121 protein-coding genes and 3 tRNA genes (2 of these 124 only partly in view) are annotated in these 110,373 nt (G+C 63.6%); 43 read left to right on the top strand and 81 right to left on the bottom strand.

What is annotated here, in order from left to right; all coding sequences use genetic code 11:
* The 7 genes from aroA to M2336_RS09810 form a co-directional block, all read left to right on the top strand.
* Positions 1-1,301, top strand: partial view of a 3-phosphoshikimate 1-carboxyvinyltransferase gene (aroA, locus tag M2336_RS09840; protein WP_264574781.1) — the 3' portion only. The gene continues 40 nt to the left of window position 1, outside the view; the window shows 1,301 of its 1,341 coding nt (coding positions 41-1,341); the start codon falls outside the window, past its left edge; its stop codon occupies positions 1,299-1,301.
* The gene (locus tag M2336_RS09835; RefSeq protein ID WP_264569813.1) at positions 1,298-1,927 is read left to right on the top strand and encodes a (d)CMP kinase; all 630 of its coding nucleotides are present in this window, start codon (positions 1,298-1,300) and stop codon (positions 1,925-1,927) included. The genes aroA and M2336_RS09835 overlap by 4 nt, the downstream gene beginning before the upstream one ends.
* 176 nt (positions 1,928-2,103) lie before the next feature.
* On the top strand, positions 2,104-3,804 hold the full coding sequence (gene rpsA, locus M2336_RS09830; RefSeq protein WP_181559139.1) for a 30S ribosomal protein S1: 1,701 nt from the start codon (positions 2,104-2,106) through the stop codon (positions 3,802-3,804).
* Between the two features lie 213 nt (positions 3,805-4,017).
* On the top strand, positions 4,018-4,302 hold the full coding sequence (locus tag M2336_RS09825; RefSeq protein ID WP_181559138.1) for an integration host factor subunit beta: 285 nt from the start codon (positions 4,018-4,020) through the stop codon (positions 4,300-4,302).
* A 165-nt stretch (positions 4,303-4,467) separates the two neighbouring features.
* Positions 4,468-4,554: transfer RNA gene (locus M2336_RS09820), tRNA-Leu, on the top strand.
* A 116-nt stretch (positions 4,555-4,670) separates the two neighbouring features.
* The gene (locus M2336_RS09815; RefSeq protein ID WP_264574780.1) at positions 4,671-6,161 is read left to right on the top strand and encodes an ABC transporter substrate-binding protein; all 1,491 of its coding nucleotides are present in this window, start codon (positions 4,671-4,673) and stop codon (positions 6,159-6,161) included.
* A 77-nt stretch (positions 6,162-6,238) separates the two neighbouring features.
* Positions 6,239-6,646 carry a DUF4112 domain-containing protein gene (locus M2336_RS09810; RefSeq protein ID WP_264569811.1) on the top strand — a complete coding sequence of 136 codons (408 nt, stop codon included), beginning with the start codon at positions 6,239-6,241 and terminating at the stop codon, positions 6,644-6,646.
* Positions 6,647-6,678: 32 nt separating this feature from the next.
* Here M2336_RS09810 and nadC read toward each other — a convergent pair whose 3' ends face one another.
* From nadC to leuD, 9 genes are all read right to left on the bottom strand, one after another.
* Entirely contained in the window at positions 6,679-7,539 is an 861-nt protein-coding gene (gene nadC / locus M2336_RS09805; protein ID WP_264574779.1) for a carboxylating nicotinate-nucleotide diphosphorylase, read from the bottom strand.
* On the bottom strand, positions 7,523-8,836 hold the full coding sequence (locus tag M2336_RS09800; RefSeq protein WP_264574778.1) for a DUF2254 domain-containing protein: 1,314 nt from the start codon (positions 8,834-8,836) through the stop codon (positions 7,523-7,525). Before M2336_RS09800 ends, nadC begins: the two co-directional genes overlap by 17 nt.
* Positions 8,837-8,852: 16 nt before the next feature.
* A complete protein-coding gene (gene nadA, locus M2336_RS09795) occupies positions 8,853-9,848 on the bottom strand; it encodes a quinolinate synthase NadA (protein ID WP_264574777.1) in 996 nt (331 codons plus the stop codon).
* A 68-nt stretch (positions 9,849-9,916) separates the two neighbouring features.
* Positions 9,917-10,681: a hypothetical protein gene (locus M2336_RS09790; protein ID WP_264574776.1), complete on the bottom strand. Its 765-nt coding sequence runs from the start codon at positions 10,679-10,681 to the stop codon at positions 9,917-9,919.
* A 66-nt stretch (positions 10,682-10,747) separates the two neighbouring features.
* The gene (locus M2336_RS09785; RefSeq protein ID WP_413715967.1) at positions 10,748-11,632 is read right to left on the bottom strand and encodes an MBL fold metallo-hydrolase; all 885 of its coding nucleotides are present in this window, start codon (positions 11,630-11,632) and stop codon (positions 10,748-10,750) included.
* Between the two features lie 316 nt (positions 11,633-11,948).
* Positions 11,949-12,278 (bottom strand): Grx4 family monothiol glutaredoxin, encoded by a 330-nt coding sequence (gene grxD, locus M2336_RS09780; protein ID WP_264569806.1) that lies wholly within the window; start codon positions 12,276-12,278, stop codon positions 11,949-11,951.
* 46 nt (positions 12,279-12,324) lie between these two features.
* A complete protein-coding gene (locus M2336_RS09775; protein WP_181559130.1) occupies positions 12,325-12,558 on the bottom strand; it encodes a BolA/IbaG family iron-sulfur metabolism protein in 234 nt (77 codons plus the stop codon).
* 12 nt (positions 12,559-12,570) lie between these two features.
* The gene (locus M2336_RS09770) at positions 12,571-12,897 is read right to left on the bottom strand and encodes a DUF1476 domain-containing protein (RefSeq protein WP_264574774.1); all 327 of its coding nucleotides are present in this window, start codon (positions 12,895-12,897) and stop codon (positions 12,571-12,573) included.
* Positions 12,898-12,994: 97 nt separating this feature from the next.
* The gene (gene leuD / locus M2336_RS09765) at positions 12,995-13,588 is read right to left on the bottom strand and encodes a 3-isopropylmalate dehydratase small subunit (RefSeq protein WP_264574773.1); all 594 of its coding nucleotides are present in this window, start codon (positions 13,586-13,588) and stop codon (positions 12,995-12,997) included.
* A gap of 117 nt (positions 13,589-13,705) precedes the next feature.
* Here leuD and M2336_RS09760 point away from each other — a divergent pair, with 117 nt between their 5' ends.
* Positions 13,706-14,203 carry a GNAT family N-acetyltransferase gene (locus M2336_RS09760; protein WP_264574772.1) on the top strand — a complete coding sequence of 166 codons (498 nt, stop codon included), beginning with the start codon at positions 13,706-13,708 and terminating at the stop codon, positions 14,201-14,203.
* A gap of 172 nt (positions 14,204-14,375) precedes the next feature.
* On the opposite strand, the gene leuC is transcribed toward M2336_RS09760, so the two are convergent.
* From leuC to thiS, 5 genes are all read right to left on the bottom strand, one after another.
* Positions 14,376-15,818 carry a 3-isopropylmalate dehydratase large subunit gene (leuC, locus tag M2336_RS09755; protein ID WP_264574771.1) on the bottom strand — a complete coding sequence of 481 codons (1,443 nt, stop codon included), beginning with the start codon at positions 15,816-15,818 and terminating at the stop codon, positions 14,376-14,378.
* Between the two features lie 263 nt (positions 15,819-16,081).
* Positions 16,082-16,717, bottom strand: coding sequence for a CoA transferase subunit B (locus M2336_RS09750; RefSeq protein ID WP_264574770.1), 636 nt, complete (start codon positions 16,715-16,717; stop codon positions 16,082-16,084).
* Positions 16,717-17,424, bottom strand: coding sequence for a CoA transferase subunit A (locus M2336_RS09745; RefSeq protein ID WP_264569800.1), 708 nt, complete (start codon positions 17,422-17,424; stop codon positions 16,717-16,719). Before M2336_RS09745 ends, M2336_RS09750 begins: the two co-directional genes overlap by 1 nt.
* A gap of 207 nt (positions 17,425-17,631) precedes the next feature.
* Positions 17,632-17,814 carry a CsbD family protein gene (locus M2336_RS09740; protein ID WP_264569799.1) on the bottom strand — a complete coding sequence of 61 codons (183 nt, stop codon included), beginning with the start codon at positions 17,812-17,814 and terminating at the stop codon, positions 17,632-17,634.
* Positions 17,815-17,931: 117 nt separating this feature from the next.
* The gene (gene thiS, locus M2336_RS09735; protein ID WP_181559122.1) at positions 17,932-18,936 is read right to left on the bottom strand and encodes a sulfur carrier protein ThiS; all 1,005 of its coding nucleotides are present in this window, start codon (positions 18,934-18,936) and stop codon (positions 17,932-17,934) included.
* A 91-nt stretch (positions 18,937-19,027) separates the two neighbouring features.
* On the opposite strand from thiS, the gene aroQ reads away from it, so the two are divergent.
* The 5 genes from aroQ to arsC all read left to right on the top strand — a co-directional run bounded on the left by aroQ (position 19,028) and on the right by arsC (position 22,318).
* Positions 19,028-19,471, top strand: coding sequence for a type II 3-dehydroquinate dehydratase (gene aroQ, locus M2336_RS09730; protein WP_264569796.1), 444 nt, complete (start codon positions 19,028-19,030; stop codon positions 19,469-19,471).
* Positions 19,472-19,569: 98 nt separating this feature from the next.
* A complete protein-coding gene (accB, locus tag M2336_RS09725) occupies positions 19,570-20,058 on the top strand; it encodes an acetyl-CoA carboxylase biotin carboxyl carrier protein (protein WP_264574769.1) in 489 nt (162 codons plus the stop codon).
* Positions 20,059-20,071: 13 nt separating this feature from the next.
* Positions 20,072-21,424 carry an acetyl-CoA carboxylase biotin carboxylase subunit gene (gene accC / locus M2336_RS09720; protein WP_181559119.1) on the top strand — a complete coding sequence of 451 codons (1,353 nt, stop codon included), beginning with the start codon at positions 20,072-20,074 and terminating at the stop codon, positions 21,422-21,424.
* Positions 21,421-21,951 carry a GNAT family N-acetyltransferase gene (locus M2336_RS09715; RefSeq protein ID WP_264574768.1) on the top strand — a complete coding sequence of 177 codons (531 nt, stop codon included), beginning with the start codon at positions 21,421-21,423 and terminating at the stop codon, positions 21,949-21,951. The genes accC and M2336_RS09715 overlap by 4 nt, the downstream gene beginning before the upstream one ends.
* Positions 21,952-21,979: 28 nt before the next feature.
* Entirely contained in the window at positions 21,980-22,318 is a 339-nt protein-coding gene (gene arsC / locus M2336_RS09710) for an arsenate reductase (glutaredoxin) (RefSeq protein ID WP_264574767.1), read from the top strand.
* 9 nt (positions 22,319-22,327) lie between these two features.
* Here arsC and M2336_RS09705 read toward each other — a convergent pair whose 3' ends face one another.
* From M2336_RS09705 to M2336_RS09690, 4 genes are all read right to left on the bottom strand, one after another.
* Entirely contained in the window at positions 22,328-22,609 is a 282-nt protein-coding gene (locus M2336_RS09705) for a DUF427 domain-containing protein (RefSeq protein ID WP_264574766.1), read from the bottom strand.
* Positions 22,610-22,680: 71 nt separating this feature from the next.
* On the bottom strand, positions 22,681-22,956 hold the full coding sequence (locus tag M2336_RS09700) for a hypothetical protein (protein ID WP_264574765.1): 276 nt from the start codon (positions 22,954-22,956) through the stop codon (positions 22,681-22,683).
* A 77-nt stretch (positions 22,957-23,033) separates the two neighbouring features.
* Positions 23,034-25,271 (bottom strand): xanthine dehydrogenase family protein molybdopterin-binding subunit, encoded by a 2,238-nt coding sequence (locus M2336_RS09695; RefSeq protein ID WP_264574764.1) that lies wholly within the window; start codon positions 25,269-25,271, stop codon positions 23,034-23,036.
* Complete coding sequence (locus M2336_RS09690; protein ID WP_264574763.1) at positions 25,268-25,741, bottom strand: (2Fe-2S)-binding protein; 474 nt, start codon at positions 25,739-25,741, stop codon at positions 25,268-25,270. The genes M2336_RS09695 and M2336_RS09690 overlap by 4 nt, the downstream gene beginning before the upstream one ends.
* 145 nt (positions 25,742-25,886) lie before the next feature.
* On the opposite strand from M2336_RS09690, the gene M2336_RS09685 reads away from it, so the two are divergent.
* Together M2336_RS09685 and M2336_RS09680 are read left to right on the top strand one after the other, a co-directional pair.
* On the top strand, positions 25,887-26,804 hold the full coding sequence (locus tag M2336_RS09685) for an XdhC family protein (RefSeq protein WP_264574762.1): 918 nt from the start codon (positions 25,887-25,889) through the stop codon (positions 26,802-26,804).
* Positions 26,804-27,412: a nucleotidyltransferase family protein gene (locus M2336_RS09680; protein WP_264574761.1), complete on the top strand. Its 609-nt coding sequence runs from the start codon at positions 26,804-26,806 to the stop codon at positions 27,410-27,412. Before M2336_RS09685 ends, M2336_RS09680 begins: the two co-directional genes overlap by 1 nt.
* Before the next feature lie 218 nt (positions 27,413-27,630).
* Here M2336_RS09680 and M2336_RS09675 read toward each other — a convergent pair whose 3' ends face one another.
* The 10 genes from M2336_RS09675 to M2336_RS09630 all read right to left on the bottom strand — a co-directional run bounded on the left by M2336_RS09675 (position 27,631) and on the right by M2336_RS09630 (position 38,431).
* Complete coding sequence (locus M2336_RS09675) at positions 27,631-29,568, bottom strand: potassium transporter Kup (RefSeq protein ID WP_264569786.1); 1,938 nt, start codon at positions 29,566-29,568, stop codon at positions 27,631-27,633.
* Positions 29,569-29,670: 102 nt separating this feature from the next.
* A complete protein-coding gene (locus M2336_RS09670) occupies positions 29,671-30,375 on the bottom strand; it encodes a tetratricopeptide repeat protein (RefSeq protein WP_264574760.1) in 705 nt (234 codons plus the stop codon).
* Positions 30,372-30,794: a cytochrome c-type biogenesis protein CcmH gene (locus M2336_RS09665; RefSeq protein ID WP_264574759.1), complete on the bottom strand. Its 423-nt coding sequence runs from the start codon at positions 30,792-30,794 to the stop codon at positions 30,372-30,374. Before M2336_RS09665 ends, M2336_RS09670 begins: the two co-directional genes overlap by 4 nt.
* A complete protein-coding gene (locus tag M2336_RS09660) occupies positions 30,791-31,333 on the bottom strand; it encodes a DsbE family thiol:disulfide interchange protein (RefSeq protein ID WP_181559109.1) in 543 nt (180 codons plus the stop codon). The genes M2336_RS09665 and M2336_RS09660 overlap by 4 nt, the downstream gene beginning before the upstream one ends.
* Positions 31,330-33,291, bottom strand: a complete 1,962-nt coding sequence (locus M2336_RS09655; RefSeq protein ID WP_264574758.1) for a heme lyase CcmF/NrfE family subunit — start codon at positions 33,289-33,291, stop codon at positions 31,330-31,332. Before M2336_RS09655 ends, M2336_RS09660 begins: the two co-directional genes overlap by 4 nt.
* Positions 33,288-33,767: a cytochrome c maturation protein CcmE gene (ccmE, locus tag M2336_RS09650; RefSeq protein ID WP_264574757.1), complete on the bottom strand. Its 480-nt coding sequence runs from the start codon at positions 33,765-33,767 to the stop codon at positions 33,288-33,290. The genes M2336_RS09655 and ccmE overlap by 4 nt, the downstream gene beginning before the upstream one ends.
* Before the next feature lies 1 nt (position 33,768).
* Positions 33,769-33,900, bottom strand: a complete 132-nt coding sequence (ccmD, locus tag M2336_RS09645; RefSeq protein WP_181559106.1) for a heme exporter protein CcmD — start codon at positions 33,898-33,900, stop codon at positions 33,769-33,771.
* Between the two features lie 9 nt (positions 33,901-33,909).
* Positions 33,910-34,641: a heme ABC transporter permease CcmC gene (ccmC, locus tag M2336_RS09640; protein ID WP_264574756.1), complete on the bottom strand. Its 732-nt coding sequence runs from the start codon at positions 34,639-34,641 to the stop codon at positions 33,910-33,912.
* 82 nt (positions 34,642-34,723) lie between these two features.
* The gene (rodA, locus tag M2336_RS09635; protein WP_264574755.1) at positions 34,724-35,839 is read right to left on the bottom strand and encodes a rod shape-determining protein RodA; all 1,116 of its coding nucleotides are present in this window, start codon (positions 35,837-35,839) and stop codon (positions 34,724-34,726) included.
* A gap of 168 nt (positions 35,840-36,007) precedes the next feature.
* Complete coding sequence (locus M2336_RS09630; RefSeq protein ID WP_264574754.1) at positions 36,008-38,431, bottom strand: membrane-bound PQQ-dependent dehydrogenase, glucose/quinate/shikimate family; 2,424 nt, start codon at positions 38,429-38,431, stop codon at positions 36,008-36,010.
* Between the two features lie 235 nt (positions 38,432-38,666).
* Here M2336_RS09630 and purF point away from each other — a divergent pair, with 235 nt between their 5' ends.
* On the top strand, positions 38,667-40,130 hold the full coding sequence (purF, locus tag M2336_RS09625; protein WP_181559103.1) for an amidophosphoribosyltransferase: 1,464 nt from the start codon (positions 38,667-38,669) through the stop codon (positions 40,128-40,130).
* Between the two features lie 17 nt (positions 40,131-40,147).
* Positions 40,148-40,873: an SDR family NAD(P)-dependent oxidoreductase gene (locus M2336_RS09620; protein WP_264574753.1), complete on the top strand. Its 726-nt coding sequence runs from the start codon at positions 40,148-40,150 to the stop codon at positions 40,871-40,873.
* 259 nt (positions 40,874-41,132) lie between these two features.
* Here M2336_RS09620 and dnaJ read toward each other — a convergent pair whose 3' ends face one another.
* Complete coding sequence (gene dnaJ, locus M2336_RS09615) at positions 41,133-42,260, bottom strand: molecular chaperone DnaJ (protein WP_264574752.1); 1,128 nt, start codon at positions 42,258-42,260, stop codon at positions 41,133-41,135.
* A 71-nt stretch (positions 42,261-42,331) separates the two neighbouring features.
* A complete protein-coding gene (gene dnaK / locus M2336_RS09610; RefSeq protein ID WP_264574751.1) occupies positions 42,332-44,239 on the bottom strand; it encodes a molecular chaperone DnaK in 1,908 nt (635 codons plus the stop codon).
* Positions 44,240-44,531: 292 nt separating this feature from the next.
* Here dnaK and M2336_RS09605 point away from each other — a divergent pair, with 292 nt between their 5' ends.
* Both M2336_RS09605 and M2336_RS09600 read left to right on the top strand, forming a co-directional pair.
* The gene (locus M2336_RS09605; protein ID WP_264574750.1) at positions 44,532-45,005 is read left to right on the top strand and encodes a copper chaperone PCu(A)C; all 474 of its coding nucleotides are present in this window, start codon (positions 44,532-44,534) and stop codon (positions 45,003-45,005) included.
* A gap of 212 nt (positions 45,006-45,217) precedes the next feature.
* Positions 45,218-46,531: a glycosyltransferase gene (locus tag M2336_RS09600; protein WP_264574749.1), complete on the top strand. Its 1,314-nt coding sequence runs from the start codon at positions 45,218-45,220 to the stop codon at positions 46,529-46,531.
* 366 nt (positions 46,532-46,897) lie between these two features.
* Here M2336_RS09600 and M2336_RS09595 read toward each other — a convergent pair whose 3' ends face one another.
* From M2336_RS09595 to M2336_RS09565, 7 genes are all read right to left on the bottom strand, one after another.
* The gene (locus M2336_RS09595; protein WP_264592943.1) at positions 46,898-48,028 is read right to left on the bottom strand and encodes a tyrosine-type recombinase/integrase; all 1,131 of its coding nucleotides are present in this window, start codon (positions 48,026-48,028) and stop codon (positions 46,898-46,900) included.
* A gap of 193 nt (positions 48,029-48,221) precedes the next feature.
* Positions 48,222-48,491 carry a DUF2312 domain-containing protein gene (locus tag M2336_RS09590; protein WP_264592942.1) on the bottom strand — a complete coding sequence of 90 codons (270 nt, stop codon included), beginning with the start codon at positions 48,489-48,491 and terminating at the stop codon, positions 48,222-48,224.
* Positions 48,492-48,518: 27 nt separating this feature from the next.
* Positions 48,519-48,965 (bottom strand): hypothetical protein, encoded by a 447-nt coding sequence (locus tag M2336_RS09585; RefSeq protein WP_264592941.1) that lies wholly within the window; start codon positions 48,963-48,965, stop codon positions 48,519-48,521.
* Between the two features lie 109 nt (positions 48,966-49,074).
* A complete protein-coding gene (locus M2336_RS09580) occupies positions 49,075-49,449 on the bottom strand; it encodes an ogr/Delta-like zinc finger family protein (RefSeq protein ID WP_264592940.1) in 375 nt (124 codons plus the stop codon).
* Positions 49,427-49,912, bottom strand: a complete 486-nt coding sequence (locus M2336_RS09575; RefSeq protein ID WP_181559092.1) for a hypothetical protein — start codon at positions 49,910-49,912, stop codon at positions 49,427-49,429. Before M2336_RS09575 ends, M2336_RS09580 begins: the two co-directional genes overlap by 23 nt.
* Positions 49,909-50,211 carry a hypothetical protein gene (locus tag M2336_RS09570; protein WP_264592939.1) on the bottom strand — a complete coding sequence of 101 codons (303 nt, stop codon included), beginning with the start codon at positions 50,209-50,211 and terminating at the stop codon, positions 49,909-49,911. The genes M2336_RS09575 and M2336_RS09570 overlap by 4 nt, the downstream gene beginning before the upstream one ends.
* A complete protein-coding gene (locus M2336_RS09565) occupies positions 50,208-50,546 on the bottom strand; it encodes a transcriptional regulator (RefSeq protein ID WP_264592938.1) in 339 nt (112 codons plus the stop codon). The genes M2336_RS09570 and M2336_RS09565 overlap by 4 nt, the downstream gene beginning before the upstream one ends.
* A gap of 85 nt (positions 50,547-50,631) precedes the next feature.
* Between M2336_RS09565 and M2336_RS09560 the strand changes: the two genes are divergently transcribed.
* Positions 50,632-50,961 (top strand): helix-turn-helix domain-containing protein, encoded by a 330-nt coding sequence (locus M2336_RS09560; protein WP_264576231.1) that lies wholly within the window; start codon positions 50,632-50,634, stop codon positions 50,959-50,961.
* A 179-nt stretch (positions 50,962-51,140) separates the two neighbouring features.
* Here the strand turns inward: M2336_RS09560 and M2336_RS09555 are convergent, their stop codons facing one another.
* Positions 51,141-51,512, bottom strand: coding sequence for a hypothetical protein (locus M2336_RS09555; RefSeq protein ID WP_264592937.1), 372 nt, complete (start codon positions 51,510-51,512; stop codon positions 51,141-51,143).
* 465 nt (positions 51,513-51,977) lie between these two features.
* Here M2336_RS09555 and M2336_RS09550 point away from each other — a divergent pair, with 465 nt between their 5' ends.
* Entirely contained in the window at positions 51,978-52,391 is a 414-nt protein-coding gene (locus M2336_RS09550) for a hypothetical protein (RefSeq protein WP_264576233.1), read from the top strand.
* A 498-nt stretch (positions 52,392-52,889) separates the two neighbouring features.
* On the top strand, positions 52,890-53,057 hold the full coding sequence (locus tag M2336_RS09545; RefSeq protein WP_264592936.1) for a hypothetical protein: 168 nt from the start codon (positions 52,890-52,892) through the stop codon (positions 53,055-53,057).
* Between the two features lie 332 nt (positions 53,058-53,389).
* Here M2336_RS09545 and M2336_RS09540 read toward each other — a convergent pair whose 3' ends face one another.
* Positions 53,390-53,983 carry an SOS response-associated peptidase family protein gene (locus M2336_RS09540; RefSeq protein ID WP_264592935.1) on the bottom strand — a complete coding sequence of 198 codons (594 nt, stop codon included), beginning with the start codon at positions 53,981-53,983 and terminating at the stop codon, positions 53,390-53,392.
* 358 nt (positions 53,984-54,341) lie between these two features.
* Between M2336_RS09540 and M2336_RS09535 the strand changes: the two genes are divergently transcribed.
* Entirely contained in the window at positions 54,342-55,124 is a 783-nt protein-coding gene (locus M2336_RS09535) for a hypothetical protein (protein WP_264592934.1), read from the top strand.
* A 38-nt stretch (positions 55,125-55,162) separates the two neighbouring features.
* On the opposite strand, the gene M2336_RS09530 is transcribed toward M2336_RS09535, so the two are convergent.
* The 11 genes from M2336_RS09530 to M2336_RS09480 all read right to left on the bottom strand — a co-directional run bounded on the left by M2336_RS09530 (position 55,163) and on the right by M2336_RS09480 (position 63,324).
* Positions 55,163-56,179 (bottom strand): contractile injection system protein, VgrG/Pvc8 family, encoded by a 1,017-nt coding sequence (locus M2336_RS09530; protein WP_264592933.1) that lies wholly within the window; start codon positions 56,177-56,179, stop codon positions 55,163-55,165.
* Positions 56,176-56,550: a phage tail protein gene (locus M2336_RS09525; RefSeq protein ID WP_181559082.1), complete on the bottom strand. Its 375-nt coding sequence runs from the start codon at positions 56,548-56,550 to the stop codon at positions 56,176-56,178. Before M2336_RS09525 ends, M2336_RS09530 begins: the two co-directional genes overlap by 4 nt.
* Before the next feature lie 3 nt (positions 56,551-56,553).
* Positions 56,554-58,782, bottom strand: coding sequence for a phage tail tape measure protein (locus M2336_RS09520; protein ID WP_264592932.1), 2,229 nt, complete (start codon positions 58,780-58,782; stop codon positions 56,554-56,556).
* Between the two features lie 4 nt (positions 58,783-58,786).
* On the bottom strand, positions 58,787-58,918 hold the full coding sequence (locus M2336_RS09515) for a GpE family phage tail protein (RefSeq protein WP_181559080.1): 132 nt from the start codon (positions 58,916-58,918) through the stop codon (positions 58,787-58,789).
* Positions 58,918-59,253, bottom strand: coding sequence for a phage tail assembly protein (locus tag M2336_RS09510; RefSeq protein ID WP_264592931.1), 336 nt, complete (start codon positions 59,251-59,253; stop codon positions 58,918-58,920). The genes M2336_RS09515 and M2336_RS09510 overlap by 1 nt, the downstream gene beginning before the upstream one ends.
* An 80-nt stretch (positions 59,254-59,333) precedes the next feature.
* Positions 59,334-59,843: a phage major tail tube protein gene (locus M2336_RS09505; protein ID WP_264592930.1), complete on the bottom strand. Its 510-nt coding sequence runs from the start codon at positions 59,841-59,843 to the stop codon at positions 59,334-59,336.
* A gap of 34 nt (positions 59,844-59,877) precedes the next feature.
* Positions 59,878-60,987, bottom strand: coding sequence for a phage tail sheath subtilisin-like domain-containing protein (locus tag M2336_RS09500; RefSeq protein ID WP_264592929.1), 1,110 nt, complete (start codon positions 60,985-60,987; stop codon positions 59,878-59,880).
* A gap of 13 nt (positions 60,988-61,000) precedes the next feature.
* Positions 61,001-61,342 (bottom strand): GPW/gp25 family protein, encoded by a 342-nt coding sequence (locus tag M2336_RS09495; RefSeq protein WP_264592928.1) that lies wholly within the window; start codon positions 61,340-61,342, stop codon positions 61,001-61,003.
* On the bottom strand, positions 61,339-61,884 hold the full coding sequence (locus M2336_RS09490; protein ID WP_264592927.1) for a phage baseplate assembly protein V: 546 nt from the start codon (positions 61,882-61,884) through the stop codon (positions 61,339-61,341). The genes M2336_RS09495 and M2336_RS09490 overlap by 4 nt, the downstream gene beginning before the upstream one ends.
* A 268-nt stretch (positions 61,885-62,152) precedes the next feature.
* On the bottom strand, positions 62,153-62,488 hold the full coding sequence (locus M2336_RS09485; RefSeq protein ID WP_264592926.1) for a Rap1a/Tai family immunity protein: 336 nt from the start codon (positions 62,486-62,488) through the stop codon (positions 62,153-62,155).
* A 2-nt stretch (positions 62,489-62,490) separates the two neighbouring features.
* Positions 62,491-63,324 (bottom strand): hypothetical protein, encoded by an 834-nt coding sequence (locus M2336_RS09480; RefSeq protein ID WP_264592925.1) that lies wholly within the window; start codon positions 63,322-63,324, stop codon positions 62,491-62,493.
* Between the two features lie 166 nt (positions 63,325-63,490).
* On the opposite strand from M2336_RS09480, the gene M2336_RS09475 reads away from it, so the two are divergent.
* Together M2336_RS09475 and M2336_RS09470 are read left to right on the top strand one after the other, a co-directional pair.
* Positions 63,491-63,844: a hypothetical protein gene (locus M2336_RS09475; protein WP_264592924.1), complete on the top strand. Its 354-nt coding sequence runs from the start codon at positions 63,491-63,493 to the stop codon at positions 63,842-63,844.
* 3 nt (positions 63,845-63,847) lie between these two features.
* Positions 63,848-64,621, top strand: a complete 774-nt coding sequence (locus M2336_RS09470) for a hypothetical protein (RefSeq protein ID WP_264592923.1) — start codon at positions 63,848-63,850, stop codon at positions 64,619-64,621.
* A 154-nt stretch (positions 64,622-64,775) separates the two neighbouring features.
* Here the strand turns inward: M2336_RS09470 and M2336_RS09465 are convergent, their stop codons facing one another.
* Genes M2336_RS09465 through M2336_RS09450 form a run of 4 tightly spaced genes read right to left on the bottom strand, consistent with a single transcriptional unit; the run spans position 64,776 to position 68,310 of the window.
* Positions 64,776-64,982, bottom strand: a complete 207-nt coding sequence (locus tag M2336_RS09465; RefSeq protein WP_264592922.1) for a hypothetical protein — start codon at positions 64,980-64,982, stop codon at positions 64,776-64,778.
* A gap of 25 nt (positions 64,983-65,007) precedes the next feature.
* A complete protein-coding gene (locus M2336_RS09460; protein WP_264592921.1) occupies positions 65,008-66,870 on the bottom strand; it encodes a hypothetical protein in 1,863 nt (620 codons plus the stop codon).
* A 13-nt stretch (positions 66,871-66,883) separates the two neighbouring features.
* Complete coding sequence (locus tag M2336_RS09455) at positions 66,884-67,417, bottom strand: phage tail protein I (protein ID WP_181559071.1); 534 nt, start codon at positions 67,415-67,417, stop codon at positions 66,884-66,886.
* On the bottom strand, positions 67,414-68,310 hold the full coding sequence (locus tag M2336_RS09450; protein ID WP_264592920.1) for a baseplate J/gp47 family protein: 897 nt from the start codon (positions 68,308-68,310) through the stop codon (positions 67,414-67,416). Before M2336_RS09450 ends, M2336_RS09455 begins: the two co-directional genes overlap by 4 nt.
* Positions 68,311-68,448: 138 nt before the next feature.
* Between M2336_RS09450 and M2336_RS09445 the strand changes: the two genes are divergently transcribed.
* Entirely contained in the window at positions 68,449-68,763 is a 315-nt protein-coding gene (locus M2336_RS09445) for a hypothetical protein (protein ID WP_181559069.1), read from the top strand.
* The gene (locus tag M2336_RS09440) at positions 68,763-72,335 is read left to right on the top strand and encodes a hypothetical protein (RefSeq protein WP_264592919.1); all 3,573 of its coding nucleotides are present in this window, start codon (positions 68,763-68,765) and stop codon (positions 72,333-72,335) included. Before M2336_RS09445 ends, M2336_RS09440 begins: the two co-directional genes overlap by 1 nt.
* On the opposite strand, the gene M2336_RS09435 is transcribed toward M2336_RS09440, so the two are convergent.
* Positions 72,299-72,838, bottom strand: a complete 540-nt coding sequence (locus M2336_RS09435) for a PEPxxWA-CTERM sorting domain-containing protein (protein WP_264592918.1) — start codon at positions 72,836-72,838, stop codon at positions 72,299-72,301. The genes M2336_RS09440 and M2336_RS09435 overlap by 37 nt on opposite strands.
* Before the next feature lie 65 nt (positions 72,839-72,903).
* Here M2336_RS09435 and M2336_RS09430 point away from each other — a divergent pair, with 65 nt between their 5' ends.
* The 4 genes from M2336_RS09430 to M2336_RS09415 all read left to right on the top strand — a co-directional run bounded on the left by M2336_RS09430 (position 72,904) and on the right by M2336_RS09415 (position 75,301).
* Positions 72,904-73,167, top strand: coding sequence for a hypothetical protein (locus M2336_RS09430; RefSeq protein WP_264592917.1), 264 nt, complete (start codon positions 72,904-72,906; stop codon positions 73,165-73,167).
* The gene (locus M2336_RS09425; protein ID WP_264592916.1) at positions 73,164-73,769 is read left to right on the top strand and encodes a glycoside hydrolase family 108 protein; all 606 of its coding nucleotides are present in this window, start codon (positions 73,164-73,166) and stop codon (positions 73,767-73,769) included. Before M2336_RS09430 ends, M2336_RS09425 begins: the two co-directional genes overlap by 4 nt.
* The gene (locus M2336_RS09420; protein WP_264592915.1) at positions 73,766-74,146 is read left to right on the top strand and encodes a hypothetical protein; all 381 of its coding nucleotides are present in this window, start codon (positions 73,766-73,768) and stop codon (positions 74,144-74,146) included. The genes M2336_RS09425 and M2336_RS09420 overlap by 4 nt, the downstream gene beginning before the upstream one ends.
* A 369-nt stretch (positions 74,147-74,515) precedes the next feature.
* Entirely contained in the window at positions 74,516-75,301 is a 786-nt protein-coding gene (locus M2336_RS09415; RefSeq protein WP_264592914.1) for a sce7726 family protein, read from the top strand.
* On the opposite strand, the gene M2336_RS09410 is transcribed toward M2336_RS09415, so the two are convergent.
* From M2336_RS09410 to M2336_RS09365, 10 genes are all read right to left on the bottom strand, one after another.
* The gene (locus M2336_RS09410; RefSeq protein ID WP_264592913.1) at positions 75,298-76,413 is read right to left on the bottom strand and encodes a beta family protein; all 1,116 of its coding nucleotides are present in this window, start codon (positions 76,411-76,413) and stop codon (positions 75,298-75,300) included. The two genes, M2336_RS09415 and M2336_RS09410, sit on opposite strands and share 4 nt — an antisense overlap.
* Positions 76,414-76,441: 28 nt before the next feature.
* Positions 76,442-76,930, bottom strand: a complete 489-nt coding sequence (locus M2336_RS09405) for an ImmA/IrrE family metallo-endopeptidase (RefSeq protein ID WP_264592912.1) — start codon at positions 76,928-76,930, stop codon at positions 76,442-76,444.
* Positions 76,918-77,304, bottom strand: a complete 387-nt coding sequence (locus M2336_RS09400) for a hypothetical protein (RefSeq protein ID WP_264592911.1) — start codon at positions 77,302-77,304, stop codon at positions 76,918-76,920. Before M2336_RS09400 ends, M2336_RS09405 begins: the two co-directional genes overlap by 13 nt.
* 353 nt (positions 77,305-77,657) lie before the next feature.
* Entirely contained in the window at positions 77,658-78,341 is a 684-nt protein-coding gene (locus tag M2336_RS09395; protein WP_264592910.1) for a phage virion morphogenesis protein, read from the bottom strand.
* Positions 78,341-78,835 carry a phage tail protein gene (locus tag M2336_RS09390; RefSeq protein ID WP_264592909.1) on the bottom strand — a complete coding sequence of 165 codons (495 nt, stop codon included), beginning with the start codon at positions 78,833-78,835 and terminating at the stop codon, positions 78,341-78,343. The genes M2336_RS09395 and M2336_RS09390 overlap by 1 nt, the downstream gene beginning before the upstream one ends.
* Positions 78,836-78,838: 3 nt before the next feature.
* Positions 78,839-79,057: a tail protein X gene (locus M2336_RS09385; protein WP_264592908.1), complete on the bottom strand. Its 219-nt coding sequence runs from the start codon at positions 79,055-79,057 to the stop codon at positions 78,839-78,841.
* Complete coding sequence (locus tag M2336_RS09380) at positions 79,057-79,554, bottom strand: head completion/stabilization protein (protein WP_264592907.1); 498 nt, start codon at positions 79,552-79,554, stop codon at positions 79,057-79,059. Before M2336_RS09380 ends, M2336_RS09385 begins: the two co-directional genes overlap by 1 nt.
* Positions 79,555-79,658: 104 nt before the next feature.
* Positions 79,659-80,564, bottom strand: coding sequence for a phage terminase small subunit (gene gpM / locus M2336_RS09375; protein WP_264592906.1), 906 nt, complete (start codon positions 80,562-80,564; stop codon positions 79,659-79,661).
* 115 nt (positions 80,565-80,679) lie between these two features.
* Positions 80,680-81,696: a phage major capsid protein, P2 family gene (locus tag M2336_RS09370; protein WP_264592905.1), complete on the bottom strand. Its 1,017-nt coding sequence runs from the start codon at positions 81,694-81,696 to the stop codon at positions 80,680-80,682.
* 45 nt (positions 81,697-81,741) lie between these two features.
* A complete protein-coding gene (locus M2336_RS09365; protein ID WP_264576264.1) occupies positions 81,742-82,581 on the bottom strand; it encodes a GPO family capsid scaffolding protein in 840 nt (279 codons plus the stop codon).
* Positions 82,582-82,736: 155 nt separating this feature from the next.
* Between M2336_RS09365 and M2336_RS09360 the strand changes: the two genes are divergently transcribed.
* Both M2336_RS09360 and M2336_RS09355 read left to right on the top strand, forming a co-directional pair.
* Positions 82,737-84,545, top strand: coding sequence for a terminase large subunit domain-containing protein (locus tag M2336_RS09360; RefSeq protein WP_264592904.1), 1,809 nt, complete (start codon positions 82,737-82,739; stop codon positions 84,543-84,545).
* Positions 84,545-85,582 (top strand): phage portal protein, encoded by a 1,038-nt coding sequence (locus M2336_RS09355; protein WP_264592903.1) that lies wholly within the window; start codon positions 84,545-84,547, stop codon positions 85,580-85,582. The genes M2336_RS09360 and M2336_RS09355 overlap by 1 nt, the downstream gene beginning before the upstream one ends.
* A gap of 205 nt (positions 85,583-85,787) precedes the next feature.
* Here the strand turns inward: M2336_RS09355 and M2336_RS09350 are convergent, their stop codons facing one another.
* The 4 genes from M2336_RS09350 to M2336_RS09335 form a co-directional block, all read right to left on the bottom strand.
* Entirely contained in the window at positions 85,788-85,937 is a 150-nt protein-coding gene (locus M2336_RS09350; RefSeq protein WP_264592902.1) for a hypothetical protein, read from the bottom strand.
* Positions 85,938-86,530: 593 nt separating this feature from the next.
* Positions 86,531-87,235: a hypothetical protein gene (locus M2336_RS09345; RefSeq protein ID WP_264592901.1), complete on the bottom strand. Its 705-nt coding sequence runs from the start codon at positions 87,233-87,235 to the stop codon at positions 86,531-86,533.
* A 173-nt stretch (positions 87,236-87,408) separates the two neighbouring features.
* Positions 87,409-87,483, bottom strand: a tRNA-Val gene (locus M2336_RS09340).
* 114 nt (positions 87,484-87,597) lie between these two features.
* Complete coding sequence (locus tag M2336_RS09335; protein ID WP_264574748.1) at positions 87,598-88,137, bottom strand: TIGR00645 family protein; 540 nt, start codon at positions 88,135-88,137, stop codon at positions 87,598-87,600.
* 162 nt (positions 88,138-88,299) lie between these two features.
* Here M2336_RS09335 and hslV point away from each other — a divergent pair, with 162 nt between their 5' ends.
* The 6 genes from hslV (at position 88,300) to M2336_RS09305 (ending at position 95,090) form a co-directional block, all read left to right on the top strand.
* On the top strand, positions 88,300-88,842 hold the full coding sequence (gene hslV / locus M2336_RS09330) for an ATP-dependent protease subunit HslV (RefSeq protein WP_264572210.1): 543 nt from the start codon (positions 88,300-88,302) through the stop codon (positions 88,840-88,842).
* Positions 88,843-88,951: 109 nt separating this feature from the next.
* Positions 88,952-90,253 (top strand): ATP-dependent protease ATPase subunit HslU, encoded by a 1,302-nt coding sequence (gene hslU / locus M2336_RS09325; RefSeq protein WP_264574747.1) that lies wholly within the window; start codon positions 88,952-88,954, stop codon positions 90,251-90,253.
* Between the two features lie 28 nt (positions 90,254-90,281).
* Positions 90,282-91,058: an enoyl-CoA hydratase-related protein gene (locus M2336_RS09320; protein ID WP_264574746.1), complete on the top strand. Its 777-nt coding sequence runs from the start codon at positions 90,282-90,284 to the stop codon at positions 91,056-91,058.
* A gap of 175 nt (positions 91,059-91,233) precedes the next feature.
* On the top strand, positions 91,234-92,379 hold the full coding sequence (locus tag M2336_RS09315) for a GGDEF domain-containing protein (RefSeq protein WP_264592900.1): 1,146 nt from the start codon (positions 91,234-91,236) through the stop codon (positions 92,377-92,379).
* Between the two features lie 164 nt (positions 92,380-92,543).
* The gene (locus tag M2336_RS09310; RefSeq protein WP_264574743.1) at positions 92,544-94,646 is read left to right on the top strand and encodes a PQQ-dependent dehydrogenase, methanol/ethanol family; all 2,103 of its coding nucleotides are present in this window, start codon (positions 92,544-92,546) and stop codon (positions 94,644-94,646) included.
* A gap of 132 nt (positions 94,647-94,778) precedes the next feature.
* Positions 94,779-95,090 carry a hypothetical protein gene (locus tag M2336_RS09305; protein ID WP_264574742.1) on the top strand — a complete coding sequence of 104 codons (312 nt, stop codon included), beginning with the start codon at positions 94,779-94,781 and terminating at the stop codon, positions 95,088-95,090.
* 83 nt (positions 95,091-95,173) lie between these two features.
* Here the strand turns inward: M2336_RS09305 and M2336_RS09300 are convergent, their stop codons facing one another.
* The 9 genes from M2336_RS09300 to coxB form a co-directional block, all read right to left on the bottom strand.
* Positions 95,174-97,303 (bottom strand): PQQ-dependent dehydrogenase, methanol/ethanol family, encoded by a 2,130-nt coding sequence (locus tag M2336_RS09300; RefSeq protein WP_264592899.1) that lies wholly within the window; start codon positions 97,301-97,303, stop codon positions 95,174-95,176.
* Positions 97,304-97,317: 14 nt separating this feature from the next.
* A complete protein-coding gene (locus M2336_RS09295) occupies positions 97,318-98,112 on the bottom strand; it encodes a nuclear transport factor 2 family protein (RefSeq protein ID WP_264592898.1) in 795 nt (264 codons plus the stop codon).
* Positions 98,109-98,906: a nuclear transport factor 2 family protein gene (locus M2336_RS09290; protein WP_264574739.1), complete on the bottom strand. Its 798-nt coding sequence runs from the start codon at positions 98,904-98,906 to the stop codon at positions 98,109-98,111. The genes M2336_RS09295 and M2336_RS09290 overlap by 4 nt, the downstream gene beginning before the upstream one ends.
* Positions 98,903-99,613 (bottom strand): nuclear transport factor 2 family protein, encoded by a 711-nt coding sequence (locus tag M2336_RS09285; protein WP_264574738.1) that lies wholly within the window; start codon positions 99,611-99,613, stop codon positions 98,903-98,905. Before M2336_RS09285 ends, M2336_RS09290 begins: the two co-directional genes overlap by 4 nt.
* A complete protein-coding gene (locus M2336_RS09280) occupies positions 99,610-101,412 on the bottom strand; it encodes an SMP-30/gluconolactonase/LRE family protein (RefSeq protein WP_264592897.1) in 1,803 nt (600 codons plus the stop codon). Before M2336_RS09280 ends, M2336_RS09285 begins: the two co-directional genes overlap by 4 nt.
* Positions 101,409-102,446, bottom strand: a complete 1,038-nt coding sequence (locus M2336_RS09275) for a hypothetical protein (RefSeq protein WP_264574736.1) — start codon at positions 102,444-102,446, stop codon at positions 101,409-101,411. The genes M2336_RS09280 and M2336_RS09275 overlap by 4 nt, the downstream gene beginning before the upstream one ends.
* A gap of 225 nt (positions 102,447-102,671) precedes the next feature.
* Positions 102,672-102,989, bottom strand: a complete 318-nt coding sequence (locus M2336_RS09270; RefSeq protein ID WP_264574735.1) for a hypothetical protein — start codon at positions 102,987-102,989, stop codon at positions 102,672-102,674.
* Positions 102,986-105,439: a cytochrome c oxidase subunit I gene (gene ctaD, locus M2336_RS09265; RefSeq protein ID WP_264574734.1), complete on the bottom strand. Its 2,454-nt coding sequence runs from the start codon at positions 105,437-105,439 to the stop codon at positions 102,986-102,988. The genes M2336_RS09270 and ctaD overlap by 4 nt, the downstream gene beginning before the upstream one ends.
* Complete coding sequence (coxB, locus tag M2336_RS09260) at positions 105,436-106,092, bottom strand: cytochrome c oxidase subunit II (RefSeq protein ID WP_264574733.1); 657 nt, start codon at positions 106,090-106,092, stop codon at positions 105,436-105,438. The genes ctaD and coxB overlap by 4 nt, the downstream gene beginning before the upstream one ends.
* A gap of 36 nt (positions 106,093-106,128) precedes the next feature.
* Here coxB and M2336_RS09255 point away from each other — a divergent pair, with 36 nt between their 5' ends.
* Positions 106,129-106,641, top strand: coding sequence for a DUF2231 domain-containing protein (locus M2336_RS09255; RefSeq protein WP_220128507.1), 513 nt, complete (start codon positions 106,129-106,131; stop codon positions 106,639-106,641).
* Here the strand turns inward: M2336_RS09255 and M2336_RS09250 are convergent.
* Both M2336_RS09250 and M2336_RS09245 read right to left on the bottom strand, forming a co-directional pair.
* A complete protein-coding gene (locus M2336_RS09250) occupies positions 106,611-107,108 on the bottom strand; it encodes a CopD family protein (protein ID WP_264592896.1) in 498 nt (165 codons plus the stop codon). The genes M2336_RS09255 and M2336_RS09250 overlap by 31 nt on opposite strands.
* The gene (locus M2336_RS09245; protein ID WP_264592895.1) at positions 107,105-107,752 is read right to left on the bottom strand and encodes a cytochrome c oxidase assembly protein; all 648 of its coding nucleotides are present in this window, start codon (positions 107,750-107,752) and stop codon (positions 107,105-107,107) included. Before M2336_RS09245 ends, M2336_RS09250 begins: the two co-directional genes overlap by 4 nt.
* A gap of 265 nt (positions 107,753-108,017) precedes the next feature.
* Here M2336_RS09245 and M2336_RS09240 point away from each other — a divergent pair, with 265 nt between their 5' ends.
* The 3 genes from M2336_RS09240 (at position 108,018) to M2336_RS09230 (ending at position 109,620) form a co-directional block, all read left to right on the top strand.
* Positions 108,018-108,356 carry a hypothetical protein gene (locus M2336_RS09240; RefSeq protein ID WP_264574731.1) on the top strand — a complete coding sequence of 113 codons (339 nt, stop codon included), beginning with the start codon at positions 108,018-108,020 and terminating at the stop codon, positions 108,354-108,356.
* 191 nt (positions 108,357-108,547) lie between these two features.
* A tRNA-Gly gene (locus M2336_RS09235) sits at positions 108,548-108,621 on the top strand.
* Positions 108,622-108,801: 180 nt separating this feature from the next.
* Positions 108,802-109,620 (top strand): hypothetical protein, encoded by an 819-nt coding sequence (locus tag M2336_RS09230; protein WP_264574730.1) that lies wholly within the window; start codon positions 108,802-108,804, stop codon positions 109,618-109,620.
* Between the two features lie 45 nt (positions 109,621-109,665).
* Here the strand turns inward: M2336_RS09230 and M2336_RS09225 are convergent, their stop codons facing one another.
* Positions 109,666-110,373, bottom strand: the 3' portion of a protein-coding gene (locus M2336_RS09225; protein ID WP_264574729.1) for a competence/damage-inducible protein A. 48 nt of this gene lie beyond the right edge of the window; only the last 708 of its 756 coding nucleotides appear in the window; its start codon lies off the right edge, out of view — the gene reads right to left on this strand; it ends in the stop codon at positions 109,666-109,668.

The raw sequence follows: 110,373 nt of genomic DNA, 5'->3' as shown, positions 1-110,373 counted from the left end.
CTCCGCTGCGCGGCACGGTGACCGTGCCCGGCGACAAGAGCATTTCCCACCGATCCCTGATGCTGGCCGCGCTGGCGGTGGGCGAAAGCCGCGTCTCCGGCCTGCTGGAGGGCGAGGACGTGCTGGCGACGGCGGCGGCGATGCGCGCGCTCGGCGCGCAGATCACGCGCGGCGAGGATGGCGTGTGGCGCATTCATGGCGTCGGCGTCGGCAGCCTAACGCAGCCCGCGACCGCACTCGACATGGGCAATAGCGGCACCTCGACCCGTCTGCTGATGGGCCTGCTGGCAAGCCATGACCTCACCGCCACCTTCATCGGCGATGCCTCGCTCAGCAAGCGCCCGATGAGCCGCGTGACCACGCCGCTCGGGCTGATGGGCGCCGAATTCACGACTGCGCCGGGCGGTCGCCTGCCTCTCACCATGCGGGGGATCACGCCGGCCGTGCCGATCGAGTACCGGCTTCCGGTCGCCTCGGCGCAGGTCAAATCGGCGGTGCTGCTCGCCGGACTCAACACGCCGGGGATCACCCGCGTCATCGAGCCGGTGCCAACACGCGACCATAGCGAGCGGATGCTGCGCGGTTTTGGGGTGGATCTGACCGTAGAGACCCAGGCCGATGGTACGCGGATCATCTCGCTCACCGGTGAGGCCGAACTCAAGCCACAGACGCTGGTGGTGCCGGGCGACCCCTCCTCTGCCGCCTTCCCCGTGGTCGCGGCGCTGATCACGCCGGGGTCGGACATCACCGTCACCAATGTCGGCATGAACCCCACCCGCACCGGCCTGTTCGCCATGCTGCAGGCGATGGGCGCGGACCTAACACTGACCAACCAGCGCGAAGTCGGTGGCGAGCCGGTCGCGGATATCCTCGCGCGCCACAGCACGCTCACAGGCATCGACGTGCCACCCGAGGTCGCGCCGAGCATGATCGACGAATTCCCGATCTTCTTCGTCGCGGCAGCCTGCGCACAGGGCACCACCCGCACCACCGGGCTGGACGAGTTACGCGTAAAGGAATCGGACCGACTCGCCCTGATGGCGCAGGGCCTCGCCCGTCTCGGCGTGTCAGTGGAGGAGACACCCGACGGCCTCATCATCCACGGACGCGGTGGCGAGCCGCTGGACGGGGGCAATGAACCGCCGACGATCGGCGCCGATCTCGATCACCGCATTGCGATGAGCTTCGCGGTCGCCGGTCATCACACGCGCGGCGGCCTCATCATCGACGATATGAGCCCGGTCGCAACGAGCTTCCCCGGCTTCACCGACATGCTGGCCACGCTCAAGGGCGCGGCATGATCATTGCCGTCGATGGTCCCGCCGCGTCCGGCAAAGGCACGATCGCGCGGGCGCTGGCCCGGCATTATGGCCTGCCCCATCTCGACACGGGCCTGCTGTATCGCGCCGTCGGCGTGACGGTCGCGCGGCAGGGCGGCGATGCCGACAATCCGGCCGATGCCGCAGCGGCCTGCGCTTTTCCGGATAGCCTGCTCGCCGATCCGGCGCTGCGGTCGGAGGAAGCCGGCCCCCTTGCCAGCCGCGTCTCGCGTCACCCGCAGGTGCGCGCGGCGCTGCTGGAGCGGCAGCGTGCCTTCGCCGCACAGCCGGGCGGCGCGGTACTCGACGGGCGCGATATCGGCACGGTGATCGCGCCGGATGCCGACGCCAAATTGTTCGTCACCGCCAGCCTTGCGGTGCGCGCGCAGCGCCGCCATGCGGAGCTCACCGCCCATGGCCATCCCGTCGCGCTGGAGGCTCTCTCCGCCGACCTCGCCGAGCGTGACGCGCGGGACATGCAGCGCGCCGATGCGCCCCTGAAGCAGGCCCAAGATGCGGACTTGCTGGATACCAGCAATTTGAGTATAGACGCCGCCGTTCAGCATGCGATCGCGCTGGTGGACGCTCGCCTGAAGAGTCGCCATTAGACGGCTTGGATGAGGCGCTTCGCGTTGCGAGGCGCCCTTTTGCTTTTCCCAAAGCACGAGTGATCGCCTTCGCGCCGCCTGGTGAATGCCCGGCCGGCATGAGGTCGTTCGGGCAGTTTGGCCAAAGACCACCGGAGACAACCGGTTGGCCAGCAACGACTTGAAGGAACTCTTACATGGCCTCTCAGGCAAACCCGACGCGCGATGATTTTGCCGCGCTTCTCAATGAATCTCTTGGTGGTGCAGACGGCGGCTTCGAAGGCCGCGTGGTCAAGGGCACCGTCACCGGCATCGAAAACGACCTCGCCGTCATCGACGTGGGCCTCAAGAGCGAAGGCCGCGTGCCGCTGCGCGAGTTCGCCATGCCCGGCCAGAAGGCCGATCTGAAGGTTGGCGACGAAGTCGAAGTCTATGTCGACCGTGTCGAGAACAGCAATGGCGAGGCCATGCTCTCGCGCGACCGCGCCCGCCGCGAAGCCGCGTGGGACAAGCTGGAATCCGAATTCGCCGAGAGCGCCCGCGTTGAGGGTGTCATCTTCGGCCGCGTCAAGGGCGGCTTCACCGTCGATCTCGACGGCGCCGTGGCCTTCCTGCCTGGCAGCCAGGTCGACATCCGCCCCGTGCGCGACGTTACCCCGCTCATGGACATTCCGCAGCCCTTCCAGATCCTCAAGATGGATCGTCGTCGTGGCAACATCGTCGTGTCGCGTCGGGCGATCCTGGAAGAGACCCGCGCCGAGCAGCGCAGCGGCCTCATCCAGACGCTGAGCGAAGGCCAGATCATCGAGGGCGTGGTCAAGAACATCACCGATTACGGTGCGTTCGTTGATCTGGGCGGCATCGACGGCCTGCTGCACGTCACGGACCTGAGCTACAAGCGGATCAACCACCCGAGCGAGATGATCAACATCGGCGACACGGTGAAGGTGCAGATCATCCGCATCAACCGCGACACGCAGCGCATCAGCCTCGGCATGAAGCAGCTCGAGAGCGATCCGTGGGAAGGCGCATCGGCCAAGTACCCGATCGGCGCCAAGCTCTCCGGCCGCGTCACGAACATCACCGAATATGGTGCGTTCGTCGAGCTGGAGCCCGGCATCGAGGGTCTGGTCCACGTTTCGGAAATGTCCTGGACCAAGAAGAACGTCCACCCCGGCAAGATCGTTTCGACGAGCCAGGAAGTGGAAGTTCTGGTGCTCGAGGTTGATGCCGAGAAGCGTCGCATCAGCCTTGGCCTCAAGCAGGCCCAGTCCAACCCCTGGGAGAGCTTTGCCGAGCGTCACCCGGTCGGCAGCCAGGTCGAGGGCGAAGTCAAGAACGCCACCGAGTTCGGCCTGTTCATCGGCCTGGACGGCGACGTCGACGGCATGGTCCACATGTCCGACATCGCGTGGGGCATCTCCGGCGAGGACGCGCTCAATCTGCACCGCAAGGGCGAGACCGTTCAGGCCATCGTGCTTGACGTGGACGTCGAGAAGGAGCGCATCAGCCTCGGCATGAAGCAGCTCGAAAAGGGCGCGCCGGCAGCTGGCGCGGTGCGTGGCACCGGCCTCAACAAGAACGAGACCGTGACCGTGACCGTTCTGGAAGTCCGCGACGGCGGCCTGGAGGTTCAGGCTGGCGACGACGGCGTCACCGGCTTCATCAAGCGCAGCGACCTTGGCCGCGACCGCGACGAGCAGCGCCCCGAGCGCTTCCAGGTCGGCCAGAAGTTCGACGCGCTGGTGATCGGTTTCGACCGTTCCAAGAAGCCGAACTTCTCGGTCAAGGCGCTCCAGATCGCCGAAGAGAAGCAGGCTGTCGCGCAGTACGGTTCGTCCGACAGCGGCGCGTCGCTGGGCGACATTCTGGGCGAGGCGCTCAAGGCGAAGAATTGATCGCCGGGGCTTTTCCCACCCTCTAATAATTGCGGCAGTGGGCCGGTCGAGCAATCGGCCGGCCCACTCCGTTTGCGGCGTTCTGCGGGGATTTTTCTTGATTGCACGCTGATGTTGGCGCATCGCGCGAGTCACGGAAAACGCAACGAAGGGGGACTCGGGGCACTTCCGGATTATGGGGGACGGCTTCGGCCTTTTCGGAAAGTAGCAGAGATGATTCGTTCTCAGCTCGTTCAAAAGCTTGCGCTTCTTCATCCTGACCTCAGCGGGCAGGAAGTCGATCGCATCGTGGATATCGTTTTCGACTCGATCACTGCGCGCCTGGCCGAAGGGGGCCGGGTAGAACTGCGCGGATTCGGTGCTTTCACCACCCGCGCCCGAGACGGCCGCACGGGGCGCAATCCCCGCACCGGCGATTCGGTGGTGGTGCCGCCCAAGCGCGTGCCGCACTTCAAGCCCGGTAAGGAAATGCGCATTCGCCTGAATGCCGGCGACTGAGCACCCTCACCTGAGCCTTTGACAATCCGGCAGCCCGGCCATGCGGCAGCGCATCGGCCGGGTTGCGGGCGTTCTGCGCACGGCATGTCCTTCACCCGGCGCTTGATAAGGGCTGGAACCGTCCTGCCGTGCATGGCATGGGCGTTCGCGCATCCCCATGTGCTTGCGGACGTGGCGAAATCGGTAGACGCAGCAGACTTAAAATCTGCTTCTCATCTGAGAGTGCGGGTTCAAGTCCCGCCGTCCGCACCATAGCGAATGCGATGGCGCCCCATTCAAGCTCAGCCATGGTTGGACGAATCGCGTCGGCAGGCTACGGCCTCCCTGTAACGTCGATGGATTCTTGTCCGAACAGGGAGTGAAAGGCGATGGGCACCCGCCCCGCGCGAACCTGGGTCCGCCCCCTCCTGGCATTGGCCGTGCTCGCCATGGCGGGATGCAACAGCCCGCGCGATAACCGCACCGTTCGGGTGGACGTGATCGGCCAGAGCGAGGCGCTCGCCCAGCCGCTGCGCCACGGCAATGCACCGGCAGCCCGGCTGATCCTCGCCTCGACCGCACAAGGGCTGCTCAGCTTCGACGCGCGCGGCGACATTGTCGGCGCGCTGGCGGAAAGCTGGATCGTCGAGGATGGCGGCCAGAGCTACATCTTCCGGCTGAAGCGGCTGCACTGGGCGGACGGCAAGCCGGTCCATGCCGATGAGGTCGCCCGACTGCTGCGTGAGCGGATGCGCGCCAATCCGCTGTTGCTGGCGGGCCTTACCCCCGATGTGCGCGCGATGACCGACCGGGTCATCGAAATAAGGCTCGACATGAGCCTCCCCGCCTTCCTGCAATTGCTCGCCCAGCCGGACCTTGCGGTAATGACCCGCTCGGGCGACGGCACCGGCCCCTATCGCCGCGAGCCGGCGGCCAAGGGTGGACCGGTCGTGCTGGCGCCCGCGACTGCCGCCAGCGAGGAGCCCACCGAGGGCGAGCCCGAGAGCGAAGCCGCGCCCCCGGTCGAGCGACGGGAAGTGCGCGCCGAGCGCGCGTCGCTGGCTCTCGTTCGCTTCCGCGCTCGCCATACCGATCTCGTGCTGGGCGGGCGCTTCCAGCACCTCCCCTTGATCGCCGCGGCCGGCCTCAACATGGCTGACGCGCAGGTCGACCCGGTCGAGGGCCTGTTCGGCCTCGCCTTTACGAGCACCTCGTCCTTCTTGGCAGACGCACCGGTGCGCGACGCGCTCGCGCGCCTTGTCGACCGGGACAAGCTCGCCGAGGTTCTGGGCCTGCCGGGCTGGCGGACCGCCACCTACCCGCTCCCGGCCTCTTACGAACTGAACCGCCTGCCGAGCGCACCGGCATGGTCCGGCCGCTCGCGCGAGGAGCGCGTCGAATCCGCCCGGCGGATCATCGACCGCTGGCGGGCGGACAAGGGCGATCCGCCGGTTCTACGGATCGCCTTGCCGGACGGATCAGGCGCCTCCGTGCTGTTCCTGCGCCTGGTTCAGGACTTTGGACAGGCCGGATTGCAACTCGATCGCGTGGCCATCGATCAGCCCGCCGATCTGCGGCTGATCGACGAGGTCGCGCCCTTCGACAGCGCGTTCTGGTATCTCGCGCGCCTCGATTGTTCGGCCGGGCTCCTGTGCGATCCGCGCGTGGCCAGCCGCCTCGCCGAGGCCCGCAAGAACCAGAATGACGAGGAGCGCGCTCAATTGCTGGCAGAAGCCGAGGAAGCGACGGTGGCGTTCAGCGGGTTCATTCCGCTCGGTCGCCCCATCCGCTGGTCGCTCGTCGGGCAGCGGCTCACCAACTTCAAACCCTCCTCGCGCGGGGTTCATCCATTGAATGCGCTGATCACCGTCCCCAACTAATCCTTCGCGCTGCCAGCAAGGCAGCCTGCAAAGGAACGTGAATGGCCCGGGCGAGACCGCATAACGCCGCTGAAGAGATGGCGAGACAGTTTGAGAGCCTCGCCGGTTCGCGGCTTGGCCGCGATCCTCATGCGGTGCGGCGGCGCATCGAGATGATGGAGCAGGTGCTCGAAAATGCGATGGTCGTCCCCGGAACGCGCATCCGCGTCGGGCTAGACGCCATGCTCGGCATCATTCCCATCGTCGGCGATCTTCTCGCAGCGGCCATGGGCGCATGGATTGTATGGGAGGCCCGTAATCTCGGGATGCCGCGCTGGCAGTTGCTACGGATGAGCGGCAATGTCGCCTTCGACACCGCAATCGGCGCGGTTCCGCTGGTCGGCGATGCCTTCGACGTCATGTTCCGCTCGAACACGCGCAACCTGCGGATCATCCGCAAGCATCTCGACAAGCACCATCCCCAGACAGCGATTATCGAAGGCTAAACAAGCAGGCGTTGTTCGTCGGCGCCGTGAGCCTAAATGTTGCTGAAATCGAGGCCGATATCCGCCGCTGGCGCCGATTGGGTCAACCTCCCGACGCTGACATAATCGACGCCGGTGCTGGCGATGGCGCGGATGGTCTCCAGGGTAACCCCGCCAGAGGCCTCCGTGGGCACGCGCTTTCCAACCAGCGTGACAGCCCCGCGCAGAACGCCCGGCGACATGTTATCCAGCAGCAGATGGGTCGCCCCGGCCGCGATGGCCGGCTCGATCTGGTCGATCCGGTCGACCTCCACGATTACCTCGGCAATCCCGGCGGCAACCGCGCGACGGACGGCCTCTTCCACCGAACCGGCGACGGCCACATGATTGTCCTTGATCATCGCCGCGTCCCACAGGCCCATGCGATGATTTTTCGCGCCGCCCGTGCGCGTGGCATATTTCTCCAGCACGCGCAGGCCGGGGATCGTCTTGCGGGTATCGAGCAGCGTCGCTCCGGTGCCGGCAATGCGGTCCACATAAGCCCGCGTCATCGTGGCGATGCCGGTCAAGTGCTGCACCGTGTTGAGCGCCGACCGCTCCGCCGTGAGCATCCCGCGTGCGCGGCCCTTCAGGCGCATCAGGTCGGTGCCGGCGGGCACCTGATCACCATCCGCGACGAGCAGCGTGATCTCGACATCGGGATCGAGCGCACGGAAGAAGGCTTCGGCCAACGGCAGGCCCGCAACCGTCACCGCGTCACGACTGTCCATCACGCCGCTGAACACCGCATCGGCGGGAATGACGCTCTGCGACGTCACATCCCGCCCGCCCCCATTGACCGGACCATCAAGGTCCTCGGCGAGGGTGGCGGCGACGAAGGCGTCGAGGTCGAAGCGGTCAAGTGTGAAGGGCATGATGCGCTCGCTTTTTCATCGCCGCCTCGAAAGCGCAAGAGCGTTCCTCAAGCTCGGCGAGGGAGGGACCGGCCAGCGCGATCCGCGCCTGCGCCATCAACCGCTCACCTTCCAGCCGCAGCGCCTCCCGCCGGGGCTGCGAGGCGAGGCCGGCGGAAATACCCAGCAGACAATCGAGAAACTGCGCCGCGGCAATAGGGCTGGTCGCGGCGGCCGAGCGCAGGGAGCCGAAACCGCGCCGCAGGAAATGATCGAAATCGTCATTGAGCGGAATGACACGCTGCCAGTCTTCTTCTCCCTCTCCCGGCCTGCTGCGCAGATCGCGCCGGGCAAGTTCGCTCATCGAAGCGCCGAGCCAGTGCATCGCCGTCACCGCCGTGAAGGGATCGTTGATGCCCGGCGACAAGGCGCGCAAGCCGATCTCGACCAGCTCGTCGATCAGAAATTCGATGTCCTGCGCCGGAGACCGAAATCCAGCGAGGGAGAAACAGTCCCGCAACTGCTCGGCCATCTCATCATCCACATGACAGCCGTGGACGGACATCAGGCCAATCTCGGGATGCACAAAATCGCCGGGACGCAGGCGCATGACCACGCGGCATTTGTGCTCGCGGGCAACGTCAGCCAGGCCTGAGAAATCGACGATCTGGATATAGCCGCTGCCCGTCGCCGGCACGATCTGCCCGTCGGACAACGCCATCATCTCCACCTCGTCGCCCTCTTTCGGAAAGCGCTGGCGCACTTCCTTGGTGAGGCGCCGTCCGATCTCCTCAAGCACGGAATTGATGCGGATGCTGGCCGGCACATGATTGAGGAAGAAAACCAGCACGCCGATGGAAATCAGCATCAGGCCGGTCGCGATGACCAGCGAGAGTTGCGGCACGAACCCCACGTCGACACTGGATTCCGCCGCCTCCCGGACAACCCGCAGCACCATGACGGCATAGACGAACGTGCCGATGAACGTCGCCAGCGAGAGCTGGTTGCCGCGATCTTCCATGAAATTGATGAGCAGGCGCGGGCCGTAATTACCCGAGGCATAGACCACGGCGGCTATGGTGATCGAGAAAACGGTCGACGCCACGCCGATCATCGATCCGGCAATCACGTTGAGGACATTGCGCGCCCCCTCCGGCCGCGCAGCATCCACGAACTTGACGAGATGGGCGGCCTGCCCCGAGCGATCGATGGCGATGGTGACGATCGCCAGCGCGAGGGCGAGCATCGTGAACAGCGCCGGATAGAACCAATAGCTCGCGTTAACGTTCAGCCAGAGCGAGCGCAGGCGGACGATCACCGGGGCGGCTCCCCGCTCACCGTGCTCCCACGTCGCCCTGCCCGACCGTATCGCTGGCAAGATCCAGCATGCGATCGAGGCTCTTCTTCGCGGCCACCCGCAGGCTCTCGTCCATCTCGATGCGCGGCTGGAGATCGCGGAGCGCGATGTAGAGCTTTTCCAGCGTGTTGAGCGCCATATAGGGGCAGACGTTGCAGTTGCAGTTGCCGTCCGCACCCGGCGCGCCGACGAAGCTCTTTTCGGGGATCGCCTTTTCCATCTGGTGGATGATGTGCGGCTCGGTCGCGACGATCAGCGTGTCGCCCGGCATGTCCTTGGCATATTGCAGGATGCCGCTGGTCGAGCCGACATAATCGGCATGATCGATGATAGCCGGCGGGCATTCGGGGTGGGCCGCAACCGGCGCGCCGGGGTGCATAGCCTTGAGCTTGAGCAACTCGGTCTCGCTGAAGCTCTCATGCACGATGCACACGCCCGGCCAGAGCAGCATCTCACGCCCCAGCTTGCGCGAGAGATAGCCACCCAGATGCTTGTCCGGCCCGAAGATGATCTTCTGGTCCTTGGGGAGCTTGCTCAGGATTTTCTCGGCAGATGAGCTCGTGACGATGATGTCGCTGAGCGCCTTCACCTCCGCCGAGCAATTGATGTAGCTGAGCGCGATATGATCGGGATGGGCCTCGCGGAAGGCCTTGAACTGCGCGGGCGGGCAGCTGTCTTCCAGGCTGCAGCCGGCGTCCATGTCCGGCAGGATCACGATCTTCTCGGGGCTGAGGATCTTCGCCGTCTCGGCCATGAAGCGCACACCGCAAAATGCGATCACGTCCGCATCCGTCTCCGCCGCCTTGCGGGACAGCTCCAGGCTGTCGCCCACAAAGTCGGCCAGGTCCTGGATCTGCGGCTTCTGGTAATAGTGCGCGAGGATGACCGCGTTGCGCTCCTTGCGCAGGCGATTGATCTCCTCCAGCAGGTCCAGCCCCGCAAGACTTCCGCCGATCCCGCCGCGTGCATCCATCACCGAATCTCCTTTGTCATGCGGCGGAGATGGCCACGAAGCGCCCGTCGATCAACCTCTAACCGCGCTCAGGGGAAGAAGGCCCGCATATCGCGCATCGCGCCGGGTGTCCCGGCGACCATATCGCGCGTGATGGCAAGGCCCATCGGGCTGTAGGCGATGGCATCGGCCATGAGCTGGCTGCCGATCAGGATACCCGCTCCCCACAGCCATGCAGCGTGGACCCGCCCTTTGCGCCGCCAGTCCCAGACCATGCCAACCAGGATGAACACCATGGGCGCCACGACAGCCGCGACCCACCAGCCCCAGGGGATGAGGAACGGCATCGGCAGCAGTCGCCCGAAGCCGGGGCCGGTCAGCCCGGCCATGGCGCCGCACATCAGCCGCCGGTGCCAGTCGGGACGCGCGCGCATGACGAGCGCCGCACCCACGGTGAGCGCGAAAGCCAGCAGGCCGATGCTGTTGCCGAAGAGAAATTCGTTGGTATCGAAGAATGGAGGACCACCGATTGCGCGCACCGAATGACGCGTCACCGCCAGACCCAGCACGACCATGACCGGCACCCAGAGCAGCGCGAGCACACCAAGTCGCCTATGCAGGCGCACCGAGCCGCCCGCCGCCAGAAAGGATTGGGTGATGAAAAGAACCAGCCAGCCGAAGAAAACCAGCGCATGGACATGAAGCAGGAGCGGCGCGGCGAAGGTCGAGCGGCCGGCGGCGACATTGAATGAGAAGCCCGCCACAATGACAAAGGCCATCGCCAGCGCCAATTTGAGGAAGAAGCTGCGCTCGCGCTCGATCTCGGATCTGATGCCTGAAGCAAGTGTTGCCATGACGGTCCCCCCACCGTTGCCTGGACGGCAGGGAAGCTGATCCTGTTCGCGCGTCCCGTCAAGCGCCTAGATCAACACCCTCGCCCAGACCCCGTCCGCTCTATCCTCTACCAGCCCCCGCCGTTGCAGATCGATGAGATGGGCCAGCACGGATCGGCCCGCGGCGCCATGCAGGCGCGGATTGAGGCCGACATACATGCTTGCGACGAAATCCGGGATGGTGACAGCGCCCTGCCGCTCCAGAATGCGCAGGATCTGCCCTTCCCGCATCCGCCGATGCCCCAGCATGCCGCGTGCGAAGCGCTGGGGCTGCGTCACCGGTTCGCCATGGGCGGGATAATAGACGCTGTCCGAGCGGGCGACCAAACGCTCCAGCGAGGCGAGATAATCGCTCATGTCGCCATCGGGCGGCGAGACGACGCTCGTAGACCAGCTCATCACATGATCCCCGGTGAACAGCGCCGCTTCCTCTTCCAGTGCGTAGCACAGATGATTGGAGGTGTGGCCGGGCGTCGCCAGCGCCGTCAAAGTCCAGCCCGTGCCCACGATTTGCTCGCCCTCCGCCAGCACCCTGTCGGGACTGTAGTCGGGGTCGAACGCCGCATCGGCGCGCGGCCCGTCATCTTCCAGCGTCAGCGGCGCGCAGCCGATGATCGGCGCGCCAATGCGCTGTGCCAGCGGCCGCGCCGCCGGACTGTGATCGCGATGGGTGTGGGTGCAGGCGATAGCAATGACGGGGCGACCGGCAATCGCAGCTTCCAGTGCATCCAAATGGGCGGGATCATCCGGGCCGGGATCGATTACGGCAAGGTCGCTGTTGCCCACCAGATAGGTCTGCGTCCCCTCAAAAGTGAAGGGCGAGGGATTGGGTGCCAGCACCCGCTGCACCAGCGGCGACAGGCGCATGACCCGGCCGGTGTCGGCGGCGAGACTGGGGGCAGCAGGCATCATCTCTTCCATGTGTCACGGCCGCCGCCGATTGCAAGGCGCAAGCGGAAATGCGGGCGAAACTGTCGGAGCGCTTTACAGGTCGCAACCTCTTGCCCCGCCCTTAACCAGCGTCGCAGCCCGCTTCCCTCACCCGGAGAAACTGGCACGGCGCTTGCTCTTCTTGTCGACACACCCGCTTTGGGGGACGGGCACCCGGTCTTCTTGCCTGTCCCCCAATCCTTTTGTCTCCCAATCCCTCCGAACTCCGGCGCCCGAACGCAAAACGGGCGCCGGGCTTTTTGCCCCGCGCCCGCTTGAAGAACCAAATGGAATCCGATCAGGCGGCGATGACGCCCTGCTCTGTGAGAAGCTGCTTGAGCTCGCCCGCCTCGTACATTTCCATCATGATGTCCGACCCGCCAAGGAACTCGCCCTTTACGTAAAGCTGGGGGATGGTCGGCCAGTCGGAAAAGCTCTTGATGCCCTGGCGGATCTCCTGATCCTGCAGCACATCCACGCTCTCGAAGGGTGCGCCGAGCCGTTCCAGAATGGCAATGGCGCGACTGGAGAACCCGCATTGCGGGAACAAGGGCGTGCCTTTCATGAAGAGCACGACATCGTTCTTGCCGACGATATCGGCGATGCGGGCGTGGACGGGGTCGGTCATGTCTGGTCTCCGGGCAGCAGTGCGGCGCGATGCCGGCGCTGCGCTATCAGTTGGGAACGGCCGTGGTCAGTTGCAAGGCGTGAAGCTCTCCGCCCATGCGACCGCCCAGCGCGGCATAGACGGCACGCTGCTGGGCAATGCGATTCATCCCCCGAAAACTCTCGGAGGTGACCCGCGCCGCATAATGGTCGCCGTCGCCGGCCAGATCGGTGATCTCCACCGTCGCATCCGGGAAAGCCGCGAGGATCATCGCCTCGATATCGCCAGCCGCCATGGGCATGTCAAAAGCCCCTCAATTCTCTTCCTGCATGAACTGGCGACGCGCCTCGGCGGCCTTGTCGCTCAGCGCCGTGCGCACGCGCTGCTCGTCCATATCCACACCGGCTGATACCAGATCGCCCATCACCTTGCGGATCACGTCCTCATCGCCGGCTTCCTCGAAGTCCGCCTGCACGACCGCCTTGGCATAGGCATCGGTCTCTTCCTTGGTCAGCCCCATCAGGCCGGCCGCCCACTCGCCCAGCAGGCGATTGCGCCGGGCCGCGACCCGGAACGCGAGTTCCTGATCCATGGCGAACTTGGTCTCGAACGCCTTCTCGCGATCGTCGAATGAACTCATGAAAGACGCACCTTCATCTGGAGGTAACTGAATAGAGGTTCTACTTAGGAAGCAGGCGCTCCCTTGGCAACGCGCGGGACACCCCGCCGCGTCGAATTCAAGCGGCCGCCGGCACCAGCCAGGGCCGCGTCTGCGCATCGCGCGCTTCGAACGTACCGATGGTATCGCCCTGCGCCATCGTCAGGCCGATCTCGTCGAGGCCGCCCAGCAGGCAGCTCTTGCGGAACGGGTCGATTTCGAAGGTGAAGCGGTCCTGAAATGGCGTCGTCACCGACTGGTTCTCAAGGTCGATGCTGATCGGATCGGTCTTGGCGACCTCCAGCAGCCGGTCGACCGCGTCCTGCGGCAACACGACGGTCAGGATGCCGTTCTTGAAGGCGTTGCCCGAGAAAATATCAGAGAAGCTGGGCGCGATGACGGCCCGCACGCCCATGTCGATCAGCGCCCAGGCGGCATGTTCGCGGCTCGACCCACAGCCGAAATTGTCGCCCGCCACGATGATAGGCGCGCCGGCATAGCGCGGGTCGTCGAACACATTGCCGGGCTCCTTGCGCAGCGCCTCGAACGCGCCTTTGCCGAGGCCCGTGCGGCTGATGGTCTTGAGCCATTCGGCCGGAATGATGATGTCGGTATCGACATTCTTCAGGCCGAAGGGATAGGCGCGACCTTCAACGGTGGTGACGGGTTCCATGCTGGTCCTGCTGATGACGGGCTGTTTGACCGGTCAAGTGGCGGATGTGCGCGCTTGCGTCAAGATGCCGACCCGATATGCAGGCGGCCGACAGCGATGTGCGGAGGAGGTGAGGCAATGGCAACAAGCGGCACATGGCGCCCGATGCGCGCCCGTGACATGGCGGCAGTCAAGGCGATCTCCGATGCGGTCCATGGCCGCTATACAGAGGATGAAGCGATCTACGCCGAGCGCCTCAGCCTGCATCCGGCGGGCTGTTTCGTCTTCGAGGACGCCGGGCGCGTGCTCGGCTATCTTATCGCCCACCCTTGGGAAGCGGACAGCGTGCCCGCCTTCAACGCGCCGCTGGGGGCCATTCCCGAGAACCCTAGCAGCTATTATCTGCACGATCTTGCCCTGCTGCCCGACGCGCGCGGCAGTGGCGCCGGGCGCACTGCGCTGGCGCTAGTCGTTGCGCAGGCGCGTCGCGAGGGTGTTGATGAAATCTGGCTGACGGCCGTCAACGGCGCAGACAGCTATTGGGCCGCGCAAGGCTTCGAGGTGATCGAAGCGCCGGATCCTGCCGGGTATGACGAAGCCTGTTACCGCATGAAGATGCGCGTACCCAAGGCATGACAGCGCGCACTGAGAAGTCCACGCCCGTCTAACGCCGCACTCACGCTCAGCGTGCGGCTGGCTTTTCCGCCTTTGCGGGCACAGCGGCGGACTGGCCGAGGCCCATGGCCATGGCGGCGCTGCCGAGAGCACCGGCGACCAAAATCCAGAAAATGACTTTCATTGCGTCCCCTTACGCTGGTTCGGGCACCATTAGTTCGCGAACGTCCGCAAGTCGACCCCTGATCGCGGCGGCGGCGGCCATCACCGGCGAGACGAGATGGGTGCGCGCACCCGGCCCCTGCCGGCCCATGAAGTTGCGATTGCTGGTGGAGGCGCAACGCTCTCCGCTCGGCACGCGATCCGGGTTCATGCCCAGACACATGGAGCAGCCCGGCTCGCGCCACTCGAACCCGGCCTCGATGAAGATGCGATCCAGCCCCTCGGCCTCGGCCTGATGCTTGACCAGCCCGGAGCCGGGCACGATCAGCGCCTGCTTGATGCCGTCGGCAACCTTGCGGCCCTTGAGCACCGACGCGGCCGCGCGCAGATCCTCGATGCGGCTGTTGGTGCAGCTGCCGATGAAGATATGCTCGACCGGCACGTCTTCCATGCGCTGACCAGCGGTGAGGCCCATATAGGCGAGCGACTTGGCCGCAGCTTCCCGCTTGGAGGGGTCCTCAAAGCTCTCCGGATCGGGCACGACGCCGGTGATCGGTACCACGTCCTCGGGGCTGGTGCCCCAGGTGACGGTCGGCGCGATCTCGCTCGCCTCCAGCCGCACATGCTTGTCGAACACCGCGCCTTCGTCCGTGACCAGCGTGCGCCAATAGGCGACGGCGCGATCCCAATCGGCACCCTGCGGCGCCATCGGGCGGCCCTTGATGTATTCGAACGTCTTCTCGTCCGGCGCAAAGAGCCCCGAGCGCGCGCCACCCTCGATCGCCATGTTGGCGACGGTCAGCCGGCTCTCGACGCTCATGGCGCGGAAGGTCGAGCCGCGGAATTCCATGACATGGCCGGTGCCGCCGGCGGTGCCGATGCGGCCGATGACGGCGAGGATCACGTCCTTGGCGGTGACGCCATAGCCCAGTTCGCCCTCGACCTCGATGGCGAGCGTCTTGCTCGGCTTGAGCAGCAGCGTCTGCGTGGCCAGCACATGCTCGACCTCGCTGGTGCCGATGCCGAAGGCCAGAGCGCCCAGCGCGCCGTGCGCGGCCGTGTGGCTATCCCCGCAGACCAGAGTCATGCCGGGCAGCGTGAAGCCCTGCTCGGGGCCGACGACATGGACGATGCCCTGATTGATGTCCGTCGCGCCGAAATAGCGGATGCCGAACTCGGGCGCATTGCGCTCCAGCGCGGCGAGCTGCTGCGCGCTCTCCTTGTTGACGATGGGGATGCGGTTGCCCTGCGCATCCACCCGCGCCGTGGTCGGCACGTTATGATCCGGCACGGCCAGCGTGAGATCGGGACGGCGCACTTTGCGGCCAGCCAGACGAAGGCCCTCGAACGCTTGCGGGCTGGTCACTTCATGGACGAGGTGGCGGTCGATATAGACAAGGCACGTGCCATCGTCGCGCTTCTCGACGACGTGCGCGTCCCAGATCTTCTCATAAAGGGTGCGGGCCTGGGTCATAATGGGGCTGCCCTACATCTGTCGCGGTCGGGGGGGAAGCCCCTATATCGGGCGCTCGAAGTCCGTTTCAATGCCGCGCGCGGCGCTCCTCCTCTCGTCGCCCCGGACTTGATCCGGGGTCCCGCTGCCTTGGTGCACGATCGCTGAATAAGAAGCGAGATCCCGGATCAAGTCCGGCATGACGAGTATTGGTGGGGCAGCGGAGTGCTCCGGAACTGCCCCTCCTCCGACGAGGGGTGAGCGCCCCGCCTTAACCCGCAGCCTTACGAGACGTAATGCGCCGTCGTCTTGGCCGCGACTTCCTCAGCGGTAACACCCGGCGCCAGTTCCACGAGGCGGAAGGGCTGATCGTGCGAAGCGCGCTGGAAGACACAGAGATCGGTGACGATCATGTCCACCACGTCCCGGCCGGTGAGCGGCAGGGTGCATTCCGGGATGAACTTGGGGCTGCCGTCCTTGGCGGTGTGCTCCATAACGACGATGATCTTCTTGACGCCGGCGACGAGGTCCATCGCGCCGCCCATGCCCTTGATCATCTTGCCGGGGATCATCCAGTTGGCGATGTCGCCTTTCTTGGACACTTCCATCGCACCCAGCACGGTGAGATCGATGTGGCCGCCGCGGATCATCGCGAAGCTGTCGGCGCTGGAGAAATAGACGCTGCTCGGCAGTTCGCTGATCGTCTGCTTGCCGGCATTGATGAGATCGGGATCGACCTCGTCATCATAAGGGAACGGGCCGATGCCGAGCATGCCGTTCTCGCTCTGCAGCGTGACCTCCACGCCCGGCGGGATGTGATTGGCGACCAGCGTCGGGATGCCGATGCCGAGATTCACATAGAAGCCGTCCTGCAGCTCCTTCGCGGCGCGCGCGGCCATTTCATCGCGTGACCAGCCCATTATGCGGCCTCCCTTTCGCGGACAGTGCGGAATTCGATCTTCTTGTCATAGGGCGCGCCGACGATCATGCGCTTCACATAGATGCCGGGCAGATGGATGCTGTCCGGATCGAGGCTGCCGACGGGCACCACTTCCTCGACTTCCGCGACGCAGATCTTGCCGGCGGTGGCCATCGGCTGGTTAAAATTCCGCGCGGTCTTGCGGAAAATCAGATTGCCCGCTTCATCGGCCTTCCAGCCCTTGATGATGCACAGATCGGCATAGATGCCGCGCTCGAGCACATATTCCTGTCCATCGAAAATCTTGGTTTCCTTGCCCTCGGCAACCTGCGTGCCCACACCGGTCTTGGTGTAGAAGCCCGGAATGCCCGCACCGCCGGCCCGGCAGCGCTCGGCCAGCGTGCCCTGCGGACAGAACTCCACCTCCAGCTCGCCTGCCAGATATTGCCGCTCGAACTCCTTGTTCTCGCCGACATAGGACGAAATCATCTTCTTCACCTGGCGGGTGCGCAGCAGCTTGCCCAGCCCTTCGCCGTCGATGCCGGCATTGTTGGAGGCGAAGGTGAGATCCTTCACGCCAGAATCGCGGATCGCATCGATCAGCCGTTCGGGGATTCCGCACAGGCCGAACCCGCCGGCGCAAATGAGCATTCCGTCGTGGAGCAGGCCATCGAGAGCGGCTGCGGCATCGGGATAGAGTTTCTTCACGCGTGTCTCCTTGGCACGGATGGAGCGAAAGCTGATCCGCCCATAAGAGCGCGGGACCGGACGGTCAAATGCCCGGATTGCACGAGGCGGTAGGGAAACCGAACCGCACCGGGTGATCGGTGCCTGCTCGGACATAAACAATGAAGGCCGCACTCGCATCTGCGAGTACGACCTTCATCAAAAACGCTTGAGCGTTACGGCTTGGGGTCAGACCCGGTCGCCGAGGGCTCCCTTCACGGAGCCCTTGAGGCCTTGGCCCTTGCCCTTGAGCTCCTGACCGAGACCTTCCGCCTGCTGATCGGGATCGTTGCGCTGCTTGCCGATCTCCTGCTTGGCCTTGCCGACCGCCTCGTTCGCGGCGCCCTTGGCCTTGTCGATCAATTCACCCATGATAGGTCTCCAATCGCTGAATTCTGCTACGGCCGGACGATCCGACCGTCTGAAAATCAAACGAGTTGGGAGGCGGCTGGTTCCGACAAATACGACCAGCGGTTGGCCGCGCTTGGCTCAGATCAAGCCAGCGAGCGGACTTGAGGGGTCGGCATACATGCGTCGCCCCATGCGCCCGGCGAGGTAGGCCATGCGCCCAGCTTCGACCGATGCCTTCATGGCAGCGGCCATCAGCACCGGGTTCTTGGCTTCTGCAATGGCGGTGTTCATCAGTACGCCGGTGCAGCCCAGTTCCATCGCCACCGCTGCATCGGAGGCCGTGCCGACGCCGGCATCGACCAGCACCGGGAGCTTGGTGCCTTCCACGATCAGGCGGATGGTCACCCGGTTCTGGAGGCCCAGGCCCGAGCCGATGGGCGCGCCGAGCGGCATGATCGCCACCGCGCCCGCACTCTCCAGCTGCTGCGCGGCGATTGGGTCGTCGGTGCAGTAGACCATCGGCTTGAAGCCCTCCTTGGCGAGGATTTCCGTCGCACGGATGGTCTCGACCATGTTCGGGTAAAGCGTGCGGGCTTCGCCCAGCACTTCCAGCTTCACCAGATCCCAGCCGCCCGCCTCGCGCGCCAGTCGCAGCGTGCGGATCGCGTCTTCAGCGGTAAAGCAGCCAGCGGTGTTCGGCAGATAGGTGATCTTCTTGGGGTCGATGAAGTCGGTCAGCATCGGTGCCTTGGGGTCGGACACATTCACCCGCCGCACCGCCACGGTGACGATCTCCGCGCCCGATGCCTCGACGGCAGCGGCGTTCTCGGCGAAATCGCGATATTTGCCAGTCCCGACGATCAGCCGCGAGCGGAAGGTGCGCCCGGCCACGCTCCAGCTATCATCGGCCAGTACCGGCGATCCATCGCCGCCGCCGACGAAGTGCACGATCTCCAGCTCATCGCCATCCTCGACGATCACATCGGCCAGCTTCGCACGCGGCACGACCTCCAGATTACGCTCGACCGCCACCTTCTCGGGCGCCAGCCCAAGCTCATTGGCCAGATGCGCTATGCTGTGCCCGGCGCGCACGCGGCGATGCTCGCCATTGACCCGGATGCCGATCGTTCCGTCCGCGCTCATGCCGTGTGTTCACCTTTCGCTTTGAGAGCCGTTCGCCACGCCATATAGGGTGGAGCCCAAGGCTCGCAACCAACAAGGACCGGATGGCCCCATGACTGCCGCGCGAAAAATCTATGTCCTCAATGGCCCCAATCTCAACCTGCTCGGCACGCGTGAGCCGGAGATATATGGCTATGATACGCTCGACGACATTGCCGACCGCATGGAAGACGAGGCCCGGCGCGCCAGCGTGGAGCTGGATTTCCGCCAGTCCAATCATGAGGGCCATCTGATCGATTGGCTACATCAGGCCAATGCGGAAGCAGCGATGGCCGTCATCCTGAACGCGGGCGGCCTCACGCACACTTCCGTGGCGCTGCACGATGCGATCAAATCCATCACCGTGCCGGTGATCGAGGTTCACCTCTCCAACCCCGCCGCGCGGGAGAGCTTCCGCCATCATAGCTATGTCGGCATGGCCGCGCGCGGATCGATCGCGGGCTTCGGCGCGCTCTCCTATATGCTGGCGCTGGAAGCGGCGCTTGAGATGGATTGAACCAGACAGGGCGTGCAAACGGTTGCCTTATCGGGCGAAGGGCAATAGGCCCCAGCCCCACTCCAGAACAGAATAAAGCTTTCTCAAAGGGAAGACCAATGGCCGACAAGACCAACGAAGGCTCGATGCAGGTGGACGTTAAGCTGGTGCGCGAACTGGCGAAAATGCTGGACGCGACGAACCTCACCGAGATCGAGGTGGAAGACGGCGACCGCAAGATCCGCGTCGCCCGCACCCCCGCCGCCCAGAGCGCGACCTATGCGCCGATGGCCGCTGCGCCCGCACCGGCAGCCCCGGTGGCTGCTGCTGCGCCCGTGGAAAGCGCCGCACCGGCCCCCGCGGCCGGTCCCGCCGCCGGCACGATCAAATCGCCGATGGTCGGCACTTGCTACCTCACGCCCGAGCCCGACGCCCCCGCCTTCGTCAAGGTGGGCGACGCAGTGAAGGCGGGCCAGACCCTGCTGATCGTCGAGGCCATGAAGGTCATGAACCCGATCACCGCACCCTCTGCCGGCACGGTCCAGGCTGTGCTGGTCGAGAACGGCCAGCCGGTCGAATATGACCAGCCGCTGATCGTGGTCGCGTGAGGACACGCCAGCCATGAGCATCGAGAAGCTGCTGATCGCCAATCGCGGCGAGATCGCCCTGCGCATCCACCGGGCCTGCCACGAGATGGGCATCAAGACGGTGGCCGTGCATTCGACCGCCGACGCCGACGCCATGCATGTGCGCCTGGCGGACGAAGCCATCTGCATCGGCCCGCCGGCTGCGAAGGACAGCTATCTCAACATTCCCGCGATCATTTCCGCCGCCGAAATCTCGGGCGCGGACGCGATCCATCCGGGCTATGGCTTCCTCTCCGAAAATGAGCGCTTCGCGGAAATCGTGGAAGCGCATGACATCATCTTCGTCGGCCCCAAGCCCGAGCACATCCGCGTGATGGGCGACAAGGTGGAAGCCAAGCGCACCGCCGGCGCGCTCGGTCTGCCGCTTGTGCCGGGCACCGACGGGGCGATCGAGGACATCGCAGACGCCAAGCAGCGCGCGAGAGAGATCGGCTATCCGGTCCTCGTGAAAGCCGCCTCCGGCGGCGGCGGGCGCGGCATGAAGGTGGTGCCGACCGAAGACGAGTTCGAGAGCCTGATGTCCCAGGCCAAGAGCGAAGCCAAGGCGGCGTTCGGCGACGACACCGTCTACATGGAAAAATATCTCGGCAATCCCCGCCATATCGAGTTCCAGATTTTTGGCGACGGCAAGGGCAATGCCATCCATCTGGGCGAGCGCGACTGTTCGCTGCAGCGCCGGCACCAGAAGGTGCTGGAAGAAGCGCCCTCCCCGGTCATCTCGTCGGCCGAACGCAACCGCATGGGCACGCTCGTGGCCAAGGCGATGGCCGACATGGGCTATCGCGGCGCGGGGACCATCGAATTCCTGTACGAGAACGGCGAATTCTACTTCATCGAGATGAACACCCGTATTCAGGTGGAACATCCGGTGACGGAGATGATCACCGGCTTCGATCTGGTGCGCGAGCAGATTCGCATTGCCGAGGGCAAGCCGCTCTCGGTGACGCAGGACGAGCTGGAATTCCACGGCCACGCCATCGAGTGCCGCATCAATGCGGAAGACCCGGTGACGTTCATGCCCTCGCCCGGCAAGGTGCAGATGCTCCACGTCCCCGGCGGCATGCACGTGCGCGTCGAAAGCGCGCTCTATCAGGGCTATAGCGTGCCGCCTTATTATGACAGCATGATCGGTAAGCTGATCGTCTACGGCCGCACCCGCGAGGGCTGCCTGATGCGCCTCAAGCGTGCGCTCGAGGAATATGTCATCGAGGGCATGAAGACCACCATCCCCCTGCACCAGAAGCTCATCGCCGACCCGGACGTGCAGAATGGCGATTACAGCATCAAATGGCTGGAAGAATGGCTGGAGCGGCAGAAGGTCGATTGAGCGGGCAACCGCCACTGCGCATCCGTCCGGTCGCCCTTGCGGATGCGGAGGCCATCACGGCGATCTACGCCCATCATGTGCAGCATGGCACAGCGACCTTCGATACGCAGGCGCCCACGGCCGAGCAATGGCGCGAGAAGATCGCGTATCTGGCTGAGAAGGGCTGGCCGTTCATCGTCGCGGAAGATGAGGACGGCGCGGTGATCGGCTATGCCTATGCCGCGCAATTCCGCGACCGCCCCGCCTACGCTCATGCCTGCGAGGACAGCGTCTATCTCCATCCCGCGAAGACCGGCCAAGGCATCGGCAGAGCGCTGCTGGCGTCGCTGATCCCGGCCGCCGGTGCGGCAGGGTTTACCCAGATGCTCGGCGTGATCGCCGGCGGCGAGGACGCCTCGGTCGCGCTCCACGCCGGCCAAGGCTTCCGCCACGCAGGACGCATGGAGAAGGTCGGCTATAAATTTGGCCGCTGGCTGGACACCATCTACATGCAGCGGGCATTGCCCGGCGACGACCAGCCGGCCTGACGGACGGGCAAACGAAAAGGATCAGGCGATGAAGGCGACCATCTACCACAACCCCCGCTGCTCGAAATCCCGCGAGGCGCTGGCGATCCTGCAGGAGACGCCGGGCGTCGAGGTGGAGATCGTCGAATATCTCAAGACTTCGCCGAGCCGAGACACGCTCGCGGCCCTCTATCAGCGCGCCGGCCTGACCCCGCGCGACGGCCTGCGCAAGGCCGAGGACGGCGCCAAGGCGCTCAAGGACGCCGACGACGCCGCTATCCTCGACGCCATGGCTGCCGACCCCATCCTGATCGAACGCCCGCTGGTGGCGACCGAAAAAGGCGTGCGGCTGGGCCGTCCGCCGGAGACGGTGCGGGAGATTCTGTAAGGCGACCGCTCAGCCGACCTCAACGCCTTTCCAGAAGGCGATGCGGTCGCGGATTGCTTCCGCCTCCGGCTTGGGATCGGGATAGTACCAGGCGGCATCCGGGTTGTCGGCGCCGGCCACGTGCAAGCTATGATAATGCGCTGTACCCTTCCACGAGCAGACCGTCGTCGTGTCGCTCGGGCGGAGAACGGCGGGATCGACGGCATCGGCGGGGAAATAGTGGTTGCCTTCCACGACGACCGTGTCGTCGCTGCGGGCAATGACGGCGCCGTTCCAGCGGGCTTCGACCATGCGGTGTCTCCTTAAGTGTGATCGGGAGGCGCAACCAGGCAGTTAAGCTCGAGACTTGTTAGAACAGGCAATCAGTTAGCAGGGGCGCAACGATACTCCCGGGCATAATTGACACTTTTCAATCCAGAGACCGCCTTTTTGCATTCGCCACTGTCATCAACGTAGCCAAAGATTAAGCCGGTGCGTTCCCATTCACCGTCCATGTTCTTCACCTCGATCCAGTAGTCCGTATCCGTTCCTACGCGATTATTCTGCACCTGCCGTATCAGGCCGTCCTTTCCGGAAACTCTATCGCCGCTTCCACAAGCAGCGATTGAGAAATACAAGAAAAGCAGTGCAAATTTCATACAGGGAATGTCCGTAGTTGGACCCCTTTTCATGAACGAGCTAGGGGGAAGAAACCTCCTCCCCTCCGCCCTTATCCTCAGACCGCCAGATCCGCCGGCACCACGGGAAGCGAGCGGATGCGCTTGCCGGTGGCGGCGAAGATGGCGTTGATGATCGCGGGGATCACCGGCGGCAGAGCCGGTTCGCCGAGGCCGGTCGTATCATTGTCCGAGATCACCCATTCGACCACCACGTCCGCCGGTGCATCCACGATGCGCGGCAGCGGGTAATCGTGGAAATTGGTGCGGCTGGCCGCGCCATCCTTGATCTCGATCTTCTGGCCGGACAGCGCCTGGCCCAGCCCGTCGATCACCGCGCCCTGCGCCTGATGGAGCGCGTTGATGGGATTGATGATCTGCCGGCCGACATCGCCGGCAACCCAGACCTTGTCGACGCTGACCTTCCCGGTCTTGGCGACGGTCACATCCACCACTTCGGCGAAATAGCCGCGATGGCTGTAATAGAAGCCAAAGCCCCGGCCCTTGCGCACGCCGTCCCCAGCATCCCCGCCGGTGCGGCCCTTCCAGCCCGCCATTTGGCAGACCTTGTCGATCACGGCGCGGGCACGGCCCGTGTTGAACTCGGGTACGCTGCCATCCATGCCGGGGCGGTTGCCATGCTTCATCAGCCGCGCCTCGCCCAGCGTGCGGCGCATCAGCTCGGGCAGGTCGATTCCGCCGGCCAGCGCCACCTCATCGAGGAAGCTCTGGAACGCAAAGGCCAGTGCATTGGAACTCGGCGCGCGCAGATAGCCCGTCGGCACGTTGCTCTCGACATAGGAGACCGAGAGATCGACATCCGCCAGCAAAGGCGCCGGAAATTCCGTCGCGGTCATGGCGGCACCGGTGTCCGGCTTGCCATCCTTGCCATAGGTGATGAAATGATCGGTAAAGGCCACGAGCTTGCCCGAGCCATCGATGCCGGCCTTGAAATCATGCCAGCCGCCGGGCCGGAAGAAATCGTGACGCAGATCGTCGGTGCGCGTCCAGATCATCTTGATCGGCCGGCCGGGCAGCGCCTTGGCGATCTGGGCGACCTGCGCCATGTAATCGTTCATCAGCCGCCGGCCGAAGCCGCCGCCGATGCGCGTCATGTGAATGGTGATCGCCTCCGGCGCGATGCCGAGCGCCTCGGACACCACCTTGCGCCCGTCCGCCGGGAGCTGGGTCGGCGCCCAGAACTCGATCTTGCCGTCCTTGAACAGCGCGGTGCAGTTCTGCGGCTCGAGCGTAGCGTGGGCGATGTAGGGATATTCATAGCGCGCGGTGACGGTCTTTGCCGCGCTGGCCATGGCCTTGGCGGCATCGCCGGCCTTGTGGATCGAATCCTCCGGCGCAGCCGCCATCTTGGCCTCGGCCGAAGCCTTGAAAGCCGCGCTGGAGAAGCGCTTCTGCGCCTCCATGTTCCACACAGGCTTCAGGGCCGAGCGCGCCTGATTGGCGACCCACCAGCTTTCCGCCACGATCGCCACCGCATCATGCGGCCCCTTGGGATTGTAGCCGCTGTTGAGCGGCACCACGGCGATGATGCCGGGAAGCGCCTTCACTGCCGCCTCATCGAAGCTGGTCAGCGTGCCGCCATAAGCCGGGCACGCCTCGATCGCGGCATGGAGCAGGCCGGGTTTCTTCACGTCGATGCCGAACAACGGCTTGCCCGCCACGATGGCCGGCGTATCGACGCCGATCTTGGACTTGCCGATGATCTTGAAGCTCGCCGGGTCCTTGAGCGGCACGGTCTTGAGGTCCGGCGCCGCGATCTTCGCCGCTTCCGCCGCCAACTCGGCATAGGTCACGCTGTGCTTGGCCGTGGGCGAGCCGGACGTCTGCGAGACGCGGCCGCCGCCTGTGGTGAGCGTCGCCTCCGGCACGCCCCAGCGCGCTGCCGCCGCCTTGATGAACATCTGACGCGCCGCCGCGCCGATCTGGCGCATGGGCATGTAGTTCATCGGCGTGGTGAAGCTGCCGCCAGCGACCTGCATACCGTAGGTCTTCTCGTCGGCGATGGTCGTCTCGGCCGTAACCTGCGTCCAGTCGACATCCAGTTCCTCGGCGATGAGCATCGGCAGCATCGTCTTGACGCCCTGGCCGATCTCCGGGTTCTTGGAGCCGATGACGAAGCGGTTGTCCGGCAGTACGCGGATATAGGCGTTGATGATAACCGCCTTCTCGCCCGGCGCCTGCGCGAAGGCGAAGCGCGCATCGAAGGCCAGCACCGCGCCGCCGACCAGCGTCGCCTTGAGCAGCCCGCGGCGGTTCATGTTGAGGGGCGCGTTCATGCAGCGGCTCCCTCTTCGATGCCGGCGGCCTGCTTGATGGCCTTGCGAATGCGCAAATAGGTCGCGCAACGGCAGATATTGCCGCTCATCGCCGCATCGATCTGCTGATCGGTGGGCTTGGGCGTCTTGGCGAGCAAGGCCGTCGCGGAGACGATCTGCCCGGCCTGGCAATAGCCGCATTGCGGCACGTCCAGCTGCATCCAGGCCTCGCTCACCGCCTTGCCGACCGGCGTCGTCGCGACATGCTCGATAGTGGTGATCTGCTTGCCCGCCGCCGTGCCGACCGGCGTGGTGCAGGAGCGCACGGCCTGCCCGTCGATCATCACCGTGCAAGCGCCGCACAGCGCCATGCCGCAGCCGAACTTGGTGCCGACCATATCCAGATCTTCACGAAGCACCCAGAGCAGCGGCTTCTTGGGGTCGGATTCGACCTGCCTTTTTTGCCCGTTGACCATCAGTTCGGTGGCCATGCCGCTTCTCCCTCCGCAATGTCTCGATGAACAGCGACATTGCCGTTGCTCTCGCCCGGTTGTCAATGTCCGTAGGCTTGCAATAATGAGGCAGGCGAGAGATGGCAGCGGCTCCCCTGCCCCCACCCCGATACAGGACGAGCGCTTGAACGATATCGATGCCATCATCGCCGCCGCGCGCGACTGGGCCGGCCAGCCCATGGCGCTCGCCACCGTCGTGGAAGCCTCCGGCTCCGCGCCAAGGCCGCGCGGCGGGCATATGCTCATTGCGGCAGATGGACGCTTTGCCGGATCGATCTCGGGCGGCTGCGTGGAATATGACGTGTTCGCCATGGCCGAGCGCGCGCTTACGAAGGGCGAGACCGGCCTGCGCTATTTCGGCAGCACCGACCCCAGCGTGTGGGAGCCCGGCCTGCCCTGCGGCGGGCAGATCGGCGTGCTGGTCCAGCCGGTGAGCGAGGCGGGCTTTGCGCCGGCGCTGTTCGAGGCGATCGCGCAGGCGCGCGCGGCGGGCAAGGCGGTTGCGATCTCCACTGACCTTGCGACTGGCAAGGCCCGGCTGGGGACGCAGGCGGGGCAGTTCGTCAATCTCTATGAGCCGGCGCGCAAGCTGCTGATCGTCGGCGCGGTGCAGATCGGCCAGGCGCTGGCGGCCATCGCGCAGACGCTCGGCATGGCGGTGACGGTCAACGACCCGCGCGAGCGCTTCCTGAGCGCCGAGCGCTTCCCCGGCGTGACGCTGACCGACGCCTGGCCGGACGAGGCCGTCGCCAGCTTCGCGCCGAATGCCGCCTGCGCGGTGGTGACGCTGAGCCACGACATCAAGATCGATGACCCTGCGCTGATCGCGGCGCTGGTGCAGTCGACGGGCTATATCGGCGCGCTCGGATCGCGTGCCAATCATGGGCGGCGGCTGGAGCGGCTGGCGGCGGCTGGGGTGAGCGCGGATGACCTGCGCCGGGTGGACGGGCCGGCCGGCCTGCCGATTGGCGGCCTTGGTCCGCAGGAGATTGCCCTCTCCATCGCCGCCGGCATGGTCGCGGCCTTTCGCGGGGCCCGCTGATGGCGCTGCCCGGCCTCGCCGTGGCGCTGCTGGCGGCGGGGCGCTCGATCCGCTTCGGCACGGCGGACAAGCTGGTGGCGGACCTCGGCGGACGCGCATTGATCGGCTGGGCGGCTGAGACCGGGCTGACGGTAGAGGCGACCCATCATCTGCTGGTGGCGCCGGCGGGCGTGGACTGGGGAAGCCACGCACCGGGATATCGGCTGATCTTCAATTCCCGGCCAGAAGCGGGGATGGCGCACTCTTTGGGTCTGGCGGCGACGGCGGCGCAGGAAGCCGGAGCCTCGGCGTTGATGGTGCTGCTCGCGGATATGCCGTTTGTCACGGCCGAGCATCTGGATGCGGTGCTTGGGCAGTTTGCGACGGATGGAGCGTCCGCCGTCTTCTCCTGTTCGCCCGACGGGGTTGCACAACCGCCGGCGCTTTTTCCGGCGCGCGCTTTCGGTGATCTCCAAGCCCTCAAAGGAGATCGGGGTGCGCGGGGCCTCGCCACAGGGGCTGCGCTGGTGAACGCCGACGCACGGCTGCTGCTGGATATCGACACGCCGGACGATCTCGCGCAGGCGCGGGCGATGGTTGCGAACACGGAGAGCAAAGCTCCGGACTGAGCGTACTCTCAAAATCCCGGCAGCATCACCCTTCCCGTGCTCCTGCGAAGGCAGGAGCCCAGGGCGTTCGAGCGCAACGGCGACGTACAGAAAGAGTTCGCGCACATGCCGAGCGTATCGGGTTCAAGTCGGCTGATTGATTGAAGCGCTTTAGCGCCCTGGGCTCCTGCCTTCGCAGGAGCACGAGAGAAATCTCGAGTTGCGGAGCGATGCCCCCCCTAAATCTCCAGCTGGCTACCCAGTTCGATCACACGGTTGGTCGGCAGGCGGAAAAACTCCATCGGGCTTTCCGCGTTGCGCAGCATCCAGGCGAAGAGCTTTTCGCGCCAGATCGGCATGCCGGGCCGGGCGGCCGGCAGCAGGGTCTGGCGCGTGAGGAAGAAGCTCGTCTCGATCATGCGGAAAGGCTGGCCGCAGCCTTCCACCATCGCCAGTGCAGCGGGCACGTCGGCCTCTTCCATGAAACCATAATGAATCAGCACCCGATAGAAGCCGCGCCCGAGATCCTCGACCTGATAGCGATAGGAGGCATCGACGGTCGGCACATCGAGCACCTTGACCGTCAGCAGCACCACCCGCTCGTGCAGCACCTTGTTATGCTTGAGATTATGCAGCAGCGCATGCGGCACGCCGTCCGAGGTGGAGGTCATGAACACCGCCGTGCCCTGCACCCGCACGGCGCTGTTGGCGGCTGAGGCGACGAAGACCGGGATCGGCATGGCCGCTTCGCTCAAGCGATCGACCATCAACCCGCGTCCCTTGGCCCAGGTGGTGAGCATGGTGAAGATCACCAGACCGACCAGCAGCGGGAACCAGCCGCCGTCCGGCACCTTGGTCAGGTTGGCCCCGAAATAGGCGATGTCGACGATGAAGAAGATCGCCAGCGCGCCATAGGCCAGCAGACGGTTCCACTTCCACAGCGAGAGCAGCAGCACCGCGAGCAGGCAGGTGTCGATGAACATCGCGCCCGTCACCGCGATACCATAGGCCGCGGCGAGATTGCTGGAGGAGCGGAACGACAGCACGAGCAGGATCACCATCACCATCAGGCCCCAGTTGATGACCGGGATGTAGATCTGCCCCTGCGCGCTGGCGCTGGTGTGCTTGATCTTGAGGCGCGGAATGAAGCCGAGCTGGATCGCCTGCTGGGTGAGCGAAAAGGCGCCGGTAATGACGGCCTGGCTGGCAATGATCGTCGCGACAATAGCGAGGATGACGAGCGGCAGGCGGAAGTTTTCCGGCGCGAGCAGGAAGAAGGGATTGCGGATCGCGTGATCCACCTGATCCGCCGGCAGAGAGAGGATGAACGCCCCCTGCCCCAGATAATTGAGCATGAGGCCGGGCAACACGAAGAACAGCCAGGAAACCCGGATCGGGTTGCGCCCGAAATGCCCCATATCCGCGTACAGCGCTTCCGCGCCGGTGACGGCGAGCACGACGGAGCCGAGCGCAAGGAAGGCCAGCAACTTGTCGGTCAGGAAGAACTGGAAGGCATACCAGGGATTGAGCGCCAGCAGGATCGCCGGATCGGTCGCGATATGCATGATGCCGAGGCCCGCAAGCGTCGCAAAATAGACCAGCATGATCGGCCCGAAAAGCTGGCCGACCCGCGCCGTTCCGCGCGACTGGATAGCGAACAGGCCGATAAGGATCGCCACGGAGATCGGCAAAACCAGTGGCGCGAAATGCGCGTTGACGGTGATGAGACCTTCCGACGCGGACAGCACGGACATGGCCGGGGTGATCATCGAATCGCCGTAGAAGAGCGCGGTGGCGAAGACCCCGAGGATGACGATCGGCCCGGTCCAGCGCTTGCGCCCGCTGCGGCGGTTCACCAGCGCGAGCAGCGCCAGGCTGCCGCCCTGCCCCTTGTTGTCGGCCCGCATGATGATCGAGACATATTTGATCGTCACGACGATCATCATCGACCAGAAGATCAGGCTGAGCACGCCGTAGATGTGCAGCGCATCGGGCGCGAGCGGGTGGTGCCCCGCGAACGTCTCGCGGAAGGCGTAGATCGGGCTGGTGCCGATGTCGCCGAAGACAATACCCATCGCCGCCAGCGCCATCTTGCGCAGGCTATCCGGGCCATGCCCATGACCAGCGGCCGCAGGATTCCCCGCCGCAAAGTCTCGTGGCTGATCGGTAGGGCTCACTTGCCCGCCTGACTCGCAATCATCAATCGCGCTTCCCTTGCCCAGGCCCTGCCCTGAACGCGCGGCGCCCTAGCACTTCGTCGAGAGGCACGCAACGCACCATCAGGGGCCGGCATTTCCGCTTTTGGGCGCCCCAGCCTGCGGGGCATCGCCCTGAGATGGGCCACCCTGCGCCATGGCATCGCGCCGCTCGATGAGCGCATTGAGCAACGCCACGTTGCGGATCAGCTCTTCACGCAGCTCGAAATCCTCCGGCAGGCGCGCTGCCAGCTTCAGCCAGACATCACGCGCGCGGTCGAACTGACCCGATTCCGCTAGGGCAAGCCCATAGAAATAATTGGGAGAAACGCCGTCCGGCTGGAAATGCAGGGCCTGCGCGAAGGCATAATCCGCCGCCGGGGTCAGCGTGCCATTGCCATGCGCGACCAGCGCATTGCCCAGCCCCACCCAGATGTTCGCGTCATCGGGATATTCTTTCAGGCCCGAGAGCAGCACATTGGCGGCGCCGGCCGTGTTGCCCTTGCGGGCGAGCGCGTCGGACACGACAAGCCATTTCGTCGCACCAGTCAGCCGCTCGCCGATTTCCGAGCGCTTCTTGGCCAACGCCTCATCGAACTTCACGCGCGAGTCGTTCGCCGCGACCGGCTTGTCGGCCAGACCCGGACTGCCCTGCCAGGCATAGCCGGCGAGGCCGAGCAGCAGCGCAGTGGCAACCGGCGCGGCATGGCGGAGCGGCAGGCGCGCACCCAGCATGATGCCGATGCCGACCATGAGCGCGATGCCCGCTGCGATCAACAGGCCGGTCATGCCTTCGCTCCCTTGCGGCGGCGCATCCGCCCATATGCCAGCGCCCCGCCCGCGCCCAGCAGCATCAGCGGTGCCGCCCAGAGCGGCCAGAGAATGGGGTCCGCGGTCGGCTTGTAGCTGATCCAATCCCCATAGCGCTCGATGAGCCAGGCGCGAATGGCCTCAGGGTCTTCGCCCGCCGCGATGCGCTCGCGAATGATCGAGCGCAGGTCCGCCGCCATACTCGCGTCGCTGTCCGCAATGGACTGGCTCTGGCAGGTCAGACAGCGAATCGTGTGCATCAGCTCGGTTGCCTTCGCCTCCAGCGCCGGATCGTCGAGCTGGCGATTGGCATAGGGTGCGGGCGGCAGTGCCGTCTGCGCGAACACAGGTGCTGGCAGGATGGCGAGCAACGCCGGCAGGATCAGCGCGACCCTCATGATTGCGCCTCGCGCAGCTTTTCGAGGATCATGTCCACATCCTGCGGGCCGATCACGCCGATATGCTGGTAGCGAATGATGCCCTTGCCATCGACCACGAACGTCTCCGGCACCCCGGAGGAGCCCATATAGAATTGCAGGGCACTGCGTTCATCCAGCCCGATGCGCTGATAAGGGTTGCCGTGGCGCGTGAGGAAGTCGTCCACATCGGCGCGGGCATCGCGGATCGCGACCCCATCGATGGGGACGCCTCGCTGGGCGAGTTGCAGGAGCACCGGCGCCTCGGCGATGCAGGGCACGCACCAGCTGGCGAAGATGTTGAGCAGCCGCGGCTGCCCGTCCGCCATCGCCTTGGTCGAGAGCGTCGGGCGGCTGGAGGCGCCCGCGGGCAGGTCCATCGGCGGGACCGGCTTGCCGATCATCCGCGATTGCACCACCGTCTGCTGCTCACGATTGAGGCCCAGCGAGGCCACGCCGAGGAAGATCACATAGGCAATCAGCGGAATCCACAGGATGAGCGAGCGCTTGCCGAACTTCATGCCAGCGCCTCCTGCGGATACTCCGCAGCCGCGCCAGATGCGCGCGCGATCCGCGCCTGCTTGCGCTCGCGACGGACGCGGCCGACCAGCGCCAGCGCGCCACCCAGCGCGATCAGGCCCGCGCCGCCCCAGATCAGCGTGACGAACGGCTTCCACCAGATGCGCAACTGCCAGCGGCCATTTTCGAGCGCTTCACCGAGCACCAGATAGAGCTGGCCGTTCCAGCGGGTAAGCTGGATGGACTCGTTGGTTGGCGTCGGCGGATCGGTGAAATAGCGGGCCTGAGGCCGCGCGGTGCCGATCACCTTGTCGCCGCGCCGCACGACGAGCTGCGCTTCCATGGCAGTCCAGTTCGGCCCGGCATAAGGCCGCACGCCATCCATGGTCACGGTGTAGCCGGCGATCTCGAAAGAGTCCCCCGGTGCCGCCGCCGCCAGCCGCTCGGATGAGAAGGCTGATTCGCTCGCCATGCCGGCCAGGCTGACTGCGCAGCCCAGATGCGCGATCACCATGCCATAAGTGAACATCGGCGTACGCCGCAAATTGCGCTTCCAGAGCGGCGCGACGCTCGCCACAGCAACGGCGGCGGCCATGACGAGGCCCAGCAGCGGCAACCAGCCGATCGGGCGGTCCGCAAACAGCAGCACCGCGATCAGCGTAATCAGCGCAGCGCCAATGGCGGGAGCCGACCGCCGCAGCGCCGCGCCCGACTCGTCCCGCCGCCAGCGCAGGAGCGGCCCGACCACCAGCGCGGCCATCAGCACCAGCGTGATCGGCCCGATCACCGCGTTGAAATAGGGCGGACCGACAGAGACGCTCTGGCCCAGCATTTCCGTCAGCAGCGGATAGAGCGTGCCAATGAGCACCAGCCCCAGGATCACGCACAGCAGCAGATTGTTGACGACGAGCAGCGCCTCGCGGCTGAGCGGATCAAACCGCGCGCCCTCGTTCACCGTGTGGACCCGCATAGCGAACAGCGCGAGCGCGCCGCCGATATAGAGACCGAGCAGAATGAGGATGAAGCTGCCGCGCGTGGGATCGACCGCGAAGGCGTGGACGCTGGTGAGGATACCCGAGCGCACGAGGAAGGTGCCGATCATCGACATTGCGAAAGCGACCACTGCCAGCATCACCGTCCACGCGCGCAACGCATCGCGGGCAGCCAGGACCGAAGCGCTATGGAGCAGCGCCGTCGCCGCCAGCCACGGCATGAGCGAGGCATTCTCGACCGGATCCCAGAACCACCAGCCACCCCAGCCCAGCTCATAATAAGCCCAGTATGAGCCGGCAGCGATGCCGATGGTCAGCAGGACCCAGGCACCCAGCACCCACGGCCGGATCGCACGGGCGAAGCGGGCATCCACCTGCCGGGTGAGCAGCGCGCCCACCGCGAAGGAGAAGGCTACGGACAGGCCGACATAGCCAAAATAAAGCGTCGGCGGATGGAAGGCGAGACCGGGGTCCTGCAGCAGTGGATTGAGCCCCTGCCCCTCGACCGCCGGGGGATTGAGGCGCTGGAAGGGATTGGAAGCAAACAGCAGGAAGGCATAGAAACCAAGGCTGATCGCCGCCTGCGCGCCGAGCGTCGCGAAATGGGTCGCGCGGTCGAGACTGCGCTCGAACAGCGCCACCGCGCCGCCGGCAAGGCTCATCACCGCCACCCAGAGCAGCATCGAGCCCTCGTGATTGCCCCAGGCTCCGGCGAATTTGTAGATGAACGGCTTGAGCGAATGGCTGTTCGCCGCGACCAGATAGACGGACATGTCGGAGATCAGGAACAGGGCGATGAGCAGCGCCATGGCTAGACCCGCCAGCACGCCCTGCGCGACCGCCAGCGGCCGGATGAATCGCGCCGTATCGGCATTGCCGCGTGCAACGGCCAACCAGGCGAGCAGCAATTGCAGGCCGGCGAGCGTGGCCGCGAGCCACAGGGCGGCAAGGCCGGCTTCAGCGATCATTGGCCGCGTGCATCCACCTGATGGGTCTGCGGATCATATTTGATGCCCTCCATCTCGCGCGGCATGTAGCGCTCGTCATGCTTGGCGAGGATGTTGGTCGCGCGGAACACGCCGTCTTCCCCAAAGGCGCCTTCCGCCACCGCGCCGCTGTTCTCGGCAAAGAGGTCGGGCGTGATGCCAGTGAAGGAAGCCGGCACGGTGGCCTTGCCGTCAGTCAGGCGGAAATCGACCGTCGTGCCGTTGGCGTGGCGCTTGATGCTTCCTGCTTGGACCATGCCGCCCAGACGAATCGCGCGGCCCGGCTCGACCTTGGCGGCCAGCGCTTCGGCGGGCGTGTAGAAATAGGCGGCCTGCGAGCGCAGCGCGGACATGGCCAGCAGCACGCCGCCGATCATGGCCGCCAGCGCCAGCACCACGAGGATGAGGCGCTGATGCTTACGCTTGGGGCCAGCTCTGTTCGACGTCACCGCAACCATTTCAATCCCGCTCCAGCAAATCCCGCGCCCGCCGCTCCGCCTGCCGCGCGCGCGCCCAAGCCCACAGGCTGGTCGCAACCGTCGCAACGAAGGTGAGGCCATAAGCGGCAATCACGAAAGGCCAGGGATTCATCGGTTATCCTCAGCCCCGCGACATCCGGCGCAACCGCGCCTCGATCCGATTTTCCGCCAGCATCGCCCGCATCCGCAGCAGCACGATCGCCGTGAACCAAAGAGTAAAGCCGAGCACGGTCAAGCCAAGCGGCCAGAGCATGGACGGCGCGATGCTACTGCTCATGCCGACGACGCTGATGCTCTTGGCCTGGTGGAGACTGTTCCACCACACCACCGAATAATGGATGATCGGCAGATTGAGCGCGCCGATGAGCGCATAGATCGCCGTCACGCGGCTGACACCGCCAGCATCGCCCCGCTCCACGCTGGCGCGCGCCAGCGCGATATAGCCGATGTAGAGGAACAGCAGCAGCAGCATGGAGGTCAGGCGCCCGTCCCACTCCCACCACGTCCCCCAGGTGGGCCGCCCCCAGATCGAGCCGGTGGCGAGGCACAGGGCGGTGAAGACCGCGCCCGGCACCGCGATGGCCCGACCTGCTACGCTCGCCAGCGGGTGACGCCAGACGAGCTGCATGATCGCCGCGATGGTGAGGCCACTCCAGCCGCCCATGCCCAGCCATGCCGCCGGCACATGAATGTAGAGGATGCGGAAGCTGTGCCCCTGCAGATAATCCGCGGGCGCCACGAACAGCCCGGCCCAGCACCCGGCGAGAATCAGGAGGATGCCGCCCCAGAAGCACCAGGGCGTCGCAGGCACGGCAATCGCCAGGAAACGTCGCGGGTTCGCAAGGACGTGCATCCCGCCCCTTTAGAGGCAGCGGGGCAGGCGCGCCAGTGGCTTTGGCCAGAGAATGTGACGCCGAATGTGACCCCGGCCGCGCTCAGCGCAGATAGGGGTTGGCGCGCTTGCGGGTCTTGCGGTCGATGCCCATCAACAGCCCCAGTGAGATCATGATCGAGAGCATCGCGGAGCCGCCATAGGAGACGAGCGGCAAAGGCAGGCCGACGACTGGCGCAAAGCCGACGACCATCATCATGTTGATGGAGATGTAGAGGAACAGACTGCAGGTCAGCCCCGCCGCCAGCAGCTGGTCGAAGCGGCTGGCCGCATCCCGCGCGACATTCATGCCCCAGCGCAGCAGCAGCCAGAACAAGGCGATGATGACCGTCGCGCCGAGCAGCCCCCACTCCTCGGTGATGGCCGGAAAGATGAAATCCGTATGCGACTCAGGGAGATAATGGAGATGGCTCTGACTGCCTTGCAGGTAGCCCTTGCCGAAGAAGCCGCCCGAGCCAATGGCGATGACCGACTGGGTGATATGATAGCCCGCGCCCAACGGATCGGCCTCCGGGTTCATGAAGATCGTCACGCGCCTCTGCTGGTGCGGCAGCAGGAAGCTGTAGATCACCGGGATCAGCACGATCGCGGCCGCCCCCGCCGCCGCATACAGCCGCAGCGGTAATCCCGCGAGAAAGGTCACAACCGCCACGGACAGCACCAGCATCATGCCGGTGCCGAGATCCGGCTGGAGCAGGATCAGCGCGAAGGGCACCACCGTGAGCGCGACCGGCGGCCAGAGCGCCGTGAAGGAGCGCGTCGCGGCGGGTGGCAACATCTCGTAGAATCGCGCGACCATGCCGATCACGGCCAGCCGCACGAACTCGGAGGGTTGCAACTGCATGAAGCCGAGATTGAGCCAGCTCCGCGCCCCGCCCCCCACGATGCCCATCATCAGCACAATGATGAGCAGCGCGAGACTCGCCAGATAGGCCGGGAAGAGCAGCGGCTTGAACTGCTCGGAGGGGATGTAAGAGATCACCAGCGCCAGGATCAGAAACAGCGCAAAGCGCAGCAGATGCGCACCGGCCCACGGCACCATCGAACCACCAGCCATGGAATAGAGTGCGAGCGCGCCGACCACCGCCAGCGCCGTCACGATGCCGATGGCACGCCAGGACTGGTTGGCGATCGCAGGCGGGACATGCACGAGCATCATTGGACGGATCTTGAACCGGAGTTTGGGAAGGCGACGTTGCCCTACCCGCCTAATGCCTTTCCGCCTCCAGTGAAAGCACGCGCTTCACCCCTTCGCCTCAGGCAAGCGCTCGGCAGATCGAGCGAGCTTGCCACGCCCGACCTGCCAAAGCCATGTTTCCTCCCATTCTCATCCCGGCAGGGCGTAGGCGATCACTTCATCGCCAATCGGCGTCTCCATGAAATGGTGCCCGCCCGCCATGATGACGAGATACTGCTTGCCGTTCACCTCATACACGCTCGGCGTCGCCTGACCGCCCGCCGGCAGCCTATCCTGCCAGAGCGTCTTGCCCGTCTCGATGTCGATGGCGCGGATCAGATTGTCCGTCGCTGCGGCGATGAAGGCGACACCGCCAGCCGTGACCACCGCGCCACCATTGTTCGGCGTGCCGATGTTGATGGGAAGCATTGACGGAATTCCCCAGGGGCCATTGCGCCGCGCGGTGCCGAAGGGGCGATCCCAGATGGTCTGGCCCGTCCGCATGTCGATCGCACGGATACCGCCATAAGGCGGGCGCTTGCACAGCAGGCCAGTCAGCGAAAGCCGCCACCCTGCGTTTACCGAAATGGCATAAGGCGAGCCGGCCTGCGGGTCTTGCGAGCCATGCCCGCCCCCCTCGCTCATGCTGCCGCCCCGCGCCTTCTCGTCGCCACGCGGCGCCGGGAAGCCGCGACGATCCGCCTCGGCGCGCGGCACCAGGCGATTATAGTTGGGCATATTATTGTAGTTGGCGAGGATCACGCCGCGTACCGGATCGATGGCGAGGCCGCCCCAGTCCGTGCCGCCATTATAGCCCGGATATTCGACGAAGTGCTTGTCCGCCGTGGGAGGCGTGTACCGCCCGCGATATTCCGCCTGCCGATATTGGATGCGGCAGACCATCTGGTCGATGGGGGACATGCCCCACATGTCGCTTTCCTTGAGGTCGGGGAAGGCGAGCGTGTGGTAGGTGGAATAAGGCTGGGTGGGGCTGCGCCGCTGCGGCTCCACGCCGGTGCGCGGCACGGCCCGCTCCTGCACCGGGAAGATCGGCTGGCCGGTGCGACGATCCAGCACGTAGATTTCGCCCTGCTTGCTCGGCAGGATCAGCGCCGGCACGGTGCCAGCGCCATTGGGGAAATCGACCAGCGTGGCCTGTGCGCCGAGATCATAGTCCCACACGTCCCGATGCACGGTCTGGAAGCGCCAGCGGGGCTTGCCGGTCGTCACGTCCAGCGCAACCAGCGAGGAAGAAAAATTGTCCTCCTGCGGGCTGCGGCTCCCGCTCCAGTAATCCACCGCGGAATTGCCCATCGGCAGATACACGAGGCCCAGCGACTCATCGCCGCTGGCGATGGTCCACATATTGGGCGTGCCGCGCGCATATTCCTGCCCGGCCGGCGGATCGCCCGCCCAATCCGGGTTGAGCATGTCCCAAGCCCAGCGCTTCTCGCCGGTGACGGCATCATATCCCTGGACGACGCCGGACGGCGCATCGCGCTTTTGCCCATCCAGCACTTGGTGCCCGGTCACGATCACGCCTTGCACGATCGTGGGCGGCGATGTGATCGAGACCATGCCCGGCACCACCTTGCCCATGCCGCGCTTGATATCGACCGCGCCGTTCTCGCCGAAGTCGGCGCATGGCCGCCCGGTCTGTGCATCCACGGCGATCAGGCGGCCATCCAGCGTACCCTCGATGATCCGCGTCGCGCAGGCCTGCCCTTCCGTGGCTTGCGGCACGGCATAATAAGCGACGCCCCGGCACGCGGCCGTGTAGGGAATCCACGCATGATCGACCTTGGGATCGTAGCGCCAGCGCTGCTGACCGGTCGCCGGATCGAGCGCGATGAGAATATTAGTGGCCGAGCACAGATAGAGCGTATTGCCGACCTTCAGCGGCGTCGTTTCGGCGCCATATTTGTTGTCGGCCATGTCCTCGGGCAGATCGCCGGTGTGGAACACCCAGGCGCGCTGCAATTTTCCGACGTTGGCGGGCGTGATCTGGCCCAGCGGAGAATAACGCTGCGCCGCGTAGCTGCCGCCATACGCCGGCCAGTCCGTCCCGGGCCGCAATAGCGAGGGATCGGCCACCGTCGAGGCAAGCCGCGCCGGCATCGTGCCGACGTCAGGAAGGTTGAGGCGGGAGATCACCACGCCACCCACGGCCAGCACAAGCACGGCTGCCACGCTCGCCATAATCGGCAAGCGCCATTGCCAGCGCTCGGGCTGGAGCACCGGCAAGGTCAACAGCACAAGGATCAGGAGCACCGTCGGGCCGACGGTGAAGGGAATCAGCGCCCACCCATCGAGCCCGGCCTCAGCCAGCCCCCAGATGATCGAAAGTCCATAGGCCGCTAGATAGACCCAGACGCCCAGCACCCGCTGTCGGATGAGAAGAAAGCCCGCCAGACCGAGGAGCACCCCGGCAATGAGGTAATAGAGGCTGCCACCCAGCACCGCGAGCCACGCGCCGCCGATAGCCAGCACAAGGCCGACCAGCGCGATAATCGCGCCGACAATGGTTGCGAAGAGGGAGCGAGCACGCGCGCGGGACGTCCAATCAACCGGCATGGCGATCTCCTTTTGCAAGGGAAACAGCCCCCGGGCGGCATGGTTCCGAACTTTATGCCCCTCGCCGATTTTGGCAGCTTCACGCGCTTATGGAGGCCTCACCCGTGCCCGACTCGGGGCATTCACCACCTTTCTTGCGACAATGGGGCGACAAAGCAGTTTGACGCTCCTATATGGCCGGCAACGAGGATCGCGACGCGGCGGGAATCGCACCCCGTCGGCTATGAGTAGAGCCATGCTGACCACGCACCCATTTGATGACGACAAGCTGCGCGAAGAGTGCGGCGTTTTTGGCGTATATGGCGCCGACACAGCCTCCGCCATGGTGGCGCTGGGCCTTCACGCCCTGCAGCATCGCGGGCAGGAAGCCGCCGGCATCACCAGCTGGGACGGTGAGGAGTTCCACACCCACCGGGCCATGGGCCATGTCGCGGGCAACTTCGACAAGGACGATGTGATCCGCCAGCTCGCCGGCCATGTCGCCTGCGGCCATGTGCGCTATTCGACGACCGGCGAGACAGCGCTGCGCAACGTCCAGCCGCTCTATGCCGAGCTGTCCTCGGGCGGCTTCGCCATCGCTCACAATGGCAACATCTCCAACGCGATGAACCTGCGCAAGCGGCTGGTGCGCGATGGCGCGATCTTCCAGTCGACCAGCGATACCGAGGTGATCATCCACCTCGTCGCCAAATCGCGTTACCGGACCCTGCTGGATCGCTTCATCGATGCGCTCAAGCAGGTCGAAGGCGCCTATTCGCTCATCTGCCTGACGCGTGAGGGCCTGATCGCCTGCCGCGATCCGCTCGGCATCCGTCCGCTCGTCATGGGCCGGCTGGGCGATGCGATCATCTTCGCCTCCGAGACGGTGGCGTTCGATGTGGTCGGCGCGGAATATATCCGGCAGGTCGAGCCCGGCGAGCTGATCGTGGTGACGCAGGGCGGCGAAATCCGCTCGCACCGCCCCTTTGGCGAGACGGCGCAGGCCCGCCCCTGCATCTTCGAGCATGTCTATTTCTCGCGGCCGGACTCCATCGTGGACGGCAGCAGCGTCTATTCGGTCCGCAAGGGCATTGGCGCGCAGCTGGCCATCGAGAGCCCTGTCGATGCCGATCTCGTGATTCCCGTGCCGGATAGCGGCGTGCCTGCCGCCATCGGCTATGCGCAGCAATCGGGCATTCCGTTCGAGCTGGGCATCATCCGCTCGCATTATGTTGGCCGCACCTTCATCCAGCCGGGCGACAAGGTTCGCCATCTGGGCGTGAAGCTCAAGCACAACGCCAATCGGGCGCTGATCGCCGGCAAGCGCATCGTGCTGATCGACGATTCGATCGTGCGCGGCACCACCAGCCTCAAGATCGTGCAGATGATGCGCGAGGCCGGCGCCAAGGATGTGCACATGCGCATCGCCAGCCCGCCGACCCGGCATAGCTGCTTCTACGGCGTCGATACGCCCGAGCGCGCCAAGCTGCTCGCGCATCGCATGGACGTCTCGCAGATGTGCTCGTTCATTCATGCCGACAGCCTCGCCTTCGTGTCGATCGAAGGCCTTTACCGGGCGATCGGCGAGGCGCGCCGCAATGATGAGCTGCCGCAATATTGCGATGCCTGCTTCACCGGCGATTATCCCACCACCCTCACCGACTTCGACGATCAGGCCGAAGTGAACCAGCTCGAACTGCTGCGCGAACGCGTGGTCTGAGCCGGAGCGGAGACAGCATGACTGACACGACCGACAACCGGCCCCTGGCCGGGCGCCTTGCCCTCGTCACCGGCGCCAGCCGGGGCATCGGCGCGGCCACCGCCATCGAACTCGCGCGCGATGGCGCGCATGTGGTTCTGGTCGCGCGGTCCGTGCCGGATCTTGAAGCGGTGGAAGAACAGATCCACGCCGGCGGCGGCAGCGCCACCATCGCCCCGCTCGACCTGACCGACGGGGAGAGCATCGGGCGCCTGGCCACAGCAATCAGCGGGCGCTGGGAAGCGCTCGACGTGCTGGTGCTCAATGCTGCCACGCTGGGCACGCTTGCCGCCGTGACCGCCATCGACACCAAGGAATTCGCCCGGCAGCTCACGCTCAACATCGCCTCGACCCAGGCGTTGATCGCGGCCTTCGATCCCATGCTTCGCAAGAGCAGCGACGCACGCGTCGTAGCCCTCTCCACCGGCGTCGCCACGGCGCCCCGCGCTTATTGGGGCGCCTATGGCGCATCCAAGGCGGCGCAGGACGTGCTGGTGAGCGCCTATGGGCAGGAAGTCACCAAGATTTCCAAGGTCCGCACCCACATCGTCAACCCCGGCCCCACCCGCACCACCATGCGCGCCCGCGCCTATCCCGGCGAAGACCCGGCAACGCTCAAGACACCGGACGTGGTCGGCCGTGCGATCGCCGATCTGGTGGTCAGCGAGGCGGCCGACGGCACGCGGGTCGATCTGCCGCGGTAAGAGTGGCGGCCGGCGTTTAGGGCCGGGCTTACTCGATCAACGATTTGGGGCAGTGCTTTTGCGGCCTGGGCTCCTGCCTGCGCAGGAGCACGAGGTGGCGTGGAGCATCACCGCGTGGCCGTTTGATTGGGCGTACAAGTGAGCCGTTAAGCCCAAGCTGTGCTCCTGCGCAGGCAGGAGCCTAGGGCAGCAGAGCTCCACGACGGCGGATTGACCAGCGCTTTGATAAGCGCTCCGACAATCCCGCCACCCGCTCAGATCACTCCGTCAAATCGCTCCACACATTCTTGATCTTGCTGAAAAACCCGCTCGACTGCGGACATTCCTCGCCCGTCTCGGTGGCGCGAAACTCTTCCAGCAGTTCCTTCTGCCGGGCGGAGAGCTTGGTGGGCGTTTCCACCTCGATCTGGATGACGAGATCGCCCCGCCCGCGCGCATTCAGCACCGGCATCCCGGCGCCGCGCTGGCGCAACTGCTTGCCGGACTGGATGCCGGCGGGAATGCGGATTTCATGATCCTCGCCGTCCAGGCCGGGCACCTCGATGGTGCCGCCCAAGGCCGCGAGCGTGAAGCTGATCGGCACGCGGCAGAACAGGTTGGTGCCGTCCCGCTCGAAAATCTGGTGCCGCTTCACATGCAGGAAGATGTAGAGATCGCCCGCCGGGGCGCCGCGCGGTCCGGCCTCGCCTTGCCCGGTGAGGCGAATGCGCGTGCCTTCGTCCACGCCAGCCGGCACCTTCACGTCCAGCGAACGACGCTTGTCCACCCGCCCTTCGCCGCGACAGGCACGGCAGGGTGATTTGATCCGCTGGCCGGCGCCATGGCAGCTCGGGCAGGTCCGCTCGATGACGAAGAAGCCCTGCTGCGCCCGCACCTTGCCGTGGCCACCGCAGGTCGGGCAGCTTTCCACGCTGGTACCAGGCTCAGCGCCGCTACCGTCGCAGGCGTCGCATTGCGTGGAGACATCGATCTCGATGGTCGTGTCGCGGCCATGGAAGGCATCTTCCAGCGAGATTTCCATGTCGTAGCGCAGGTCCGCGCCGCGCCGCGTCTGTTGACGGCCACCGCCGCCAAACCCATCGCCGAAGATCGTCTCGAAAATATCGGAGAAATCGGAGAAACCGGCCTGACCGCCCCGTCCGCCGCCCATGCCGCCCTGCTCGAAAGCGGCGTGGCCGAAGCGATCATAAGCCGCTCGCTTCTGCTCGTCCTTCAGGCAGTCATAAGCTTCGTTGATCGCCTTGAACTTGGCTTCGCTCTCCTTGCAGCCCGGATTGCGATCCGGATGACACTGCATGGCCAGCTTGCGATAGGCGGACTTGATCGTCGCGCCATCCGCCGTCCGCTCGACTTCGAGCAGCTCGTAATAATCGATTTTGCTACTCATGCCCCGCAGCAGTCCCAAGCAATCGCCCAGCCGGCCAGTTCACGGGCCGGCCGGGCGTCATTTCCGTTCAATCAGGCTTTGTTGTCTTCGTCGACTTCCGAGAACTCGGCGTCGACGACGTCATCATCAGCCTTCTGGGCCGTACCTTCGGCGCCCGGAGACGCGGCCGCAGCCTGCTCCTTCTCGTAGATCGCCTGACCGAGTTTCATGGAAACCTGTGCCAGTTCCTGGGTCTTGGTCTTCATCGCCTCGACATCGCCGCCCTCGACCGCGCTCTTGGCCGCGGTGACAGCCGCCTCGATCTCGCCCTTGAGCGCCTCGTCCACCTTGTCGCCATGCTCGGCGAGCTGGCGCTCCGTGGTGTGGATCAGGCTCTCGGCGTTGTTCTTCGCCTCGGCGCCCTCACGACGCTTCTTGTCTTCCTCGGCAAAGCGCTCGGCATCCTTGACCATCTGGTCGATGTCGGAATCGCTCAGACCGCCAGACGCCTGGATCTTGATCTGCTGCTCCTTGCCGGTGCCCTTGTCCTTGGCCGAGACGTTCACGATGCCGTTGGCGTCGATGTCGAACGTGACCTCGATCTGCGGCACGCCGCGCGGTGCCGGCGGAATGCCGACCAGATCGAACTGGCCGAGCAGCTTGTTGTCCGCCGCCATTTCACGCTCGCCCTGGAAGACGCGGATGGTCACTGCCTGCTGATTGTCATCAGCCGTCGAGTAGACCTGGCTCTTCTTGGCCGGGATCGTGGTGTTACGGTCGATCATGCGGGTGAACACGCCACCCAGCGTCTCGATGCCCAGCGACAGCGGCGTCACGTCGAGCAGCAGCACGTCCTTGACGTCGCCCTGCAGCACGCCGGCCTGAATGGCAGCGCCCATGGCGACCACTTCGTCCGGGTTCACGCCGGTGTGCGGCTCCTTGCCGAAGAACTCCTTCACCACTTCGCGCACGCGGGGCATGCGGGTCATGCCGCCGACGAGCACGACGTCGCTGATCTCGCTGGAGGAAACGCCGGCGTCCGCGATCGCCTTCTTGCAGGGCTCGAGCGTGCGCTTGATGAGCGCCTCGACCAGCCGCTCAAGGTCGGCACGGGTGATGGTCTTGACCAGGTGCTTGGGACCAGTCGCATCGGCGGTGATGAACGGCAGGTTCACTTCCGTCGTCTGCGCGCTGGAGAGCTCGATCTTGGCCTTCTCGGCGGCTTCCTTCAGGCGCTGCAGCGCCAGCTTGTCGCCGCGCAGGTCGATGCCTTCGTCCTTCTTGAAGCCATCAGCGAGATATTCGACGATCTTGGAGTCGAAATCTTCACCGCCAAGGAAGGTATCGCCGTTGGTCGACTTCACCTCGAACACGCCGTCGCCGATCTCGAGGATCGAGATGTCGAAGGTACCGCCGCCAAGGTCGTAGACCGCGATGGTCTTGCCTTCGCTCTTCTCAAGCCCGTAAGCGAGCGCGGCCGCGGTCGGCTCGTTGATGATGCGCAGCACTTCAAGGCCCGCAATCTGGCCGGCGTCCTTGGTCGCCTGGCGCTGCGCGTCGTTGAAATAGGCCGGCACGGTGATGACGGCCTGCGTCACGGTCTCACCGAGATAGCTCTCGGCGGTTTCCTTCATCTTCTGCAGGATGAAGGCGGAAATCTGCGAGGGGCTGTAGTCCTGCCCGCCAGCATTCACCCAGGCGTCGCCATTGGGACCCTTGGAAATGTTGTAGGGGACCAGCTCCATGTCCTTCTTGGTCAGCGGATCGTCGAACCGGCGACCGATCAGGCGCTTGACGGCATACACGGTGTTGTCCGGATTGGTCACGGCCTGACGCTTGGCCGGCTGGCCAATGAGCCGCTCGCCATCCTTGGCGAATGCCACGATGGAGGGCGTGGTGCGCGCGCCTTCCGCATTCTCGATCACTTTCGGCTTGCCGCCGTCCATCACGGCGACGCAGCTGTTCGTGGTGCCGAGATCAATACCGATAACCTTAGCCATATTTGCCCTCTTGTACCCCATGTGTAGTTGAGCGCCCGGAATTGGGCCGCTGCCGGGGCGGCTCCGCACTCAGGCCGAAACCACCCCGTTGACCGCGCCGATATAGGAGGGTGTTTTCGCGCAACAAGTCCCGAGATGATTTAGCTGACCCAAGCGCGCATCGCAGGCCCGACCGGGGCAGGTCAGGACACGCACGCCGATGCGCGCCCAAGCAAGGCGGCCTGTTTTGCTTGGCGGCGTAGATCGCCGGGTCTAAAGCCCGGCGAGATAACAAACCTCCCGGAGACCGCACATGCACAAGCCCTCCTCGCTCCTCGTCGCAGCCGCGATGCTGGCGACGCTCGGCGCGTGCAGCGACCCGCCGCCGCTGGATGTCGATGGCGGCTTCCTGCGCCTTAACCCCAATCCCAATGCCCCCTCTGCGGCCTATTTCACGATCCACGGCGGCGCCGATGATGTCGTGCTGCGCGACGTGCTGACCGACGAAGCCGTGCGTGTGGAAATTCACGAGAGCAGCACCAAGGACGGCGTCGCCTCCATGCGCCCAGTGAAGACCGTGGACGTGCCCGCCGGCGCGACAGTGAAGTTCGAACCGGGCGGCAAGCACCTCATGCTGTGGTCGATCAACCCGCAGGCGCTTGAGGACAAGAAGATGACGTTTACCTTCATCTTCTCCAACGGCCAGCGCATTCTCGCCGACGCCATCGTGCAACAGCCGGGCGCGGCTGGTGAGATGGCCGGCATGGAAGACCATAGCGGCCACTAAGCTGGGCTCGGCCTGTCCAGGCATATGATGGGGAAATGGGCATGACGGCCCTGCGATAGTGGGCGCAGGCACGGACTGAACGTGCGCCCCGTCTGATAGCGAAACGATCTCCGATATTAGAACGGATTTAATACTTGCCGGGTTAGAGACTTGCTGCCGCGCGCGCCCGCTTTATGGGGCGGCTGGGCGGAGAAATGTGGTGGGGTCGGTTGATGGAAGACGTGGCAAGCAAACCGTTGGGCGGCTTGCTCCTTATCCTGCCCCTTCTCGTTCATCAGTATGAAGGCGATGTCTTCATTGAGCAGCAGGCGGCGAATGGCCTGCACCAGTGGATTCGCCATTTCGGCCAGATGACATTGTGCGTGAAGGTCGTGAACGCTCCCCCTCCTGCGGACAGCGTTTCGATCGCAGGGCTTGGCTTGGGACCAAATCTTGCCGTTGAGCTGATGCCGCGAGCGTGGACGCCGCTTTCCTTTGCCAAGGCCTATCCAGAGATGCGTGCCAAATTGTCACGCCTGATCGACAGCCACGCGTTCCTCCATTGTGCCCTTGGCGGGGCGTGGGGCGACTGGGCCGCCGTTGCGGCGCTGATGGCCGCTCGCAGGGGGCGGAAGGTCGCCGTGTGGACGGACAGGGTCGAGTCGGAAGTCATGCGCATCGACGCCCTCAGAGCATCGGGCGTCCGGCGCTTTGTCAGGCTTATGAATGCGGGCCTCGCGCAACGCCTGGAGCGTCGCGCGATTGGGTCGGCAGCGCTTGGCCTGTTCCATGGCAATGATTGCTACCAGACTTATCGTGGGTTCAATGCCAATTCGTTTCTTGTGCACGACATCCATTTGAAGCCGCACGACAAAATCTCGGACGAGAGCCTGATCCGCAAAATACGCGACGTCGAGCACGGCCCTCTGCGTCTGATCTACATTGGGCGGTTTCACCCCGATAAAGGTGTCATGGACTGGATAGAAACGCTCCGTCTCGTCAAAGAGGCGGGGGTAGCGTTTCGTGCCCAGTGGTATGGCGATGGCCCGCAGCGGGAGGAGGCGCGCGCAAAAGTGCTGGCGCAAGGGCTTGAGGAACAAATCGAATTCCCCGGCCTCCTCGTCGATCGATCGGAGTTGCTGGATAAGTTGCGCGCGGCGCATCTGATGCCGTTTTGTCACCTGACGCCTGAATCTCCGCGGAACCTGATCGAGGCGCTGGCGTCTGGAACACCCATAGTCGGTTATGAGTCAGCATATCCTCAGGATTTGATTTCCGGCCACGGTGGCGGCGTCCTCACCCCCATGGATCCTCAGGCTTTAGCGCATGAATTGGTCCGGCTGGGGCGTGATCGGGCTGCCCTTGCGGAGTTGATCGGCCGGGCGGCTCAGGATGGTGCGCACATGAACGACGAAGCCGTGTTCGCTCATCGGGCATCGCTGATGAAGCTATATTGTCGAGCCGAACCTCGGAGCGTCGAAGCTGCCATCAGCGGGACGGGCCTTGAGGGCGCGCGCCGTGACAGCGATTTCAAACCCTGCGCTTAGTCTGGCCGGATAGAGGCGACGGCCTGCCCCCCGAGCATGTGACAAGTGCCATCGAAAATCACTCCCAAGCTATCCTTGGCCAGGGGCAAAGTGCTGATCGTCGTCGATGTAGGCGCGAAGATCGGCGCCGCATGTATTTGGCTCAGAGCCCGCAAACCGGCGTGAAATGCTGTACTGATCAGCCCACGGAAAAGACCTTTGTTTTGGGTCTGTCCCGGAAAAGCGGTCTTTCATTCACTCGGAATGCGGCATTAAACGCCCTTGAAATCAGGGCATTTAATGGTGGGCGCGGCAAGGATTGAACTTGCGACCCCACCCGTGTGAAGGTGACGAGGCTGTTTTTGTAAGTCTCTGCTTTGTTTGGCATTATTTTGCCCCCTTGTTCGTTTTTGTACGCGCTTTGTACGAAAAGTCCCTTTGGGCCAGGGACAGACCGGTGGCGGCTTCGGCTTGCGCGAGGCCGCGATAGAAGGCGCCGTGGATCTTGCTCACGGTCTCTTCTGCGTGGGTGTAGGTGCGTTTCATCAGCGCTGTGTCTGACCAGCCCCCGTAGGCGCCCGCTGCCTTCTCATCGATCTGCTGGCGGACGTTCATCTCCTGCCCGAAGCCGTGACGGCCCGCTGCGTGAAACGGAATGACGGGGATGCCGGCAGCTTCGCAGGCTTTCACCCAGCCCTTGCGCGGACTGGATCGGTCTGCAAAACCGAAGAGCCGCAGGTTCTCTGGCTTGCGAGCGGCACCACGGGGATAGCGGCGCGGCAACGAGGCCAATTCCGCCACCAGCTCGGCGGGCACTTCAAGCCAGCGATCATCATGGCCCTTGGCGCCGGGAATACAGATCTGGTTCTCATCGAAGCGGCAATGCTTGTCAGGATGCATGGCAATGGCCTGACTGATGCGCGCGCCGGTCACGAACATGGTGAGGGCTAACGCGGCATGACGCTCGCCGGCATGCTCACGGAATTTGAGCAGCCATTCCCAGCTCCCCGGTTCCTTCTTGACGCGGCTGAGCTTGCCGCGCCTGCGGTCCTGCCGGATGCGGTCCTGCTTGCTGTAGCCCTTGACGTGAAACAGGTCGCCGCTGTCGGCATCCCGGAAATTGTTGATGACCGCGCGCACCGGCGTGATGACCTGCCGCGTCCAAGTGTCCGTCGAGGCATTGGGGTACAGCCTGGGCGCCAGATCTCGCACGTCTTTGGGCGAGATGTCGGATACCAGGCGGGCGCCCCATAGTTCCGTAATGGGTATGAGGTAGCGCGCTGTATTCGCATTGGCCGGATACATCATCACGGCTTCGGCGAAGGTCAGCAGCCGGCTCGCCCCGACGAGGTGCTCGGCTATCCGCCGCTCTTCTTCGTCCCGGCACCATGCCCACGCGCCCGCTTCTTCAGAAGCTCCAGTGCTGCATCGGTAATATTCGGTGATGGGCTTGCCGAGATATTCGACACGACCCTTGGCCCACCAGGTCGGGCCTCGGCGATACGGCTCGATCGGCAACGTGCTTCTCCGAGAATGAGATCAATATGTGCGGGGGTGATGAACACGGCGCGGCCGATGCGGTGGCAGGCGCCAAGCCGGTTGGCCCGATCCCGCAAGGCGCGCTCCGAGACCTCGAACCCCCGCGCAGCCAGCTCCTCGATCCACGCGGCAGGCGAACGGGCGCGGTCCAGAATGACGGATCCCGTCTCCATCATCGACGCCCATCAAAGCCGGCGAACATGTCATCCATGCCGAGCGCTGCCAGATAGGTCTGGAGGACCGCCTCCATCTCCTGTCGGTCCTGCGCCGGCAGTTTCCGCAACCGGATGACCTGGCGCATGATCTTCACGTCATAACCGGTTGCCTTGGCCTCTCCGAAGACGTCCCTGATGTCGTCCGCGATGCCTTTCTTCTCTTCCTCAAGGCGCTCCACCCGCTCGATGAGTAGCCGCAATTGTTCGGCAGCAATGTTCTCAGCCATGTTGGAGGCCTCCCTGTTCGGGGCAGTTCACGCCGCCATCCCCAGCGTGCCGGGCCGCTCTGCGAGCGCCGCGTAGACTTCCAGTTGGCGCGCGAGGCGCACGGCGTCGGCCGGGGTGAAGGTGCCGCCGATCAGAACCGCGATCCGATAGGTGCCGTCCGCCTGGCGCTGCAGGTGAATATTCGACTTGATGGTCGGCGCCGAGGCCGCAACGTCGCATCCCATGGCCAGCGCGATCTCCCGCGCCTCGATGGAGGGCGCCAGCAGATCTTCATCCTCACCGGCGGCGGGGATAACGGCGATGGTGCGCGGGGCACAATCGGGGCAGAGGATGCCGCCGACATCGCCAAAGGTCCACCCATCCGGCAGCACTTCATTGGGGCGGTTCTCCTGCCGGGCGCAGGCGAGGCAGAATGAGATGAATGGGCCGCGCGTTTGCACGGCCGCTGGCTGGGGCGTCGTCTTGGCAGGCATCGGGGCATTCCTTTCAGACAAAGAGGACCGTTCTGAATTTGAAATTCAGTTTTTAAGCACCTGATATTTCGCGGATTTTAGAGCATCCAGGATGCTGATCGTGGTCGACTTAGCCCGAGGGCGTCCTGCCGATCAGATCATTGGCCGGCGCGCTGCTCACGACATCGATGCCGTCGAACAGCGACGCCTGGCCGAAGGCGTGGCCCGGCGGCTTGACCTCGCGGTAGTGTGGCGGCCGGAATTCCGGAGACACGCCCGAAGGCGAGATGATCTCTTCCACCTGCAGCGCGGCGCGCCAGCGCATTGAGCATTTGAAGTTGGAGCAGAGATAATAAAGCTGGCGCAGCGTCGGCGTAACCTCCTCGGATGTGCGCACCATGGCCCGCTCATTGCAGACCGGGCAGCGCACGATGGGGAGCCGGCGCTTCTCGCCCCGGCTGACCGCCGCCTGAGAGCCGGGATCAATTTGGATGGCCTGATTCACGCCCTGTCCCCCCATTGCCGGAGACGCGCAGCCGATTGGCCACGCCGGTGAGGGCTTCGATCCCCTCCTCAATCTCACGGAGTGCATTTTCGACGGAACCCGCATCCCGTCCCCTCTCGATGGCCGCCAGCGCGGCACCCACCGCTTCGCCGGTTTCCTTGGCGGCTTTGCCGGCCGCCGCGATCAGCTCGCCGGTGGACGAGCCGCCGGTTTCGTCGCCCATCTCAAGCTGCAACTCATAGCATTCGAGGAAGGGCCGCCCGTAACCACCCGCGCGCAGATAGGCGAGATCGAGGCGACGGGCCTTTTGCAGGCTGATCTCGCGCTCGGCGTCCGGGTCCGAGAGCTTGCGCACCCAATTCTCGGAACAGCCGAGAAGCTGCGCGCAGCCATCATAGCCGATCAGCTCCGCGACCCGACACAGCGCGCGCTCGAAGGTAAGCGGCCGGCGCTCCTTGGTCACTGGCCGTCCTCCGTCGAAAGGAGGATCGTGCCCGGCAGCGTGGGATGACCGCCGGGCACGGCTTGAGAGAGGCCACAGCCAGGGCAGTTTGCACCCCTGCCCCGCTGGCTTTCCTCAAGGTCTCGTTCCAGATTTGCGATGCGGAGGTTCTTGGCGGCGATCGTAAGATCGCAGTAAGCAAGATTGGCCCGCAGATCCGCGAGCATGTCTTTGACCGCAGGGATCAGGCTGTGCAGCCCCGCGACGATGCACAGGATTGTGAGGCCCAGGCTCAGGGCAATGATGGCGGTCACGCTCATGCCGCCTCCGGCCTGCGGTCAAAAGCCGGCATTCGATTGGACTGGTGCACGAGGTCGAGCCCGGTAAGAATCGGCTCGCAGTCGTCGGATGGTTCTGCATCCGTGGGGGACGTCGAATGATCGCGAGGGTAAATATCGGGACGGAGATCATGACGGGAAATGCCCGTCGCCGCTTCGACACGAAGCACATACTCGGCCGGGAGGCGCTTCGACGACCGGGTCCACTTCCACACGCTGGGCTGTTTCAGTTCGCAGAGCCGAGCCATTGCGGACTGGCCGCCCAACATTTCGATCGCAGTCATCAGCGCATCGAAGGGGGTCGTTGTCGTGATCATTCCGCTGGATATAGATCAATCTATAGAGCGGTCAATAGACAAATCTAACTGTGCGCTTATAGCCAGTTCTATATGGTGCCGGTCCATGGATCTAGGCCGGCGACTTAGCGATCGGATAAATGATGTCGGTCTATCTCAGGCCGAGTTAGCGCGGCGCATTGGCATCAAGCAACCCAGCATCAACTATCTGATTTCGCGTGGCCCGCAGGGCTCAAAGCATCTTCTCAAGATCGCTCGCGAGTTGCAGACCACGCCCGAATATTTGCTTGGCGAAACGGACGATCCGCAAGGTAGCGCTCCGGACAATGTGCTGGCAGATGCCGAGACTCGGGAAATGGCGGAACGCTTTAAGCGCCTCGGCGGGCGGGACCGGCGCGCACTGTTGCAGATCGCACGCTCTCTTGACGGCGGCTAGACGGTCACCGCAACCAAAGACGATCCGAGCCACAGCTAACGGGCACTGGTGAAGCCTCATAAAATTCGAATGTGCTCGAAATCGTCACGGCAGTAATTCAGTCTTTGGCTATAAAAGCTGACTGTCCGGACACGACGACTTCTCGGACGTTCACGGTTGTGACTGGAATGCCGCGGAAGTTAGCTGGTTTGCCGCTGCCTTCTCCAAGGCAGTACGACCAAACTCCACCAGAATAGAGCGGAGCATATTCCTCCGACGAAAAACGCTCCTATGGGGAATAAGTAGTCTTTGTCCTGTTGAACTTTGGCCGGAGCCGCCCCATCCGCAATCAAAATCCACAGGAGAATAATTACCAGCGCTCCAGCAGTACTCAGCGAAATATGTGCGAAAATGCCGCCGCTGTGCTTGTGTGAGAGCCAGTAGGCTTTGGGAAGTTCGACAAGAATTCCGAGCATAAATGCGGCTATTGTCGCAACGACGCTGCCGAGGAACCACAAAATAGTGACGACTTCAAGCAGGAACCCATAGCCTCCCTTGAGGTTGAATGGCAAGCTTGTCGCCAAAACGACGATAAGCGCAGAGGATACGCCTGCAAGAAGTGAAGCAAGAAACCCCCGCCACAGTATCGATCGTTTTTTCAAGCATTGCCTACAAGCATCATCGAACTCAGGGGGATTGATAACGGAGATACGTTAAGGGCTAATTTATTCGGTTGAAATCGACATGGCTTGAATGCTCGAATCCGAAAAGCGGCCCATCTTTAATCCACGACATTCCTGCCATTGGTGTGCCGCTGCAGAGCAGCTGGAAGCTGCCCGGCAGATATACCGGCCACCTTTCACCTAAAAGTTGCCTTTCCGGACACGACTACAAAGTGGAAGTTAGGTGCAGCAAGCTAACGGTCTACGCGCACCCTTCATTCTAAAAAAGCCCATTGGACGCTAAATGAGTATTTAACTTATGGCTGCCTAAATGCCTGAATGGGCCATGGTTGCACATCACTCCGGCGTAGCTTTATGGCATTTGTTATCGCTCCGCCGGCGGGACTCGCAGCGTACCTCGTCATTTATTTACTCGTTGCGTCTATGAAATCAGTGCTCGCCCAATCGGCGTCAGCATTGGCTGGTGCGATGTTCTACTCAATGGTCGCCATCGTCATGGGACCAGTGTTAGCATTTATAGGATTTGCTATTGTAGGTTTCCCAAGTTGGCTTCTTTTGCGGTCCTTGAAGGCGGAGTCAGGATATGCCTATGCGCTAATCGGCTTGGTGGGAGGATGGCATATCCCAGCGGCGAAAATAAATGGTTTCACGCTTTTGGGCGAACCTGTTGCCCTGCACAATGCTTTAGCAGGGTGTTTGGTCATGCTATTCTTTTGGCGCATTGCTCGCGCCAAATCCGAGGCTTGCGAGGACAGCAATGCGAATTGAAGTGGGCGGGCACGACTTGGATTTCTTCGACTGCATAAAAGTCGGCCAAGGCGGTCCAGAAGCGTGCACCTTGAGCATTGATGGGTGGCTCGTAGAGGGCTGCAAATTCGATCCATCTCCGCTGGCATTCGAGGACAAAATACTCATCCAAATGCAGAAAATCACGTTCTTCAAAATCGGGATAAGCTCTGGCTCAACTTGATCCAAGAAATTCTACGGTTAAAACGATCTCCAAAATCCGCGGTTATATGAAGCTGAGGGGTATCGAAGGAAGAACTGTCGAATTCGCTACCACGGCTTGGAGCCAAGCTCGTGCGAGCTACTCTATTCCATGATGTCCGCTTCCCACGACGAACTCGTCTTTCGCGGATATTTCGTTCGCGCTCGAAAGGGGTCTTAGCAGAGCTAGAATGCCAGTTCTCGGTGCGATGATCCGTTTCAAATCCCATTGACCGAATCAAACAATGTTCCTCATATGTTCTCAATCAGGAGACGCATATGGAACGCATCAACGATATTCGCGACGCGGTCGCGAAGGCGCTGGAAGAGCGCGGATTGGACAACCGCCAGTTTCTCGGAGAGATCAGGGCCGGCCTGCGCGACGACGGCCCGTTCATGACCGGAGCGCTGGCCTGCGCGGAGCTGCTGCTGGCCCCGGCCGAGTGATGTGGCGCGCTACGTTGGCGACCTCAAGGTCGCGACGTGCATCTTCGAGGCTGCTGCCTGGCACCTTACCGTGAAAGTGATCTGCCCATGCGGACGGACAGGTTTGTTCGCTCCGCATGGGCTGTGGTGGATCTTCGAGCGGAAAGGCTGGTCGGACGATTTCCGGGATGCGCGCATTCGCTTCTATTGCGCGTCCTGCGCACGCCGGGGCCGCGCGTCGGCGCGCCCGATCAGGATCGAGACATCGCAGGAAAAGCCGAGGGTTCATCTGCCTGCTCCAGATGAACGCACATGGAACCGGGCGGTCAACAGGTTCAGAGGCTGAGCTTGGCTTAGGCGACGGACATCATCTGGCTTGGATATGGCTGCGCCAGCGCGCAGGCGCCGGCATAATCGGTGCTAAGCCACGTCTTATAATCCTCGGCATGAAGGATCACCGGCATAGCCTTGGGGTGAAGCGGGGCGACCAGCGGGTTCGGTTCGCATGTCAGGAAGGCGAACACCGCGCCGATCGGGCTAGGCCGCCAGATCCCGGCGAAGCAGGAGACCGGTTCTGCGGGGATGCGGAACCACCATTCCTCGCGGCCTGCGCCGATCTTCGGCTCGGCAAATTCATCGAAGGGGACGAGGCAACGCTGCTCCGGCTTGGCGAGCATCGACTTCCAAAACGGACTGGTGAGATTGCGGACGTTCGTAACATGCTTCGTGACCGTCGTGCCTGGACGCTTGCCCTTCATGACATGGGGCACGCCCCAGATCATCTGATCGAGCATGATGGCGCCATCCTGCCAACGCGCGACGGTGGCCGGCTTGCGCGGCCAGATATCGGACGGTGTCGCCTGCAGCCCGGACTCCGGCAGAGGCGCGCCGATAAATTCTCGCCATGTGGAAAGCTTGGAGGGATCAGCTCGGAAGTGATTGCACATGGCGATTTACGCTGTCAGGAAACGTCTAGTTTTCTATTACCACAGTCACTTAAGAGCTGCTGCCTCAAAAGTTCTGACTTCATCATCAAAGCCTCCGTCCCTTTGTTCTCACCGAGGCAGGGACTGGCAGGTAACGGTCTGGAAAGAGAAGCCTTCCGCAATGCGTCATCATGTTTATGTATCGGCAATAACATGCATTCTACTCTCGGCTTGCGGTGGTGAAGGTGGTCAACAGCAAACTCCGCCAGTCACCGTTCCTCCCACCGCGCCAAACCCTTCGCCCACGCCGTCCCCAACGCCGTCTCCAACGCCTTCAATTACATATCCGACATTCACAGACATGACTCAAAGTTGGGCCATGGGAACACCGTATGTCGAATCCGTCCAAATTCGTGGCATGTCGCCGGACTACATCATACCTGTCGAGGCGACAGCTCGTTTGAACGTGGCGGCTGACGCTATCGGGATCACGTATACAGGCTCGCCAACACAGTCTGTTCGAGTCCATAATCGATTCACGTCTTGGTCATCGGACCTTACTTCGGCAGATATCATCTTTAGTGACGTAAACGGTGTGGTTTTTAACGCTGGGAGGGAAAATAGAACAGGCCACGGGTTTGCGTTTGGTAAAATTAGTGATTTTCAGACCATTTATACTTGGGCAACATATCACGAAGCATCCTATTACGATCAGGGAGGCCCATCCGGATCATCTAGACAGTTCATTGTATTTAATTTTCTTCTTACTGGTTACAAAACACTTATCAATGACATCCCCGCTAGTGGCAAGAAAGTTTATGACTGCGATTTAGACACTACGACTGTGGCCTATGACGGCTCAGGCGGCGTGTCCGCTAGGGGAAATGTGACAGTTGATTTTAGCCATCGTACAATCACAAGCAGCATTGTTGCGAGGCAGAGCGGATGGATTGCGGGAAATCTCCCCATATCTGCCACGTTAAACCTAGCTGGAAATCTCAGCTCATCAGATGGCAGTATGTCCGGCGACGTGACATCGCCGGATGGCTTCACAGGTCAGTTTTACGGAAGTCTTTTTGGCCCGCAGGGTACCGAGATGCAGATCATCTTCACAATTTCGCGATCGGGTAGAGGCGCTGCCGGGCGAATTATTTGCAAGTGAATATGGTGCCTGCTCGCTCGTACACAGGGAAACACGCATTACTGCTGCGCCTCTAACTCCAAATCAGAGGTCAATCCGCCCGAACCATCCATTCGGTGCGTGGCGCCCTCGATCAGCCACTTCCGCGCGTCGATCTCGGTTTTGAAGCCGTCCAGCGTCACCGGGATCTCGGGGAACAAATCAGGCCGGCCATAAGCCAGCTTCAGGCGCGCGGTGGCGACGCGGCGGGTAATGCGGGCGCTTTCCGCCTCGGCGGCCTGTCTTGCGTCCGCCTCGCTCGCGTAGAGCTTGCGCAGACGCTTGGCCTTCCCCTTCCCGCTGTGGCCGTGCTGCACCTTGTGGCGCGCGGCGCCGGCCTTGTCGTGCCAGTTCGCCTCGACGCCGTCATACTGGCCGCGCGTGACGCGCTGATAATCGATGCTCACCGTCTCATTACGCGCAATCTCGACGGTCGGGAGCGCCTTGCCGCTCGATGTCTTGCCGCTCCCAATCGGGGCGAAGATCAAGGCGCCTGCCTTGACCGTCGCCACGGCGTCGAACCGTTTGCCCAACGCCTGCAGGAGCGCCGCGTCGCTCTTGGCGCCATGGCCGAGCGCGGGAATCGTCTTACTGCCCAGCGCGTCCTCAACCTTTGCGGTCAGGCCATTGGCAGCAGCTATGGCGCCGACGACCTCACTCACCGTCTTCCCCACAAAGCTGCGCTCGCGGCGGACGCGAAAGGCATCGGTGAAGTCGGCCGAGCGGGCGCGGATGGTGATGATGTCCGGCGGCCCGGAAAAGGTCGCTTCATCGACCTTGAACTCGCCCTTGTCGATGAGGCCCTGCGGCAGACCGCTCCCCCGTTCCCACCCCAGGCTCACGCGCAGCCTGGCGCCCTCCTTTGGGATTTCCAGCTTCCCGCCGGCGTCGCTGATGACGATATCGAGTTGATCGGCCGCATCGCCGCGTTTCTCGGCGATGGTGAGCGTGATTAGCAGCGGATCGATAATGCTGGTCAAATCCTTGCCGTCCAGCGTCACCTTCCAGCCCGCCTTTGGGTGCACATAGCCGCTCAATCGACGCGCTCCAGTTCAAGCGTGAAGTTCGCCCGGCGAGGGAAGCCATCGACCAAGAAGGTGTCCGACGACTGTTCGAGGCTGCGAATCGTGAACTGCCCGAGCACCTCCTGTCGGCCGCTGAGCAGCGTGTAGCTCTCGCCGGTGTCGGCCATCTCGCGGATCCGTTCGAGGCTGGAATAATCACCCGCCACGCCGGGGAAGAGGCGCCCGGTCAGGCGCATGGTTTCATCGCCCGGCCCGAGGAACTGAGAAGCCGCGCGGGCGCCGAAGCGCTCGGACTTGGCGTGCCGCCAATTCCATGTCTGGGCGAGCTGCTCATAGGGCAGCGTCCCGATCTCGAACAGAAAGGTGTCGAGCGACATCATCATGGTTCAGTCCTCATCCTGAAAGGCGCTGCGCTTGGCAGCTTCCCGCTCGGCCTGGATGCCGGCGAGGATCCTGCGCACTTCAAGCGCGATGTCCTGGGCGGACTGGCCGGGGGCCGCCTGGATGGTGATATGTATGTCCCCAAAGCCGCCGGCTGCTGGAGCGGCGGCGCCCGCCCCTACCCCGCCGCGCCGGGGCGCAAACGGTTCGAGCGCCGGCAGCGCGACGCGGTGCGTCATCTCCTGCGCTGCCATGGCGGCAGCGCCCTGCCCTTGCGAAATGCCGAGGGCGAGGCCGGCGGCGATGTTCGAGCCTAGCCCCATGAAGACGCGGCTCGGACTGTGGATCCCGAGCAGCTTCTTGGCGCCCGTCACGAGCCGCCCGAGGAAGCCGGTCACCTCGGCATAGGCGCGCGGGAACATAGCCTTGAACCCGGCGATGAGGCCGGCGACGATCATGCCGCCAATCGGATTGAAGATCCCGAGCAGCATCGCCGGCGAGAAATTGGCCTTGATCCATGTCCAGCCTGCCGAGACGGCGCCCTTGACCGCCGCGACCCCGGCCCAGAAGGCCGCCTTGATCTGATCCCAATAGCGATAGATGAGATAGGCCGCGCCGCCGACCGCTGCGACGATACCCACGATGATCAGCACGACCGGATTGGCGAGCATCATGGCGCCGGCCGAGACGATGCCGCGCCCGAGCAGCAGGAAGCCCGTGCGCAGCAGGCCCAACATAGTGACGATCGCCGGGCCGTTGCGGGCAAAGAACCCGTACACGCCGGCTGCTGGGCCGACGAACGCGCCGAACAGCCACATGAGCGCGCCGACGCCGATGCGCAGGGCACCGATTCCCACGACGATGCTCACAAGCGAGGCGGCCATGCCGGGATTGGCCTCGGCCCAGGCAGCGATCCGGTCGGTCAGCCGGGCCGCCGCCTCGGTGATGCGCACGATCGACGGCAGCAGCACCGGGCCGAGGGTGAGCGCCATGGTCTGCAGGTTGCCGATGATCGCGGGGATCTGTGCATTCATGTCCCCCATGCGGCGGTTGAAGCTCGCGTCGATCGCGCCCGAGCTGGCCATCGCCTCAGCGCGGATGCGGCGGTATTCCTCCATGTTCTGGATGAGCGGCCGCAGGGCCTGCTGCGCTTGCATGTCGCCGAATAGGAAGCTGATCCGGTCGAGCTTGCCGCCAAGCGTCGTGTTCGTGATTTCCGCAATGGCTTCGAGCGGCGTCTTGCCGTCCGCATAGGCCTTTTTCAGCGCGGCCGGCAGATCGACGCCCATCTTCTGGAACTTGTCGATGGTCTCCTTGGTGTTGATCTTGGCCATCAGGTTCTGGAGATTGGTCGCGGCCGACGCGGCGTCGCCGGTGCCCTTGCGGGCGATCTGCGCGGCTGCAGCCAGATCCGCCACGGCCCCGACGCCCTGCTGCCCAAAGGCCTGCGCCTGCGCGGTCAGCATCGGGAAATACTGCGCCATGTCCTTGATCTCGAAAGCGCCGGCATTGCCTGCGGCCGTCATCGCTTCGAGCGCCTTGGCATTCTCGTTGATCGGAACCTTGAGGTTCGAGAAATTGGCGAAGGACGCCGCCGCCAGATCATCGACCGACGCCTTGTACGCTGTCGCGACCCGACCGATCGGGCCGATCATCTGCACGGCCTGCTGCGGTGTCATGCCGAAGCCCGCGAGCGTGTCCACGCCGGCGCGCATATTCTCCGGTAACTGCCGCGCCGCGCGCGCTGCAGCCAGGATGTTCCGTTGAAGCTCCGCCGTCTCTTTCTGCGAAAGCTCTGCCTTGAGGGCGATATCGGTCATGCCCGACTGGAAATCGCCGATCCCTTTGACCGCGAGAACGGCCGGGGCGAGCATCATGGCGCCGCCGATCATATGCTGCTGCCCGGATGAGCGCAGGGCCGCGCCCCGCGCCTGCATGCGCTCGACCTGATTGCTGATGCGCAGGAGGCGCACCTGCTCCTGCATCTCGCGGTTGGTGCGCGCGATCTGCGCCTGCAGATCGGCCTCCTGCGCGAACAGCCCGGTCACATTGCCGCTCGTGCCCGCGATCTGAGCGCGCACATTGGTCAGCTCGCGCTCAAGATCGCGGGCATGGCGCTTCATGCCGGCGAGCTTCTCGCCGCCGGTCTGCGCCAGGCCGACGATACCCTTGAGCGAACCAGAGAGGCGGTCCACCGTGGCGAAGCTGACGACCAGGCGCAGAAGGTTGCTCATGGGATTACCCCTTTCCCGGCGCGTTCATCTGGTTCCACGTCCGCACGGCGGCGTTGCGCCAATAGACCAGCTCTTCGAGGCTGAGCGGGTCCATCTGCTCAGGCGTCCAATGGAAGATGGCGGCAATGTCGGCCATCAGATCCCCAACGATTCCTCGATCCGTTGGCGCTGCGCCGGTGTCAGAAAAAAACCGAAGATCACATTCCCGAATGCGGCCAGATCCTCGACCTCCAGATTGGCCACTTCCGGCTCGGTGAGCGGGGGCATCGTGATCCGCGGAATGACGGTGATGAGGGACTGCACGTCGCTCTGGCCGAGGGCCTGTAGCGAGATCCCGCGCAGTTCGCCCGCCTTGGGCTTGCGCAGATCCACGCGCCGGATCTCGGTATCGCCGCGCTTGATGGGATTTTCGAGAATGACGTGCGGCACGGTGGGCGTAACGCCGTCGCCGGCAGTGGCTTGATCGGACATTGCGGATGCTCCCTGATGCGGATGGTCATTGTCTTCGCCCCGCCGTGCCATCCGCATTACTCACGGCGGGGCGAAGCTGGTCAGATCCCGAGGATGGCGCGCAGCTCGGCGTGGCGGTCGATGCCGCCGACGCGGCAGATCAGGTTCGGAATGTCGATCTCGACGAGCACGGTGCCATCGACGGTCAGCTTGTAATAGCTGGCGGCCGTCTTCACCGTCTCTTCGGTCTGGGTGCCAGGCTTGGCGTTGCCCGGCTCGATCGACTGATGCCGGCCGCGCACGACGATCTCGACGGCCTTCATCTGGGCCGTGCCATCATCCTGATAGGCGCCGACCCAGCGGATCAGCTCGGCATCGTGCGTGGCGGCAGCAAAGCCCGTGTAGATCGAGGAGATATGGCCGCCGGCCCTCCACTCGAACTCGATAGGCTCCTGCCCCAGGTCGATCTGGATTTCGCCATCCATGCCCCCGCCCCGATAGCCCTCGAACTTGCGGGCAAGGCTGGGCAAGGTGACTTCGGAGATCTGCCCCACATAGCTGGTGCCGTTGTGGAACTGGTTCATGTTCTTTAGGGTGGCGGGAAGGCCCATGGCTCAATCCTTTCTGGTCGGAAAATCGGGCGCGTCAGCCGAGCTGGTCGGCGATGCTGGCGTAGAATTTATCGGTGATGCGCTGGTTCAGAAGGATCGCCTCGGCCGGCGCGCAGGCCGTGTATTCATAGTCGATGGTGATGCTGCCAGCGGCGAGTGAGGCGGCCGGATTGGCATCGGCATCGAACCAGCAGCGCGCGCCCACGATCCTCCCCTGCGATACGAGCGTGCGGAACCGCCCGTTCACGGTCTCGACGATATCCTTGACCAGGCTGGCCGTGATCGGCTTGTCGATGGCCCAGAGCAGACCATTGGCGATTTCGTCCATGAGCACCTGCGCCGTGCGCACGACGCTCTCGAAGGCAAAGAGCGGTTCGCTCGCCATGGTGCGGTTGCCCCAGAATCGAAAGCCGTTGGCGCGGATCAAGGTTGTGACGTTCTTGTCATTGAGCAGGCCGGCCGAGGAGGCCCCGCCGAGCAGATCGAAATCGACCGGCGTTGCGATTCCGGTCACGCCGTTGATGGGCATGTTGGACAGCGTCTTGTGCCAGCCTGTCTCGCTGTCGATCTTGGCGCGCAGGCCAAGGGCGCGGGCGACAGCGCTGCCGGTCCAGTCCGTGAACTCGGGCCAGATGAGCATCAGCTCGCGCTGCCCAAAATCCCCGGCGAAATCGGTCACCTCGGTCAAATCGTCGCCGCTGGCCGCCGCATAGGCGAAGCCGCGCAGCTTCTGCGCCACGGTCACCAGATCGTTGATGACCTCTGCGGTATCGAGGCCGGGTGCCCCCAAGATGCGAGGGCGGATGCCAAGCGTGCTCTCGGCCTGCAGCAGCTTCGCGACCCCGGCTTTGGTGTTGGTCTCGGTCGCTTCGGCATCGACGCCCGTTTCAACCCGCACCACCACCACGATCGGGCTGCATTGATCGGCAATGGCATCGAGCGCCTTGGCGAGCGTGCCGGCCGCGCCAGCCTTGGCGATCGCCGCCGTCACATTCGTTACGGGCACGGGCGTGTTGACCGGGAACGTCGTCACGTCCGCGTCGCTTGCCGTGGCCACCAGGCCGATGATTGCCGTCGAAGCGGCGGCGACAGCGCGCGCGCCGGTATTGATCTCGTTGACCTTGATACCGTGAATGATGGCCATGGTTCGTCCTTTCCTAGAACGCGATGGAGAGATTGAGCGGCGCGCCGCCGGGGAGGTCGAGCCGGGTGCCCTCGATCAGGAGGGTCAGCTTGCCGGCAGCGTCGCCGCCACCGACGACGATGCGGGAGAGCTTCACGCGCGGTTCCCAGCGGGCGATGGCCCCCGCGCTTGCCGCTGCGATGAGCTGGCGCGTGACGGCATTCAGCGGCGCATCGATCAGCTCGAACAGCCGCGAGCCATAGTCGCGCCGCATGACGCGCGTGGATATGGGCGTGGTCAGGATGTCCCGGATCGACTGCGCGATATGCTCGGCGCCATCGATGCGCTTGCCGGTGGCCCGCTCCATACCGCTCATGCGGGTACTCCAGAGAGCGCGCTGCCGGCCTGTACGCCGCTATGCTTGTGACCCTTGAGGCTCTTGCCCCCACCGATCACATCATCGCTCGCCGCGACCGTCTCGCTCACGTCGACCTTGCCTGTGACGGTCACGTTCCCAGTGATCTCGACGCCTTCGGGTGCGTTGATGGTGAGCTTGCCGCCGGCGAGCGTGATGGCCAGCACATGGCCCTCGGGATCATAATCGATCTTCGAGCCGTCCGGCATGAGGATCCGCGCGCGGCCATCGCTGGCCGGCGCCGGAAAGGCGTTGGAGTAGAGGCCACGCAGGGCGACGCCATGGGCGATATCTCCCTCGGTGCACAGCAGAAGGATCTGCTCGCCGACCGTGGGCGGGCACCAGGTGCGGAAGCCGCCGGCCAGCTCAAGCCAGGGCACGGCCGGCGAGACGATATCACCGAGCTTCGCCGTGAGCGTGGCGCCGGCAAGATCGACAGTCTCGACCACGCCAATGCGGATCAAGTCGCCAAGGAGGCCGGGCATGTCTTCGGTCTGCGCCATGGCAGAATGCATCCACCGTCGGCGGTCGCCAAACCACCTCAAGGGCTTGTGGCATCGGTTCTCACAAGAGAGCAGGAAGCGGAGACGACGAATGCCGATCTGACGGCATATATGGCAGGCAATCTTTCCCAGTCACTATGGATCGCCATAATGTTGGTCCCCCGGTGTTAGTACCGGTCATCCGCTCACGTTGAAATGCACGCCGTATCCGGGACGCAAATCTGTTGCGTGGCAACCTGATTTTTGGCCGCGATGCTGCAGCCACTAATCACTTTCTGCAGGGAAACGCCTGCAACAAGGCATCGCCGATCATGAAGGCTGGGTGACTGCCCCATTTTTCAGGATGATCTTTGATATAACGTCGGGCAATCACGACCGTTTGTAGCGTTGCGGCATCGGACGGCGGACGACAGGTTGCGCGCCGGAGTTGGAGGATGTCAGCGACACCAAGAATATACGAGTTGCAAGGATCAAATGTGACCCTTCCATTGTTGGGTTGGTCTGCCGCGCACATTTGCGCGATTTGCGCTCCCGTGACGGAAGACATGCTAACATAGTTGTCCGTTGGATGCGCTGCTGCTGCAAACATCAGGAGAAGTGACATCACTACGGATAATCCTCTGCTGGCAGGTCAATTACGTCGTGAATTGCTACGAGGCGGTATGCAATCGGCTTCCCGCCCCGCAATTCGACGTTTACGTCCACGTCGAACGCCTTTTTATAGACGTTTTCGTCGGCTTCGGCGATCTCATGGCGTATGCGCTCCTCCGCAAGCGCAGACGCATACACGATAGGGAGCGCACGGGGATATATGGCCTCAATCTGTACCATCTCGCCGGAGCGCTTTCCTGTCTTCGCGTGAGCGACGCCAGTCTTAGTGAAAACCATGAGAACCTTTTCATGGTCTGCGGCGGTGGTTCGCTCCAATTCCTGCCTATGTTCAAGAATATTGTGTTCCGCTTCCCTCGCCTGGACGGTGTCGAACTCGAAGGCAATTCGCTGCTCACCGTTCTCAAACACCGCGAGGGAAAGATTGGCGTTCGCATCGTGCGCAACGGCCCGAACGGTCTTATGAAAGTCGTTCAAATCACCTTTAGATGCTTTCGGCTCACGGCCACCTCGTCTGAAATACTTGGTGATGGCCGCCCGGTAGTTTTCGACGAATTTCTTGAGTTCGTTGGCGTGCTTTACGCCAGTCATAACCGCACCGAGAACTGGGAAAGCAGTCATACCGATGTAAGGTACCAGTTCGGCTACGATGGAGCCTGCGCGCACTTCACGGACGTAAAAGCCAGCGCCACCGGTCTCTTCGGGATACTCGCGATCATGAAATCGTTCAAATTGACTGCCAAAGCCGACAAACGCGGAAACGAAATCGTTCAATTCAACAGGCGTGCTTGTCTCGATCCTCAAGATCAGGTGCGTGTCGTCAACGTCCATCGCTTCCCCCATTTGTACATGCATAGTCCAGAAAACTAGGATTGCTACCCCGTTACGAGCGTTGCGTTAACGATCGCTTCCATGCATTACCTCTATTGGAAACCATCTCAGTCTTGGCGGCGGGGGATTAATGCCAATCGACATAAGGGTTGAAGACACAGATTTGGTGGGGTTCAGCGACCCGGCCAAGGATGGCGTAAAAAAGGCTGGCGAGGACTTCATCAAGCACGTCATCGCGGAGGCAAACCGTTTGGAGTCTTCACAGAACGCTGGCACCGGGCCTGTCGAAATCACAAAAGGAATGGTTGCGAATGCGGCCCTCATACAGCGCCGCTCTTTGGGCGGGAAAAAAACCCCACTCAGCCACAAAGTCCTGCGTATCGTGTCGACCGCGACTACGTTGTTGGTCGGCATCATGGTAGACAAGGACAAGATGCAGGACACATTTTACCTTGTGCTTTTCATCATGGTGATTGCAGTCGCGATCATCACGACGACCGTCTCGATCATGAAGGAATAAGTCATGGTTGGTCCAATTCCAGATGCTGAAACGATGGATCAATTGGACAGCATCCAGCTTGAAGCGCGAGCGCGCGAAGTTCGCTTTATCAAACTCGACGTGATCCTTCGGCTTTACGCTGTTATCGGGCTGCTTGCTGCAGTACTGGCACTCGCATATTTCGGGTTCAGCTTCCTGAAAATAACCCTGACCGAAGATCAGCGTATCGCGCTCATTATGGCAGGATCAGGCGTCACCGTTTCCGCTATGTCATATTCTCTCCTAATCATCAGGCGGCGCTTGAGCGATCTCCGGGTGGACAATTTTCAAACGGCATCGCTTGATCTCGACCTCATTAAGGAATGGTCGCGATTTGAAGCGATCGGCCGGAAAGTTCTGGAAGAAAAGAATATTGAATTTAACAGTCGCTCGCCGCGATCCATTCTTTCTACACTGGAGAGCCATGAACTCATTCCAAGCGAGTTAGCCCGGGAGATTAGCGCGGCATTGGATGTCCGAAACAAAGTCGTTCATAATGCGGAGCCGCAGCCCCAAATCCTAGTAGAAGCCGCTGCGCGTATTCTGGCAAATTCAAATAATAAGTTGCAACGCATATTGCGGGCGGCGGAACCAAATCAAACATTTACCTCGGCAGGGTTCGACTCAGGCTCCCACGCCCTCCTAGGTCTCGGTGCCGCCTCCAGCCAAGTGCCGAGAAGCCAATTCGCAAGTGGCGGGGAAGCACTCCCAGTCAATCCCGCTCGGAAAGGTCGGAAGCTCAATCTCGACGAGGAATAGGCTGCTGCATCGCGGCTTGAGCAGGAAGCAGTGTCGCGACCTTGCAGGTAGCTGATCAATGCCAGCGGGTCGGCGCTTTGGTCGAAACGGATAAAGCCTAGCATGGACGAGAAGCGACGCGCGCAAGGCTACCGGTGAGCGGAAAGCCCGCAGGTTATGTCGGCGAAACCACCCCGGCAGCAATCTTGGCCGGATAGCCCCGAGCGACTTCCTCGACGCGGTTCTTGGTCGCAGCGCGGTCGTAGCTGCCGTCATCCTTCAGCACCGCGCGGACATTGCGCTGATATTTTGCGCCGTCGATCGTCAGGGTCACGGGCACTTCGTTGGTGTCGGCGTTGAAGGCGCCAATGCTGATCTTCATGAGGTCTTCCTTTCGAAATTCGGGGTCAGACGCCCTTGGTCTGGACGTGGACGCGGACGTAGCGATCGTCCGCGTTCCAGAACTGGATCGCGTAGGGTTGGCCGGCGCCATTGTAGAGGGTCTGATACCAGTCGGTGGCGTGCTGGCTGACCGTTTGGTTAGCAGGCCAGTATGCCGAAATGACGGGGTTCACCCAGCTCGAATGTCCGACCGGCAAGTTGTAGGTGCCGATGCTGTCCGGCCCGATCGTGATGAAACCCCACGTCTCCTTGAGGCCGTCCGCTGTCACGCGATAGCCGCCATTCTCGACGATGTAGCTCGCGGTCACTTCAAGAAAGGCGTTCGCATGCTTGCCATCGAGCGTGTCAGCATCGAGGCCGGACCCCGCGCCATCGTTGGTCGACGTCCAGACATAGCCGCCATTCACATAGAGTGGCGCGTTCACGAGATTGTAGGTCGATCCGCTGTAATGCAGATATCGGTTGCCGCCGTTGCCGAACCAGACCACGCCTTCGACGCCGCCGGCTCGGGAGGCGGTGATATCCCCGTTTCCGGCCAGGCGGCTAAAGCCGCTACCATCACTTGCCTGGATATTGCCCTTCGACTCGATGGACCATTCTGCCCAGATATGGCCGCCGCTAGAGATCGTGACCCGATTTACGCCGCCATACTGGAACGCCCAGCCCTGCGCGCCGCCGCCGATATAGGTGATCTCTGAGAAGTAGAAGCGCGCGACGCCATCCGTTGAATAGACCCATGCGCCCGCGTTGGCGCGCAGGAAGCCGCTCGAATTGATCCCGTCCAGCAGATCGGCATCGAGGCCGGAGCCGGACCCGTCCACAGTGGCGAGCTTGGCGAGGATATCGGCCGCCGTGTAGAGCGAGGCATTGAGCGGCGTGTAGCCAAGGCGCGCAACGATGTTGGTGAAATAGTTGCTGTCCTGACCATCGAGCAGATCCGCATCGAGGCCCGAGCCGGCGCCATCGTTGCCCGCATGCCAGACCATATTGCCCCGGATCGTCACGGACAGGCTCGCCAGTTCGAGCGTGTCGAGATTGCCGCCGCCCGAGACGCCGATTTTCAGGCTCTTGTAGCCCGCAAGATTGGGCCGCAGGATCTGGGCAGTGCTCCCATTGGTGCGGCTGAGAAACAGATCGCCACTGTTTATCTCGATCGACGGCGCGGCCACGGCGCCGGTGAAGGTATCGCCGGCCTTGTTCGCGGGCGTGTAGCCCAGGCGCGCGGGTATATTCCCGTAATAGCTCCCGTGCTGACCATCGAGCAAATCGGCATCGAGGCCCGAGCCGGAGCCGTCATTGCTGGCCCGCCAGACATCGCCCAAGGTGACTGCTGCCCATGTCGCTAGGCCCACCATGAGCTTTTTGGGCGTGACGAAGCGCTGATCGTCCGCGCCGGCATCCGTCTCGGCTTGCGTGGCGATCTCGGCAACGCCTTTCACCGTCTCGGATGCGGGCGGGTTGACGAACTCCAGATCGCCGAAGGTGAGGCTAGCGGCCGCGATATCGGCGAATTTGATATCGCACTGGAGCAAGGCGATGGAGCTGGCCGTTTTCTCCACGATCGCGCCTGCCTGGCCGTAGAGCGCGAAGAGCGTGCCATCGGCGAGATAGAGCGCAAAGCTGCGCATGGTGAAGGCGTCGGTGCTATCGTCCCGCGCGATCAGGTGGATCGTATCGGGCGCCACCGTTCCCCCGCCCGCCGCCGCGACCCGCTTGAACTCGCCGGCCAGCGCCGTCGCTGTCGGTACCGCCGCGACCGCGGTCGCGGACAGGCCGACTTGCGTGATCGTGAGGGGCGCCGTGCCGGTGCCTTCTGCATTGACGACTGCGTCGCGGCCGGCGTTGGTGACGGTGAGCGTAAGCGCCATGCTGCAGGTCTCCTTAGGCCGCCATGTCGAGCCGGGCGGACACCACGGCGCGGGCATAGGGGGCGATGCCGATCGCGCCGGCGGCGGCGATGGCGAGCGTGAAATCGAAGGGTCGGCTCAGCGGCTTGGCGCGCTCGACCTGCCTGATCGTGGCATCGACATAGGCCGCGCCTGGCGCCGCGCCGTTGACCTCGGACAGGGCGAGGATGAGCGAGAATGTGCCCGGCTCACCCATCGGCTCGGTTTCCCACCATTCGCGGATGGAAATGGAACCACCCAGCGCCGCGACGGCGGCGCGCACGGCCGCGAGCGTGCCTTTACGCCGATGCACGGCAATCGCGCTGGCGATCACCTGCCGCCGCACGGAGACCGGCCAGCTCGCATCCCATTCATCGACCGAGAGCGCCCAGGCGAGCCATGGCAGCAGCGCTTCCGGGCAGCTCTGCGGCGACCAGAGCGCGCGCAGCGGCACCGGCAAGGCCTGCCCTGTCACCGCCGCTTCGAGGCCCAGCTCCAGCGCCGAGGCATTGGGTGGCAGCAGGCTCATTCGTCCGTGCCGCCATTGGTGAGCGCGATTCCGGTGCAATGCGCGGCCTCGCTTGGGTCAATGACGATATCGGCCGCCGGCTCGACCAGCACGACATTCTGGACCCCCGCCACATGGAGGGCCGCGAACAGGCCCGAGCGCGTCACATCGAAGCCGAGGCGCTTGTGGGATTGCACATAGGCCTCGGCCCGGGCCTGCGCCTGGGCCAACACGACAACAGGGTCCGGCCCCGCATAAGTCTTGATCGTCGCCTGCACGGCATATTGGACGATGCTTGCCGATTGCACGGTCAGGCGGTCGGCCACCGGCCGCACCGTCTCATCGGAAAGCGCCGCAGTGACGGCCGCGAGCAGCTCGGGCGCCGCCGTGCCATCGCCGACGCGCGAGAGCACATAGACCGTCACTTTGGCGGGGGCCGGCGACGCGGCCGAGGCGTCAAGAACATCCCCATCAGCGCTTAGCGCATGGGCGATGTACGCACCGCTCGGCCCGGCCACCGACATCGCCTCAGGCGCGAGGATGATGCGCCGGCGGAAATCCTCATCGCCTTCCATCACGGCCGGCGTGTCCGCCTCGGGATCCGCCGGCACCAGCTCCAGTCGCGGAACCCCAAACAGGGCGCCGAGATGATCGAGGTCCGATCCCTTGGCATAGGCTACCATGACCGCGCGGGCAGCGTCGTTGACATGCTGGCGGATCAGCAATTCGCGATAGGCCGCGATCTGCAGGATCTTCACCGCCGGGTCGCTCTCAAGGCTGGCGTCGAAGTCGGGCATCACGGCCAGTAGCGAGGCGGTCATCGCGCCAAAGATCGCCTCATAGCTGAGCTGCTCGACCACGGCGGGCGCCGGCAGGCGCGATAGGTCGATGGCTGAGAAGGTCGCGTCCGTCATGGTCGGAGCAATGCCCAGCGCTCACATCTTTGCACCCGCGCGCTCTTGTGAGGACCGTTCTCACAATCGGCCCAAATGGCGCCCGCGCCCCGCCCGACCGAAGGTTGCTGCAGACCGATCTCATAGGGGCGTGCATCAATGGCGAAGGCCTATATCACCCGTTACAGCACCAATTCGCTGAACTGGCAGCGGCTTTCTTCCGGCCAGGCGCTGTCGGTGCTTGGCCATCAGGACGGCGACGGGATCGCCCTTGACCTTGCAGACGGCGAGCAGGCCGAGACCGAGGCGTTTGACGGCCCGTGCCTCTGCCGCATCGTCATCGTGGGCGGCGACGCGCAGGTGCGCATCGCAAAGGATGCCGATGCCGACACCGGCGAGTTGTGGCTCGATGGCACGACCGATCAGCGCTACGTCCGAAAGGGCGAGCGCATCGCGATCAAGAGGGCCGCGTGATGCTGGGCGGCTTTGGTGGCGGCTCGCGCGCGAACCTGACACGCGCACCCAAGCCCTTCGCGGCGAAAGTGCCGTCCAAAGCAGGTGTCGTGTTCACTCTGCCGATGATGGGGCTGCTGTCTCCTGTCACCTTCACGAAGACGACCGGGCCGGCCAATCTTACCGTTCTCTCCGGCGGCGCCTCGACCGGCGCGATCGTGGCATCGCTCCCGATCGCGGTAGACGAAACACAGGAAATTGGCGGCTATGCCTTCGGAGCAGATGGGTGCCGCAAGCCGTGGTCCGCCTCATTGACTGCTGTCACCCCCACGCCGACGCCAACGCCGACCCCCGCGCTGGATGCCCCGACCGTGTCCCCCCTCACCGTTGTCGAAGCTTTGGCGCCAGGCGCCGAGATCGCGACCATCACCGGGCAGTCAGGGAACAGTTACAGTCTGGCCGATGACGCCGGCGGGCGCCTCGCGATTGCAAGCGGTAGCAAGATCGTCGCCGGATTGACGCCTATCGCTCATGCGGAGACGGCGTCGCTTTCATTCCAGATCGCAACCGCCAACGCGGGCACAAACCCGACATCTCGAACTGATGCGTTCACGATGGCGGTCCAGGAAGCGGTCCAGATCGACCGGGTGGACCTGCGCTACAACACTGCCGACACCCGATGGGAAGTCGCTAATGCCAGCGCGTTTCCCGGCGCTACCTACGTCTACAAGACCCGTGGCGGCACCACCCTCTCGACAACCTCTGCCGCTACGCTGGCCGCCGCCTCAACTTCTGAAGGCGTCACCGCAGAAGTGGAGGGCCAACCCGCCACGAAGTCAGCGGTCGTTTTCAAGATCGTCTCCGACCTCAACCAATATCTGGACTTTGCCGACGCGCCCAGCGGCACGCCCCTTAGTGCCCTAGGCTGGACGTCGCCTGCGCAATTCGTCACGGACGGGGTCGCGCTGACGCGAACATCCTCCGCAGGCACCTTCCCTCTTCGCAATGTGGGTAAGGTCAATCAGAAGATCCGGTTCCGCCCGCAGTTCAAGTCTGATCCCGCTAACGGCAACGACGGCAGTTCATCCCAGCGCGGGTTCCTGCTGGCCGCTACTCCCGACGACCGCAACTGGGTGAACGTTTCCATCTCGACGGGCAATATTGGCATCAACAAGCGCGCCAATAATCAGATGGAGTGGAGCTACATCCCGACCATCGGCGGAAGCAATCTGGAAGCCACATGGTTCGAGATCGAGCTGAACTGGATCGGCGACACCCCTTACCTGAAAATATCGCGGGGGGGCGTTCGTGTCGATCCAGGCGGCAATGGCATCAACCTGAACGCAACTGGAGGTACGCTGCTTCCGGGGACAAACGTCGGCATCGCCATGACGACAGAATTGGGGGTGTCCAATCCCTCGTGGCCGCAACGCCTGATCCACGAACTGCAAGTTTCAGCTTGGGATAATCGCGCCGTCAATGTCGGCTCGATGAATGTCCCGGAGCCATCGGCCTCCGCCCCGCCGGCCGTCGTGGTCACCGGCACGACGACAAACACCGGGCAGCACAACGCATGGGGTGTGGATGAATATGGGCGTGTCGTGAGCGGCCCCTTCCCCTTCATTCCGTCCGCCGGCGCATATTCGGTCACGATGCCGTTCGACCTGCTCCCGCCATACGGCGCCTATATCGCCCCTGTAGATGCGCCGAATGATGGCATCTTTGCCGAGGCTCCGGTCATGCCGGTATTTGAGGCAATCGAGCCTCATGTCTTCGGCGTCAATTCTTCTCCGACAAGTGCAAGTAACCCTGTCGACATCGTCAAAGATCGTGGGCGGGTCGTCTCCTGGCGCTACATCCATACGTCAAATGGCACGCATTCTTACATTCCCGATGAGGACCGTAATGCCGATGGTTGGCCGGCAGTTCAGCCGCCTGCAGGGTATTCAATCTGTGCCATTATCTGGGAGGGTGCCGGCCCGGGTGGGCGCTTTGGTGCCTGGAACCTTACGACCAATGCAGATTCAACCATCTCGACTACATGGACTCCTGAGAATGTAACGGTATCCAATGTTACCGCTAGAGGTGCTCGTCTGACGCAGACCAGCGCAACAGCGGCCTCCAACATAACTTTGCGCTTTGCGAATGTGACGGTTCCGCCAGAAGGCTTTCAACTGTCGGTGCTGCCTGTTCTTCCTCAGGGAGAGGAGCACGACCCATCTGAACTCATGACGCCGCAGGTCGCTGCCATTTGGCATAGCGACAACTTCGGCGGCGTCGCGGGTAACATGTGGTGGCGTAACATGAAGGTCACGATGGCCGAGGCTGTCGACCCCAAGCTACCGTATTTCGCGGGCTCCAAAGAATTCGGCGTCTCCGTTTGTAAGCAGACGAAGGGCAGTCTCTTCTGGACGTTCCCCTATGACGAGGTCGCCAACCACCTTGAAACCAAGGTCGCCAACGACCTCACATACTTCCTCGCCCACGCTCCCATTTATTCTCGCTCAGCCGGCGAGGTCGCCAACGAGGTCTGGAATTACAGCACCTACAACAAGCAATGGTGGACGATGGCGGTCGCCGGCGCCAACCGCGGCTTCCTTCCGGGCGTCGCGGTGCCGTCTGGCGGATCGATCACGCTCGAGGTTTACACAGACTGGAACCCCACCGGGGGCGTCATCTCCGGCGGCAAGGACGAGAATGGCACCGTGACGCCCGGTAAGACCCGACGGGTCTTCAACCCCGGCGAAGTCATCCTGTGCGGATCGAGTAACTATCAGGCCGTGGTCAAAAAAGTGGTCGCGTTGTCGCCCGTTCCGGTGGGAACCGACGTGTGGGAGGCCAGCGACGCCAACTTCCAGACGTTGGGGTTGTTTGACGCGATCAATACTTCGGCTCGCCGCGAGCAGAGCTATCAGCAGATGCGGCTCGGAAACCTCGGCCGCGAAATCCTAGGGGACCGCTTCACCAGCGTCCTTGGTACGTTCCTTGGTGATCAGCCTAACCAGGTGGCAAGCTACCTACTCTGGAACGACAGCTGGCAGGGCATCGACTACTTCTCGCCGTCTTTCTATGCCGGCGAAGCTCAAGACTACACGAATACCGCGTGGGCACAGCAGCACACGTCGAACTTCGCCAACTTCAAGACCAACTTCCACAGCCGCTTCCGTACCACGGCGGCCACAACGGTCGACAAGCTGAAACTCCTGAAGCACGGCACGCGTCGCATCATGCTCGCCGAGGGCGTGCCGGCCGAACTCTGCCCCAAGATGGGCTTCCTGTACGAGGGCTTTGACCACAACACCTTTATCAAGGTGCCGAGTGCCCAACAGGCAGGCTTGAAGGCAGCGGTCTCCGCTGTCCTTGCGAGCCCCGAGGACAAGGCTGAAGCCGCCATCTTCAACGGAAGGCTCCGCAACGAAGTGGGCGGCGTCATGTGCTACTTCGCCGACGTCGAGAAGGTCACTTACAATAGCTGGATCGAGCAGATGCAGTGGTTCGGGATGCGCCAGTACAGTCTGCCCGGCCCTCTCAATAACAATGACGCCGACGAACAGCGTTACCTAGCGTTGCTCAACCACTTCGGTGCCGTATGACGACGAAGCGAGGCACCGAGCAAGCCAAAGCCGGCAATCATCATGGCCCATGTGGAAGGCTCAGGCACAGCTTGCCGCTGCGCCTCGACCGAGACCCAGCCCGAGGCGAGATACGGATCGGCGATGTCGACTGTTTCGACTGTCAGGCCCGTCAGTTGCGCCTGGCCGTAGATCCAGGTCACGCTACCCCTGACAAAGTCGTCCGAGGTGGTGCGAGGCGCAGCGACGCCGTCAGAGAATGTCAGCGACATCGACGGCCCGCCGAATTCTTGCGGGTTGGCCAGAAAGGTCATCTGCGTGTCAGTGACGGTGCACTGAAATCGCAGCCAACATCCCATTTCGCCAGTCGGAAAATAGGCGGTCGCAGTCACATATGCCGGCGTCCAGTCGGGCGCGTTCTCGTAAAGAATGCCCGTTCCGGTCGCCGTGTATTTGATGAACGTGACCGCCTGCGCAGGCATGGCAACTACGGCCAGAGCGGCCGCCAGAAAAAGCTTCAACATCAATCACCTCCCACAATGGTGGGTTGGCTAACAGCACGCGCGACCGAGTCGCGCCAAATCCCGAAATGGCACAGGTGGAACAGTTTATGAGCGGGCCGATGCTGTCTGAAAAACTCGATCAACTGATCGGGGAAGTGCGCGGTATGCGCGAAACGATGGGAGGCCTTTCCAATCGGATGGTCGTCGTCGAGCAGGAAACGAAGAGCACAAAGGAGATCGTGGAAGCGTGGAGCGCCGCGAAAACCTGGCTGCGCTGGTTCAAGTGGATCGTCGGGCTGGTCGCCTCTCTGGGAGCGATCTTCGCCGCCTATAAGGGCTTGGCGAAATGAGCTGGCAGCAACAGGCCCTCCGCTGGGGCACGCCGGCCGTCGTGGCGATCATCTCCGGCATTTTCGCAATCGAGGGCGGATTTGTCGCCCATCCGTCCGATCCGGGGGGCGCGACCAACCATGGCGTGACGGAACAGGTCGCCCGCAAGCATGGCTATCAGGGCGATATGCAGGCGCTGCCGCAGGACGAGGCGGCCCGCATCTACCATGTCGATTACATCGTAAAGCCGGGCTTCGCGCCGTTGGTGGAGCTGTCCCGGCCGGTCGCCGAAGAGATCATCGACAGTGGCGTGAACGCGGGGCCGGCGCAGCCCTCGCGATGGCTGCAGACGGCGCTAAACTCGTTGAACCGGCGCGGAGCTGATTATCCGAACATCGCGGTCGACGGGCAAGTCGGGCCGGGCACGATCGCCGCCTATCGCAACCTCCAGCGGCGGCGCGGTGCGGCAGCAGCGTGCGAGATGGTGGTGAAGCTGCTCGATGCCCAGCAAGCCGCCCACTATCTGCGCCTGGCATCCAACGACAATGCCTATGAGGACTTCATGCCGGGCTGGACGATCAACCGGATCGGCAATGTCGATTTCAGGGAATGCCGGTCGTGAGCGCGCTGCTGGTGAAGACGTGGGACATCCTCGCCGGGTCGCGCCTGCTGCAGCTCGCGCTGATCGTGATGGTCGCGGTGCTGGCGACGCTCACTATAGCCAAATGCACGGGCGGCAAAGACCGGACGGCCGCGCAGGCGCAGCAGACGACGCGGTCGACCGAGGCCATCGCCAACGCGGCGCAAGCCGCCATCGATCAGATCGGCAACCAGGCGGCAACAGAGCGCGCCATCGAGACCGCAATCGCGCTGACGCAAGGGGAGATTTCCAATGCGCAAACCGTCAATGATATTCGCGATCATGTGCTTGATCGGCTGTGTGCGAAGCCATCCCATCGTGGAGATCCCGCCTGCGCGCTGTGGCGACCTCATCCCTAAAGCCTATGATGCGCCTGTGGCGGCCGCCCCGGTGCCTATCACGCCGGATTACAGCGCCTGGTTAGGCAAACCCTTTACGGACAGCATGGGCGTTGCTTTGGTCGCGCCATGGGCGTCGGCCTATGTTGCAGCGGACGGGAAGCAGGAAATCGTGCAGGAGCGACTGGCGACGGTGATAGCGATCATTCGGAATTGTGAAGCGATGGTGAATGCAGCGCGCCCGAGGTAACAGCTTTGGCGTCGCGAGCCTTACGTCACGGTGTAGCAAGCGGCGCATAAAGTCCTTCGGGGTTGCCTGCCGGTGGACTACGATCTAAGGGGCGCCCGCCTTAATGCTGTCGAATATCGAAATATCGCGAGGAAAAACCTTTGAGCAAAGCCGCCGCGGATAATCGACCAGAGGCTATGGCGAAAGCCTCCCTCCTTGATTTTCTCCGTTCGGCAGGGTTGCTTACCCCCAAGGCAGTGGCAACGGCCGAACTCATTTTCGACAAGCATAGCGTGCGAGCTGACGTCGTGATGTGCGACCACACTGACATCCACTGTTTTGAGATAAAAACGGAGCGCGACACCCTCACCCGCTTGGATCGCCAGCTGGAAGTCTACAACCGCCATGCGGACTTCGTTACTGTCGTAGCTGCAACAAAGCACATTAACACGATCTTGTCGCGGGTCAGCTCTCACGTCGGAATCTATGAAATGGTGGGATTCAGGTGCCGGAATCCGATCCGCGTCGTCAGGGAACCGGAACCTTCCCCGTATCGGCATGTCGATGCGATGCTATCCATGCTTCCTGTAACTGAGCTTCAAGCTCGCTTTCAGTTAATCGGCCGGCTCAACCGCCAGGACGCGATTGCGAAAGCAGTCGAACTGCCTGATGCCGTGAAAAAACAGGCTGTCCTCGCATTCCTCGCGGAGCGATATGGACCAAATAGCCGTGCCTTGCTGCGGGCCACAAGGCGCCGGAGGATCCAGGCTGACGATCTTTCGATTCTCAGGCGTTGGAACCAGGCCGATAGGACGGTCGAGATCAAGAACGTTTTCCCCATCTCCGGCGGTATGCGGCAAATATGCGAGGATACCGAAGTATACACCCACGTCGGCCAAAGCTTTGGCCCTGTCCCCGCTGAATTGAGGGCGTTGCTCGCCGGCTAATCGACCCACGGCTCGTCGGTCGACAGTGATGCGTCCCCGAATTGCGCCTGAACATGCATGTGGATGTTCATCCTGATCGTCGTCCATCTGCCCGGCGCGCCCAAACCTTTCATGTGTCCGTTAGCAGCCTCCCTAATTCGCTGCGCTCCCCAACAGAGATTGCCGTCATCCCATTTTGCGTCGGCACGCACGCGACGGGCTGCGTCTTGGAATCCCTCCCGCCGCCGATGATAAATCCATTCGCCAGGGGTTGGATAATCGACGCGTGGGACCCCTCGAAACGCTGGCAAACGTTCAGATGCGAATATCGCAGCATGATCGCCATAGTTCAGGTCAATGCCGGACGTGACGAGAGGAGGACTAGTCTTCAACATCTCGTAGAGCTGCCGCTCTCGGATTGCGAGGCAGGCATACTCCTCGCCGATCGACGTGAACTCGCTCGGGAAGCTCGAGGCTATGAATACATGGGTCCGAGACCCACCAGAGATTTGCATGTTTGAGGAAAGAATTGCGCTTTGGGTGGCGATGCCAATCGAGGTTAGGTCGTCGCGGTTCCCGATCTGCTCAAAATCGTAAATCATCAGGATGTGAGTTTGGCCTAAGAAGAAATCCGTTAGGCCGGCAGCTTGTGTTAGGTTCCAACCTTGCGACCGCCGAAACCGAAAAATCAGCCCTCGGTTCAGAGAGGCGAGCTGCTGAACCTGACTTCTGAGGGTCGCAGCGTCATCGGTCCACTGCACTACTGGAATGCGTCTCTCATCACTCGCTATAAATGAGCACCACGCTTGATATCCGTTTGCCGGATTATGAAGCGCTGAGACCTCTGAGCGTCCTAATGCCGCCCAATCGGCGCGATCTTGGGTTTTGTAAATCTTATCAGAGGGAGGGAGTGGCTGGGCGAGGTCGATACCGATAGGGCGACTTCCGTACGCGGCCTCAATATGATCGGTCGATCTCACAATTGGCCCGCCTTCGCCCTTCTTCGGGTGCGGCCATGCCTGAATGCGAACAATCGGAAAAAGGGAATCCTTAATAGGCTCGGCCAACCGAAGCAGGGCTTCCGCTTCACTCTGACGAATAGTCAGGCTTGGGAAATATTTGGATATCAACAAATGGCGCCCCCTCCCAGACCTCGCATTGTTAGGTCAAGACCCCCAAGCGTATGTTCATAGCTGCCGGCGACACTTGAAGAGCCTCAGCTAATTTTTCAACATCCCGCTCACCCTCCCGCATGATCTGAGTAATGAGGTGCCAAGGCATCAATATCTCGGCGGCAAGAGCATTTGCCTCCCACTCGCGCCGTTCCGATAGGCCGCTACGGTAAAAGGTATCGTCCACGAGTTCATTCCCAATGACGTCGCGATGCAGCACGTAATGCGCGATTTCATGAGCAATTGTGAAGCGTTGCCGGTTACGGTGTTCGTGCCGATTGACTCTGATCGTCCAGCTCTTGCGGTCATTTTTGTCGAGCACGAGCATGCCAGACACGGCGAGCGGCAAATCGCTGATGACGACCTTGACACCCAAATCGTTGGCAATGGCTCCCAATTTGACCGGTGCCTCACCCTGATGACGCGCGATCGCTTCCGCAGCGTACGGAGGCAACTGAGGGATGCTTAGTCGCGCCATTCTTCGTCTCGCATCTGATGTTCCGGGGCAGAGTCGGACGTTACAATAGAAGCGCGCAAGGCGTCCTGCACCGCGTCGCGCGCGCGAGTTTCCATACCGGCGGCAATGGCTGCGTCGACCTGCTCCTTAAATTTCTCCGAACCGAAGTAGTTATCACTTCCTGTTTTCGAGGTTTCTACCGCCAACTGTTCTGCAATCCCGCGCAGGGTCTGGAACCCCCAGATCGCGGCGACAGCCACAATAAAGCCTATAAACGTCACGATGAGCGAGACTACAGTCAGCAGGATCGCAATGAGATCCTTATATTCCCAGTCACCAGGACGGATGAGCGCTGCGCCCTGCGCATCCAAAAGCAGTACCAACAGGACGAACATCGCAATGTTCGCAACTAGTATCGCTCGCCTCGCCCACCGCATATCTTCTGATAGTTCGGGGAATTCCGATTGTCGATGCGCAATGACGCATCGCTCCTTTCATCGAGCACGGCTGGAAAGATCGCCGGATGCAGCGATTTGTTGCTCCGCTCAGATGATTTTACAGCATCGCCAATCATGTGCCTTTTCGAGGGACTGCCCATGATCGCGCATCTCAAACCGATCAATTGATGACGATAACCGGCGCGCATTTCCACTGACTCAAACGCGCCTCGCCACGTCTGTGGTCGGGCCGCCCATCTTTTCGATAGCAGTCGTATCTTGGTGCTTGTTTGCAAGCAGGTCGATCACCGCTAATTTGCAACATCAAGAATATGTTCGGTGACTGCATCTAAGATCTCCGACCTGTCAGATGCGGCGAACCCAAACAGCTGGCGCATGGCATACTTCACCTCCGGTCCCTGCGCCGAGGGCTTGTCGAACAGGCCGAGCTGGTGAATGCGCGCGACCGCCGCGACGCGGCCGGCGAAGCTCACCCATGCTTCCTGCGCGCTGGCGCTGGCGTTCATGAGGCCGCTGCGCCGGATTTTGCGGAACATGGCACGTTGCCGGATCGACGGGCGCCTGATCTTGCCCGCACCAGCGTTTTGCTCCCCGTCTGGCACGGGTAGCCAGCGGATGACCTTGCCATATTCGAAGCTGCGGATCCCGCCAGCGCGCACGTCGAAGCCGGTCATCAGCGGGCCTTGGCGCGTCCAGCTGTGCATCAGCACGACACGCGGCTTGCCGCCTCCGCCCTCGGGATACAGGAACTTTACGGCATAGGCGCCGGGCACAGGGTCTTTGGGCCGCTTGCGGGCTTCAAAGCGCGATCCATCGGGGTTGCGCTGGGCGCCGATGCGCCGCTGCTGGCTGGTTCGCAGCGTGCGGGCGACCTTGCGGAACAGCGAGCGGCGTTCGGCGGGTCGTAACGACTGCAAGATTGCGCCGGCGAAGCTCTCCAGCTCGCCCAGATCATGGGCGCCGATGTCAGCCATCAGGGCGCCGGGGTGCCGACGATGAGCGCGCCGCTCTGATCGAAGATGCGTTTGAGCAGCGCGGCCGGGTCGGACAGCGGCATGTCGTCGGCCGGTGGCTCGTCGCGCAGCGTCATCTTGTAGCCGCCGCCGGGCTGCGGCAGCACATCGACCGCCTCCACGCTCGGCAGCGAAACCGAAATATCGACGCGGCCATTGTCGAGGATATCGACCTCGAAGGCGATCTGCTGCTCTGCGGTCTCATGGTTCTGCAGGGCGGCAGGCTCATGACGGCGAAGCCAGAGGATCAGCGGCAGGAAGAACTGCGCCGGCTCGCCGGGGAAGCCAAGCACGTCGATCGACAGGCGGGCGCGATACTCGAAGCCGAGATTATCGGGATGATAACGCGCGACCAGGCGCCCGCCGGTAAGGTAGATCAACAGGGCGTCGGGATTGCGTTTCAGCTCGGGCAGCTGCTCGACCATGAAGGCGCGAAGGGCATCGGCTTTCGACATGGCTCAGTCCCAAAGCTGGATGATATCGCGATCCGGTGCGGACTCGCGCATGACGATCGGGAGGATGATTTCCTGCCCCTCGGCCAGCAATGCGCCAGCGCCGGCGACATCCCGGTTGGCTTCCAGCACCTGCTCCACGGTGCCGGACCCTTTGCCGAGGACACGCCAGACCAGCGCGTCCAGCGTCTCGGCCTGCAACGCGCGGGCTGTCATCACGCTCATCAGATCAATTCCACGGCGGTGCGCGAGGTGCCGAGGATCGCGCGAATGGCGTGGGTGCCGTTGCGGCGATGATCGTCGGGCGTCAGCTCGACCTGATTGGCATCCTTCACCCCGCTGGCCGTGGCAGAGACATCGCGGTGCGTTTCGATCAGATCGGCCGTCGCCCAGGCATAGACCGCGCGCCGGAAGAGACGGACAAGTCTCGGCTCGATCACGGCCGCCTGCCCTGCCCCAACCGTAATCTCGGTCGAGGGGATATGCGCCAGCGCTTCATGCCCCGCCGCGATCTGGGAATCGCGCCAGACGGAGAGATTGTCGTCGACGATGATCAGGCCGCCGGCCAGCGCTTCGACGACGCGCGCGTCGGGGATCAGATTGCCACCAATGCGCATGGCATCGCGAAAGGCGTTGATGTCGATCGCAGGCCAGAACTCACCGAAGGCGATGACATGATCATCGGGGGTTGCCGGCGGCTGCGGTGAAGTCACGAAGCTCATGGCTCGATTTGGTCCATAATCAAGCGGGGGGTGGGGATCAGAACCAACCGGAGGCGCGTGGCCTCGCTTGGTTCTTCACCGCCCCCCGGCGCCGGGGCGCAAGCTCAATCCTTGGCGGTTTGGACCTTTGCGGTCAGCCGCTCGATATCCTTTTTCACGCCGCAATTCTCGTGCAGCCCGAGCGCCCGCTGGAAGGCCGCGAGCGCGCTCGCCATGGCGTGCTGCTCGGCGCCGGCCGGCGCAGTTGCATTGTCCTTTGCCGCCTCGGCCTCGCGCAGCAGCAGCTTGCCCCGCGCCTTGTAGAGCTTGGCGCGGACCTGATCGGGCATGTCCTTCTCGGACGTGAGATCGATGGTGCGATTCACGACATCGAGGTCAAAGGACTGGTCGATCTGACAGGCCTTGAGCGCCGCCTCTGCCACTTCCTCCGCGATAAGCGTCGGCGCCTGGCGCACAATGTTCTGCGGCAGAGCCAGATCGAAGTGCAGCACATGCTCGGCGAGATCGAGGCCGCGCGCGAAATCGCCGATGTCGAGGCGCCAGATCATCATGGTCGCGACGATCTCATCCTGCAGGGCCTGACCGGTTTCCGTGGCAGCGAGCAGCGTTGCATCGACATGCGCGTCATAAGCGTCGATCAGCTCGGCCTTTTTGGCGATCTTGGCCTCGACCGACTGGATCGCGCGAAGGCTTGCGATGTCCGTGCCGAGGGCGGCGAGCAGCAGCTCATATTCGGTGGCGGCGGGGCCATCGGCCGGGCGTGCGGCGGCGAGGCCCACCGGCGCCTTGTTCGCCGCCTGGGCCGCGAGGACGGCTTGGCGGTGGACTGCGGCCAGGCTGGGCTTGCCCTTGGCGGCCGGCATCGCGATAGCCAGGCCCGCCGTAAAATTCGTGGGCGGACTGACACTGACCGGCTCGGCCGAGGGACTGGCGTCCGCTTGGCTCGCCTCGGCCGCCAGCTGGGCGGCGACGCGTTGACGGTGAAGGGCGGCAAAGCTGCGCTTGGCCATGTGCGGATGCTCCTTACTGGCGACGAGAGCGGGAGGTTAGACCGGTTGCCCGGTCAACATCGGCTCGGCGCAAAGCCCGAACCGCTGCTGTCCCCCCTTCTCGCGGGGGTTATTCTCAGTCTTCCTCGACCGCCTGGATGTTCTTGGCAGCGCACATGAAATCGAGATCCTCGATCACATAGGCGTCGTTGGACGAGCGGAAGTCCTCGACGCGGTTCTTCCTCGGATTTTCGATGATGTGGCGGCGCTGCTTGCCTTCCTGCTCGTAGATTGAGAGGTTGTCGAAGCGGGTGATCGCGATCGTGCCGGCGGGCATGAACGGGATGCGCGTCGCCGGCAGGCCGCCCAGTCGCTTGGTGGACATGATGACATCGCGGGCGAGCTGCTCGGTCGGGTCGATCGCCGCGTTGATCATCGGGAAGTACTTGTCGTGCAGCAGGTCGCGCGAGACCATGACGACAAGCTCGGGATCCTCGGACGCCCAGGGCGGCAGCAGCGAATTGACCATGTCGTAGACCAGCGCGTCGAGCGTGGCATAGTCGCCCCCATCGCCATAAGTGATCTTGTTGGCTTCGGCGCCCTGCTTCATGAATTGCGCCGGCGCTTCCTCGTCCAGTTTCTTGAGCCAGCCCTTGTTGACGTCCTGCAGCATCGGGAAATTGGCCTTGTTCGTCGTCGCCGCGACGCTCTCGCCGTTCCAACCGATGCGGATGTTGTCGAGACCGATGGCGATGGCGATCTGATTGGCGATGCGCTGCTGGAAGTCGTCGAACTTCGCCCACATGTCGAGCTTGGCATAGGTCAGATGGGTGTCGAAGTTCGTCTGGAAGCACTCGAACCCGCGATTGTCGAGGCCGGACGGATCGGTCGTGGTGCGCTCGCCATTGCCGCTCGTGTCGGTGCGCCCGGCGATCGGATTGCCAACCGAGAGGCCGATGATCTCGCCCTTCAGCTCGGGCACCGGCACGATGTTGATTTTGCCGAGGAAGCCGATTGATTCCTGGCGCTTGTCGATCAGGCGCTGCTGGACGCTCGGGTCGACCGAGAAGTTCTTGCTGGTGTCGTTCACGCCGTGGATTTCGCCGATCCGGCCAAGATAGGCGTCGAATTTGAGGCGGGTTTCGTTACGCATTTTTGGCTCCGATGATTAATTTTCAGGCGCGGATCGGTAGGGGTGTCAAAAGTCGGCGAGCAGCTCGCCGGTGCCGCCGCTGGCGGGTTCGCGCGAGCGGTAGGATTGGCTGGGGGTCTTCTCGATGGTGCTTGCCAGGGCGGCCTGATCCTCGGCCAGCTTGGCGACACGGGCGTTGATCGCCGTGAAGCCCTGCGTGACGCCCTCGCCCATCTTCTCAAACATGCCAGCCATGGTCGCGGCGAACTTGTCCAGATCGGTCAGGGCAGCGCCGGCAGGCGCAGGACTTACGGGCGGGACGACTTCCGCGGTCGCCGGCGCGGCCTTGAAGCTCTCGAAAAACGCCTTGGCGCTGCTGAACAAGTCAGCCAGCCCGCCGGGAGTGGGTGCTTCCTCGGCATAGGCCATCTCGAATTCCTCGATCTGGCATAGATTGTCCTTCCGCTTGTCATCGCGGGTGCTGAATTTCAGCACTTCGGTGCCCAGCGATGCCGGGGAATCGGTGAATGCGAGGCCGACAAGATAGGCTTTGCCGGTGCCGGCGAAGTCGGGCTGGATCTCTACGCTAGAAAAGAGCTTCTGGCCCGCCTGATTGTACCGCTGCGCTTCGTCCGTGACATCGAATGAGGCGAAGAGTGCCAGGCGCTTTTCGGTCTTGCCGCCAATCTGCAGGTCGATCTGCTCGGCCTTCACGCCGTCGACGGTGCCCCAGGCATTGAACGGGCCATCGGGCGAATAGCCGCGCAGGTGCTCGCAGTTGATGCGGGCGGCATAGGTGGCCGGATTGTAGCTGTCGGCCATCTCCTGGATCATCTGGCGGGAGATCGCCCGGTTATCGACGGTCTGCCCTTCGACGGCGACACGGAAAAACTTGGTCTTGGCCATTCTCGGCTCCCTGCGGCTCGAACTGCGGGTTCAAAATCAGTCCCGCCATTGGCCATTTCCGAGGGGTGAGAGACAACCGGTGCCGATTGTGAGGACCGTTCTCACAAGTGGCGCACCGGGCGCCGCGCTGGCGCCTGCTCCATTCTCGCGCCGCTATGAGCATGTTGACCGGCAGCGATGGGCAGGCCGTCCCTTATGACGTGCGCCGCGTCGCGCGCAGCCTGTACTGGCGCGCCTATGGCGTGACGGAAATCGCTGCCGTCCTTGGCCTCAAGCGGACGACGGTGCAGGCGTGGAAGGACCGCGACCGCTGGGAGGACGATCCGGTCATCCGGCGCCTCGAAGATAGCTGCGAAATGCGGCTCAACGCCCTGATCTTCAAGGAAGACAAGAACAACAACGACTATAAGGAAATCGACGCGCTGGCCCGCGTGATCGAGCGCACGGCCCGCGTGCGCCGCTATGGCGAACCCGGCGGCCATGAGGGCGACCTCAATCCCAAGGTTGCCGCACGAAACGCCAAGCCGAAGAAGAAGGCGCCGAAGAACCTCATCACGCGCGACGAGGCCGGCCGACTCAAGACCGCCTTCCTCGACGGGCTATTCGGTCATCAGGAAACTTGGTGGCAGAACATCAGCCGCCGCACGCGCTTCCTGCTCAAGAGCCGCCAGATCGGCGCGACCTTCTATTTCGCCCGCGAGGCGCTGATCCGCGCGCTGGAGACCGGCAACAACCAGATCTTCATTTCGGCGAGCCGGGCGCAGGCCAATATCTTCCGGCAGTACATCGTCGAATTCGTGTTCGCGCAGACGGGCAAGATGCTCAAGGGCGATCCGCTGGTCATCGATCGCGGCGAGGATGAGGACGGCAAGCAACTCGAACCCGTCACCCTCTACTTCCTCGGCACCAATTATCGCACCGCCCAGGGCTATCACGGCGATGTCTATATCGACGAGTGCTTCTGGATCTTCGGCTTCGAGCAGATCAACAAGGTCGCGTCGGCCATCGCGACGCAAAAGCGCTACCACAAGACCTATTTCTCGACGCCGTCCACGATCGCGCACGAGGCCTATCCGATGTGGACGGGCGAGCGATTCAACCGCCGGCGCGAGCGCAAAGATCAGATCAAGATCGACGTCAGCCACAGCGCGCTTGCCGTGCATGGCGCCATGGGCGCCGACCAGATCTGGCGGCACATCGTCAATCTGGACGATGCCATCGCCGGCGGCTTCAACCTCATCGACCGCGCCGAGCTGGAGCTGGAATATTCGGTCGACGAATTCTCCAATCTGTTCCTGTGCGACTTTGTCGACGACAGTAAGTCCAGCTTCCCGCTCTCGATGCTGCGTCCATGCATGGTCGATAGCTGGGATGTCTGGAAAGACTTCGACCCCTATGCCCTGCAGCCCTTCGGCCAGGGCGAAGTGTGGATCGGCTATGATCCGCAGGAGAGCGAGGACGGCGACAGCGCGGCGTGCGTGGTGGTGGCGCCGCCCACCGGCCCCAAGGGCAAGTTCCGCGTGCTCGAAAAGCTGCAGTGGCGCGGCAAGGATTTCGAGGCGCAGGCGGCCGAAATCAAGAAGCTGTGCTCGAAATATCGCGTCACCGAAATCGCGATCGACACGACGGGGATGGGCGCTGCGGTGCATCAGCAGGTGGTCAAGTTCTTCCTGATGGCCAGGCGGATCGATTATTCGGCGCTGACCAAGACGATGATGGTGCTCAAGGCCAAGAACGTCTTCACCAAGCGCCGCATCGAGTTTGACGCGGGCTGGCGCGATCTCGCTGCCGCCCTGATGTCGATCCACCCCCAGCTCACCGCTGGCGGCAAGCAAATGACCTATGTGGCCCGCCGCAGCGAGGCCACCGGGCACGGCGATCTCGCCTGGGCACTTCTGCACGTCCTCTACTGTGAACCGATGGACGGCGGTGTCGGCGGAAAATCCAGCATGGAGATAATGTGATGAGCGGCACCGATATCGATGTCGAAACGAGCACGGGCGTGCGCATGTTTTCCTTTGGCGATGCCGAGAGCGTGCTCAATCGCCGGGATCTGCTCAATTATGTCGAATGCCGGTTCGAGGGCCGATGGTTCGAGCCGCCGGTGCCGTTCAAGCTGCTCGGCCGCGCCCTGCATGTGCAGCCGCACCATGAGAGTGCCATCCGCGTGAAGCGCAACCTGCTGGTGAAGCACTTCAAGCCCTCCCGGCTGCTCAGCCGCACCGCCTTCGGCAAGTTCGCCCTCGACTATCTGGTGATGGGCAATGCTTTCCTCGAGGAAGTGCCCAACATCGCCGGCCGCGTGATGCGCCTCGATCACAGCCTTGCCGTGCGGACGCGGATCGGCAAGGCCGGCCGCGCCTTCTTCCTGCCAGACCATGCCTGGGGCGGCTTTGGCCAGCCCCATGAATATGATCGGGGCCGGCTGATCCACCTCGCCGAGCCGGATGTTGCGCAGGAAATCTACGGCCTGCCTGAATATCTCTCGGCCATGCAATCGGCCTTCCTGAATGAGGCCGCCACGCTGTTCCGCCGTCGCTATTACATCAATGGCGCCCACGCCGGCTTCGTCTTCTACCTGAGCGAGGCCAGCATGGATCAGAAGGACGTGGACATGGTCCGCGAGGCCCTGCGCGAAGCCAAGGGCGTCGGCAACTTCAAGAACCTGTTCATCAATGCGCCGGGCGGGAAGAAGGACGGCGTCCAGATCATCCCGATCAGCGAGGTCGCGGCCAAGGATGAGTTTCTGGGCATCAAGGGCACCACGCGCGATGACGTTCTCGCCGCGCACCGCGTGCCGCCCCAGATCCTCGGCGTCGTGCCCCAGAATAATGGCGGCTTTGGTGATGTCGGCAAGGCCAATGACATCTTCTTCGCCAACGAGATCGAGCCGCTGCAGATGCGGTTCCTCGAAGTGAATGACCGAGTCGGCGAGGAAGCCATCGCCTTCGAGCCCTACCAGCCCATGGGCAACGCCGTGCCCGCGAGGTCTCCCGCTTAACGGCGGGGAACGGGGCGCGCTCAGTGCCCTTTAAAGAGCCACGTTAGAATTCCAAGGAGCGCACCAATACCGATTGGCAAGCGGGTGTAGAGCCATAAGCTCTGATCTTCGGCCGCCCGGCCCGGTTTGCGGAAACCGTTCTTAGGAGACCCCGTTTCTTGGGTAGATTTCGCCAAGCCCGCAAGGCGTGATGACCAACGGCCTTTCATTCCGACTTGTCCCGTTCCGACTTGACCATCACCGATTTGCAGAGCCTCTCACTCCGGCGCGCTTCATCCTCGTCCTCTGCAAGCACGGGGCCGGCTTCGAGGAAGTTGTCGAGTGAGGATCGTTCATTCTTCCTCGTCGTCGTCATCAAGCACCGCCTTCTGAGCTCCTAAGAGCGTGATGAGCTTTGATATCTCGGTTCGCCCCTTCGCCACCGATGGCCAGGACGGTCGCCTTACCGCACCCTTCGAGCGCGGCGGATCCGCTCGCCCAAGCCTGTTGCGATCGTCTGCGATGGCTATCTTCAATGCCTAGCAAAAATTTACGAAGTCATACCGAGGCAGGCGTAATTGGGCTGGATGGGCTGCGCGCGGCTAAATCGCGTCCGGCGCCAACATCCTTGCCACTTCGGCCGCGCGCGCCGCGCTTAGCTCCCCCCCTCGCCTGCACGCTTCCCCTGCCAGAAATGACGCAACAGGCATTATACGCCGCATCGGCGGTCCTCCGAGCTTTGAGACCGCAGCGCGACGCATCGGCGGCGACGCACTTTGACGCACCCAGCCCCCGTTTTCGACGCCTGATTATGGCACAGCCCTTGCGCGGTATCCCCCTGGATACCCCAGGACCGGCCCAAGCCGGTCCGCCCCCTACGGTGCGTCCGCAGAGTGAGGGTGCCTCCATGGGCTGATCGGGGGTCGTGGCTCCGATAATTTGCGCCTCGCGCAGCGAGTCCTTCTCTCTTTATTCGGAAACGGCCTCAATCATGCCGCCGGGTGGACTCGCCCTATTTGAAAAAAGACGCGACATGCGTTCGAGCGTTTTTCGGAGATATGGATCGGTGACCTGGGCAAGCTGATCCTCGGGAGGCAATGCGTCCCACGCCTCGCGGATCTTGCGGGCCTGGACCGCCTCGGCCTGGCCAGCCGGCGGGCGACGGAGAATGCGGCGGATGATGTTGGCGACCTTGCCGGGCAGCGTCAGGAAATAGGCGTTGCTGATCTGGCGAACATATTGCCCGCCGGGCTGATAATCGTCGACCGGTTCGGTACGGCGTTGCCAGTCGAGGAAGCCGTGGTCCTTCAAGTTCTTCAATGCTGTGACCACGGCAGAGCGCGAACGCCGCACTGCCTGCGAAATATAATTGATCGCATAGTCCAGCCGACCGGTTTTCCGGCAGCGCCGGCGGAGGAGGAACCGGTAGACCGCCAGCTCGACATCTCCAACGATCCCCCGCCTGCGCCCTGGCAGCTTGGTCGAGAGCATCAGATGTTCAAGCTGCGTCATGCGGGCATTGTTTTCCGAACTCGGAAACGTGTTCTCCCGCGCCCAGCGCCGCGATTCATAGTCGCCAGGGTGACGGCTATCGCGCCAGACCTTCTGAAATGTCCGGGCACGCTCGCCGTTGACCCTTCCCGCCAGGACGCCACCGATCGCGCGCGCGGTCATGCCGCTGCTCCGAACATCGTGCGCGCGGATCGCTGCTTCTGAAAAAATCCGTGTACGGGATTTGTACGAGCGACACGCTCAAAACGGGCTTTGTTTTTACTATGTTCCGCAAATGCGGCTATACTATTCGGAGGGAATGGTGCATTAAAAGCCCTTGAAATCAGGGCATTTAATGGTGGGCGCGGCAAGGATTGAACTTGCGACCCCACCCGTGTGAAGGGTGTGCTCTACCACTGAGCTACGCGCCCGGCGATCCAATCGCGGAGGCGAGCGCTTTGGCGATTGAGGGGCGGCATGTCAAGCCGCTGTGTCGGCCTTCCGTGCGATTCCTTCGGGCTACCAGCGCGACGCTGCGGTTCGCTTCAGTGCTTGGTCTGCGTCATCCGGTCGACATACGCGATGCCGATGGCGGATATGATGAACAGGCCGTGGATGATCGACTGCCACATCACCCCCTCGCTCGTCACGCGAGCCGCAGGCGTGCCCATGGCGCCGGCCTCAATGAAGGTGCGCAGCAGGTGGATCGAGGAAATGCCGATGATCGCCATTGCCAGCTTCACCTTGAGCACGCCGGCATTCACATGGCTGAGCCACTCCGGCTGGTCGCGATGGCCCTGTAGGCCGAGCCGGGACACGAAGGTCTCATAGCCGCCAACGATGACCATGATCAGCAGGTTGGAGATCATCACCACGTCGATCAGCCCGAGCACCATCAGCATGATCTGCTGCTCGGTAAACTCATAGGCGTGGAGGACGAGGTGGATCAGCTCCTTGATAAACAGGAACACATAGACGCACTGCGCGACGATGAGGCCCAGATACAGCGGGAGCTGCAGCCAGCGTGACCCGAAGATCAGCAGCGGCAGCGGACGGAGCGGAGCGTTGGGATCGGCAGGTGTCATGGCGGCGCCAGATAATCGCCCGCCCAAGCCCTGTCATCCCCGATTCTGGTGGCCGCCGGGTGATCATCGCACGCTGCGCGCGCTCGACCGACGGCTGCCCGCTTGCATGGCCGGTTCCCCTCACCCATATCGCGGCGCATGGCAGACACCCAGCACAGCGCCATGCCGGTCTGGCACGGCACCACCATCCTCTCCGTCCGCGCTTCAGGAAAGGTCGTCGTCATCGGCGATGGCCAGGTCTCGATGGGGCAGACGGTCATGAAACCCAATGCCCGCAAGGTGCGCCGCCTGCATGATGGCAGCGTGATCGGCGGCTTTGCCGGCGCCACGGCGGACGCCTTCACCCTCTTCGAGCGGCTGGAGAGCAAGCTGGAGCGGCATAACGGGCAGCTCATGCGCGCCGCCGTCGAGCTGGCGAAGGACTGGCGCACGGACAAATATCTGCGCAATCTTGAGGCCATGATGATCGTGGCGGACAAGGATACGACGCTGATCCTCACCGGCAATGGCGATGTGCTGGAGCCGCTGGAAGGCATCGCCGCGATCGGATCGGGCGGCAATTACGCGCTCTCCGCCGCGCGGGCGCTGCAGGATTATGAGAAGGACGCCGAGACGCTCGCCCGCAAGGCCATGAAGATCGCGGCGGAAATCTGCGTCTACACCAATGACAGCCTGACCATCGAGACGCTGGACAGCGCCACCTGACACATCATCCCGCCTCACCCCGTTCGTCTCGAGCGAAGTCGAGAGACGGACAGACCGGCCTCAACGTGTCTCGACTTCGCTCGACACGAACGGATTTCAAAGCACCCTTATGAACGACAATCTCACCCCCAAAGCCATCGTCACCGCGCTGGATGCGCACATCATCGGTCAAGCCGAGGCCAAGCGCGCTGTCGCCGTTGCCCTGCGCAATCGCTGGCGGCGCCAGAAGCTCTCGCCCGAGCTGCGCGACGAGGTGACGCCCAAGAACATCCTGATGATCGGCCCCACGGGCTGCGGCAAGACCGAGATCAGCCGGCGCCTCGCCAAGCTGGCCGATGCGCCGTTCATCAAGGTGGAAGCGACCAAGTTCACCGAAGTCGGCTATGTCGGCCGCGACGTGGAGCAGATCGTGCGCGATCTTGTTGAGGAAGCCGTGCGCCTCGAACGCGAGCGTCGGCGCGAGGCTGTGCGCGACGCGGCCAGCGAGGCGGCCATGGGCCGGCTGCTCGATGCCCTCACCGGCAAGGAAGCCAGCGAGGCCACGCGCCTCTCCTTCCGCCAGCGGATCGAGAGCGACCAGATGAACGATGTCGAGGTGGAGGTCGAGGTGACCGATGCCCCGGCCGCGCCGATGGAAATCCCCGGCATGGGTGGCAATATCGGCATGATCAACCTGTCGGACATGATGTCCAAGGCGCTCGGCCAGCAGCAGAAGAAGCGTCGCAAGATGCGGGTTGCCGATGCCTGGGACAAGCTGGTCGAGGAAGAGCAGGACAAGCGGCTCGATCAGGACGATGTCGCCCGCGTCGCCATTGCCTCGGCCGAGCAGAACGGCATCGTGTTCCTCGACGAGATCGACAAAATCGCGGTGAGCGACGTGCGCGGCGGATCGGTGAGCCGCGAGGGCGTCCAGCGCGATCTGCTGCCGCTGATCGAGGGCACGACGGTCGCCACAAAATACGGCCCGCTCAAGACCGACCATATCCTGTTCATCGCCTCGGGCGCCTTCCATGTCGCCAAGCCGAGCGACTTGCTGCCGGAACTGCAGGGCCGCCTGCCGATCCGCGTGGAATTGAAGGGCCTGACCGAGGAGGATTTCGTCGCGATCCTCTCCGACACCAAGGCCTCGCTGCCCGAGCAATATGCCGCGCTTCTGGCGACCGAAGGCGTCACCATCCAGCTCGCGCCGGACGGTATCCGCGCGATCGCAAAGATCGCCGCCGACGTGAACGAGCAGGTCGAGAATATCGGCGCCCGCCGACTGCAGACCGTGATGGAAAAGCTGCTGGAGGATGTGAGCTTCGAGGCTGACACCCGCGCGGGCGAGACAATCACCATCGATGCCGGCTATGTCGAACGCCAGCTTTCGGGTATCGCCAAGAACACGGACCTGAGCAAATATATCCTCTGAACCGGAGGCGTTAAGGGAGCGATTGCGCATGAGCTATGAGACAGTGCTGGTCGAGCAGCGCGGCGCCGTCACGCTGGTCATGCTCAATCGTCCCCAGGCGCTCAACGCCCTCAACAGCCAGGTGCTGGCCGATCTGATCGCGGTATTCGAGGGCTACGATGCGGACGACGCGCAGCGCTGCCTCGTCCTCACTGGCAGCGAGAAAGCCTTCGCCGCCGGCGCGGACATCAAGGAGATGGCCGATAAGACCGGCGCCGACATGTACCGCGCGGAGATGTTCGCGCAGTGGACAAGCCGCATCGCCGCGACGCGCAAGCCGTGGATCGCGGCGGTTGCCGGCTTTGCACTCGGCGGCGGGTGCGAACTGGCGATGATGGCGGACTTCATCATTGCGGCAGACACGGCCAAGTTCGGTCAGCCTGAAATCACATTGGGTGTGGCGCCGGGCATGGGCGGATCGCAGCGGCTCACCCGCGCGGTCGGCAAGGCCAAGGCGATGGACCTGTGTCTGACCGGCCGCCGCATGGATGCAGAGGAAGCCGAGCGGGCTGGCCTCGTCGCGCGCATCGTGCCGGCCGACGATCTGCTCGACGAAGCGCTGAAGGCGGCCGAGGCGGTCGCCGCCATGCCGCCGTTGGCCGTCATGGCCAACAAGGAGCTGGTCAACCTCGCGTTCGAAACCACACTCACCCAGGGTCTGGTCAGCGAGCGGCGCATCTTCCAGCTTCTCGCATCCACCGAAGACAAGGCGGAGGGCATGGCAGCCTTTGTGGAAAAGCGCCGGCCGGAATGGACCGGGCGTTAAGCACTGCTACAGTGCTCTGTGCCGATGAGGCGCGGCACAACGGGTCGCCGGAAATAATAACAACTTTAAAGATTTGGAGACATTTCACCCTCTAGATGAAGTGCTCACGGCGAGCTGCGCGGCTTGATGAGACGAGCCCTCCGTGATTGACCGAAATAAGATGTGAGATGTGACGGTGGGTAACATCAAAGGCCGAGGCAGCCCCCTGCGTCATCACCCCGAAGCAGTTGAAATCGATCTGATTCGCGGCCTCTTTCATGCCTTCGCGCCGGCGCTGGTCATGACGATCAGCTTTCTGTCGGCGGGGTTGGTCATCCTGAACCGCACCGGGGACAGCATCCTGCTCGTCCTGCTGATCCTGGGCGCAGTTGCGTCCGTGGCCCGCCTCGTGTCCGCGCATCTGATCGCACCGATCATCCATGCCGAAGGGGTGACGATCGAGCAGGCGAGATATCTCGAGCGGCTCTTTGCGATTCCCTATCTCTGTTTTTCCCTTGTGCTTGGCCTCTTCGGCTTTCGCCTGCTCCAGCTCCCCTCGGCAGACGCCCATATGGTGGCTGCGGCCCTGTCGCTCAGCTATTGCGCCGGCGTCGCTGTCGGTATGGGATCGCGGATGTGGATCGCGGTGCCGAGCATGATGCTGGCGCTCGGGCCGGTGATCGCCGCGATGCTACTGCAACCCGACTTTCTCTATAAGCTCAGCGGCGCCGTGATGGCGGCGATCCTGCTCAGCGGCATCCAGAGCTTGCGCGGCAAGCAGAACCGCTCGGCGGACGACATTGCGCTGCGCATCGCCTTCTCGCACCTCGCCCGCAAGGATGCGCTGACCGCCCTCCCCAACCGCATCGCGCTGCGCGAGTGGTGGGAACAGGTCGTTGCGTCCGGGGCGGAGAACAAGCTGGTCGCGGTCCATTATCTCGACCTCAACGACTTCAAGCCAGTCAACGATCGCCATGGTCATCCGGTTGGCGACGCCCTGCTCGCCGCTGCCGGCAAGCGCATCGCCCGGACGATAAGGGACAGCGACATCGTCGCGCGGCTCGGGGGGGACGAATTTGCGGTCATCCAATATGACATCGTGAACGCCGACGATGCCGCCCAGCTCGCTGCCCGCATCCGGGAGGCGATCACCCAGCCATTCAGTATCGGCGCGCTGACCCTCAAGATCTCGACCGGCCACGGCTTCGTGGTGTCGCGCGGCCGGGACGAAGCGCTCGAAGACCTGCTCGCCCTTGCCGACAAGGCGCTCTACACCAGCAAACAGGGCGGCGAAATTTCCCAATATGAGGCTGTCGAGACAATCACCCGCCGCGTCGCCTGATCAGCACTCTGATCTCAATCCCCACCCGGTAGCCACATGGGTCAACAAGTGTGACGCGCGGGTCAAGCCAGCGGCGTTGGATTCACGCATCGGGTGCGGCATAGCCTGAAGGCGTGGCACCGCCTTGCTCATCGCGCGCAGGCGGCAGAACGTCGGGAGAGGATATGAAGACGCACGGGCTTGCTATTCTGGCCGCAACGGCGCTGCTGGGCGCCAGCGCTTGCCAGATGACGACCTCCACCACTTCGGTGGCGACGGAAGCCGGCATCGGCCACGGGCAGATGGTAAAGGCAGATGATCAGCCCGGCCAATGGGCATCCTACAGCCGCACTTGGGACGAACAGCGCTACAGCCCGCTCGACCAGATCAAGGACAGCAATGCCCATCGCCTCGGCCTCGCGTGGTTCGACGATCTCGACACCTATCGCGGGGTGCAGGCGACGCCTCTGGTGATCGATGGCGTGCTCTTCAACGAAAATATCTTCAACGTCGTCACGGCCTATAATGCCAAGACCGGCGAGAAATTGTGGGTGTACGACCCCAAGGTCGGCAAGGAATGGGCCGGCCTCGCCTGCTGCGGCCCCTCCTCGCGCGGCCTTGCCGCCTGGGGCAACAAGATCATCATCGGCGCGCTGGATGGGCGGCTGATCGCCATCGATCGCAAGACCGGGGCCGAGCTCTGGTCCGCGCAGACCTTCGATCGCAAGGAGCAATATTCGATCACCGGCGCGCCGCGCGTCTATGACGGCAAGGTGATCATCGGCAATGGCGGCGCGGACTATGGCTCGCGCGGCTTCGTGGCCGCCTATGATGCCGAGACCGGCAAGCGGCTGTGGAAATTCTACATCGTCCCCGGCAACCCCGCCAACGGCCCGGACGGCGAAGCCTCCGACAGCGCGATGAAGATCGCCGCGCCGACCTGGCACGGCAAATTCTGGGAGACCGGCGGCGGCGGCAATGCGTGGGACAGCTTCGCCTACGATCCCGAACTGAACCTCGTCTACATCGGCACCGGCAATGGCAGCCCGCAAAGCTGGCATCACCGCAGCGACAGCAAGGGCGACAATCTGTTCCTCTGCTCCATGGTGGCGGTGGATGCGACCACGGGCGCCTATAAATGGCACTACCAGATGGTGCCCGAGGAGGACTGGGATTATACCTGCACCCAGCCCATCGTGCTCGCCGACCTCAAGATCGACGGCAAGCTGCGCAAGGTGGCCATGCAGGCGCCGAAGAACGGCTTCTTCTACGTGCTGGACCGCGCGACCGGCGCGCTGATCTCCGCCAAGAGCTATGTGTCGGTCAACACATGGGCCAGCCATGTCGACATGAAGACGGGGCGCCCGGTGGTGCTGCCCACCGCGCATAACACGACCACGCCGCACATCATGAGCCCGAGCTGGATGGCCGCGCACACCTGGCACCCGATGAGCTACAGCCCCAAGACCGGGCTGGTCTATCTCTCGGCGCAGGAGCAGGGGTCGATCTACGCCAACCAGCCGGACGGTGCGTACCAATATGTGCGCGGGCGCAACAACACCGGCTTCGATCATGCCAACCAGCCGGAGCTACGCAAGCAGCTGATGAACGAGATCATGGCGAGCGAGAAAGGCTATCTGCTCGCCTGGAACCCGGCGACGCAGAGCGAGGCCTGGCGCGTGCCCTATCCGCATCCCGGCTCAGGCGGCGTGCTGACCACGGCGGGTAACATCCTCGTGCAGCCGACCATCAACAAGACCGTCGCCATCTACCGGGCGGACAACGGCCGAAAGCTCTGGGAAATGAACGTCGATCAGGCCGGCGTCGCGGGCGCGATGACCTATATGATCGACGGCGAGCAATATATCGCGCTCAATGTCGGCTGGGGCGGCTCGCCGGTCTATAATCTCGCCAAGGATGGCCCCTTCCGCTTCGCCACCGCCAAGCTGCTGGTGTTCAAGCTGGACGTCAAGGGCGTGACACTGCCGCCGATGAAGACGCAGGAAGAGACCGCCTATCTGCCCCGCCAGCGCATCCCTGCCGAGGTCGCCGCGCGTGGTGCGGCTCTCTATGGCGAGACCTGCAACCGCTGCCATGGCGACAATGCCGTCGGCGGCATCAAGGATCTGCGGCGGATGAGCAAGGACGCGCATGACGGCTTTCTCGACATTGTGCTGAACGGAACCCTGCTCCACAAGGGCATGCCCAATTTCAGCGGGGTGCTGACCAAGGCGCAGGCCGAAGACATCCACGGCTATCTCATCACCCGTGCTCAGGAAGACTGGTAAGGGCACGGGAACGGGCACCCCGCGCCGACGTTAGACCATGAGAGACAACAGGCGTGGGACGAGATCATGACGAGACAAGCGAAAACCGATAAGCCGAAATCGGCAACCCCGCGCCGCGCGAGGACCAAGGCCGTGAACCCGCGTCAGCTGCCCGTGGTAGTGGAGCATGAGAAAAGCACGACGCAGGTCATTGCCGACAAGGCGGTCAAGACCGGCCGCGCCCTTGGCAAGACCAGCGTGCGTCTGGCGCAACCGATCGTCAAATCGATCAAGCATGAGGATAACCGCACGCTCGCCAAGATGGTGGTCGCAGCGGTGACGCCGCGCCTCATCAACTACGGCCTCCGCTTTGCGGTCCGCAATCCGGTGCTGACCGTCGCCGGCATCTTAGTGACCGCGACCATCATCGGCTCGCAGGATGATGGGGCCCAAGAGGAGAGCTGAGCTCTTCTCCGATAGCGGCACACACGCAAACGCCGGGGTAAAACCCCGGCGTTGCTGTTTACGGCTGAGGGCGTTCAGGGCGCTTAGTGCGGCCCCTTCCCGTCCGACACGCCGCCCCAATCCTCATTGGCCCGCGCGATCAGATAGCCATGGATCGCCTCGGCATCCTCGGCCGAGATGAGGTCCGCAAAGCTCGCCATGCCCTTGTCGGCATAAAGGCCCTTGAGCACGATGTCGTTGAACTTGGCGTGCGTCTCGCGCGTCATCATCCGCAGATCCTTGACGCCGCCGATCGCCTGCTGGCCGTGACACACCGCGCAGGTCTCGGCGAAGAGCTGCGCCCCGCGTGCGACCTGCGCCTCGCTGGCGCGGAGCGGTGGCGGCTCCGGCGCTTTCGCGGCCGGCTGGAGTGCCGGCAACTGCGCCGTGCCGCCCAGCTTGAACACGATCAGCCGGGCCGGCGCACGTGGCATCTCGATGCCCTGCCCGCGCTCGACCATGGCGGCGCCCCCGCCCCAACCAGCGTTGACGGCGACATATTGCACGCCATCCAGCGTGTAGGTGATCGGCCCGGCCACCGGCGCGCTCTGCACCGGCATTTCCCAGAGCAGCTTGCCGTTGCGGGCATCGAAGGCCGCGAAGGTCTGGCGCGTCGTGCCCTCGAAAACGAGGTCGCTGCCCGTGACCATCACGCCGCCATTGCCGTGGCGCGGCAACGGAATCTTCCAGGCAGCCTTCTGCTTCACCGGATCCCAGGCCAGGAGATAGGCCTTGTCCATGGCCACGGCCCCTTTCATCAACTCGCCACGCTTCTTCGCCGCCTCGCCGGTATATCCACCCCAGCCTGCATTGGAGCGGAACGGCTTGGGCTGGAAATCGGGATCGAGCGCCAGCACCATGCCGGATTCGTAGAGCGGGAAATAAGCCAGCTTGGTGCGCGGACTATAGGCCATGGGGAACCAGTTATGCGCGCCGCCCGGCCCCGGCTTCACCAGAAACGGATCCTGGCCATAATGCGCATCCGGGTTCATCTTCGGGCGGCCGGTCTTGGGATCGATGCCGAGCGTCCAGTTCGCCGGCGCAATCTGACCGGCGGAGATAAACTCGCCCGTCGCGCGGTCCAGCACGTAGAAATAGCCGTTCTTGGGCGCCTGCATCAGCACCTTGCGGTCCCGTCCGCCGATCTTCAGGTCCGCAGTGACGATGGATTGCGTGCAGGTGTAGTCCCAGTCCTCCTCGGGCACCATCTGGTAGTGCCAGGCATATTTGCCGGTCTCGACATTCACCGCGACGATGGAGCAGATGAACAGATTGTCGCCCTTGCCGTTGCTGCGATAATGCCAGGAGAGCGGCGACCCGTTGCCCGTGCCGATATAGACCAGCTTGAGCGCAGGATCATAGCCGATGCTGTCCCACGCATTGGCACCGCCGCCCAGCTTCCAATAGTCGCCGGACCACGTCTTGCGGATCATCTCCATGACATTGTCGGACGCTGCGCCATCCGGCCCCTTGGCGGGATCGCCGGGGGTCAGGTAGAATTTCCAGGCTTCCTTGCCGGTGTCGGCATCGTAAGCCGCGACGAAGCCGCGGATGCCCATGTCGCCGCCGCTATTGCCGACCACCACCTTGCCGTCGAACACGCGCGGCGCGCCGGTGATGGTATAGGGCATGTCCTTGGGCGTGCTCTGCACCGACCAGACCGGCTTGCCGTCCGCCGCATTGAGCGCAATCACCCGCCCGTCCAGCGTCGCGATGATGACCTTGCCCTTCCACAGCGCCAGGCCCCGCGCCACCGGCTCGCAGCAGGCATAGCGGCCGAACTCGCGCTGCACCTGCGGATCATAAGTCCACAGGCGCTTGCCGGTGCGGGCATCATAGGCAATCGTGATGTTCCACGGCAGCGTGTTGTAAAGCACGCCATCAGCATAAAGCGGCGTGGCCTCGACACCCCGGAAGGTATCGAGATCGTCATACCAGGCGATGCCGAGCTGGCTGACATTCTGCGCGTTGATCTGGTCGAGCGGGCTGTAGCGCTGGGCGCTGTAAGTACGCCCGTCATGCAGCCACTCCGTGCCGTCGGTCGCCTGCGCCGCCATCCGCGCGCTGTCGACCTCGGCCCGGCCGCTCGCCTGCAACTGCGCCATGAACGCAACCATCAGCGCGCCTAGAACCAGCACGGCTATCCCCACCGCACCGGCGGGCCGTCTCCACATCGCCATCATCGCGTTCAGTCCTTCGGCGGCTGGCCAATCGGCTGCGATCCATCGACCCAGCGACCGACCTTGAGCGAGTCCATCTGCTCCTTCGTGCCCGGCGGGCGGTGATAGGCGCCGACTTCATCCCGATCCGGTGTGAACACCTTGCCGGAGACCGGATTGGGATAATGGAATGGCACGATGTAATAAGCAGGATAGGTCAGGTAGACGACCGAGGGCGGCAGATCCGGCGGCGGATCGAACTTGTCCGGCCAGGTGTTGTTCATCGCCCATTTGCCCCAGCCTTCCCAGCTTGTGTACATGGTGAAGGGACCGGTCAGGCGGCTGATCTTCCAGACGCCATTCTCCTTACGATATTCATTCTCGTAGAGCGGCAGGCCCCAGCCGCCATTGCTCATCACGAAGGCGCGCGCCCGCACCCAGCCGGTCTTGCCGTCTGCGGAAATGTCCGGGATCGGCTGGAACTGCATGTGGTTGGCGAGTGCACCCTTCTTGGTGCCGTCCGGCCCGAAGGCCTTCTGCATATATTCGAGCACCCGCGCCTTGCCGAGGAAGATGCCCTTGCCGCCGATCTCCAGCGTGGCATCCTCGGTGAACAATTCGGACAGCGGATGCCATTGGCTTTTGTCAACGAAGTAGCCGTAGCTGCGCTGCAGCTTCTCGATGGCGTTCATATCCTCCAGCCGGGTAATTCGCTCGTCGAGCGCGGCCAGCCGCTCCGCCGCTGTCTGGGCGGCGACTGGCGTGGTGGAGAACAAAGCGGAGGCGGCAAGGAAGGCCGCGACGATGCGTGTCCGGTTCATCATGGCTGCCTCATCCCCTTGGCTGCGCTGCTTTCTTCCCGCTTGCCGGTCTCCATGCCCCGTTCGGGCCGGCCGACGATATCGTCCCCGTCCATCGGCAGGTTCTTGAGCGGCGCGCCGGTGACCGGGTGACTGTAGCTGAAGGCCGGGAGGTAAGCGTTCGGGAAGGAACGATAGACCTCCGTGGGCGGCTGATCCGGCGGGAAGAGCGCGCTCGGCCCCTCCATCTGGATCGCATATTTGGCGAAACCGAGGTCGTAATCGGTCATGGCCGTGACGTAGAAGTGTAGTTTGTCGAACTTCCAGACGCCGCCTTCCTTCACATAGCGGTTTTCATAGAGACCGACGCCCCATTTGCCGTTCTCGCCGGTGCGCCCGAGCATGACCATGCCCTGCCAGCGCCCGGTCGCCGTGCGGCCATCGGGCGCGACGACGACGATGGGCTGCAACATCATATGATTGTTGAGGCTGCCCGCGCTCAGCCCCTGCGGACCGAAGAGCAGCATCGCCTGACGGATGCGGGCCGGGCCGATATAGACCCCGCGCTGCCCATATTCGAACTGGCCGCGCGCGGCGAACAGGTCTGCCGCCTCGTTCCACAGGCCCTTGTCGAAATAATAGCCGAAGGTGGCGGTGAGGTTCTCGATGGCAAGCTGGTCCTCCAGCGCTTGCACCCGCTTCTGATAGGCGGCGACCTTGCCCCGCAGCGCCGCGTCACTCTGGGCGGCGGCGGGCGCAGGCGCCGTGATGACAAGGCCGCCAATCAATGCGGCCATGATGCTGGTGCGAGCGCTCATTGCACGGTCTCCGACACGGGCTGGCCAGTCACGGGATTGGGCGCGTGGAATGGCGGGAGCGTGCGATCCGGGAAGGCGCGCGTGCTGGTCGACGGGCGATCCGGCGGCATGGCCTTGCTGGCCGCGCTGCGTGTCAGCCCCTCACCGGGCTTGAGGCGTGCCCAGCCCTTTTCATAAGGCGCCACGAAATTGATGTAGAGGTGCAACCGCGCGATCTTCCACACGCCGTCCTCCTTCACATAGTCGTTCTCGTAAATGCCGTCGCGCCACTCGGCGTGCTGCTTGTGCTGGCCGAGCATCCCGAGGTCGCGCCAGCGCGCCTTGGCGCTGCGGCCATCGGGCGCGACATCCACGACCGGCTGGAGCGTCACCCACTCATTGAGCTGGCCATAGATCAGCCCATCCTGCCCGCCATGCAGGGCCTTCAGATAATCGCGGATGCGGTCCTTGCCGATATAGACACCATCGGCGCCGATCTCGATGCTGCCCTTGTCCGCGAACAGGTCGGCGGCGTCCTGCCACAGGCCCCGGTCGAGATAATAGCCGAAGGCGCGCTGCAGCTTCATCACGGCGCGGGCGCCCTCCAGTTTCTCGACGCGCGTGGTGAGCGTGTCTATCTCGCGATCGATAGCGCTCTGGGCCTGTACCGGCCCGGCCGCGACGAGCAGCGCGCCCAACCCCAGCGCCAGCCATGCCGCGCGGCTCATCGCAGTTCTCCCATCGGCACGGCCCGCAAGGCGAAGGCGCCTGGGTCCTGCCCCTTGAGGGCGGGATCGAAGAGGAAGCGGCCCTTGCTCTCTACCGCATAGGCAAAGCCACGGAAGTGGGTGACGCCGGGCACGCCGTCCATGCCATCCTTGAGCAGTTTCACGGTCACGTCATCCCCTTCGATGGTGAGCAGGCTGATCCGCCCTGCCGGCACTTCGGCCTGCAGGAAGCGATTGCCCCCGATGGGCCGCAGGCCATCCGGGCCGTTGAGCGGCTGCGAGACATTGAGCTTCGTCAGGCCGGCAAAGCTGCCATCCCCTCGCCGATTGACCCGCAGCATCGTGTTCTGCCGGACATTGTTGACGTAGAGCGTGCCATCCTCGCTGAAGGCGATGCCATCGACACCGCCGAGCAGGGCCTTGTCCTCGACCAGCAGCGACACCGCCTCTGCACCCGGTGCAAGCGTGAAGATGCGCCCATTGGTGGTCTCGGCGATATAGGCCGTGCCGTCTTTGGCGAGCGCGATGTCGTTGCAGGCGCTGGCCGGCGCCGGCATCTCATAGCGCTTCTTGAGATCGCCCGATGCGAGGTCGAAGGCGACGAGCGCGGACACCGCCCCTGCCTGCCCCATCGGCACCGAGCAGGCCCAAAGTGTGTTGGTCCGCTCGTCGACGAGCACGCCCAGCACCGCCGCCAGCTTGTTCTTCTCGTCCGGACGGATCCAGGCGACGGCCTGCGTACTGCCCGGCACGGCGCGGTAGATGTTGCCCTTGAAGCTGCTGATGTAGAAATTGCCCTTGGAATCGACGTCGGCATTCTCGGGGAACACGCCCTTGTCCGCGACGATGATGTCCTTCGGCAGCGGCTTGGCGAACGGCGCGGGCATGAGATAGGGCACTTCGTTGGAGATCGTCTCGATCCGCGCGATGCGGCCATTGGCGATCTTGAAGATGCTCACGAAACCGACGGTGCGCGCATAATGCGCCTCGGCCGGGTAGCTCTGGCCGTCCCGCCCGGTGAACTGCATCTGCGCCCCGGAGAGGTCGCGATAGCCGATCGCAGCGACCAGCCCGCGTGCCTCATCGATGGCCACGACCTCATGGCGCAGAGCCTCGACCTCACCGAACAGGCCGCGCGTCAAAGGCGCCGCACAGCCGGCATCCTTTGCACTTTTGGCGGCCAGCAAACCGGTCACCGGCACGCCATTCTCGATGGTCGTGCAGCCCTTGTCGAAGCTGACCGCCGGTCCTTCCCCATTCGCGGCGACCGAGGAGAAATAAGCATCGACCAAAGCCTTCATCTGACCGCGCGGCAGACGTGCCTTCGGGCTGAGGCTGCTCGTCAGGCTCTTGGCCGGCGCGTAGGTAACCGGATCACCGAAGGGCTGGCGCCCCTGCTTGCGCCGGATGACGGATTGCACGGCGGCAATCCTGCCGCCCTCCGTCGCCATGTCCATGGCGTAGAAGCCGGGCTGGCCATGATCCTCGACAGAACCGAACCAGACCACGCGGCCCGTCTGGCTGTCCGTCACCACCAGCGGCGCATCATCGACCGCCTTGATGGTGACCCAGGAGTTTTCGCCGATGCGCACCGGCACGCTGTTCTCGGCGTAGAGCACCGGGTCGGCCCATGCCACGCCGACCGGATCGGCCTTGGCTATCGCGCTCATAAAGCTGCCCGCGAGCTGGCTGAGGCAGGCGGAGTCGCAAGGCGCAGAAGATTGTGCCGTGGTCTGCGCCATGGCCGGCGCGGTGACGAGCGCGCAGAGCGCGGCTGCGGTGAGAAACGCGCGCCTCATTCGCCCTGCTCCCCATGCTCGCGGCCGGTCGCCCAGGGATTGTGCATGAAATAGGGCACATAGGTGAACACGGCCTCGATCTCCTGAATCGCGCCGTCTCTCACGCGGAAGGCTTCCAAGAGCGTGATCGAGTTCGGCCATTTGAGCGCGGTCTTCATCTCGCGCCCGTCGGTCAGCTTGTAGCGGTCCACCTCATTGTCATGATCGAAGAAGCCGGAGGCAATGACGACGCCGCGCTCCTCGTCGACGAGAGGGAAGCGCCTCTCGCGGATGCGCTTGTTGATGTAGTAGATGCCGAGCTTGAACTGTTCGAGGCAGCCCGAGGCCAGCGAAGCCGCATTGCCATTCGCGCCCGGCTCGGCGGAAACGCCCTTGCCCGGCGCGGTCGTGCTGATGCCATTCTCCAGCCGCCCGCAATCGCCCGTGAACGGCGCGAACACCGTTCCGTCATTTCGCTCGACGGTGTTGAAATAGCTCTGCGCCACCGCAATCAGCCGCGCCCGCGAGACGCGCTGATCGGGCGGCAGAACCTCGTTGAAGGCAGGGTGATGCGCGACCTTGTCCGGATCGCCAAAGGGCGCCGGCAGACCCGTGCGGCGATGCACGACCGTCTCGATCTGGTCGATCTTGTCGTCTTGCACGCGCATCCGCATCGCATAATATGCGGGCTCGCCATGCTCCCACACCACGCCGAACCAGGCGACCTGCCCGGTGAGCGGATCGGCGGCTTCGAGGCCCGTCGGCGCGACCTTGCTGATCGAGCGCCACAGACCCTTGCCGATCGGGATGACGACATTGTTCTCGGTAAACTGCACGTCTGCCGCGAGCTTGAGGGACGAAGGGTCCTTCTTCGCCAGCGCCGCCATGTAATCGCGCGCATAGCCGATCAGACAGTCGCGGTTGCACGTCGGAATATTGACCGCACTGCGCTCGCCAAAGGCCTGCGCCATGGCTGGTGTCGCCGTCGTTGCCAGAAGCGCGGCGCCTGCCGCGACCATCAGCCGCGTGTGCCAGCGGTGAACCCTGTTGCTCACAAATTTCCCCTCCTGTCGCCTTCCGCCCAGCGATGCCTGCACTGATCGCTTGTTACGGAGCGGGGCCACCATAAGGGGCGTTTCGCGCGCTTGTCACGCGCTGAAGGTCGGAAAAGTCACGGATTTCCAGATCAGCCCGGCGAATGTCCGGCTCGATCAAGGTCGCCCTGAGGGGCCGGCGTCGAGAGGGCGTCGGGCGACGCCTTCTCCCGTCAGGGCGAGCCCTCACGTGCAGATGGTCGCGGTGAGGACCGGTATGCCGGTATACAAGATGCTGACCAGACCGGTGGCGGCGCTGGCAAAGGCCAGCCAGGCCAGCAGGTCCATACGACCGGAGCGGGGCCGAAAGACCCAGCATAGCCATGCCGCCGCACCAACCGAAACCAGGTAGATGACGACCAGCACCACCCGCGCGGCGCTCACGCTGGCGAGGCCGGCATCGTCCCAGCCCCAGGCGCAGGCGAGGCCCTGCACGGCATATAGCAGCGCGAATGCCGCCGCCCAGGCGATCAGCCCTGCCATCGCTCTGAACAGCGCAGTCATGCCAGCAGTCCGGGAAGATGGGTGCACATGAGCGTGATGGCGCAGACGGCAATGGCATAATCCGCCCAGAGCCGCGCGATCCTGGGCTCGGCACCATGGGTAGCGGCCACAAATCCTGCCCGACGCCGTTGCCAGACGAACAGGCCGATCAACAGAGCGAGTGCCGCATGCAACATGGCGTAGCCGAGCAGCGCGGCCACCACCGCCCCATAAGCATGCAGCGTGGGCGCGGGGGCCAGCAGCCAGGCCGTCACGATCAACGCAGCCAGCAACGTCGCCAGCCCACTCCCGGCAATGGCAACATGGCGCAAGCGGCGGCCGAACAGCGTGGTCACCCCCGCCCCCGCGAGCCCCGCCAGCAAAATCGGGAGGGAAGGCAGGACGAGCGCCGGCGGGGGCCAGTTCGGGGCGATGATCCAGAGAAAGGCATGGCCGAACAGGAGCGCGCCGAAGAAAGTACCGTTGGCGAACAGCAGGAACACGCTGCCCCACCAGCCGGGCGATCCGCCTCTCTCGGCATGGGGCGGCGCCTCGACCCCATGTCCGATGGGCAGCGCGCCGCGAACCTGCTTGTCGCCAAGGAGCCACGCCCAGCGCCAGCCAAGCGCCGCCAGCAGGATGAGCGGCACCGGCGTCAAGATGTAGAGCTTGAACAGCATCAGCAGGAAGAAGCTGCCGGTAACCATCGCCGTCCACAAAGGCAGCGTCGTGTTGCCCGGCAGGACGACGATGTGCTCCACCCGCCCGCTTGCCGTGTCGACGGCCAGCGTCTCGCGCCAGCCATGGCGCGGCTCGGCGAGATAGCCCTCCCCGCGCGCCAGCGAAAGCGCAAGGTCGGGCGCCTTTTCGAGCGGCTCGCGGTCATCGACATGGGGCAGGCTCGCGATGTTGTAGGATGGCGGCGGCAGCATCATCGCCCATTCCAGCGTGCCCGCATTCCACGGATTGCGGCGGGTGCGCGGCGCGTGGAAAATCTGCAGCGCGATATCGATGACGAACAGGGCCACGCCGGTCGCCATCACAAAGCCGCCGACCGACGAGAGCAGATTATAGCCCGTCCAGCCGAGCCCCTCGGGATAGCTGTCGATGCGGCGGGGCTGGCCGAGCAGGCCGACCAGATGCATCAGGAAAAAGGTCAGGTGAAAGCCGGTGAAGATCAGCCAGAAGGCTGCCTTGCCGAGCGTGTACCTATACTGCCGCCCCGTAAAATGCCCGAGCCAGTAATAGGCCGCCGCCAGCATCGGGAAGACGAAGCCGCCGATCAGCACATAATGGAGATGCGCGGTGACGAAGGCGCTGTCATGCGCCTGCCAGTTGAACGGCACCATGGCGACCATCACGCCGGTCAGCCCGCCCATCACGAAGGTGACAAAGAAGCCGATCAGGTAGAGCATCGGTAGCTTCATCTGCGGCCGGCCGGCCCATAGCGTGCCCAACCAGGCAAAGATCTGCACCCCGGTCGGCACCGCCACCAGCGTCGAGGCGGCCGAGAAAAAGGCCAGCGCCATATGCGGGATGCCGACGGTGAACATGTGATGCACCCACAGCCCGAAACTCAGGAAGCCGAGCGCGAGGATCGCCGCCACGATCCAGCCATATCCAAGGATGCGGGTCCGCGCCATGACCGGCAGGATCGTCGAGATCGCGCCGGCGGCGGGCAGGAAGATGATGTAGACCTCCGGGTGGCCGAACAGCCAGAAGAGGTGCTGCCACAGCAGGGAGTCCCCGCCCCGCGCCGCATCGAAGAACGGCCAGCCAAACGCGCGTTCCAGTTCGAGCAGGATGGAGCCGAGGATGAGCGGCGGGAAGCCGATCAGCATCATCAGCGCGGTCACCAGCATGTACCAGGCGAATAGCGGCATCCGATCCAACGACATGCCCGGCGCCCGCAATTTGAGGATCGAGACGACGATGTCGACCGCCGTCACCATTGCGGAAATCTCCACAAAGGTGATGCCGAGCAGCCAGAAATCGGAATTGATCCCCGGCGAATAGGGTTTGGAGGAGAGCGGCGTGTACATGAACCAGCCGGCATCGGGCGCGATGCCCAGCAGCATCGCCACGATCAGCATCGTGCCGCCGAACAGATAGCACCACCAGCCATAGGCCGTGATACGCGGGAAGGCGAGATCACGCGCGCCCAGCATCTTGGGGAGCATGTACATCGCGAACCCTTCGAACATCGGGATCGCGAACAGGAACATCATGATGCTGCCATGCATCGTGAACAGCTGGTTGTAGATATCCGGCCCGACAAAGGCGCTGCCCGGCGTCGCCAGCTGGGCGCGGATCAGCATCGCCAGCAGGCCGCCGATCAGGAAGAAGATGAAGGCGGTTACCATCAACCGCACGCCGATCACGCTATGATTGACCGTCGAGATGGTGCCCCGCCAGCCGCGCGGCGTTCCCCAGATGCGCTCTAGGGCACGGTGAAGCTGGAGCGCCTTCACTGCCCCTCCCCCGCAACAAAGCGCGCCCAACCCGCTGGATCATGCGCGACGACGCGGAAGGCGTGACCCGTGTGCCCCGGGCCGCAAAACTCGGCGCACAGGCCATGATAGACGCCCGGCACGCTGGCCTCGATGCGCAGGACATTGCGATGGCCGGGAATGGCATCCATCTTGCCCGCGAGGCGCGGCACCCAGAAAGCGTGAATGACGTCGAGCGTCCGCAGTTCGACATCGACCGGCTGGCCGGCGGGAATGTTGAGCACATCCTGCGTGACGACACCGCCGGTGCGGCCGGGCTGCGTGAAGGTCCACTGCCACCGGCTCGCTTCGGCAACGACGCGCAGGGTCTGCGCATCGTTGCGCGGCAGCAGCCGCTCGCCAATGACCAGACCATAAGCTAGCAGCGCGACGAGAACGACGGACGGGAAGATGAGCCCGCCGCCGATGATCCACCGCTTGGCCGAGGTCGGGCGCTCCAGTGAGCCGCGTCGAAAGGCGAGCGCGAGCAGCGCGCAGACCAGCACAAGGATCGCCACCGCCCCGGCCAGCATGACCCACCACAAGGACGCGATAGCATCCGCCGCCGGCCCTGCGGGCTCTAGCGTCGAGTAGCGGCCGGCACAGCCGCTGGAGAAAAACGCCGCGCCGGGCATTATGATCCGAGAGCGCAGACAGCGTAAAGGACGGCCATGCCCAGCACCGAACAGCGCGAGGATGCGCTGACCGACCCGATCAGCGCGAACCCCTCGTTCGATGACGCGGAATCGAAAATCGCCGTGTCCGGCCACCCCGTTCACGCCATGCTCGTCTCGTTCCCGATCGGCCTTGCGGCCTGCGCGCTCGGCGCCGATCTCTTCTACTGGTGGACCGGAGACGGCTTCTGGGCGCGCGCGGCGCTGTGGAGCACCGGCATGGCCTTTCTGATGGGCCTGCTCGCCGGCCTTTCCGGAACGGTCGAGCTGCTTAGCGTGCCGGGTATTCGCGCTCGTGCGGCAAGCTGGACGCACTTCATCGTCGCGATCACCTTGCTGTCCGTCCTCGGCGCCAATTGGGGCTATCGGCTGTCCGGCTATGAATCCGCCGTGCTCCCTTATGGCCTGCTGCTCTCCGTGCTGTCGGCCATTTTCGTGGCCTTTGCCGGGTGGCATGGCGGCAAGCTGGTGTTTGACTATCAAATCGGCACCTCGTCGACCGGCAATTGACGGCCGCGCGGCGTCGTCAGCCAGTCCGGCATGGTCAAGTCGATGGAGGGCTTGCTCAGCACGATCGCAAAGATCGCCGCGCACAGAAGGAGGGCGAGCAGCACGAGCGGCAGGATCGGTGAGGGCTGACGCTGATTGCCATGCTCGCCCATCCGCACGACGAGATTGCCGATCCAAGCGTGCAGCCCGACCAGCAGCCCCACGAACAGCAGCTTGCCGAACATCCAGGGCACGAACACTTCGCGCAGAAACAGCAGCGCCGTGCCGGCCGCAACCGCGATCACCGCAGCCGGGGTCAGCAAATGAGTATAGCCATAATGGGTGAAGCGGCGGATGCGCTGATACGCCTGCTGACCCTGCCCGCGCTCATGCTGCGCCAACAGCAGCGGCAAGGCGATCAGGCCGGCAGCCCACAACAGGATCGCGGCGATGTGCAATCCCTTGATGAGCGGAATCCACGCTGTCACGCGGGCGTCCACCGCCAGCCGTCGCTCCAAGCGCGCCGCGCGATCAATCCGGCGATCACGGCATAAGGCAGCATCGCCGGCACCCACATGATCAACCCGGCAAGCTGCTGATCGTGCAAGGGATCGATCCCATAAGTGAGGGGCGCAATGCGGTGATGGGGATAAAGCACGCGCGGCGCGAAGGTGATCAGCGCGCCCAGCAGGCCCATCTGCCCCACGCCAGCGGCAAGCGTGACCATCGCCGCCGGCCATGCCGCGCGCGCCGAGAGTATCGCGTGCCAGAACCAGATGGCGGTGCCGAGCAGGGAAATCTGCATCAGCCAGTACAGGGCATGATCATTGAGCGCCGCCGTGTAGAAAGCGGGAATGTGCCAAAGCCAGAGCGTGCCCGTGGATGCGGCGAGGGGCAGCGCCGCGCTGCCGGAGCGCCCGCGTGGCAAAAGAAGCGCGAAGACCGGCGCCGCGCAGGCGACCAGCAGAATGTGGTGCACGGTTCTCGCGGAGAACAATGCGCTAGCGAGGGCACAGAGCGGCGATACAAACGCGACCAGCAGAATGCCGCAACCGGCGGCGACGAGACCGGGCCGCTGTCGCCCGACGGTCGCGAGCAGCAGGATCGTCCCGCCCAGCATGGCGGCCAACAACCAGGGGTCGAAGTTCCAGCTGAGTAGAAGCCGGCTCGGATCCGGTGGTGCGCCACAATAAGGGATATTCGTGACGATTATACTTCCCCGAAAAGGTCCCAGGAGGAGATGAGCAGCATCCCCGCCGCCACATGCCAGACCAATTGAACCAACGCCGCCAATCCATGAGGGTTCCCGCCCGCTGGAACTGGCAGCACACTTGCGAGAAAGGTCCGCAGGCTAACACTGGCGTCGTCACCCCGTGCATCTGCATCTCGGAGGATTTATGGACATTTCTGAGGCCGGCGGTCGCACCATTGCGGCCGACATCGAAACCGCCTTCAACAGTACTGACCTGGCCCTGCTCGATCTGGCGCGGCTGACGACAAGTATCCTCGAAACCAAACGTACCACGGTGATTGAGCCGGCGCGCTTTCAAAAGCTGTTGGATGATATGTCTGCCGCTCTATCAAATCTCGTCGAGGGACGTCGCAAGATGGTCGCGGTGCACAGAGCGCTCGTCTTGATCAAACGGGAAAGCAACTTGGCTGAGGTCGACTTCGGATGTTTCGGTATTGCTAACAGAGCAGCCGGCAAGCAGCCGGTCGATTCTCAGCGAAGTTGATACCGTTCAAGCCCGACCTTTCGCGACTGCAACTTGGCTGCTCATGCGTTTCACGAGCCGCAGTGTCAGGCGCCGACCCGCGTCGTTCGCAAATTGACGCTGTGATGAGCCTATGCCATAGGCGTCGCCGCCGCCGCGGTTGCCAAAACGATGCAACAGGGACGGCCTGATCAGCGCGAAACGCCTGATTAGCGGGTGTAGCTCAATGGTAGAGCAGCAGCTTCCCAAGCTGACGACGGGGGTTCGATTCCCCTCACCCGCTCCAATTTCCAGAAATTCCTACCAGCATTAAGCCGCCGAACCGGTTGAATTTTCCCGCTCGCACGGTGCATTTGAGGGTGGCCGCTCCACTGCGCTTGATCCACGCAGCGGAGGTCGGCAGATTCAGCGCGTGATGGCCGCTTCCTGACTGATGCGGCCCATTCGTCGGCTCGGGAGACAAAGAATGCGATCAGCGCTGGCAGCCCTCGTCATGATGATCGGCGCGATGTTTCTCTCGAGCGCAGCGACTGCCCAGCCGGCGCAGGCCTCCTCCGGGGGCGAGCCGTCTTCCGCTGCCTGCGTGAAAGACTCGAACGTCGACAGTTGCTGGCAGGCTGGCGTCGCGGCGGAACGGCGGGGCGATGCACGCGCCGCCCTCGCCGCCTATGAAGCATCCTGCGACGCGGGTTTTCAAGTGGGCGGCTGCTATGAGGCCGGGAAGATCTATTTTCTGAACAGCACGCTGCGGGACTATGGCGCCGCGAAGGAGAAAATGGCGCGCGTCTGCGATTCATCCGACATCGGGATCGGCCCCTATGCCTGCAAATATCTGGGGATCATCTACCGCAGGGGCCTCGCCGGCCAACCACAGTTGGACAGGGCCTTCAACATCCTGTCCCGCGCCTGCTTCCTCCACAATGACAGCCCGTTCATCGACGGAAATGGCTGCGAAATCCTCGCGGATGACATTCCAGACGCTGATGCGTTGGGCGTCTCTGACGATGTGTGGGCGCCGGACTATATCGCTTATCTGGCCTTCGCGATGGGCTGCACCGACGACATGCCAGCACTCTGCACCCGCGCGCTGACGATCCATGACCGCGCCGTCGCCACATCGGCCGGTTGGCTCGCGCGCTGCGCCGAGGATGCCGGGGCAGTGCAGTTCTCGGGGCGATGCGGGGATCTCGCGCGCGCCGCTACCGTCGACAATTTCGACCAGCGGCAGGCGCTTCGCCGGCGCCTCGTGCGGATGTTCGTTCGCGCGACGGAGTATGCGGGATAGAGCACGCCCCCGCATCACCGCCAGGCGCGGGCCGCCCTCTGTGCGTCAGATACCGCCGTCGACCGGCTGAAAACCCGCCGCGACCAGCGCCGCGTTGAGATCGTCCACGCAGGCATCGAGCCGCGCCTGATCGGTGGCGCGGACTACGAAATTGGCCCCGACCTTGCCTTCGCGGAAGAAGGGATAGCTGCCGATCTGGCACCCCTCGTGCTGCCGCTCGATCTGGGCGAGCTGATCGGCAATCTCGCTTTCGGCCACATTGCAGCCAATGGTGCGCGAGAGCAGCGGCGCGCCGCCCTCGAGCTTGCCCGTCAGTTCCGCGAGCATGCCTGCCGTGATGTGCGGCACACCGGCCATGATGAAGATGTTGCCGACCTGAATGCCCGGGGCGCCGGAATAATGATTCGGGATCAGCGCGGCGCCCTCCGGCACGCGCGCCATGCGCAACCGCGCCTCGTTGATGCCGCCCCGCGAGGCGTAATAGGCTTCCAGGATTGCACGCGCTTCGGGATGGACGACCACGGGCACGCCCAAGGCAGCCGCGATGGAATCGACCGTGATATCGTCATGCGTCGGGCCGATGCCGCCGGTTGTGAAGAGATAATCGTTGCGGGCGCGCAGAATATTCACCGCCTCGCCAATCGCCGCCGCATCATCGCCCACCACGCGCACTTCCCGCAGGCGGATGCCCTGCACGTTCAGCCAGGTGCCGATCTGCGCCACATTGCGGTCCTGCGTGCGACCAGAAAGAAT

Source organism: Sphingobium sp. B1D7B, from assembly GCF_025961965.1.
In the GTDB taxonomy this organism is placed as follows: Bacteria; Pseudomonadota; Alphaproteobacteria; order Sphingomonadales; family Sphingomonadaceae; genus Sphingobium.
The sequence above is the reverse complement of the archived record's forward strand: the minus strand, read 5'-3'. Positions and strand labels throughout refer to the sequence as shown.

What these genes read in the sequence shown, in the direction of transcription:
- M2336_RS09835 (WP_264569813.1), top strand. Translation starts at nt 1,298, where the DNA reads ATGATCATTGCCGTCGATGGTCCCGCCGCGTCCGGCAAAGGCACGATC.
- rpsA (WP_181559139.1), top strand. Translation starts at nt 2,104, where the DNA reads ATGGCCTCTCAGGCAAACCCGACGCGCGATGATTTTGCCGCGCTTCTC.
- M2336_RS09825 (WP_181559138.1), top strand. Translation starts at nt 4,018, where the DNA reads ATGATTCGTTCTCAGCTCGTTCAAAAGCTTGCGCTTCTTCATCCTGAC.
- M2336_RS09815 (WP_264574780.1), top strand. Translation starts at nt 4,671, where the DNA reads ATGGGCACCCGCCCCGCGCGAACCTGGGTCCGCCCCCTCCTGGCATTG.
- M2336_RS09810 (WP_264569811.1), top strand. Translation starts at nt 6,239, where the DNA reads ATGGCGAGACAGTTTGAGAGCCTCGCCGGTTCGCGGCTTGGCCGCGAT.
- nadC (WP_264574779.1), bottom strand. Translation starts at nt 7,539, where the DNA reads ATGCCCTTCACACTTGACCGCTTCGACCTCGACGCCTTCGTCGCCGCC.
- nadA (WP_264574777.1), bottom strand. Translation starts at nt 9,848, where the DNA reads ATGGATGCACGCGGCGGGATCGGCGGAAGTCTTGCGGGGCTGGACCTG.
- M2336_RS09790 (WP_264574776.1), bottom strand. Translation starts at nt 10,681, where the DNA reads ATGGCAACACTTGCTTCAGGCATCAGATCCGAGATCGAGCGCGAGCGC.
- M2336_RS09785 (WP_413715967.1), bottom strand. Translation starts at nt 11,632, where the DNA reads ATGATGCCTGCTGCCCCCAGTCTCGCCGCCGACACCGGCCGGGTCATG.
- grxD (WP_264569806.1), bottom strand. Translation starts at nt 12,278, where the DNA reads ATGACCGACCCCGTCCACGCCCGCATCGCCGATATCGTCGGCAAGAAC.
- M2336_RS09775 (WP_181559130.1), bottom strand. Translation starts at nt 12,558, where the DNA reads ATGCCCATGGCGGCTGGCGATATCGAGGCGATGATCCTCGCGGCTTTC.
- M2336_RS09770 (WP_264574774.1), bottom strand. Translation starts at nt 12,897, where the DNA reads ATGAGTTCATTCGACGATCGCGAGAAGGCGTTCGAGACCAAGTTCGCC.
- leuD (WP_264574773.1), bottom strand. Translation starts at nt 13,588, where the DNA reads ATGGAACCCGTCACCACCGTTGAAGGTCGCGCCTATCCCTTCGGCCTG.
- M2336_RS09760 (WP_264574772.1), top strand. Translation starts at nt 13,706, where the DNA reads ATGGCAACAAGCGGCACATGGCGCCCGATGCGCGCCCGTGACATGGCG.
- leuC (WP_264574771.1), bottom strand. Translation starts at nt 15,818, where the DNA reads ATGACCCAGGCCCGCACCCTTTATGAGAAGATCTGGGACGCGCACGTC.
- M2336_RS09750 (WP_264574770.1), bottom strand. Translation starts at nt 16,717, where the DNA reads ATGGGCTGGTCACGCGATGAAATGGCCGCGCGCGCCGCGAAGGAGCTG.
- M2336_RS09740 (WP_264569799.1), bottom strand. Translation starts at nt 17,814, where the DNA reads ATGGGTGAATTGATCGACAAGGCCAAGGGCGCCGCGAACGAGGCGGTC.
- thiS (WP_181559122.1), bottom strand. Translation starts at nt 18,936, where the DNA reads ATGAGCGCGGACGGAACGATCGGCATCCGGGTCAATGGCGAGCATCGC.
- aroQ (WP_264569796.1), top strand. Translation starts at nt 19,028, where the DNA reads ATGACTGCCGCGCGAAAAATCTATGTCCTCAATGGCCCCAATCTCAAC.
- accB (WP_264574769.1), top strand. Translation starts at nt 19,570, where the DNA reads ATGGCCGACAAGACCAACGAAGGCTCGATGCAGGTGGACGTTAAGCTG.
- accC (WP_181559119.1), top strand. Translation starts at nt 20,072, where the DNA reads ATGAGCATCGAGAAGCTGCTGATCGCCAATCGCGGCGAGATCGCCCTG.
- arsC (WP_264574767.1), top strand. Translation starts at nt 21,980, where the DNA reads ATGAAGGCGACCATCTACCACAACCCCCGCTGCTCGAAATCCCGCGAG.
- M2336_RS09705 (WP_264574766.1), bottom strand. Translation starts at nt 22,609, where the DNA reads ATGGTCGAAGCCCGCTGGAACGGCGCCGTCATTGCCCGCAGCGACGAC.
- M2336_RS09700 (WP_264574765.1), bottom strand. Translation starts at nt 22,956, where the DNA reads ATGAAATTTGCACTGCTTTTCTTGTATTTCTCAATCGCTGCTTGTGGA.
- M2336_RS09695 (WP_264574764.1), bottom strand. Translation starts at nt 25,271, where the DNA reads ATGAACGCGCCCCTCAACATGAACCGCCGCGGGCTGCTCAAGGCGACG.
- M2336_RS09690 (WP_264574763.1), bottom strand. Translation starts at nt 25,741, where the DNA reads ATGGCCACCGAACTGATGGTCAACGGGCAAAAAAGGCAGGTCGAATCC.
- M2336_RS09680 (WP_264574761.1), top strand. Translation starts at nt 26,804, where the DNA reads ATGGCGCTGCCCGGCCTCGCCGTGGCGCTGCTGGCGGCGGGGCGCTCG.
- M2336_RS09670 (WP_264574760.1), bottom strand. Translation starts at nt 30,375, where the DNA reads ATGACCGGCCTGTTGATCGCAGCGGGCATCGCGCTCATGGTCGGCATC.
- M2336_RS09665 (WP_264574759.1), bottom strand. Translation starts at nt 30,794, where the DNA reads ATGAGGGTCGCGCTGATCCTGCCGGCGTTGCTCGCCATCCTGCCAGCA.
- M2336_RS09660 (WP_181559109.1), bottom strand. Translation starts at nt 31,333, where the DNA reads ATGAAGTTCGGCAAGCGCTCGCTCATCCTGTGGATTCCGCTGATTGCC.
- M2336_RS09655 (WP_264574758.1), bottom strand. Translation starts at nt 33,291, where the DNA reads ATGATCGCTGAAGCCGGCCTTGCCGCCCTGTGGCTCGCGGCCACGCTC.
- ccmE (WP_264574757.1), bottom strand. Translation starts at nt 33,767, where the DNA reads ATGGTTGCGGTGACGTCGAACAGAGCTGGCCCCAAGCGTAAGCATCAG.
- ccmD (WP_181559106.1), bottom strand. Translation starts at nt 33,900, where the DNA reads ATGAATCCCTGGCCTTTCGTGATTGCCGCTTATGGCCTCACCTTCGTT.
- ccmC (WP_264574756.1), bottom strand. Translation starts at nt 34,641, where the DNA reads ATGCACGTCCTTGCGAACCCGCGACGTTTCCTGGCGATTGCCGTGCCT.
- rodA (WP_264574755.1), bottom strand. Translation starts at nt 35,839, where the DNA reads ATGATGCTCGTGCATGTCCCGCCTGCGATCGCCAACCAGTCCTGGCGT.
- M2336_RS09630 (WP_264574754.1), bottom strand. Translation starts at nt 38,431, where the DNA reads ATGCCGGTTGATTGGACGTCCCGCGCGCGTGCTCGCTCCCTCTTCGCA.
- purF (WP_181559103.1), top strand. Translation starts at nt 38,667, where the DNA reads ATGCTGACCACGCACCCATTTGATGACGACAAGCTGCGCGAAGAGTGC.
- M2336_RS09620 (WP_264574753.1), top strand. Translation starts at nt 40,148, where the DNA reads ATGACTGACACGACCGACAACCGGCCCCTGGCCGGGCGCCTTGCCCTC.
- dnaJ (WP_264574752.1), bottom strand. Translation starts at nt 42,260, where the DNA reads ATGAGTAGCAAAATCGATTATTACGAGCTGCTCGAAGTCGAGCGGACG.
- dnaK (WP_264574751.1), bottom strand. Translation starts at nt 44,239, where the DNA reads ATGGCTAAGGTTATCGGTATTGATCTCGGCACCACGAACAGCTGCGTC.
- M2336_RS09605 (WP_264574750.1), top strand. Translation starts at nt 44,532, where the DNA reads ATGCACAAGCCCTCCTCGCTCCTCGTCGCAGCCGCGATGCTGGCGACG.
- M2336_RS09600 (WP_264574749.1), top strand. Translation starts at nt 45,218, where the DNA reads ATGGAAGACGTGGCAAGCAAACCGTTGGGCGGCTTGCTCCTTATCCTG.
- M2336_RS09590 (WP_264592942.1), bottom strand. Translation starts at nt 48,491, where the DNA reads ATGGCTGAGAACATTGCTGCCGAACAATTGCGGCTACTCATCGAGCGG.
- M2336_RS09585 (WP_264592941.1), bottom strand. Translation starts at nt 48,965, where the DNA reads ATGCCTGCCAAGACGACGCCCCAGCCAGCGGCCGTGCAAACGCGCGGC.
- M2336_RS09570 (WP_264592939.1), bottom strand. Translation starts at nt 50,211, where the DNA reads ATGAGCGTGACCGCCATCATTGCCCTGAGCCTGGGCCTCACAATCCTG.
- M2336_RS09565 (WP_264592938.1), bottom strand. Translation starts at nt 50,546, where the DNA reads ATGATCACGACAACGACCCCCTTCGATGCGCTGATGACTGCGATCGAA.
- M2336_RS09560 (WP_264576231.1), top strand. Translation starts at nt 50,632, where the DNA reads ATGGATCTAGGCCGGCGACTTAGCGATCGGATAAATGATGTCGGTCTA.
- M2336_RS09550 (WP_264576233.1), top strand. Translation starts at nt 51,978, where the DNA reads ATGGCATTTGTTATCGCTCCGCCGGCGGGACTCGCAGCGTACCTCGTC.
- M2336_RS09545 (WP_264592936.1), top strand. Translation starts at nt 52,890, where the DNA reads ATGGAACGCATCAACGATATTCGCGACGCGGTCGCGAAGGCGCTGGAA.
- M2336_RS09540 (WP_264592935.1), bottom strand. Translation starts at nt 53,983, where the DNA reads ATGTGCAATCACTTCCGAGCTGATCCCTCCAAGCTTTCCACATGGCGA.
- M2336_RS09535 (WP_264592934.1), top strand. Translation starts at nt 54,342, where the DNA reads ATGGGAACACCGTATGTCGAATCCGTCCAAATTCGTGGCATGTCGCCG.
- M2336_RS09525 (WP_181559082.1), bottom strand. Translation starts at nt 56,550, where the DNA reads ATGATGATGTCGCTCGACACCTTTCTGTTCGAGATCGGGACGCTGCCC.
- M2336_RS09520 (WP_264592932.1), bottom strand. Translation starts at nt 58,782, where the DNA reads ATGAGCAACCTTCTGCGCCTGGTCGTCAGCTTCGCCACGGTGGACCGC.
- M2336_RS09515 (WP_181559080.1), bottom strand. Translation starts at nt 58,918, where the DNA reads ATGGCCGACATTGCCGCCATCTTCCATTGGACGCCTGAGCAGATGGAC.
- M2336_RS09510 (WP_264592931.1), bottom strand. Translation starts at nt 59,253, where the DNA reads ATGTCCGATCAAGCCACTGCCGGCGACGGCGTTACGCCCACCGTGCCG.
- M2336_RS09505 (WP_264592930.1), bottom strand. Translation starts at nt 59,843, where the DNA reads ATGGGCCTTCCCGCCACCCTAAAGAACATGAACCAGTTCCACAACGGC.
- M2336_RS09500 (WP_264592929.1), bottom strand. Translation starts at nt 60,987, where the DNA reads ATGGCCATCATTCACGGTATCAAGGTCAACGAGATCAATACCGGCGCG.
- M2336_RS09495 (WP_264592928.1), bottom strand. Translation starts at nt 61,342, where the DNA reads ATGAGCGGTATGGAGCGGGCCACCGGCAAGCGCATCGATGGCGCCGAG.
- M2336_RS09490 (WP_264592927.1), bottom strand. Translation starts at nt 61,884, where the DNA reads ATGGCGCAGACCGAAGACATGCCCGGCCTCCTTGGCGACTTGATCCGC.
- M2336_RS09485 (WP_264592926.1), bottom strand. Translation starts at nt 62,488, where the DNA reads ATGTCACTTCTCCTGATGTTTGCAGCAGCAGCGCATCCAACGGACAAC.
- M2336_RS09480 (WP_264592925.1), bottom strand. Translation starts at nt 63,324, where the DNA reads ATGGACGTTGACGACACGCACCTGATCTTGAGGATCGAGACAAGCACG.
- M2336_RS09470 (WP_264592923.1), top strand. Translation starts at nt 63,848, where the DNA reads ATGGTTGGTCCAATTCCAGATGCTGAAACGATGGATCAATTGGACAGC.
- M2336_RS09465 (WP_264592922.1), bottom strand. Translation starts at nt 64,982, where the DNA reads ATGAAGATCAGCATTGGCGCCTTCAACGCCGACACCAACGAAGTGCCC.
- M2336_RS09460 (WP_264592921.1), bottom strand. Translation starts at nt 66,870, where the DNA reads ATGGCGCTTACGCTCACCGTCACCAACGCCGGCCGCGACGCAGTCGTC.
- M2336_RS09455 (WP_181559071.1), bottom strand. Translation starts at nt 67,417, where the DNA reads ATGAGCCTGCTGCCACCCAATGCCTCGGCGCTGGAGCTGGGCCTCGAA.
- M2336_RS09450 (WP_264592920.1), bottom strand. Translation starts at nt 68,310, where the DNA reads ATGACGGACGCGACCTTCTCAGCCATCGACCTATCGCGCCTGCCGGCG.
- M2336_RS09445 (WP_181559069.1), top strand. Translation starts at nt 68,449, where the DNA reads ATGGCGAAGGCCTATATCACCCGTTACAGCACCAATTCGCTGAACTGG.
- M2336_RS09440 (WP_264592919.1), top strand. Translation starts at nt 68,763, where the DNA reads ATGCTGGGCGGCTTTGGTGGCGGCTCGCGCGCGAACCTGACACGCGCA.
- M2336_RS09435 (WP_264592918.1), bottom strand. Translation starts at nt 72,838, where the DNA reads ATGTTGAAGCTTTTTCTGGCGGCCGCTCTGGCCGTAGTTGCCATGCCT.
- M2336_RS09430 (WP_264592917.1), top strand. Translation starts at nt 72,904, where the DNA reads ATGGCACAGGTGGAACAGTTTATGAGCGGGCCGATGCTGTCTGAAAAA.
- M2336_RS09425 (WP_264592916.1), top strand. Translation starts at nt 73,164, where the DNA reads ATGAGCTGGCAGCAACAGGCCCTCCGCTGGGGCACGCCGGCCGTCGTG.
- M2336_RS09405 (WP_264592912.1), bottom strand. Translation starts at nt 76,930, where the DNA reads ATGGCGCGACTAAGCATCCCTCAGTTGCCTCCGTACGCTGCGGAAGCG.
- M2336_RS09400 (WP_264592911.1), bottom strand. Translation starts at nt 77,304, where the DNA reads ATGTTCGTCCTGTTGGTACTGCTTTTGGATGCGCAGGGCGCAGCGCTC.
- M2336_RS09395 (WP_264592910.1), bottom strand. Translation starts at nt 78,341, where the DNA reads ATGGCTGACATCGGCGCCCATGATCTGGGCGAGCTGGAGAGCTTCGCC.
- M2336_RS09390 (WP_264592909.1), bottom strand. Translation starts at nt 78,835, where the DNA reads ATGTCGAAAGCCGATGCCCTTCGCGCCTTCATGGTCGAGCAGCTGCCC.
- M2336_RS09385 (WP_264592908.1), bottom strand. Translation starts at nt 79,057, where the DNA reads ATGAGCGTGATGACAGCCCGCGCGTTGCAGGCCGAGACGCTGGACGCG.
- M2336_RS09380 (WP_264592907.1), bottom strand. Translation starts at nt 79,554, where the DNA reads ATGAGCTTCGTGACTTCACCGCAGCCGCCGGCAACCCCCGATGATCAT.
- gpM (WP_264592906.1), bottom strand. Translation starts at nt 80,564, where the DNA reads ATGGCCAAGCGCAGCTTTGCCGCCCTTCACCGTCAACGCGTCGCCGCC.
- M2336_RS09370 (WP_264592905.1), bottom strand. Translation starts at nt 81,696, where the DNA reads ATGCGTAACGAAACCCGCCTCAAATTCGACGCCTATCTTGGCCGGATC.
- M2336_RS09365 (WP_264576264.1), bottom strand. Translation starts at nt 82,581, where the DNA reads ATGGCCAAGACCAAGTTTTTCCGTGTCGCCGTCGAAGGGCAGACCGTC.
- M2336_RS09360 (WP_264592904.1), top strand. Translation starts at nt 82,737, where the DNA reads ATGAGCATGTTGACCGGCAGCGATGGGCAGGCCGTCCCTTATGACGTG.
- M2336_RS09355 (WP_264592903.1), top strand. Translation starts at nt 84,545, where the DNA reads ATGAGCGGCACCGATATCGATGTCGAAACGAGCACGGGCGTGCGCATG.
- M2336_RS09350 (WP_264592902.1), bottom strand. Translation starts at nt 85,937, where the DNA reads ATGACGACGACGAGGAAGAATGAACGATCCTCACTCGACAACTTCCTC.
- M2336_RS09345 (WP_264592901.1), bottom strand. Translation starts at nt 87,235, where the DNA reads ATGACCGCGCGCGCGATCGGTGGCGTCCTGGCGGGAAGGGTCAACGGC.
- M2336_RS09335 (WP_264574748.1), bottom strand. Translation starts at nt 88,137, where the DNA reads ATGACACCTGCCGATCCCAACGCTCCGCTCCGTCCGCTGCCGCTGCTG.
- hslV (WP_264572210.1), top strand. Translation starts at nt 88,300, where the DNA reads ATGCCGGTCTGGCACGGCACCACCATCCTCTCCGTCCGCGCTTCAGGA.
- hslU (WP_264574747.1), top strand. Translation starts at nt 88,952, where the DNA reads ATGAACGACAATCTCACCCCCAAAGCCATCGTCACCGCGCTGGATGCG.
- M2336_RS09320 (WP_264574746.1), top strand. Translation starts at nt 90,282, where the DNA reads ATGAGCTATGAGACAGTGCTGGTCGAGCAGCGCGGCGCCGTCACGCTG.
- M2336_RS09310 (WP_264574743.1), top strand. Translation starts at nt 92,544, where the DNA reads ATGAAGACGCACGGGCTTGCTATTCTGGCCGCAACGGCGCTGCTGGGC.
- M2336_RS09300 (WP_264592899.1), bottom strand. Translation starts at nt 97,303, where the DNA reads ATGTGGAGACGGCCCGCCGGTGCGGTGGGGATAGCCGTGCTGGTTCTA.
- M2336_RS09295 (WP_264592898.1), bottom strand. Translation starts at nt 98,112, where the DNA reads ATGATGAACCGGACACGCATCGTCGCGGCCTTCCTTGCCGCCTCCGCT.
- M2336_RS09290 (WP_264574739.1), bottom strand. Translation starts at nt 98,906, where the DNA reads ATGAGCGCTCGCACCAGCATCATGGCCGCATTGATTGGCGGCCTTGTC.
- M2336_RS09285 (WP_264574738.1), bottom strand. Translation starts at nt 99,613, where the DNA reads ATGAGCCGCGCGGCATGGCTGGCGCTGGGGTTGGGCGCGCTGCTCGTC.
- M2336_RS09280 (WP_264592897.1), bottom strand. Translation starts at nt 101,412, where the DNA reads ATGAGGCGCGCGTTTCTCACCGCAGCCGCGCTCTGCGCGCTCGTCACC.
- M2336_RS09270 (WP_264574735.1), bottom strand. Translation starts at nt 102,989, where the DNA reads ATGACTGCGCTGTTCAGAGCGATGGCAGGGCTGATCGCCTGGGCGGCG.
- coxB (WP_264574733.1), bottom strand. Translation starts at nt 106,092, where the DNA reads ATGCCCGGCGCGGCGTTTTTCTCCAGCGGCTGTGCCGGCCGCTACTCG.
- M2336_RS09255 (WP_220128507.1), top strand. Translation starts at nt 106,129, where the DNA reads ATGCCCAGCACCGAACAGCGCGAGGATGCGCTGACCGACCCGATCAGC.
- M2336_RS09240 (WP_264574731.1), top strand. Translation starts at nt 108,018, where the DNA reads ATGGACATTTCTGAGGCCGGCGGTCGCACCATTGCGGCCGACATCGAA.
- M2336_RS09230 (WP_264574730.1), top strand. Translation starts at nt 108,802, where the DNA reads ATGCGATCAGCGCTGGCAGCCCTCGTCATGATGATCGGCGCGATGTTT.